The sequence below is a fragment of the Streptomyces sp. NPDC006174 genome (assembly GCF_040614075.1).
In the GTDB taxonomy this organism is placed as follows: domain Bacteria; phylum Actinomycetota; class Actinomycetes; order Streptomycetales; family Streptomycetaceae; genus Streptomyces.
Map to the genome: position 1 here is coordinate 1 of NZ_JBEXTJ010000011.1, position 115,343 is coordinate 115,343.

The following is a 115,343-nucleotide window of genomic DNA, read 5'->3' on the forward strand; positions in this document are numbered from 1 at the left end:
TACTGGGCCGACCAACTCCGCGGCACCGTCCGCTTCGCCGACACCATCACCACCCTCAACCACCACGGCACCACCACCTACATCGAAATCGGCCCCGGCGGCGCACTCAGCGTCGCGGCCGGAGAGACCCTCGCGGAGGTGGACGGCGACCGGACGGTGGTGCCGCTGCTGCGCCGGCTCGACGCGGAGGCGGAGTCGCTGGTCGGCGGAGTGGGTCACCTGCACGCGCACGGCGTGGCGGTGGACTGGCCGGCCTTCTTCGCGGGGTCGGGCGCGCGGCGGGTGGAGCTGCCGACGTACGCCTTCCAGCAGCGGCGGTACTGGCTGGACGGTGAGCGGGCCGGCGGTGCGGCGGCCGGTGAGGCCGGTGCGAGCGGCCATCCGATCCTCGGCCAGGCGGTCGAACCGGCCTCGGGCGGCGGCCTCCTGCTCAGCGGCCGGCTCGCTCCGGCCGCTCTGCCCTGGGCGTCCGGGCTCACCGCGGAGGGTTCTGCCGTGCTGCCGCCCGCCGCTCTGGTGGAGCTCGCGGTACGAGCCGGTGACGAGGCCGGCTGCACGGTCCTGGACGAGTTGACGGTCACCACGCCGCTGCCGGTGTCCGGTCAGCAGGCGGTCCAGCTCCAGATCGCGGTGGGCGCGGAGGACGCGGACGGCCGCCGGAGCCTCACCGTCCACTCCCGGCCCGACGCCGGCACGCCGTGGACCGCGCACGCGCACGGCACGGCGAGCTTCGGCGGCCACGCGGCGCCCTTCGACCTGACGCAGTGGCCGCCCACCGGTGCGGAGCCGGTCGAGATCGCCGACGGCTACGCGGCGCTGGAGGCGGCGGGCCTGGTCCACGCTCCCGCGCTGCGCGGGCTGGAAGCGGTGTGGCGGCGCGGGACGGACCTGTTCGCGGAGGTGGCGCTGGATCAGGAAACTGGTGGGGCAAAGGGCTTCGGGCTGCATCCGGTGCTGCTCGACGCGGCGCTGCAGCCGGCCCGGTTCGACGACGTACCGGGAGCCGTGGCAGGTGCGCGGACCTCGCGGTGGCATGGCGTACGGCTGTACGCGACGGAGGCCGAGGCGCTTCGGGTGCGGCTGAGCCGGTCCGCCGAAGGTGAGCTGTCGCTGTGGCTGGCCGACGCGTCCGGACAGCCGGTCGCCTCGGTGGACGCGCTGGCGGCGGGCCCGGAGACGCCGGACGAAGGCGCCCAGGACCGGGCCGCGCACCTCGGCTCCCTCTTCACGGTCGCGTGGCGGCCGATCACCCTCGCCGAGCCGTACGAGGAGCCGACCTGGGCCACGCTCGGCCAGGTGGCGCCCGGTGTGGGCGGGCCTTGGCCGGACGCCTCGCACGCGGAGCCGCTCGACGGAGTGGCCGAGGTGCGCCGGGCCGTGCGCTCGGGCCGGCGGCCGGACGCGGTGGCCGTCCTGTGCGACGCCTCCGGACGCGAGGACGTGGCCGGTGCGGCGCACGAGCTGACGCGAGGAGCGCTGGAGCTGCTCACCGCGTGGCTCGCCGACGACGAACTGGCCGGGACACGGCTGGTGTTCCTCACCCGAGGCGCCGTAGCGACCGAGGAGTCCACGGCACCGGACCCGGCGGCGGCCGCTCTGTGGGGCCTGCTGCGCTCGGCCCAGTCGGAGGCGCCCGGCCGGATCACGGTGATCGACACCGCCGCCGGGGACGCGGTGGGCACGCCCGAGTGGCAGCGGGCGCTGTCGCGGATCCTCGCCTCCGGCGAACCGCAGGCGGCGCTGCGGGCGGGCCGGATCTCCGTTCCTCGGCTGAGGCCGGCGGAGGCGGGGCCTGGCCCGGCGGAAGCCAACCCGGCAGAGCCCAAGCCCACCACCAACACCTGGAACCCTCACGGCACCGTCCTCATCACCGGCGGCACCGGCTCCCTGGGCGGGCTCTTCGCCCGCCACCTGGCCGCCGAGCACGGCGTGACCAGGTTCGTCCTCCTCAGCCGCCGTGGTCCCGACGCTCCCGGCGCCGAGGAGCTCGTCCGGCAGCTGGCCGAACTCGGCGCCGAGGCCGCGGTGGTGGCAGGCGACGCCGCCGACCGCGACGCGCTCGCGGCACTGGTCGCGAGCCTGCCCGCCGACCGTCCGCTCACCGGCGTCGTGCACACGGCCGGTGTCGTGGACGACGGGCTCGTCTCGGCGCTGACGCCGGAGCGGCTCGCCGCCGTACTGCGTCCGAAGGTGGACGCGGCGTGGAACCTGCACGAGCTCACCCGGGACCTGGACCTGTCGGCGTTCGTGCTCTTCTCGTCCGTCGCCGCCGTGGTCGGCGGTCCTGGTCAGGCCAACTACGCGGCCGCGAACGCCTTCCTCGACGGCCTCGCCCAGCACCGGGCCGCTCAAGGCCTGGCCGCCACCTCCGTCGCCTGGGGCCTGTGGTCGCAGAGCACCGGGATGAGCGGGCACATGGAGGAGGCCGACTTCCGGCGCATCGCGCGTTCCGGCCTCCTGGCCATCGCGGAGAGCACCGGCCCCGCTCTCCTGGACACCGCTCTCACGCTCGGCACCGCGGCCGTCGTCGCCACTCCGGTCGACCGCGAGGCCCTGCGCGAGAACGCCGCTCAGGTCCCGGTCGTGATGACCGGACTGCTCCGCACGCCTCAGCGGCGTACGGCGGTGAACTCGGCCGCCGCCCTCTCCCTCGCCGACCAGCTCACCGGCCTGGACGAGGAGGAGCGCGAGGCGCATGTGCTCGCGCTCGTGCGGGCCGAGGTCGCCGGAGTGCTCGGGCACGCCGACGCCACCGGGAGCGCACTCGCGCCCGAGCAGGCCTTCGGCGATCTCGGCCTCGACTCGCTGACCTCCGTCGAGCTGCGGAACCGGCTCGCGGCCCTGGTCGGCGCCCAGTTGCCGAGCGGCCTGGTCTTCGACCATCCGAACCCGCGGGCGCTCGCCGATCACCTGCTGGAGACCGCGCTGCACGGGCCGGGCTCCTCGGGCGGCGCGGCACGGCAGACCGTCGACCTGGAGGCCGAGGTGCGGCTGGCCGAGGACATCCGGCCGGCGGCCGAGGTCAGCCGGGTGGCCGTCGATCCCGGGGCGGTGCTGCTGACCGGCGCCACCGGGTTCCTCGGGGCCTTCCTCCTCCGGGACCTGGTGCGCGGGACCCGGGCGCAGGTGCACTGCCTGGTGCGCGGCGCCGACGAGGCGGACGCACGCGAGCGGCTCCGGGCCAACCTGGAGTGGTACGGCCTCGCGGACGAGGTCGACCCGGCACGCCTCACCGTCCTGGTGGGCGACCTCTCCCGGCCGCGTCTGGGCCTGGAGGAGGAGACGTACGAGCACCTGGCCCGCACGGCCGACGCGGTGTACCACGCGGGGGCCCATGTGCACTGGCTGCGCCCGTACACGGAGCTGAAGTCCACCAACGTCGACGGGACCGAGGAGGTCCTGCGGCTGGCGGCCCGGCACCGTACCGTCCCGGTCCACCACGTCTCCACCGTAGGCGTCTTCCCGAAGGCGCTGAGCGAAGGCGTGCCGCTGCGGGAGGACGACCCGACGGGTCCGGCGCGGGAGCTGCCGACCGGTTATGTGCAGAGCAAGTGGGTGGCGGAGCAGATGATCGGGCTGGCCAGGGAGCGCGGGCTGCCGGTCAGTGTGTACCGCGTGGACGTCGTCTCCGGCGACCGGGTCAACGGCGCCTGCCAGACGCAGGACTTCGTGTGGCTGAGCCTCAAGGGGCTGCTCCAGGCCGGCGCGGTGCCCGAGGGTCTGTCGGCGGCGGTGCACCCGGTGCCGGTCGACTACGTCAGCGAGGCGGTCCTCACGATGTCCCGGCAGGAGCGGGCTGCGGGCGGGACGTACCACCTGTCCAACCCGAGCAGCCTGGAGTTCGCCGCGTGCGTCGAGCACTTCCGCTCGGCGGGGTACGGGCTGGCCGAGCTGAGCTGGGACGACTGGTACGCACGGGTGGCGTCGGACACCGACAACGCGATGAACCCGCTGCTCGACGCCTTCCAGGTGCTGGCGACCGACAGCCACCGGTTCTACCCGCGCTTCGACACCACCGGCACCGAGACGGCGCTGGCCGGAACCGGGGTCGCCTGCCCGGAGATGACGCCCGAACTGTTCGCCCGGTACGTCTCCTTCTTCGTGGACCGCGGCTGGTTCCCGGCCGCGCCCGCGTGACCTGAGCACGGCAACGGGCCGGGCACCGCGTGAGCGGTGCCCGGCCCGTTGCCGTGTACGAGAGGTCTCAGAGCGGCTTCAGCACCGCGCAGCCGAAGTCCGGTCCGCGGCCGGCTCCGGCCAGCACCACCAGCGGCGCTCCGGCCTCCTTGCCCCGGTCGAGCAGATCGGCGAGCGCGGTCAGCTGGTCGGGCGTGCGGACGACCCGCGCGACATCGGCCATACACGCCCCGGCCTCGTCCACGGCCCGCGCCACCGCCTCACGCTCCGGCCCGCCGAGCGGCGGCAGCCGTTCGGTCTGCGGCGACCGCCCGGCCCTCCGGCGGCGGGCGACCAGGGTCCTGGAGAAGCCGGGACGGCGGGCGGCCGGCTCCCGCCAGGCCAGGTCACCGCGGAAGAGAGCGCCTTCGGGCGGCCCGCCGAGGAACACGGTCGCCAGGACCCGGGCCGCTCCGGCCCCTTCGCCGCCTCTGGCGACCACCGCACCGGCGGCGGAGGCCTGGGCGGCGCTCCCACGATCCACGGTGACCAGAGCCGCACCGGGCCCCTGGGACGCGGACAGATACCGCGCCGCCACATGCAGCGCGGCGAGCCCGCCGTCCGCCTCCCGGAACACCCGTACCGTGGTCGCACGACAGTCCTCGTGCCGTGGCCGTACGCGGTCCGCGCGCCCGCTCCGCGCGTGGACGACGAGGTCGATACCGCTCGCGGGGGCCGGGGAGCGGAGGAGCTGCGGACCGGCGGCGACGATGAACACATCTTCCCAGCACGTCATATGACTCCTCGTCAGGTCATGAGAAGAGGGCGGGGAAACGACGGCGGGCCGCGACGCACGTGTGTGCGTCGCGGCCCACCACCGTGACCGGACATCCCGACCGCCCGGGTCCCGCTCACTCTCCGGCCGTCACCTCGCCGCGGACACGGGCATGAGGTGGCCGAGCGCGTCCAGGACCGTCCGGGCCACGCGCGGGAGGTGCGCGTCGAGGAAGAAGTGGCCGCCGTCGAAGACATGGGTCCGGGCCGGTGCCGTGGTGACGTGCTGCCAGGCCCGCGCCTCGGCGACGCTCGCCACCGGGTCCCGGTCGCCGACGAGGACGGTGAAGGGGACGGCGAGCGGCGGGCCGGGCTGCCAGGTGTACGAGCCGATCGCGCGGTAGTCGGCGCGCAGTGCGGGCATGACCATCTCGCGCAGCTCGGGGTCGTGCAGCAACTGCGGTGTGGTGCCGCCGAGTTCGCGGACCGCGCGCAGGATGTCCGCGTCCGTGCGCAGCCGGTCGTGCGAGCTGGGCTCGGGGGTCGGCGCGCGGCGGCCGGAGAGGACGAGCGCCGCGGGCCCGGTCACCCGGCGCCGCTGGAGGACCCGGGCCACCTCGTAGGCGAGGACCGCGCCCATGCTGTGGCCGAAGAAGGCGTACGGCGTCCCGTCCGCTACGGGGACGTGGTCGGCGAGCGCCTCGGCGAGCAGGGCGATGTCGGCGAAGGGCGCCTCCCGGCGGCGGTCCTGGCGGCCGGGGTACTGGGCGGCCAGGACGTCGAGTTCCGGCGTCAGCTCCCGGGCCAGCGGGACGAAGGTGCTGGCCGCGCCTCCGGCATGCGGGAAGCAGTACAGCCGGGGCGCCCGGAGTTCGGGGCGGACCTGGCCGCCCGGGCCGCCGAACCTGCGGAACCACTCGCTCATGACCACGACTCCCCGCCGCACGCGCGCGCCGCCCGTCGCGGCCCACCGGCCACCAGCGTGGACCCGGGCGTTCAAAGGACGCACAAGCGGCGCACAAACGAGGCGGTCACGCCACTCTGCAGTCCTCCAGCTCCCAGCAGTCGTCCGGGCACCGCTCGGTCTGCCAGAGAGCGGGCGCGGGGCCGTCGGCGGCCGGCAGCTCGCCTCCGTCACCGGTGAGCCGGGGCAGCATCAGCCGCCAGAACCCCGGGACGACGCTCGCCGAGAGGTCGCTCTGCCGCTTCCGGCGGGAGAGCGTCGCGAACCCGGCCATGACGGCGGTGATGGCCGAGACCGCGTCGGCCAGATCGACGTCCGGCGCCAGCGAACCCTGGTCCCGTGCCACGGTCAGCATCAGATGGACCCAGTCGTGCCACTGCTCCCACAGGTCCACCGCGCCGCGCCAGCCGGCGTCGTCCGCGAGGCTGAAGCCGGCCCGCAGGACCACATCGCGCAGCAGCTCCCGGGCCAGCGCCTCGGAGGTGTCGACGAGGTGGCCCACCGGGTCCGGGTGGCGCAGCGGCACCGGACCGGTGAGGTAGAGCAGCCGCTGCGCCGCCGCGGCCTCGACCGCTTCGCCGAGCGCGCGCTTGTTGCGGAAGTGGAAGTGCAGCGCGCCGTTGCTCACCGCCGCGCGCGAGCTGATGGCGGTGATCGAGGAATCCGCGTATCCGGCGCCGTGGAAGACCTCCGCCGCGGAGTGGATCAGCTCCTGACGCGTGAACTGGGCACGGTGCTGCTGGGCCATGGTGGCACTCCAAGAGTGACGTCGCGCGACTGCCTTTGCGCACGAAAACATGCCACACCAACGGTGGGGTGCAGGGCGGGGACGGGACACTTGGTGCAGAGATTGACCGGAAGTTGACTCTCCGCACAACGGCGGTCACCAACTGGACGAACGGTCGTGCGAGGACCGCGCGGAACGGCGGCCCGGGGCGCGCCGGCGGACCCGGGCACCCCTTCGGCGTAACACCACCGGCACGGCGCGCACCGAGGCCGCGTCCGCGCTGCGGGTCCGTCCGAGCCGCCTTACTGTCGGTCCTGGAGGAGCCACGGACGGCCACCGGAACCGTCGAAGCCCCGGAAGCCGCCGGACAAGGCCGCCGAAGCCCGGCGGCCCGCACAGGCACCCCGCAACAGGAACCCGTACAGGAGGAGCCCATGCCGGAGCTGTTCATCGGCGGCCGGTGGACCGCCGCCGCCGACGCGGGCACGCGCGAGATCCGCTGCCCGGCCGACGGCACGCTGGTCGCCACCGTCGACGAGGGCGGGCGCAAGGACGCCGAGGCCGCCGTCGCCGCCGCGCGGGCCGCCTTCGACGACGGGCCCTGGCCCCGGACGCCGGCCGCCGAGCGCGGGCGGCTGCTGCTGCGGGTCGCGGAGCTGCTGGAGCGCGACAAGAGCATCTTCGCGCGGGCGGAGTCGCTGGACACCGGCAAGCGGCTGGTGGAGAGCGCGTACGACATGGCCGATATCGCCAACTGCTTCCGGTACTTCGGCAACCTCGTCGCCGCCGGCTCCACCGACCGGGTCGTCGACACCGGGCTCGCGGACGTCGACAGCCGGATCACGCACGAACCGGTCGGCGTCTGCGCGCTCATCACCCCGTGGAACTATCCGCTGCTCCAGACCGCGTGGAAGGTCGCGCCCGCGCTGGCGGCCGGCAACACGTTCGTCCTCAAACCGAGTGAGCTGACGCCGCACACCGCCGTCCTGCTCATGGGACTGCTCGTCGAGGCCGAGCTGCCGGAAGGGGTCGCCAATCTGGTGCTCGGAGCGGGCTCGGCCGTGGGCGCGCCGCTGACCGAGGACCCGCGGGTGGACATGGTGTCGTTCACCGGCGGGCTGGTGACCGGGCGGGCCATCATGGCGGCCGCCGCGCCGACCGTGAAGAAGGTGGCCCTGGAGCTGGGCGGCAAGAACCCGAACATCGTCTTCGCCGACGCCGACTTCGAGACCGCCGTCGACTACGGGCTGATGGCGGTCTTCCTCCACTCCGGCCAGGTCTGCTCGGCCGGGGCGCGGCTCCTCGTGCAGGACGAGCTGCACGACCGGTTCGTGGACGAGCTGGTGGCGCGGGCCCGCCGGATCAGGCTCGGCGGCCCCTTCGACGAGGAGGCCCGCAGCGGGCCGCTGATCTCCGCCGCGCACCGGGACAAGGTCGAGGCGTACGTGGCGGAGGGCATCGCCGAAGGCGCCGTACTGCGCTGCGGCGGCGCACGGCCCGACGATCCGGCGCTGGCCGACGGCTTCTACTATCCGCCGACCGTGCTGGACGAGTGCACGTCGTCCATGTCCGTGGTGCGGGACGAGTCGTTCGGGCCGGTGCTCACGGTGGAGCGGTTCCGGGACGAGGACGAGGCGGTGCGGCTCGCCAACGACACGGTGTACGGGCTGGCGGGCGGGGTCTGGACGCAGGACGCCGGGCGGGCTCACCGGGTGGCCTCGCGGCTGCGCGCCGGGACCGTATGGATCAACGACTTCCATCCTTACGTACCGCAGGCGGAGTGGGGCGGCATGAAGCAGTCCGGCTTCGGCCGCGAGCTGGGTCCGGCGGGTCTCGCCGAGTACCAGGAGGCCAAGCACATCTGGCGCAATGTCGCCGCGACTCCGCAGCGGTGGTTCGAGTGAGCCGGACCAGGGGACCCGAGGACCGGTCGGCGGACAGCAGCCACGACGACGCCGCGCTGGGTGAGCTGGGCTACAAGCCCGAACTCAAGCGCACGCTCGGCAACTTCCACACCTTCGCCGCCGGGATCAGCTACATCTCGATCCTGACCGGCACCTTCCAGCTGTTCTACTTCGGCGTCAGCTTCGGCGGTCCCGCCTACTGGTGGTCCTGGCCGATGGTCTTCTGCGGACAGCTGATGGTGGCGCTGTGCTTCTGCGAGCTGGCGGCCCGCTATCCGGTGGCCGGTTCCATCTACAACTGGGCCAAGAAGATGGGCGGCCCGCATGTGGGCTGGCTCGGCGGCTGGATGATGATGACGGCCACCATGGTCACGCTCTCGGCGGTGGCGCTGGCCTACCAGATCACGCTGCCGCAGATCGACGGCTGGTTCCAGTTCGTCGGCGACGGCAGCGGCCGGAACGACCAGGCGGCCAACGCGGTCCTGCTCGGCACGGTCCTCATCCTCTTCTCCACACTGGTGAACGCGTTCGGCGTCAGGCTGATGGCCCGGATCAACTCCGCCGGCGTCTTCATCGAGCTGATCGCCGCCGTCGCGCTGATCATCTTCCTCGGCGCGCACATCACCCGTGGCCCCAGCACCGCGTTGACGGAGACGTACGGCCTCGGCAGCGGCCAGTCGCTCGGCTACTTCGGCGCGTTCCTCACCGCGTCGCTGGCCTCCGCGTACGTCATGTACGGCTTCGACACCGCCTCCTCGCTCGGCGAGGAGTCGCACAACCCGGGCCGCAACGCGCCGCGCGCCATCCTGCGCGCGCTCATCGCGTCGTTCCTGATCGGCGCGTTCATCCTGCTCTTCGCGCTGCTCTCGGTGCCGGACCTGAAGGCCGAGGAGCTGTCCACGGGCGGACTGCAGTACGTGGTGCTGGCCACGCTCGGCGAGACCATCGGGGAGATCTTCCTCTGGTCGGTGGTCGTCGCGATCACCGTCTGCGTGCTGGCCGTGCAGGCGGCCGGGATCCGGCTGATGTTCGCCATGGCCCGGGACAACAACCTGCCCGCCGGCTCGAAGCTGGCCAGGGTCAGCCCACGGTTCAGGACGCCCGTGGTGCCCGCCGTGCTGATCGGCGTGGTCGGCGTGGTGATCCTGGTGGTGAACATCAACCAGCCGCAGATCTTCTCGGTGATCACCAGCATCGCGATCATCATGATCTACGTGGCCTATCTGATGGTCACCGTGCCCATGCTGCTGCGCCGGCTGCGTGGCACCTGGCAGCCGCGCGAGGGCGGGTTCTCGCTGGGCCGGTGGGGGCTGCCGGTCAACGTGCTCGCCGTTCTCTGGGGCACGGCGATGTCGCTCAACCTCGCCTGGCCGCGCGCCGAGGTCTACAACGCGACGGGTCCGCAGCACTGGTACCTGCGGTGGGGCGCGTTCCTCTTCATCGGCGTCGTCGCGCTCGGCGGCTTCGCCTACTACTGGTTCGTCCAGCGGCACCGTACGGGGGTGCTCGCCGAACACCGCTTCGAGGCCGAGGACCCGACCGTTCCGCCGCAGAACTCTTGAGCTCTGGAGACGCGATGCCCGAAGAGAGCCCTGTGTCCACGTACGACTACGTCGTGGTCGGCGGCGGTACGGCAGGTGCCGTCGTCGCCGCCCGGCTCACCGAAGACCCCTCCGTCACCGTCTGCGTCCTGGAGGCGGGCCCCTCGGACGTCGGCGACGACAGCATCCTGCGGCTGGAGAGGTGGATGGCGCTGCTGGAGTCCGGATACGACTGGGACTATCCGGTGGAGCCGCAGGAGAACGGCAACAGCTTCATGCGCCACGCCCGCGCCAAGGTGCTCGGCGGCTGCTCCTCGCACAACTCGTGCATCGCCTTCTGGGCTCCGGCCGAGGATCTCGACGAGTGGGGCGCGCTGGGCTGCGCCGGGTGGAGCGCGGCGGACTGCTTCCCGCTCTACCAGCGGCTGGAGACCAACGACGCGCCCGGCGACCACCACGGCCGCTCCGGCCCGGTCACGCTCCGCACGGTCCCGGCCGACGACCCGTGCGGTACGGCGCTGCTGGAGGCGTGCGCCGAGGCGGGCATCCCGACCACGCCGTTCAACACCGGCACCACCGTCGTGCGCGGCGCGCACTGGTTCCAGATCAACGCCCGCGAGGACGGCACGCGCTCCTCGGCCTCCGTCTCGTACCTGCATCCGATCCTCGGGAAGCGGCCCAACCTGGAGCTGCGGACCGGGCTCCAGGCGAGACGGCTGCTGTTCGACGGCGAGACCGGTGAGAACGGCGCGAACGGCGCGAACGGCAAGCGGTGCACCGGCGTGGAGTACCTGGAGCCGGACACCGTCCACAGCGGCCGAGTGCACGCGCGGCGCGAGGTGGTCGTCGCCTGCGGCGCGATCGACTCGCCGAAGCTGCTGATGCTCTCCGGGATCGGCCCGGCCGGCCATCTGCGGGAGACCGGGATCGAGGTGCGGGTGGACTCGCCCGGCGTCGGCTCGCACCTCCAGGACCATCCGGAGGGAGTGATCATGTGGGAGGCGAGGCAGCCCATGGTCACCACCTCCACCCAGTGGTGGGAGATCGGGATCTTCGCCGACACGGAACCGGGCCTGGACCGGCCGGACCTGATGTTCCACTACGGCTCGGTGCCGTTCGACCTGAACACCTACCGGCGCGGCTATCCGACGTCGGAGAACGCGTTCTGCCTCACTCCGAACGTCACCCGGGCCCGCTCCCGCGGCACGGTCCGCCTCCGCACCCGGGACTTCCGGGACAAGCCGCGGGTCGATCCGCGCTACTTCACGGACGAGCACGACGTACGGGTGATGACGTACGGACTCCGCCTCGCGCGGGAGATCGTGGCGAAGCCGCCGATGGCCGCGTGGGCGGGGACCGAGCTGGCTCCGGGACCGGGCGCGACGACGGACGCGGAGCTGTTCGACTACATCCGCGAGACGCACAACACCGTCTACCACCCGGCCGGCACGGTCCGGATGGGCCCGGTGGACGACCCGGAATCGCCGCTCGACCCGCAGCTGCGGGTCAAGGGCGTCACCGGGCTGCGGGTGGCGGACGCGTCGGTGATGCCGGTGCTGACCACGGCCAATCCGTGCATCACGACGATGATGATCGGCGAGAAGTGCGCCGACCTGATCAAGGAGAGCTGAGACGCTCCCGTGGAACGCTATTCGCACACCCGTACGAATAGCGTTAGGCTCGTGCCATGGCCGTACACCTCCAGTCCTCGCTCTTCGACCAGGGGACCGACATCGCCGTCCGCCCGCTGACCGGGCTGCGCCGCGAGCAGCTCGGCCACGGCGCCTGGATCGACGTACTCCCACAGTGGCTCCAAGGCGCCGACGCGCTGTTCGAGACGCTGGCCGGTGGTGTGGCCTGGCGGGCGGAGCAGCGGGTGATGTACGAGCGCGTGGTGGCGGTCCCGCGCCTGCTGGCGTTCTTCGGCGGGGACGACCCGCTGCCGCATCCGGCGCTGGAGACGGCCCGTACGGCGCTGAGCGCGCACTACGCGGCCGAACTCGTCGAGCCGTTCACCACGGCGGGGCTCTGCTACTACCGGGACGGGCGGGACGGGGTCGCCTGGCACGGTGACACGATCGGCCGAGGCTCCACCGAGGACACCATGGTGGCGATCCTCTCGCTCGGAGCGCCGCGCCATCTGGCGCTGCGGCCCCGCAGGCCGGGCCCGGTGCCCGTACGCCGATCGCTCGGCCACGGCGACCTGATCGTCATGGGCGGCAGCTGCCAGCGCACCTGGGAGCACGCGATCCCGAAGACGGCACGTGCGGCGGGTCCGCGGATCAGCGTCCAGTTCCGGCCCGCCGGCGTGCGCTGAGCGCACCGGCGGCCGCAGGCATCCGACCCGATCGGCTGTGGCGCGGGCGTACCGCAGTTGTGCCCGCCGTGGCCAGGGCGGATTCTGAAGACCATGGACCAGGCCGGTGTGGCGCGGTGAGCGCGACCAGAGCGGCGGATGCCGCCGACTTCCGCGGCCCCCTGGACATCGCCAGGGCGGCCACGGTGGTTCTGGACGGCCGGGACACGGTGGTCGGGTGGAGCCCGGCCGCCACGGAGCTGCTCGGCTACAGCGCGCGGGAGGCGGTGGGCCGGCCGCTGACCGCGTTCCTGTCTCCGTTCCCGGCGGAGGGTCCCGTCCCGGCAGTCCCGGACACGGCAGGCACTCCGAACGGCCCCGGCCCGGACCCGGCACTCGCTTCGGCCGGCCCGCCTCCCGGCAACGAGATCCGCCTCGCGCGCCACCGCGACGGCCGGGAGCTGCTGGTGGCGACCGCCCTGTGCCCGCTCGCCGGCGACGGCGCCGTGGGCCCTCAGGCGCCGGGACGCGTGCTGGTCGCGGCCGAGCTCGGCGAGCTGCGGCAGTGGGAGTCCCGGCTCGCGCTGCTCCAAGGGCTCGCGACGCAGTCGCCGGTCGGCCTGGCGATCTACGACACCGACCTCCGGCTGACCTGGAGCAACACCGCCTACGAGCGGGAGATCGGCAAGCCGCTCGCCGAGTACCGCGGGATGCGGGCCGACGAGCTGTACTCCGGTGGCCGGTTCGTCACGCCGGGGTATCCGCAGACGCTCGACGCGGTGATGCACCACGTGATCGACACCGGCGAACCCATCCTGGACCTGCACTTCCAGGGCATCCCGCCGAGCGACCCCGGCACCCAGCACCTGTGGTCGTGCTCCTACTACCGGCTGGAGGACGCCCAAGGACATGTCTTCGGGGTCTGCGAGGACGCCTTCGACATCTCCGACCGCCAGCGCGCCCAGCAGCGCCTGGCCCTGCTGGTGGAGGTCGGCCGCCGGATCGGCACGGTCCTGGACGTGGTCACCACCGCCGAGGAGATCGCCGAGGTGACGGTGCCGGAGTTCGCCGACGTCGTACGGGTCGACATCGCGCGGGTGACGGTGATGAGCGGGGAGCTTCCGGCGACCGGGAGTTCGGCGGCGATGGACCTTCTGCGGGTCGGCGAGCACTCCGTGGACCCGGGGATGGCCGATCCGGGCGAGCCGCTGTATCCGGGCGCTCCGGGAAGTCCGGCCAACCGCTATCCGCCGGTCGCCTATCCGCCGGGCTCGCCGCAGGACCGCTCGCTGGCCTCCGGCGGTCTGGTGCTGGACGACAACACGCTGGTCGTGCCGTTGCGGGTCGGCGGCAGCGTGCTGGGGCTCGTCACCTTCGTACGGAGTACGCGGCCCGAGACGTCCGGCCGCATGGTCGCCCACGGTCCGGCCAACACCTTCGACAACGGTGAGGTCGCGCTGGCGGACGAGCTGGCGGCGCGTGCGGCCGTCTGCATCGACAACGCGCGCCGCTTCACCCGCGAGCGCTCCGCCTCTCTGGCCCTCCAGCGCCAGCTGCTGCCGCACCATGTGCCGCCGCAGTCCGCCGTCGAGATCGCGCACCGCTATCTGCCGTCGGACGATGTCACGGGGGTGGGCGGTGACTGGTTCGACGTGATCCCGCTCTCCGGGACCCGGATCGGGCTCGTGGTCGGGGACGTGGTCGGCCACGGGCTCCAGGCGGCCGCCACCATGGGCCGGCTGCGGACGAGCGTGCGGGCCTTCGCGCAGCTGGACATGGCTCCGGACGAGCTGCTGACCCGGCTGGACGACCTGGTCGGGCAGCCGCTGGACGAGCGGCCGGGCGCCCGGGACGGCGTGGCCGCGGACGCGTACGACGAACTGACGACGGGCGCGACCTGCCTGTACGCGGTGTACGACCCGGTCTCGCGGCAGTGCGTCATGGCCCGGGCCGGACATCTGCCGCCGGCGGTGGTGCATCCCGACGGCCACGTCACCTTCCCGGATCTGCCGGCCGGGCCGCCGCTGGGCCTGGGCGGTCTGCCGTTCGAGTCCATGGAGATCGAGCTGCCGGTGGGGAGCCTGCTGGCACTGTTCACGGACGGTCTGGTGGAGGCCCGCGACCACGACATCGACCAGGGCCTCGAAGCGCTGGGCCGGGTGCTCGCCGATCCGGCGGCCTCGCTGGAGGAGTTGTGCGACCGGGCCGTCGCCACGCTGGTACCGGACGCCACGACCGCCGACGACACCGCGCTCCTGCTGGCCAGGACCCGCCAGCTGGACGAGGGCCAGGTCGCCGAGTGGGAGCTGCCGGCGGAGGCGGTGACGGTGGGCCGGGCCCGCGAGCTGGCGACCCGTCAACTCACCGTCTGGGGACTTGAGGAGCTGTCCTTCGCCACCGAACTGGTCGTCAGCGAGCTGGTCACCAACGCGGTCCGGTACGGCGGCGGGCCGCTGCGGCTGCGCCTCATCCGGGACCGCACGCTGCTCTGCGAGGTCGCGGACACCGGCCACACCTCACCGCATCTGCGCCACAGCGCGGAGGACGACGAAGGCGGGCGCGGCCTCTTCATCGTCGCGCAGCTCGTCCAGCGGTGGGGGACGCGCTATACGCCGGCCGGCAAGACCATCTGGACGGAACAGGCCTTTCCGCCGGTCGAGTTCGGCTGAATGTGATCGCTTCGGCCGGTCCTCCTGCGCCACTTTGTTGACAGCCTCAACATCATTTCACCCGGGCCGACCACCGGTCGAGCGGCGATCGTAGGCAGGACGTGCGGATACCGGTGACCTTCGGGAACCAGGGTCCGGCGAACCGGGCGGCGGAAGGCACACCGGAGCCCTCGGTCCGCTGGGAGGTGAGCACCGACGGCTCGCAGACCTGGCAGGCGCTCGACGGGGCCACCGAGCCCGTGCTGACGTTCACCGCGAAGACCGCGCAGGACGGCTACCGCTACCGCGCCGAGTTCCGCAACGACGTCGGCACCACGCGTACGGCCCCCATCACGCTGACGGTCACGGATGCCACGGGCGGCGCGGACGGTGGCGGGAACAACGGTGGGCAGGGCGGCGGGGCCAACGGCGGTGACAGCGGCGGAGGTTCTGGTGACACCTCAACCGGCGCCAGCACCGGCGGTGGTGACGGCGCGACAGGTGCGTCCGGCAGCGGCGGCGCGTCCGGCTCCTCCGGCGGCTCCTCCGGTTCGGCCGGCTCGGCCGTCGGCGGTGCAGGCTCCACGGTCGGTGGCGGTGTGGGAGGGAATTCCGGTACGGAGACGACGTCCGGCGGCAGCCTCGCGGCGACCGGGATCAGTGTGATCTCGGTAACTCTCCTTGCCGCAGCGCTCCTTGGCGGCGGACTGCTGATCCACCGCCGGGCCAGGAGGCGTACGGCCGGGCTCACCTGACCCCGTGGGCGGCCCCTACCGCCCCAGGGGCGCACCCACGGACCGTGAACCCCCTGGTAGCGCAGGTCGCCGCCAGGGGGTTCGTGCTTTCACTCCGGCGTGCGCCGGAGTGAACCGTTCCGCCGACGGGTGGCGTCATTCCCTCTCGACAAGCGCTTGCCGACCTGTTGATCTGCCAACAACCGCCCCTCACAGGCGAGATCAGCCGGTTGCACCGGATCGCGGGAGTCTGGACCGAGCCGTCTGAACTTCACGGGAACTCCAGCGAAATGGCACGTGTGTGGATATCGTGCACCGAGCGAGGGCGCATCCGTCAGTCCATGGGATCGACGGATGCGTCGCGTTTGTGGGGGTGCGACTGTGACTGGGGGGTTCATGGGGCATGTCGAAATACCTGAGACCGACATATCCGGGCCGGTGGGGCTCCGGGGCGCGCCGCGTCCCCGCACCGCCGCCTCCCGGAATCGTACGGCGGCGCTGGAGCAGCTGTGGCGCGCCCCGACGGCGGAGCGCGACCGGACAGGCCGGGCTCCGGTCCGGCGAAGGCCGGTCCACCGGCCGCCGCTCGGCGCGCTGACCGACCTGATGGCGTTGACCGGGCCGGCCTGGCTGGTGCTGCACCTGGGCGAGCAGCCGCGACCGTGGCTCGCCGCCACGGTCGCGGGTCTGCTGTGGACCGGATTGCGCGGTGCGCGCGGACGGTACGCCGACCCGGTGCACGGCGAGCCGGGCGGTGCGTTCGGCGCGCTCGGTGACTGGCTGGTGCTCCTCGGAGTGCTGGCCGTCCTGCACGCGGCGGCGGGGGGCTCCGTCGACCCGGCGACGGCCGTCGTGGCCGTGGCGCCGGGGCTGCTGGTGACCACCGCCGTGGCGGGGCTGCGGAGTACGCGGCGGGGACAACGGGCGCCGCGCCGGGTGCTTTTGGTGGGTGAGGCGGCGGGCCTGGAGCACGCGGCCGAGCTGCTCGGCACCCGTACGGACCACGCCTACCGGCTGGTCGCCGCGATTCCGGTCGGACCGGACCGGCCGGCGCACGAAGGTGTGCCGGTGCCGGGGCGGCTCGGCTCCAGCCCGGCGGACGACGACGTGACGACGGTGCTCGGCGGGGCCTACGCGCACGAGGCGGACCTGGTGCTGGTGGCTCCCGGGCCCCAGCTGACCGGTGACCGGCTGCGGCGGCTGGGCTGGGGGCTGCACGACGCGGGCGTGGCCCTGTGCGTGGTCTCCGAGCTCTCCGGCATCGCGGCGTCCCGGGTCCGCCCGGTGGCGGCGGCCGGGCTCACGCTGCTGCACATCGCGCCGCCGCTGCGCGGAGGCCCGCAGGGCGTCCTCAAGGCCGCGCTCGACCGTGGCGGCGCCCTGTTCGGCCTGCTGGTGCTCGCGCCGCTGCTGCTCGCGGTGGCGTTGTGCGTGCGGCTCTCCTCGCGCGGTCCGGTCTTCCACCGGCAGGTCAGGCAGGGGCTCCACAACCGGCCGTTCACCATGTGGAAGTTCCGCACGATGGTGGCGGACGCGGAGGCTCGCAGGGCGCAGCTCGCCGAGGACAACGAGGTGGACGGGCCGCTCTTCAAGATGCGCCAGGATCCGCGGGTGACTCCGGTGGGACGCGCGCTGCGCCGCTCCTCGATCGACGAACTGCCGCAGCTGTTCAATGTGTTGCTGGGTCAGATGTCGTTGGTGGGGCCGCGGCCTCCGCTGCCGGAGGAGGTCTCGCGGTACGACGAGCGGGAGGGACGCAGGCTCGCCGTGAAACCGGGGCTGACCGGGCTGTGGCAGGTCAGCGGGCGCTCGGACCTGTCCTGGCAGGAGACGGTCGCGCTGGACCTCTGGTACGTCGACAACTGGTCGGTGGCCACGGACATGGGGCTCCTCGCCCGTACGGTGCGCGCTGTCACCGACGGCCGCGGGGCCTACTGAGAACGGCGGACGGTCGATGCGAGGAGTTCCGGTGCGCCACCGCGCGCCGAGTGCGCGCGGTGGCGCACGGTCAGGCTACGGGCGCGAGTTGGCCGAGCCACCAGGCGTAGGTGCGGGCGATGCCGTCACGGAGCGGGATCTGCGGCGTGAAGCCGAGAGAGGTCAGGCGGGAGACGTCGAGGAGCTTGCGCGGGGTCCCGTCGGGCTTCGACGTGTCCCAGCCGATCCGGCCCTGATAGCCCGTCACCTCCGCTACGATCTCGGCGAGTTCGCGGATGGTCAGGTCCTCGCCGCAGCCGATGTTGACCGGCCCGTCACCGTCGTACGCCTCCAGCAGGGTGACGCAGGCGGCGGCCAGGTCGTCGACATGGAGGAACTCACGGCGCGGCGAGCCGGAGCCCCAGAGGGTGATCTCCTCCGCTCCGTCGCGCTGGGCCTCGTGGAAGCGGCGGATCAGCGCGGGCAGGACGTGCGAGGTCTCCAGGTCGAAGTTGTCGCCGGGCCCGTAGAGATTGGTGGGCATGGCGCTGATGTAGGAGGCGCCGTACTGCCGGCGGTAGGACTGGGTCTGGACGATTCCGGCGATCTTGGCCAGCGCGTACGCCTCGTTGGTGGGCTCCAGCTCGCCGGTGAGGAGCGACTCCTCGCGGATCGGCTGCGGGGCGAGGCGGGGGTAGATGCAGGACGAACCGAGGAAGAGCAGCCGCTCGGTGCCCGCCGCGTGCGCTCCGGCGATCACGCTGAGCTGGATGCGCAGGTTGTCCTCCAGGAACTGCACCGGATAGGTGCTGTTGGCCATGATCCCGCCCACCTTGGCGGCGGCCAGCACCACGGCGTCCGGGCGGATGTCCCGCAGATACGTCTCGGTCCGCGCCGCGTCGCGCAGGTCGAGGAGGTCGCGGCCGCGGGTGAGGACCTCGTGGCCGTCGTCGGCGAGGCGGCGGGCCACCGCCGAGCCGACCAGTCCGCGGTGGCCCGCGACGAATATGCGGGAGCCCGGGCGCAGTAGAGGACGGGCGGCTTCCTGGGGTGGGACGGGGAGTTCGGTCGTCATGGCTCGGATTGTGCCAGCAGTAAGGGACTGCGGAGATGTTTTGCCGCAGAACGCTCCAATTCCGATATGTCGGTGACGTGTTCGTCGCACAGACGGACAGCAGAGAAGGGGGAATCGTGGCGAAGACCGCGCTCATCACGGGAGTGACCGGCCAGGACGGCTCGTACCTGGCGGAGTTGCTGCTCGACAAGGGGTACACGGTCCATGGCCTGATACGCCGCTCGTCGAGCTTCAACACCGAGCGGATCGACCACATCTACCAGGGTCCGGAGGAGCCGGAGCGCTCCTTCGTCCTGCACCACGCGGACCTCACCGACGGTGTGGCGCTGGTGAACCTGTTGCGCGACATCCAGCCCGACGAGGTCTACAACCTCGGCGCGCAGTCCCATGTGCGGGTCTCCTTCGACGCCCCGCTCTACACCGGTGACGTCACCGGCCTCGGCACGATCCGCCTGCTGGAGGCGGTCCGGGCCAGCGGTGTCCAGACCCGGATCTACCAGGCCTCGTCCTCCGAGATGTTCGGCGCCAGCCCGCCGCCGCAGAACGAGAAGACCCCGTTCCACCCGCGCAGCCCGTACAGCGTGGCGAAGGTCTACTCGTACTGGGCCACGGTCAACTACCGCGAGGCGTACGACATGTTCGCCGTCAACGGGATCCTCTTCAACCATGAGTCGCCGCGCCGCGGTGAGACCTTCGTGACCCGGAAGATCACCCGTGGCGTGGCCCGGATCAAGGCCGGGCTCCAGGACCGGCTGCACCTGGGCAACCTGGACGCGGTGCGGGACTGGGGGTACGCGCCGGAGTACGTGGACGCCATGTGGCGGATGCTCCAGTGCGACACGCCGGACGACTATGTGGTGGCGACCGGTGAAGGCGTCAGCGTCCGGCAGTTCCTGGAGTTCGCCTTCGAGCACGCGGGCCTCGACTGGGCCGAGCATGTGCGGTACGACCCGAAGTACGAACGGCCCAGCGAGGTCGACGCGTTGATCGGTGACGCGTCCAAGGCGGAGGAGCTGCTGGGCTGGAAGCCCGAGGTCAAGTCCCGCGAGCTGGCCCGGATCATGGTCGACGCGGACATCCGGCTGCTCTCGGACCAGCTGACCGGGGCCGCCGTTCGGGTGGACAGATGAGGGGGCCGGGGCTCCGGGAACGTACCGGGGTCCGGGCCGCGATCCGCAGGCGCGGCGGCGTCCTCACCGCCGCCCAGGTCGCCGCCCACCACCAGCCGGCGCAGACGCCCGCGCCGCCCGGCGACACCACGGTGAGCCTCCAGGCCGACGAGGACGCGTACGTCGACGCAGTGGCGGCCAACACGAACTACAACGACCAGCAGCTGGCCTCGCGGGGCTCCACGCCCTATCTGAGCCATCTGCGCTTCACCCTGCCCGCCGCCCCGGCCGGGCAGGTCCTCAAGAGGGCCCGCCTCCAGTTCCGTACCTCGTCGGATCCGACGGCGGGCTCCACCGACAGTCACACCGTGGTGCCGGTCACCGGCGCCTGGACCGAGTCGGCGGTCACCTACAACTCCCGGCCGGCGCTCTCCGCGTCCGTGCTGGGCGGCATCACCGGCGCAACCGCCGTCTCCACCGACCACTCGGTGGAGCTCACCGCGCCGGCACTGGGCGGAGCCCTCGGCTCCGCCTACTCACTCGCCCTGACCAGCAGCGGGACGGACAGTCCGCGCATCTGGTCGGGCGAGGCAGGATCGGCGGCCTCCAGGCCGCAGCTCGTTCTCACCTTCGGAGCTGAATGATGAACGGAAGTACGGGGCATAGATTCGGAGGGCGCGGCCGTCTGCGGGCCGCTTCCGCCGCACTCTGCCTGCTGACCGGAGCCCTGACCGCCACGGCGGCCGGGGGTTCACCGGCAGCCGCACTGACCCCGCCGGTGGCCCTCACCGCGGACGACCTCTCCACCTGGCAGACCAACGGCATCGTCTGGGCCATGGCGGCCGGCAACGGCGTGGTCTACGCGGGCGGCACCTTCTCCACCCTGCGGCCGCCCAAGGCCGCGCCCGGCACGAGTGAACAGCCCGCGGTGAACTTCGCCGCCTTCGATGCGGCGACCGGGACGCCCACCGACTGCTCGCTGTCGTTCACGGTCTCCTCCGGGACCGCGACCGTCCGCTCGCTGGCGCTCTCCCCGGACGGCGAAACGCTGTACGCGGGCGGCCAGTTCGGGGCGGTGAACGGGGTCGGGGTCAGCAACATCGCGGCCGTCGACACCGCGACCTGCACCGTCCGCAACAACTTCAAGATCGGTGTCTCGGCCACGGTGCGAGGGCTCGCCGTCACGTCGGACACGGTCTATCTGGCCGGAGACTTCACCACCGTCGGCGGACAGACCAGGAGCCATTTCGCGGCCGTCTCCACGGCCGGGGCCTCGCTCCTGCCGTTCACGGCCGACGCGGACGAGACGTCCCGTGCGATCGAGGTGACCCCGGACGGCCAGAACGTGCTGCTCGGCGGGGACTTCTTCCGAATCAACGGCACCGACACGCACGCGCTGGCCGTGGTCGACGCCACCACCGGACAGCTCACCAAGAGCTACCCGGGGTTCATCCACGAGAAGTCCACCGTCCAGGACATCACCACCGACGCCACCGGCTTCTACACCGCCAACGAGGGCAGCGGCGGCGGAGTGTTCGACGGCCGGATCGCGCTGAACCTGAGCAACTTCCAGCAGCGCTGGCGTGACACCTGCCTCGGCGCCACCCAGGCCGTGGAGGTCTACTCCGGCGTCCTCTACAGCGGCAGCCACGCCCACGACTGCGCCTCCATGGGCGGCTTCCCGGACCAGCCGCGCAAGCACCTGCTGGCCCAGTCGGTCGACGACCCGAAGCTGCTGCCGTGGTTCCCGGACACCAACGACGGCATCGGCGAGCCGGTCGGTCCGCGGGTGATGACGCAGACCGGGAAGGGCGGCCGCCACTACCTGTGGGTCGGCGGCGAGTTCACCACCGTCAACAGCGCGCCGCAGCAGGGGCTGACCCGGTTCGCGGACGGCCCGGACACCGGTGCGCCGTGGGTGCCCAACGTCAGCCTGTCCACGCTGACTCCGGGCCAGGTCGACGTCAACTGGCAGACCAGCTTCGACACCGACGACGGTGAGCTGACCTACCGGATCTACAAGGACGGGTCCAACACGCCGATCCACACCACGACCGGCTACTCGGTCTTCTGGAACCGGCCGCAGCTGACCTGGACCGACACCGACGTGGTGGCCGGCCAGACCTACTCGTACCGGATCACCGCGAGCGACGGCACCAACACCAGCACCAAGTCGCCGGCCCAGTCCGCCACCGTGACCACCACCACCGAGGCGTACCCGGCCCGCGTCAAGTCCGACGGAGCCACGCTCTACTGGCGCTACGACGAGGCCGGCGCCACCTTCGCGCACGACAGCAGCGGCAGCCTCAACAACGGGTTCCTGCGCAACGCCCCGGCCTACCGCCAGACCCCGGCGGCCGTCACCGGACCGTCCACCGCGATCGGGCTCAACGGGACCACCCAGTACGCCTACAGCAACCGGCTCCACCCGGCGCCGGCGCGGTTCACCCTGGAGACCTGGGTCAAGACCACCACCACCCGCGGCGGGAAGATCATCGGCTTCGGGAACATGACCCAGCAGAACAGCACCCGGGACGACAAGCACATCTACATGCGCAACGACGGGCGGCTCGTGTTCGGCGTCTACAGCGGCTCCGCCCGGACGGTCGCCACCTCGGCCGCGTACAATGACGGCCAGTGGCACCACGTCGTCGCCACGCAGGGTCCTCTGGGCCAGGGCATGTCGCTCTACGTCGACGGACAGCTCCGCGCGTCGAACATCCTGGTCTCCAACAACGAGACGACCCCGGGTTACTGGCGGGTCGGCGGGGACGACCTGTTCGGCTGGCCGAACCGTCCCACCAGCAACTTCTTCGCCGGTCAGATCGACGAGACCGCCGTCTACCCGACCGCGCTGACCGCTTTCCAGGTCAGCGCCCACTACGCACTGAGGAATGGCTGATCCATGCGGAATCCGTTCCTGGCCGGCGCCGCCGTCGTGATGACGGTGGCGGCGCTGGCCGCCTGCGGCTCGTCCGCGGACGGGAACGGGCCGGAGGCCGCGGGCGCCCAGCGCCCCGCGGCCTCCGGGCCCGCCGTCCCCGGCTCCACCGCCACCACGTCCACACCGCCCGCCACGCCCACCGCTCCCGCGGCGCCCACCGCGCCCGCCGCCGAGGAACCGGAGGTCACCGCGCCCGACGCGACCGCCGAGGGCCCGAAGACGCCGTCCGACGAGATCACGCCGGCCACCGGCACCTTCACCAAGAAGCAGAAGGAGTACCTGGAGGACCGGGTGCCGAAGGGCATGGACCCGGCCGCCGTGCTCCAGACCGGCCAGGAGACCTGCGACAAGCTGCGCTATCTGGTCAAGGTGGACCGGGACACCGCCGTGGGCGCGATCGCGGCCCGGGAGATCTCCGACGCGCCGGCCGCGGTGGCGGGCCTCTGCCCGCAACACCAGGACCTGGTCGACGAGGCCGCGTACGCCTACGCCGACGGCAGCCACACCGGCAGGACGCTGCGGCCCGGCGTCTACCGCTCCGCCTCGCCCACCACGAACTGCTCCTGGCACATCGAAGGAGCGGGCGGCAAGGAGCTGGCCTCCGGCACCTCCGACACCGGCAAGTCCCGGAGGATCACGATCCCGGAGTCCGCCCGCACGTTCACCTCCACAGGCTGCTACGCCTGGCTGGCCGAAGGAGCCAAGGGATGACCGCTGGTACGACCAAGCTGCCGATAGCCGTGGCGATCCCCACGAAGAACGAGGGCCTCAACATCGCCGAGGCGGTGAAGTCGGTGCTCGGCCACTTCGAGGCGGTCGTCGTGGTGGACTCGCACAGCACCGACGACACGGTGAAGATCGCCGAGGAGTGCGGGGCCGAGGTGGTCACGTACACCTGGGACGGGGGCCATCCGCGGAAGAAGCAGTGGTGCCTGGAGAACGTCCGTACCGACCTGGACTGGATCCTGCTGCTCGACGGCGACGAGCGGCTCAGCCCGGGGCTGCTGGCCGAGCTGCGGGAGACCTTCCGGGATCCGTCGGCGCCGAAGCCCGCCGCGTACGACATTCCGCTCGGGTACTGGTTCTCGGGCAAGCGGCTGCGGCACGGATACACCATCCGCAAGCGGTCGTTGACCGACCGCACCCGCTCCTTCTATCCGGAGGTCGGCGACCTGGACGCGCCGGGCATCGGTGAGGTGGAGGGCCACTACCAGCCGGTCGCGGCGACGGTGGGAACGCTGGAGCATCCGATCGAGCACCAGGACCTCGACCCGGTCACCGCCTGGTTCGAGCGCCACAACCGGTACTCGGACTGGGAGGCGTGGCTGGAGCACCATCCTCAGGTGAAGGAGCAGGTGCGCCAGGTCAAGTCACGCCAGGGGCAGTTGTTCCACAAGGCGCCGTTCAAGCCGGTGGTGTCGTTCGCGTACATGTACCTCTACCGGCGCGGCTTCCTGGACGGCCGCGCCGGGTTCGACTTCGCGCTGGCGATGAGCTTCTACCGCTGGCAGATCGCGCTGAAGTCCCGCGAGAAGCCCGTACGTTGACGGCTCGGCCTCACCCTCGCCTCCGGCGGACCACGTCCTCGTAGGTCCGCCGGAGGGTGGCGGTGACGGCCTCGATGGTGAACTGGTCGTTGACCAGCTCCCAGGCGGCCTTGCCGGCCTGCTCGGCGGCCTCCGGCTCCAGCAGCTCCAGGATCGCGTCGGCGACCTTGCGGGCGTTGGCCGCGTCCTCGCCGACCCGGCTGTCGATGACCCGGCCCGAACCGGCCTGCGCGACATCGGGGGCCTGGCCGCAGGTGCGCGTGATGACGACCGGCGTGCCGACCGACATCGCCTCCAGCACGGAGACCGGGAACGGCTCCTCGATCGCGGGCAGCACATAGACATCGGCCTCGCGGTCGGCGGCGAGCACCTCGTCGTGCTCCAGCGGGCCGCGGTGGTCGAGCGAGTCCGTAACGCCCAACTTCTCGGCGAGCGCCAGGGTTTCTGTCAGCGCGCCGGTGTCCGGGCCGGCCAGCACGAAGCGGGCGTCCGGGTGGCGGGCGAGGACGTGCGGCATCGCGGAGACGAAGTCCTCGGGCCGCTTGCGCTCCTGGATGCGGGCGAGATAGAGGATGGTGGGCGGGCGGCCGGGTTCGCGGGCGGGCTTGCGCTCCTGCGGGCGTACGCCGTTGACCAGCCGGACGGTACGGGTGAGCGGGACGGGCGCGGCGACGGCGTTCACGTCGACCCGCTCCATCTCGGTGAGGTGCAGGACCGCGTCGGCCTCGCGCAGCACCTTGCGGACGCCGAGGACGTCGGTGAGCTGGGCGACCTTCTTCTCGGTGGGGTCGATCATGCCGTGGGTCTGGACGACCAGCGGCGTACGGGTCGCGAGCGCGAGGAGCGCGGCGGGCAGGGTCACCAGGTCGCGCATCAGGTGGACGTGGACGAGGTCGGTGCCGCGCATCATGCGGCGTGCGGTGCGCAGCAGCGCGGCGGAGGTGATGCCGCTGACCTCGAACATCGGGAGCAGGTGCCGGGCCTGGAAGAGGTGGACCGGAACTCCTTCTACGTGGCTGGGGAGTTCGCCGCCGGGGAAGCCGTCGCCGAGCGCCATGACGCGGGCGTCGTCGCCGTGGGCGCGCTGGACCTTGGACAGGTTGAACGCCACCCGGGTCGGACCGCCGAAGGCGTGGTCCGGCGTATGGAGCGTGACAACATGCAGGATTTTCACCAGAGTTCCCCTCAACTGCGGTCAATGATTCACAGAGTAGTCATCGCACCTCCCTCAAGTGGGGCGATTCGTTAGAGTGTTCAGCGGTTCACTGAACGGGGGGCGCATGACGTCGGTGCACACGTCGGCGCACTCGTCGGCAGACGGACCGGCCGCCGAGAAGGCCGTCGACGCGGCCGGGCTGCGGCCGGAGCGGCCCAGGGCCATGGGCGGTCCTCCGGAGCCGCCCGATCGGACGATCGCCTGGTCGATGCTGTCGCGGGCGGTGTCCGTGCCGCTCATCCTGGGCCTGGTCTGCTTCCTGCCCGCGGTGATCGCGGCCCAGCCCGGCAGCGGCGTGCGGGACACGGCGTACTGGCTCCAGCTGGTGCTGACCTGCTATGCGGGAGCCCGGCTGGCGACGACGATCCTCTCCACCCAACGGCGGCTGCTCCAGGGCGTCTTCTGGATGTTCGTGTACATCGCGATGGGCGTGGCGCCGTTCGCGCAGGTGGTGATCGGGCAGACGCCGACGCCGATGGTGGGGCCGCGCCAGGACCTGGTCACGGCCATCGCGATGGTGCTGGTCGGCTGTGCCGCGTACGACCTGGGAGCGCTGCTGGCCTCGCGGCGGCCGATGCGCCGCCGTACGCCTTCCGCGAGAGGTTCGGGCGGCGGGCCGGCGCTGGCGCATCCGGTGCGGCTGCGGCTGCTGGTGGTGCTGGCGTTCGCGGCGAGCGCGTTCTACGTGCTGAAGCTGGGCGGGCCCGCGGTCTTCTTCTCCAGCCGGCAGGAGATCACCGAGTCCGTCGCGGCGAGCGGGGTGGTCACGGAGGGCTCCAATGTGGGCTCGGCGTTCGTCAAGGGCTTCGGCCAGGTTCCGGCGCTGCTGGCGCTGCTCTTCTACACGCGCCGCCTGGCCACCTCCTACCGGGCTCGGCGCACTCCGTCGACGGTGCTGGTGTGGGTGGCGCTGATGGCGCTGAACCTGGTCGTGAACAACCCGATCTCCAACGCGCGTTACTGGTTCCTGACGGTGCTGATGGCGTTCGTCTTCACCGCGTTCCCGAGCAGTGCGGCGATCTACCGCACGGTGCTGGCGACCGGAGTGGTCGGAGCCCTGGTGGTGTTCCCGTACGCGGACAAGTTCCGGTACGACGACGAGGCCGACCAGCGGACCGCGCAGTCGGCCTCGGTCTTCGAGCCGCTGGTGACCAAGGACTACGACCAGATGGTGATGTTCGCCAACACCGTCTCGTGGGTCGACACCCGCGGCCACACCTACGGCCGTCAACTGACGGGCTGTGCGCTGTTCTTCGTGCCGCGCTCGGTGTGGAGCGGAAAGCCGGAGGACACCGGGGTCCGGGTCGGGCAGTGGATGGGGCTGCGGATGACCAACCTCTCGGCGCCGATGTGGACCGAGTTCTGGGTCGACTTCGGCGCGACCGGCATGATCGGCGGCCTGGCGCTGATCGGTTACGCGTCGTCCCGCACCGACCGCCGCTATGCCCGGGCCGTCACGCGTGCGGGTCCCGGCCCGGGAAGCGTGCTGGCCGTCGCCGCGCCGCTGCTCGCCGGCTACACCTTCATCCTGTTGCGCGGCCCGCTCCTCCAGGCGGCCGGGAAGCTGGCCATCGCCGCGCTCTGTCTGCTGGCGATCAGCACCTTCATGGAGCGGCGGGCAGGACGGCGGCGCTGAGGTCGTGGCCGGGCCCGGAGGTACGGCGGCGGCGCAGCCGGGCCACTCCGATCCAGGTGGCGGCGGCCTTGCAGAGCGAGCCGAGGAAGAGGCCCCAGGCGGCTCCGAGGACGCCTCCGACGACGTAACCGCCGGTGAAGAACGCCACGGTGATGAGCGAGAAGACCACCTGGATGGCGAGCGTGGTGCGCGGGTCGAGCATCCGCAGGGCCAGCAGCCCGCAGGTGCCGGCGGCCATCGCCGCGTACTGGCTGCCGGTGGCGGGCAGCAGCCCGGCGGCCACGGTCCAGGTGTCGCCGAGGAGTTGGCGTCCGGCGCTGTCCGGGAGCAGGGCCAGGACGGTGGCCCAGAGGCCGGCGATCGTGGCGAGGACGGCGGCGAGCGCGGCGGTGGCCCGGACGCGGCTCCGCTCGTCGGTGATGCGGCCGAGCAGCGGCGGGCCGAAGGAGGTGGCGGAGGTGAACAGCACGTTCAGCGGACCGAACAGCGTGGTGGCGCCGCGTAGGGCGCCGACCAAGAGCGGGTTGCCGACGGCGCCGAGGCCGAGGACGGAGAGCTGGCTGGTCGCGTTGCCCACGCCGAACTCGACGGTGAACCGCTGGCCGAGGTAGCCGCGCCGGAGCATCGGCCGCACCACGAGCGGCGTCCCGGCGGTGGCGCGGTGGAGCAGCGCGGCGGAGAGCAGCAGCGCGGGCAGCGCGGAGAGGCCCCAGAGCCCGATCAGGCGCGCCGGAGACGCACCGTACACCTGGGTGCCGAGCGCTCCGAGGACGCACGCCAGCCGCAACAGGTCACAGAGCAAAGCGAGATGGGGCTGCTGGAGGGTGGAGAAGGCGTACCGTACGGCGTCCTGGCCGAGCACCACCGGCAGCACCAGGCCGAGCATCAGCAGCGCCCGCGCGGTGTCGCCGGGGACGAGGAAGCAGACGGCGGCCAGGAGCGCGCCGAGCGCGCCGGCGGCGAGCACGGTGAAGGCGACGGCGGAGCGGCAGGCGCCGCGGGTCTCCTCGCCGCCGCCGCGCTTGAGGACCAGCGGCTGTCCGGTGTACGCGCCCGAGACGCCGAGCAGCACCGTGAAGACCAGGTAGACCGCGGAGAAGCGGGCGAAGTCGGCGACGGTGGAGAGCCGGGCGGCCGCAAGAAGCACCAGGATGTTGGTGAGCGCCGCCACGCCTTGGTCCGCGACCGAGCAGAGGACGGCGGTGCGGGCTCTCACCGCCGCGCCGTCGGCAGGGTCAGGGAGCGGAGGCCGAGGGTCTCGGTGGGATCGCCGGTGATCTCGGGTCCGTCCGGCTCGGCGGTGGGAGCGGGTCCGTCGCCACCGGTGCGGCGGCGGGCGGACTTCGGGCGGCGCTCGGAGCGGCTGAGCCGCCGCCGGCTCGGGTGGAGCAGGGCGCCGAGGACGGAGCCGCCGGAGGCGCCGATGATCTCGCGGATGCGCTCCAGGTCGCTGCGGTGCACCTCGCGCGGGTCGCAGACGATCATCACGCCTTCCACCCGGTCCACCAGCGCGACGGCGTCCGCGTAGGAGAGGACGGGAGGCGCGAGGACGATGACGACGCTGCCGGGACGGTCGGCCTCGGCGACGATCCGGCCGACCGGGGCGGAGGTGAGGGCGCGCGGCACGTTGTCGACGGCGTCGCCGGGGATCAGGGCGAAGGCGCCGGAGCCGGGGACGTCGACGTTGGAGCGGCCGCCGGTGGGCCAGCTGCCGTCGCCTTCCTCGGCGGCCCAGCGCGGCGGGCGGACCTCGTGCGCGGCGGAGCCCAGCGCGCGGGCGAGGGACGGCGTACGGAGGTCGGCCTCGACCAGCAGGACGTCCCGGCCCATCTCGGCGAAGGCGGCGGCCAGGTTGGCGGCGGCCGCCGTGGCCTCCTCGTTGTCGCCGCGCGGTGCGGTGACCAGCAGGCGGCGGCTCTCGGCGAAGGACGGGTCGTAGGCGAGCCGGAAGGCGACCGCGCGGTACTCCTCGGCGAGCCGGGAGCCGCTGCGGCCGATCGCCAGCACCGTACCGGCGGCTGCGCGTTCGCGGGGCAGGGTGCCGAGCAGCGGGCCGCCGAGCGAGCGGACCAGCTCGCGGTTGGAGCGTACGGCGGGGTCGAAGACGAGCCGCACCCAGGAGAGCAGCAGGCCCAGCGCGAGGCCGACGACACCGCCGAGGCCGAGGAGCAGCGGCAGGCCGGCGCCGGTGGGCTCGGTGGGGGCGACGGGCTTCTTGTTGAGGTAGCCGGGTGTGGTGTCCAGGGCCTTGAGCTCGGAGATCTTGCGGCTGAGCTCGGAGATGGAGACGATGATGTTGGCCCGGGCGCTGGTGACGTCGTCGGCCGCGCCGGTGCCGGTCTCCTCCAGCTGGTCGCGCTTCTCCTCCAGCGGTTTGAGCTGCGCGCGGTAGCCGCCCGCCATGTTCTCGATGCTCTCCTCGGTGCGCGCCTTGCGGTGGGCCAGATAGGCGTTGGCGAGGGCTTCGGCGCGGGCCCGGGACTGCTCGGGGGTGGCGCCGGTGTAGGCGAAGCGGAGGGTGAGGGTGTTGGGCGGGTTGGTGACCTGGAGTCCGGCCAGCAGGTCGCGGGCCGCGACGTCGTCGCCCTTCTTGAGCAGCGTGCCGGCGGCCAGGGTGCCGACGGTGTCACTGACGGCGGTCTGGCGCTCGGAGCCGATGTTGATGCCCTTGTCGGCGGTGGCGCCGCTGGCGAAGGGGTCGGAGATGGCGGAGCGGACCAGCACCTCGCCGGTGGCGGTGTAGGTGTCCTCGCCGCTCAGCGCGAGGTAGCCGCCGCCGAGCAGGCCGATGACGACGCCGGCCGCCAGCAGAGTTCGGTAGCGCAGGAGTTGGCGGAACTGGTCGCGCAACAGCGCCGGTTCGTCCTGGTCGTCCAGGACCCGGTTCACAGGGGTCATCGGCTCTCGCTCCCTCGTCCGTCCCGCAAGGCCTCGGTGAGCAGGTCGTCGAAGCGGGCCAGGCCCGCCTCCCGGCTCAGGTGGCGTGCCACGTACGCCGGGCCCTCGGCGCCGAGGGCGTCGGCGGCGGCCGGGTCGGCGGCCAGCTTCCGTACGGCCTCCAGCAGCGCGGCCGGGTCCTCCGGCGCGACGAGCACGCCGGCGCCGGAGCGGCGCACCTCGTCGGCGGTGCCGCCCTCGTCGGCGACGGAGGCGACGACCGGGCGTCCGGAGGTGAAGTACGAGGTGAGCTTGGACGGGACGCTCATGTCGAGGACGGAGGCCCGCTGGGTGACCGCGAGGACATCGGCGGCCGCCAGGATGTCGGTGAACTCACCGGCTCCGGCGGGCTCCAGGAAGTCCACGTTGGGCAGGCCTTCGGCGCGGGCGCGCAAGACGTCGCGCTGGTTGCCGTCGCCCATCAGGACGATCCGGACGTCGGGCGCGAGGCGGGCGGTGTCGACGAGGACCTCCAGGCCCTGTTTGAGGCCCATGTTGCCGGAGTGGAGGAGGACCGGAGTGGCCGGGTCCCAGCCGAGCCGGGCGCGGGTGGCGGCGCGGTCGGCGGTGGGGCCGTCCACATGGGTCCAGTTGGGGACGATCCGGATGCGGCCGGGGTCGACGCCGAGAGCGGTGACGCCGGGGACGAAGCTCTCGTGGATGACGCCGACGAGGGCCGCGCCGCTCAGTGCGTACCGCTCGGCCGCCGCGGCGGCCTTGGCCGCTCTGCCGCCGCCGCGTATGCCGCTCTGCGCGGCGGCCGCGCCCATCAGGTCCTGGATGACGGGGACGTACGGGACGCGGTGGCGGCGGGCGAGGCGGGCGCCGATGACGCCGCCGGCGAGGCTGGGCATCTGCGCGATCACGGCGTCCGGCCGGCCCGGCGGTGGCGCGAACAGTCCGGTGGCGAGGACGGAGGCCTCGAACGCGGCTCTTCGCACAGCGGTCTGACGGGACGGCACAAGGTGTCTGCGCCGGTGCACGCCGACGCCGCCGCGTATCTCGACCGTCCGCCACACGCTCCGGTACGCCTCGTCCAGCTGCCAGGACGGATAGTGCGGCATCCCGGTGAGCGCCCGCACCCGGGCGCCGGACTGCGCCCAGTGCTCGGCGAGTTGCGTGGCGTACGGGCCGATGCCCGTGACCTCTGGTGCGTAGTTCGTCGAGACCACCAGAAGGCGGCGGTTCAGAAACGGCCTGTGCCGTTCGACATCGGACATCGGACGATCGCCTTCCCCCCACAACAGCCGCCGCTCCCTGCGGGAACGGCCCCCGTCGAGCTTATCCGTTCACGGCCTGCACAAGTGTTCTTCACAGTAAGGTCGTTGGCACATCACCGGATCAGATCGACCGTGGGGGGAGAGATACGGATGGTGCAGCACAGGGTGGGGTACGCGCCCGGGGTGTACGACCTGTTCCATGTGGGACACCTCAACATCCTGCGGCATGCCCGCAGTCAGTGCGACTACCTGGTCGCGGGGGTCGTCTCGGACGAGATGGCCGCCCTCGCCAAGGGTCACACGCCCGTCATCCCGTTGCGCGAACGGCTGGAGATCGTCCGCAGTGTGCGGTTCGTCGACGCCGCCTTCGTGGAGACCGTGCCGGACAAGGTCCAGACCTGGCAACAGGTCCGGTTCGACGTGATCTTCAAGGGCGACGACTGGCGCGGCACGGAGAAGGGGAAGAAGCTGGAGCGCGACTTCGCCGAGGTCGGCGTGGAGGTCGTCTACTTCCCGTACACCGTGCACACGTCCAGCACCCAGCTGCGCCGGGCGCTGGACGTGCTCGTCAGCCGGGACGGAGTGCTCTCAGCTCCCTGAACCACTTGGTGAGGAAGGCCGCCAGGAAGAGCGTGTGGACCACCGCGAGCACGGCGTACCCGGCCCGGAAGGCGCCGGGTGCGCCGAGCAGCAGGAAGACCAGGCAGAACACGCCGTAGTCGGCGGGCAGCAGCGCGACCGCCCGCACCTGCGAAACGGGAGCGGCTGCCACAGCCGCCGGTGCTCCGGCCACCGCCGTCTTGCCGAGTTTTTCGCGCAGCAGTCCGGCGCAGAAGGTCACCACGGCGGCCAGTTGGAAGCCGAGCGGCAGCAGCAGCCACGCGTCGGAAGGCAGTTCGCCGAAGCGGTAGAAGGAGATCAGTACGGCGGTGTGGACGAGGACCAGCTTGCCGCAGTCAACGACGTGGTCCAGCCACTCGCCGTCGGGGCCGCCGCGGCCGGTGAGCCGCGCGAGCTGGCCGTCGGCGGAGTCGAAGGCGAAGCCGACGGCGAGCGCCGCGTAGACCAGCAGCGCCAGCGTCCAGGACGGTTCGACGAGCGCGACCGCCGCCAGCGCCGCGTAGGTGAACAGCGCGCTGATCAGCGTCACTTGATTGGGCGTCAGTCCGGCCCGGTACGCGCCCGCCGCGAGCACCCGCCCGGCCGGGCGGTTCACGTACCGCGAGTAGAGCGAGACGCCCTTGGCGCTCTTCTGTGCGCCGCGCAGTTCGCGCAGCACTGTGCCCGTGCTTCCCATACGCCCCCCAGCGTCCGGCATTGCCCGCATCATGGCATGCGGACACCGGGGCCGGGGCGCGATTGACCGGGCCGGAACAGTTCCGTGATCATGCCGGCCGAGGGACGCTCGGTCAGGCCGGGCCGGGAGGCTGTCTGCCGTCCGTGAGCTGCTCGTCCAGCTCGTCGAAGAGCAGTTCCTCGTGCTGGACCTGTCCGGTGCGGTACGCGGAGCGGGCGACCAGGTGCGAGGCGACCGGGCCGGTGAGCATCTGGAAGAAGCCGATGAGCGCGAGCGTGGCGAGGTCCATGCCGGTGCGCAGCCGCAGCGCGACCCCGGCCAGGACCAGAATGATGCCGAGGGTCTGGGGCTTGGTCGCGGCGTGGCTGCGGGAGAGGACGTCGGGCAGCCGGAGCATGCCGATCACTCCGAGCAGGCAGATCGCGGCGCCGAGGACGACCAGCAGGGCCCCGGCCGTGTCGAGGATCTGGAGCCAGACGTTCACTGCGGGCCCTCCTTGGTCTCGTCGGAGTCCGCACCCGATGCCCGGGACGGCACCGTGACGGCGGGCCGGTCGCGTACGGCGATGAAGCGGGCGATGCCCACCGATCCGGTGAAGCCCAGGAAGGCGAGCACCATCATGATCGGGAAGTAGAACGAGTCCAGCGCGACGGCGGACTTGGCGCCGAGGCCGGCGATGATCAGCGCGGCGATCACGTCGAGCGAGATCGCCCGGTCGAGCATGGACGGGCCGCGCCAGATCCGGACCAGCAGCAGGAGACCTGCCACCAGGACCAGGACGATGGCGGCGGTCAGCAGGATCCGGTCGATCTGTTCGAAGACGCTCATGGTGCGGGCCTTCCGGCGGCGAGCTGCGGTGGTGGGGGCGGTTCGGCGACGCGGGCGATCTCGTCGCGGGTGCCGAAGGCCCGTACGGTCAGTTCCTCCAGCCGCCAGACCTGGTTCCTGGCGGCTTCGAGCTCCTCGGGCCGGTCCGCGTCCAGGACGTGCAGGAAGACGGTGGCCGTGGCCCGGCGCACCTCGATGACGGAGCCGCCGGGCACGTTGGAGACGGCCACCGCGACGGCGGCGAGCATCAGGTCGCCGCGGCAGCGCAGCGGTACGCCGATGACGGCGGCCTGGTGCGGTGTGGAGCTGAAGATCTGCCGGGTGACCCGCACACCCGAGGTGTACATGTCGTAGAGCAGATAGCCGGCGAGCCGGATGATGCCCCACGGGTGGAGCCGGAGGCCCAGGTCGACCGGCGGCAGCGGGAAGGCCAGGCAGACGGCGCTGGCCACGATGACGCCGGTGATGATGTTGGCCAGGTTGAAGGTGGACCAGAGCAGCACCCAGATGAGGGTGAGCCAGGCGATCAGCGGCAGGTCCAGCACCCGTCCGCGCCGGCCGATCTTGCAGCTCATCGGCGGCAGGTCGGCGTCGCGGTACGAGAACCGCAGGAAACGGCTCACTTGCCCAGCACCTCCTCGATGTAGGGCGTGCGCTTCAGCAGTTCGACGGCCGAGCGGTCGGTGAAGGCGGTGAGCGGTCCGGCGAACACCGTGAAGGAGAGCGCCAGCGCGATGGTCGCGGCGGTCGCCGCCATCATGGGCCGGGGCAGCCGGCTGGTGGTGGTGACGGCCCGTCCGTGCAGCGTCGCCGCGACGGTCTGACCGGCCGGACGGTGCACGGGCTCGATGCCCTCGTCACCGGTGCCGGGGACGCCGTCGGGTCCTTCGTCGGTGTCGTCGTCGCTGTCGTCGCCGGACTCCAGGACCGTGCCCGCCTCGGCCTGTCCGGGCGGGGCCGCCCGCCAGAACGCCAGGTTCCACACCTTGGCGGTGACGTACAGCGTCAGCAGGCTGGTGACCACCGAGCCCGCGACCAGGATCCAGGCCCAGGTGGAGCCGTCGGCGACGCCGGCCCGCATCAGTCCGAGCTTGCCGATGAAGCCGGAGAGCGGTGGGATGCCCGCCAGGTTCATCGCCGGGACGAAGAAGAGGAGGGCCAGTATCGGCGCGGCCTTGGCGAGGCCGCCGAGCCGGGTCAGCTCGGTGGTGCCGCCTCGGCGTTCGATCAGTCCGGCGACCAGGAACAGCGTGGTCTGGACGGTGATGTGGTGGACGACGTAGACGATGGCGCCGCCGTACGCCTCGCGGGTGGCGAGTCCGATCCCGAAGACCATGAAGCCGATATGGCTGATCAGCGTGAAGGAGAGCAGCCGTTTGAGGTCGGTCTGCGCGACCGCGCCGAGGATGCCGATGAGCATCGAGGCCAGCGCCACGGCCATCAGCAGGTCGCCGATCCGGTTGCCCGGGAAGAGGAGGGTCTCGGTCCGCATCATGCAGTAGACGCCGACCTTGGTGAGCAGTCCGGCGAAGACGGCGGTGACGGGTGCGGGCGCCGTCGGGTAGGAGTCCGGAAGCCAGGCGGCGACCGGGAAGACGGCGGCCTTGATGGCGAAGACGGTGATCAGCATCGCCTGGATCAGCGTCTGCACACCGAGCGGAAGCCCGGGCAGCCGCTCGGCGAGCTGCGCGAAGTTGACGGTGCCGAGGGCCGCGTACGTCATGGCGATGGCGATGAGGAAGATCATGGACGAGAACAACGAGATGATCACGTAGGTGGAGCCGGCCCGCATCCGGGGCCCGGTGCCGCCGAGGGTCAGCAGGACGAAGCTGGCCACCAGCATGATCTCGAAGCTGACGAAGAGGTTGACGAGGTCGCCCGCGAGGAAGGTGCAGGAGACTCCGGCGACAAGGATCAGATAGGCCGGGTGGAAGACCGCCACCGGGGTCTCCTTGTCCCGGTCGGTCATGCCCTGTCCGATGGAGTAGATCAGCACGCAGAGCGTGACGGCCGAGGAGACGGTGAGCATCAGCCCGGAGAGCCGGTCGGCGACCAGGGTGATGCCGAGCGGCGGGGCGAAGTCGCCGAGGTGGACGGAGAGCGGGCCCTGGCGGTCGGCGGCGATCATCAGGATGATCGACAGCGCCAGGACGGCGGTGAGTACGGCGACGCTGATGAAACGCTGGAAGCGCTGCAGCCGGGTGCCGAAGGTGAGGCTGAGTCCGGTGGCGGCAAGCGGCAGGAGCACCGGCAGCGGGACGAGCGCGTTCATCCGGCGGCTCCTCTTTCGTCTCGGGGGTAGCGTTCGTCGGCCTTGGCGTCGCCGTCGCGTTCGTAGTCCTCGGGGTCGGCGCCGATGACGTCGTGCCAGAGGTCGCCCGAGGCGTCACGGCCGCGGGCCTGGCGGGCCCGGTCGGCGCGCAGCCGGTCGCGGAGTTTGCGGCGCTCCTCGCGGTAGCGTTCGCGCTCGTCCGGCGTCGGTTCGGCGCCCGAGCGGAACTCCTCGCGCAGCTGGGCCCGCTCGGAGAACACTTCGACGCGGAGCACGATACGGCGGTCCTCCAGGTCGTCGTGCACCTCGTCGGTGCCGGTGATCTGGTGGCTGCGGTAGGCCATGGCGAGCAGGAACGCGGTGGTGCCGAGCGTGATGACGATGGCGGTCAGCGCGATGGCCTGCGGCAGCGGGTCGGTGACCCGGCGCAGGTCGACGCCGTAGAGGAGGGGTGCGGCGCCGGCGGTGCCGGTCGAGGCGAGGATCAGCAGGTTGACGCCGTTGCTCATGATGACGGCACCGAGCAGGATGCGGGTCAGCGGCCGGGTCAGCATGAGGAGGGCGCCGACGGCGCAGAGCACCACGGCCGTGACGAGGAGTGAGGCGCTGACGGTCATCGGGAGTTCCCTTCCGCCGTCGTGCTGTTGGAGGCGGTGAGGGCGCCTGCGGCCCGTTCGATCTGGCGGTCGATCTTGGCGCCGAGGGCCCGGACGATGTCCAGGACGACGCCGAGGACCAGCAGGTACACGCCGAAGTCGAAGAGGATCGGCGTACTCATGTGGAAGTCGCCGAAGACCGGCAGGTGCCCGTGGTAGGTGAAGGCGTGCAGCACGGTGCCGTCGATCAGGCCGAGCAGGCCGACACCGGTGGAGATGAAGAGGCCGAGGCCGGTGAAAAGACCCGGTTGCAGGGGCGCGGCCTGGGCCAGTTCGAACCGGCCGCCGGCCAGGTAGCGGGTGATGAGGGCGACTCCGGCGACGAGGCCTGCGACGAAGCCGCCGCCGGGCATGTTCTCGGCGCAGAACAGCAGGTAGACCGAGAGGATCAGGATCGGGTGGAAGAGCAGCCGGGCCACCACTTCGAAGACGATCGAGCGGTGCTCGGGTGCGAGCGTGGAGCCGGCGGCCAGCCAGCCGCGCTCGGGCGCCACCTCGTCGCCCTGCGGCAGCCGCGCGGTGTGCTGGGCCGCGATCGACCACGCGGTACGGCCCTTCAGCTCGTCCGGGAGCATCGGACCGTCGCTGCGGCGGTGCAGGTAGATGAGGCTGGTGACACCGATGGCGGCGGCCGCCAGCACCGCGGACTCGCCCATGGTGTCCCAGGCACGCAGGTCGACGAGGATCGTGGCGACGACGTCCTTGTACCCGTGGTCGGCGACCTCCTCGACCATGGCGGCGCCCGCGGGTTCGGCGGTCCGCGCGGCGGCGGCGACCCAGACGGCGACGCCGATGGTGCCGGCCGCGAGGAGGGCCACCGGGATGCGGATCGCGCGCCGCCACGGCGAGACGGTCTCCTCGAAGTGGACCGGCATCCGGCGCAGCACCAGCACGAAGACGATCATCGCCACGGTCTCGACGCAGAACTGGGTGAGCGCCAGGTCCGGCGCGCCCTGGACGACGAAGAGCAGGGCGGTGCCGTAACCGATCAGGCCGCTGAGGACGACCGCCTTCATACGGCGACGTACGGTCAGGCAGAGCAGCGCCGCGATGCAGGTGAGCACGGCCACGCCGCCCTGGAGCGGGTTGTCCCAGATCCGTGGGGCCGGAGCGGCCTCCCAGGGCTGGTCGGTGACGAGTACGGCGAGCTGTCCGCCGGCCATGACAAGCAGCGTGGTCGCCAGGTAGACCGAGAGCGAACCGCGCTGGATGAAGCCGGTGACCTGGAGCGCGAACCGTTCCTGACCCAGCAGCAGATGACCGAAGACGCTGTCGGCGGTGGGCCAGGCGATGCGTCGGGAGACCTTGGTGACGGTGTTCCGCGCGAGGAAGAGGCCCGTACCGGCCGCCCAGGCGACGGCGGACAGGAGCAGCGCGATGCCGAACCCGTGCCAGAGCGCCAGGTGGTAGGGCTCGGCGGGGACCGGATAGGTGTCGGCGTAGGCGCTGAACAGCCGGTCGGTCAGGCCGACGCCGGGGCCGAGCACCAGGCCGAGGACGGCGAGCAGGGCCGGCGGCGCGAGGAAGGCCCAGCCGACGCGGTGTACGGGAGTGTCGGGCACGCCGGGCTTGCGCGCGAAGGCGCCCCAGACGAAGCGCAAGGTGTACGCGGTCGTCAGCGCCGAGCCCAGCACGACGACGGCCAGCGCCCAGCGGTCGGCGGCCGAGCCGTGCAGCAGCGCCTCGAACGCGGCCTCCTTGGCGGCGAAGCCGAGGAGCGGCGGCAGCGCGGCCATGGAGGCGGCGGCGAGGCCGGCGACGACGGCGACGTACGGCAGGGAGCGGCCGACTCCGGAGAGTTTCCGCAGGTCGCGAGTGCCGGTGGAGTGGTCGACGATGCCGGTCACGAGGAAGAGCGGCGCCTTGAACAGCGCGTGGCCGAGGATCATCGCGACGGCGGCGAGGGCCGCGTCCCGGTTGCCGGTCCCGGCGAGCAGGGTGAGGAAGCCGAGCTGGCTGACGGTCCCGTAGGCGAGGACGAGCTTCAGGTCGTTGAGGCGCAGCGCACGCCAGCCGCCGAGCAGCATGGTCGCGCCGCCGAGCACCAGGATGACGGGCTTCCAGACGGGCACGTCGGCGAAGGCCGGCGAGAGCCGGGCGACCAGGTAGACACCGGCCTTGACCATCGCGGCGGCGTGCAGATAGGCGCTGACCGGCGTCGGCGCGGCCATGGCGTTCGGCAGCCACATGGAGAACGGCCAGATCGCGGACTTCGACAGCGCGCCGGACAGGATCAGCACGAGCGCGACGGAGATGGCGAGCGTCGTCTCCGGCGGATCGGCGACGATCGCGGAGATCTGGTACGTACCGGCGGCGTGACCGACGATCAGGAAGCCGACCAGCATGGCGAGGCCGCCGAGCGTGGTGACCGTGAGCGCCTGGAGCGCGGAGCGCCTGCTGTGGCGGTGTTCGCTGCCGTGGCCGATCAGCAGGAAGGAGAAGACCGTGGTCAGCTCCCAGAACACGTAGAGCGTGATCAGGTCGTCGGCGAGGACCAGCGCGAGCATCGCTCCCGCGAAGGCCAGCAGGTTCCCGGCGAACCGGCCCAGCTGCGGGGTGTCGTCGCGGAAGTAGGAGGCGCAGTAGATCAGGACGAGGGCGCCGACTCCGGCGGCCATCAGGACCATCAGCTCGGAGAGCGCGTCCAGGCGGAGGTCGAGCGAGACGTCGTAGTCCGGAATCCACCGCCAGGACCAGGTGACGGCCTCACCGGAGGCGGCGGTGCTCCACTGGGTGAACGCCCAGACGGTGGCGGCGACGGGAGGCAGTGCCAGCACGAGGAAGGCGCGCCTGCCGAGCCGGTGGACCAGCGGACCCGCGAAGGCGGCCAGCACGAAGTGGCCGATGATGAGCCCGATCACAGCGTGGCGTCCGGGTCGAGCGGCGAGACAACCGAGATAGAGGGCACCAAATACAGATATATCGCCCCGGTGGATTCATCGGACCGGCACGCCGCGCGCGATCCGGCACGCTGAGGCGCGCGACGGGCCCGAGAAAGCGTCAACTGGGGACGCGGGGGCCGCTGTGAACGCAGGTGAAGGTGTTCCATGTGGTGCCGCACCCCGAGAGCCTAACGCGACTCTCTTGACGAATTCTTTACGGGGGGGGTGCGTTTCGGGTTCTCCGTACGCATACGGCGCGCGCCGGAACCGCCGGCCTGCTCAGGGCAGCACGGCGATCCCGTCGATCTCCACCATCGCCTGCTCGTCCCAGAGCCTCGCCACGCCGATGACCGCCATCGCCGGGTAGTCACGACCGGCCAGCCGGCGCCAGATCCGGCCGAGTTCGGCGGCGTGCGACCGGTAGTCGGCCACATCGGTGGCGTACACCGTGACGCGCGCCAGGTCGGCCGGAGCGCCGCCGGCCGCGTGCAGAGCGGTGAGCAGGTTGGTGAGCGCGGTGGCGAACTGTTCGGGCAGGGTGGCGCCGACGACCTTGCCGTCCGGGTCGAGCGCGGTCTGCCCGGCCAGGAAGACCAGATGGCCGCCGGTGGCGACGACGGCGTGCGAGAAGCCGGTGGGCGGCGAGAGTTCGGCCGGGTTGATCCGGTGGGACGGGCTCATACGGACGGCTCCTGGGTCTCTTCGGCGGCGGCGGTGGCGGTCTGCTCGGCGGCGGACGCGTACATCTCCTTGGCGATGATGGCGCGCTGGACCTCGCTGGCGCCTTCGTAGATCCGCGGCGCGCGGACCTCGCGGTAGAGGTGTTCGAGCAGATGGCCGCGGCGCAGGGCCCGGGCGCCGTGCAGTTGGACGGCGGTGTCGACCACGTACTGCGCGGTCTCCGTGGCGTACAGCTTGGCCATGGCCGCGCGGCGCGGCACACCGCTCTCACCGGCGTCGTACGCCGCTGCCGCCGCGTACACCAGGAGGCGGGCGGCCTCGGCGCGGGTGGCCATCTCGGCGACCTGGTGGGAGACGGCCTGGAGTTCGCTGAGCGGGCCGCCGAACGCGGTGCGGCGGGCGGTGTGGGCCACGGTGGCGTCGAGCGCGGCGCGGGCCATCCCGACGGCGAAGGCGCCGACGCTGGGCCGGAAGAGGTTGAGGGTGTCCATCGCGACCCGGAAGCCGCGGTCGGGCTCGCCGAGGACGTCGTCGGCGGTGACCGGTACGCCGTCGAACTCCAGGGTGCCGATGGGGTGCGGAGAGAGCATGTCGAGGGGCTGGCCGGAGAGACCGGGGCGGTCGGCGGGGACCAGGAAGGCGGTGATGCCGCGTGAGCCGGCGCCGGGTGTGGTGCGGGCGAAGACGGTGGCGAAGTCGGCCTCCGGGGCGTTGGAGATCCAGCACTTCTCGCCGGTGAGCCGCCAGCCGTCGGAGGTGGGTTCGGCGGCCAGGGACAGGGCTCCGGCGTCGGAGCCGGCGCCCGGCTCGCTCAGCGCGAACGCCGCGACGGTCCGGCCGGCCCGGACTCCGGGCAGCCAGCGCTCGCGGTGGGCGGGCGTGCCGGCGCGGATGACGGGGGTGGTACCGAGGCCTTGGAGGGCGAGCGCGGTCTCGGCCTCGGTGCAGCCACGGGCCAGGGACTCGCGCAGCAGGCACAGGTCCAGCGCGCCGGAGGAGAACATCCGCTCCAGCAAACCCAGCTCACCGAGGGCCGCCAGCAGTGGCCGGTTGACGCGCCCGGGCTCTCCCTTCTCCGCCAGCGGGCGCAGTTGCCGCTCGGCGAGGGTGCGCAGCTCCTCGCACCAGGCGGTCTGTTCCGGTTCGAGGGAGAATGCCGTCATGGCGGCGCCTCTCTTGTCGCGTCTTGTCGCGTCACTGTCCTGCCGCGTCACTGCCCGATCGCGTCACTGTCTTATCGCGGACCGTTGACTACCGTCACCCGAACGATACGCTCCAGAGGCGACAAGGGGGCGATCCTTCATGGAGCCGAATTCCTCGCCGAACACGCCCGCAGCCGCCGCCGACGCGTCCGTACGCGTCCCCGGCGCGCACACCGACACGTTCACGCGCGACCATCTGCCGCCGCCGGAACAGTGGCCGGAGCTCCTCCTGGACGATCCGGAGCTGCGCTACCCCGACCGGCTGAACTGCGGGTACGAGCTGCTGGACCGCACGGTCGAGGAGCGGGGCCCGGACCGTCCCGCGCTGCGCTCCGGCGACGGAACCGTCTGGAGCTACGGCGAGCTGAGCGCCACGGTCGACCGCATCGCGCATGTGCTCACCGAGGACCTGGCCGTGGTGCCGGGCAACCGGGTGCTGCTGCGCGGGCCCACCACACCGTGGCTGGCCGCCTGCTGGCTCGCCGTCATGAAGGCCGGCGCGGTGGCGGTGACCGTACTGGCGCAGGCGCGGTCGGCCGAGCTGGCCACCATCTGCTCACTCGCCCGGGTGAGCCACGCGCTCTGCGACGCGCGGTCGGCGGAGGATCTGGCCGAGGCGGACGTGAAGGGACTGCTGACCACGCTGTACGGCGGTGACGGCTCCGGCGACCTGACCCGGCTGGCCGCCGCGCACGCCGGCTCCGGCCCGTACCACGCGGTCGACACGGCCGCCGACGAGGTCGCGCTGATCGCCTTCACCTCGGGAACCACCGGACGGCCCAAGGGCTGTATGCACCTCCACCGGGACCTGCTCGCCATCGCCGACACCTTCTCCCGCCAGGTGCTGCGGCCGCTGGCCGACGACGTGTTCGCGGGCAGCCCGCCGCTCGGCTTCACCTTCGGCCTCGGCGGCCTGCTGGTCTTCCCGCTGCGCGCCGGGGCCTCGGCGCTGCTGCTGGAGCAGGCCGGGCCGCACCACCTGCTGCCGGCGCTGGCCCGCCACCGGGTCTCGGTCCTCTTCACCGCGCCGACCGCGTACCGCACGATGCTCGGCCAGCTGGACGGCCACGACCTCTCGGCGCTGCGCCGCTGTGTGTCGGCCGGCGAGAACCTGCCGGCCGCGACCTGGCAGGCCTGGTTCGAGGCGACGGGCCTGCGCATCATCAACGGCATCGGCGCCACCGAGCTGCTGCACATCTTCATCTCCGCCGCCGACGACGCCGTCCGGCCCGGCACCGTAGGCGTCCCGGTGCCGGGCTGGCAGGCCAAGGTGGTCGACGAGCACGGCGAGGAGCTGCCGGACGGCGAACCGGGCCTGCTCGCCGTACGCGGCCCGGTCGGCTGCCGCTACCTCGCCGACCCGCGCCAGACGGAGTACGTCCGGCACGGCTGGAACCTGACCGGCGACACGTTCGTCCGCGAACCGGACGGCTACTTCCGTTACGTGGCCCGCGCCGACGACATGATCATCTCCTCCGGCTACAACATCGCCGGCCCCGAGGTGGAGGACGCCCTGCTACGCCATCCGGAGGTCGCGGAGGCGGCCGTGGTGGGCCGGGCGGACGAGCTGCGCGGCGAGATCGTGGTGGCGCACGTGGTGCTGACGGAGGGCTCGGAGCAGACGGCCGACTCGCTGCGTGCCCATATGAAGGCCAACCTGGCCCCGCACAAATGCCCGCGCGCCTTCTCCTTCCGCCCCTCGCTCCCCCGCACAGCGACCGGCAAACTCCAGCGGTTCCTCCTCCGCGAGGACTCCGCCTAGAGTGATCACGTGGCCGAGCTGCGCACCCCCCGTTCCCTGATCATCACGCTCTACGGCGCCTACGGCCGTCCGGCGGACGGCTCACCGTTCGCCGTGGCGGAGCTGATCCGCCTGCTGCACGCCGTGGGCGTCGACGCTCCTTCCGTACGCTCCTGTGTCTCACGTCTGAAGCGGCGCGGACTGCTGGTCGCAGCGCGGGCGGCGGACGGCTCGGCCGGATACGCGTTGTCGCCCGACGCGCGCCAACTGCTCGACGACGGCGACGGCCGCATCTACGGCCGTCCCTCGCACCGGCTGGCCGACGGCTGGGTCCTCGCGGTCTTCTCCGTCCCCGAGGCCGAGCGCGCCAAGCGCCACCTGCTCCGCTCCCGGCTGGCCCGCCTCGGCTTCGGCACGGCGGCGCCCGGCGTGTGGATCGCTCCGGCCGGCCTCTACGCGGAGACCCGGCATACCTTGGAGCGGCTCGAACTCGCTTCGTACGTCGACCTGTTCCGCGGCGACCACCTCGGCTTCGCCGCGACCCGCGCGTCGGTGGCCCGCTGGTGGGACCTGGACGCGGTGGCCCGGCTGCACCGGGACTTCCTGGACCTGCACGAACCGGTGCTCCGCGAGTGGGAGGCGGCCCCGCCGGCCGAGGAGGGCCCGCGCCCGCAGGAGGCCTACCGCGACTACCTGCTGGCTCTGGACTCCTGGCGCCAACTGCCTTACGCAGATCCGGGGTTGCCGGATGAGTTGCTGCCGAAGGGGTGGCCGGGCGGGCGCTCGGCTGAGGTCTTCGGCAAGCTGCACGAGCGGCTGCGGGACGCGGGAGAGCGGTTCGTGCGGGTCAGGGACTGATGCTGTCCCGGCACGGTGTCAGGGCTGACACCGTGCCGGGCACGACATCAGGGGCTGATGCTGTCCCGGCACGACCGGGCCTCGATCTCGGCGGCGCTCGGCTTGTAGCTGCTGATCCAGCCCGGATCGTCCTTGATGAGGGTCGGCAGGGACGTCTCGACGTCCCTGATCCAACTGCTGGTCCCCACATGCTTCTTCAGCCAGGACGCGAGCCTGCGGCAGTCCTCGGCGTGTCCCTTCGGCAATCCGATGCCGTAGTGCTGCGGGGCTCCTATCGTCACGTCCGGCACCACGCGCAGGCCCTCCTTCTCGTACTGCCGCGCGAAGCCGTAGAGGATGGCCTGGTCGGTGGAGACGGCCTTCACCTGGCCGGCGATGAGCTGCTCGATGCAGTCCGACGCATCGGTCAGGGTGACCGGATCGGCGCCGACGGTCTCCTTGATGCCTTCCAGGGATTCGACCGAGGTGGTGCCCTGCCAGGTGCAGATCTGGCTGCCGCGCAGATCGGCCAGCAGCTTCACGCCGGCGCTCTCCGGGCCGACGAGGAAGCCCTGCCGGGTCTTGAGATAGGGGCCGACGAAATCGATCTCGTCCATCCGCTCGGCGGTGATGGAGAACGACGCGATCGTCATGTCGGCCTTGCGCTCGATGAGTTGGGTGACCCGGTCGCCCGAGGAGACGTCGACGGGCTCGCTGAAGTCGACGTCGATCTCCTCCTGGATGTGCTGGAGCATGATGAAGTCCAGGCCGGAACGGTCGTAGTTCGCGGAGTACGACAGGCCGGGCAGGTCGTTGTGCATGGCGACCGTGATGCGCTTCACGCCGAGGAACTCGCGCTCCGGCTCCTCCGGGGAGGAGCACGCGGCGAGGCCCGCCAGCAGGACCAGCGTGGCGACGATGCCGAACAGCCGGGCGGGCAGGAGCCCGGTCTCCGAGGTGGGAGCCACAGTTTCCTCTCAGTCGTGCAGTACGGCGTCCGCGACGGACAGGTTCATCCGGCATCCTTCTTCGGTCAGCAGAGTGATCTCCACGTCGATCGCTCCTTGCAGTCCGCCCAGCGGGAACGCGACCGTCTGGCCGCTGCGCACATCGTCGACACGCGTACTGGTGTTGCCCAGCAGCTGAGCGGAGTAGCGGGTCTCCGGTGCGCAGAACTGTGCGGCCTTGGCGGCGTCCCGGATGGTGAGCGTCAGCCGCAGCCGTGCGCGGTCGGCCGGGCTGTCGACCACGAGCCGCAACTGGGAGCCGTTGGTGACGGTTTCGCCGCTGATGCGGCTCCGGCCGGTGACGTCGATCTCACCGTGGTCCGCCAGGTGATCCATACCGACCGCGCCGGCGCAGGAGCAGATCACGGCCGCCGCCGACATCAGGACACGCCAGGGTGCGCGGGTGCCTCGCGCCGGCAGGACCAGCCGGATCAGCGCCAGAGCGACCGCGGTGCCGAGGGCGAGGTGGACCCAGAGGAACTGGCGTGCCGGTCCGTCGGGGGCCGCGATCAGCGCGTAGGCGCCGAGCGAGACGACCAGCAGGAACGGCGGCCAGTTCCAGACGCTCCAGCCTTTGGCCCGGTCGGTGATGTCGGCGGAGTCTCCGAAGAACACGCTCAGGAACAGCTTGCCGACGAAGCCGATCGCCGGTGAGTTGGGTCCATGAGTGATGGTGTCGCCCGGCGCCGACGGCTCGCCGGTCAACCTGCTTCGCCGCCCGGGTCGCGGTGGAAGGTGAAGGTCGCCGTGTCGATCCTGCCGATCGCCGGGGAGTTGGGCCCGTACGACGTCACGTGTGTCAGGTCGCCGCCCCGGTGTGCGCGGTCGGCGTCCTCGATGGAGCGGGACAGGGACCGGGCATCCAGCTCTCCGCCGGCGGCCAGCCATACTCCGATGGCGTTCTCCAGGATGTGCCGCTGCTGGTCCGACAGTTGCTCGATGGCGCTGACCGCGTCGACGTCCTCCTCGGCGCGGTCCAGGTCGTCGTCATGCCGGCGGAGCACCGCGCCCAGCAGCCTCCGTCCGCCTTCCACCGCGCTGTCCGCCAGGCGGTCCCGCGCCGAGTCGACGACGGCTCCCGCCATGGATGCCGCCGCGGTGCTCACGAACGGTGCGATGACAGCGGCGGCTGCCAGTAATTCAGACATGCGTTCTCCCCCGAGTAGGAGACCAATTTTACTCGGATTCCCGTGCAGCAGAAGTGACTTGTCAGCACTCGACGCACTACCTCACCCCAGAGTAAGCCGGGGCTTCGGCCCGTCCGTGCGGCCCGTCGGCGGCGGTCGGCTGCCGGCGCCGTACGGGAGCGGCCAAGGCGCGGCCGGTCCGGTGTAGCCCTGTTCGGCCGCCGCGTGGAGGGTCCAGTTCGGGTCGTAGAGGTGCGGGCGGGCCAGGGCGCAGAGGTCGGCTCGGCCCGCCAGGAGGAGGGAGTTGACGTCGTCCCAGGAGGAGATGGCGCCGACCGCGATGACCGGGACGTCCACGGTGTTGCGGATCCGGTCCGCGTACGGAGTCTGGTAGGAGCGGCCGAACTCAGGGCGCTCCTCGGGCACCACCTGGCCGGTGGAGACGTCGATGGCGTCGGCCCCGTGGGCGGCGAAGGCGCGGGCGATCTCGACGGCGTCCTCCGCCTCGGTGCCGCCGTCGGCCCAGTCGGTGGCGGAGATCCGGACGGTCATCGGGCGTTCCCGCGGCCAGACTCCGCGGACGGCGTCGAAGACTTCGAGCGGGAAGCGGAGCCGGTTCGCCGGCGGGCCGCCGTAGGCGTCGGTGCGGTGGTTGGTGAGCGACGAGAGGAAGCCGGAGAGCAAGTAGCCGTGCGCGCAGTGGAGTTCCAGGAGGTCGAAGCCGGCGGTGGCCGCGCGGCGGGCCGCCTGGACGAACTGCTCGCGTACGGCGGCGAGTCCGGCGGCGTCCAGCTCCTGCGGGATCTGGTTGACGCCTGGCCGGTACGGGAGCGGGGAGGCGGCGGTCAGCGGCCAGTTGCCGGCCTCCAAGGGCTGGTCGATGCCTTCCCACATCAGCTTGGTGGAGCCCTTGCGGCCCGAGTGGCCGAGCTGGACGCCGATGGCGGCGCCAGGTGCCGAGGTGTGGACGAAGTCGGTGATCCGGCGCCAGGCGGTGGCCTGTTGGTCGGTCCACAGGCCCGTGCAGCCGGGCGTGATGCGGCCTTCGGGGCTGACGCAGACCATCTCGGTCATGGTCAGTCCGGCGCCGCCGAGCGCGCGGGCGCCGAGGTGGACGAGATGGAAGTCGCCGGGGAGCCCGTCGGTGGCCGAGTACATGTCCATCGGTGAGACGACGACGCGGTTGCGCAGTTCGAGGCCGCGCAGCCGGAGCGGAGTGAACATCGGCGGCGTGGCGGGCGGGCAGCCGAACTCCTTCTCCACGGCGGCGGTGAAGGAGGCGTCGCGCAGCCGCAGGTTGTCGTGGGTGACCCGGCGGCTGCGGGTGAGCAGGTTGAAGGCGAAGCTGCGGGGCGGCTGGTCCACATAGGTCGCCAGCTCCTCGAACCAGCGCAGACTGGCCGCCGCCGCCCGCTGCGTGGAGGCGACGACCGGGCGGCGCTCGGCCTCGTACGCCGTCAACGCGGAGGCCAGGTCCGGCTGTTCCGCGATGGAGGTGGCGAGCGCGAGGGCGTCCTCGACGGCGAGCTTGGTGCCGGAGCCGATGGAGAAGTGCGCGGTGTGGGCGGCGTCGCCGATGAGGACCGTGTTCCCGTGCGACCACCGGGAGTTGGTGACCGTACGGAAGGTGAGCCAGCTGGACCGGTTGGAGCGCAGCGGACGGCCGTCCAGGGCCTCGGTGAAGAACTTGGCGCAGCGGGCGGTGGATTCGGCCCCGTCGCAGGTGTCGAGTCCGGCGGCGCGCCACACCTCCTCGCGCATCTCGACGATGACGGTGGAGGCGTCGGCGGCGTACGGATAGCCGTGCAGCTGCATGACGCCGTACGGGGTTTCGGCGATCTCGAAGCGGAAGGCGTCGAGCGCGAAGTCGGCGGCGAGCCAGATGTAACGGTTGCGGTGCTCGGTGAGGGACGGGCGGTAAGCGTCCGCGTGCGCCTGGCGGGTGGCGCTGTGCACGCCGTCGGCGGCGATGACCAGGTCGTGGCCGGCGGCCAGCTCGGCGGCGGGCGGCGCCTCGGCGCCGAAGCGGAGGTCGATGCCGAGAGCGGTGCAGCGCTCGTGGAGGATCTCCAGGAGGCGGCGGCGGCCGAGAGCGGCGAAGCCGTGGCCACCGGAGGTGTGGACGCGGCCGCGGTGGACGATGTCGATGGTGTCCCAGCGGACGAATTCGCGGCTGAGTGCGCGGTAGACCTCCGGGTCGGCGTGCTCGATGCCGCCGAGGGTCTCGTCGGAGAGGACGACACCGAAGCCGAAGGTGTCGTCGGAGGCGTTGCGCTCGTAGACGGTGATCGTGCGGGCCGGGTCGAGCCGCTTGAGGAGAGCGGCGGCGTAGAGGCCGCCGGGGCCGCCGCCGATGACCGCGATGCGCCGTACGGGGGTCGGCACGGCCGCTACCTCCCCTGCCACTTCGGCGGCCGCTTCTCGGTGAAGGCGGCGTGGAACTCCGCGTAGTCCTCGCCGTGCATCAGGAGCGCCTGCGTGTTGGCGTCCAGCTCGACGGAGGCGGCGAGCGGCATGTCCAGCTCGGCGGTGAGCAGCGCCTTGGTCTGGGCGAGGGCGAGCGCGGGGCCGTCGGCGAGGCGGCGGGCCAGCTCGGTGGCGCGGGCGTCGGCCTGGCCCTCCTCGGCCAGTTCGCTGATCAGGCCGATCCGCTCGGCCTCGGGTGCCCGGACGGTGTCGCCGAGCATCAGCAGCCGGGTGGCGTGGCCGAGGCCGACGACGCGCGGCAGGAGGTAGGCCGCGCCCATGTCGCCGCCGGAGAGGCCGACCCGGGTGAAGAGGAAGGCGAAGCGGGCGGAGGGGTCGGCGACCCGGAAGTCGGCGGCGAGGGCCAGCACGGCTCCGGCTCCGGCGGCGACCCCGTGGACGGCGGCGACGACCGGAAAGGGGCACTCGCGCAGGGCCCGTACGACCTGGCCGGTCATCCGGTTGAACTCCAGGATGGCGGCGGTGTCCATGGCGAGGGTGGCACCGATGATCTCGTCCACGTCACCGCCGGAGCAGAAGCCGCGTCCTTCGCCGGCGAGGACGAGGCAGCGCGCGGAGCGTTCCCGGGTCAGCTCGGCGAGGAGGTCGCGCAGATCGGCGTAGGCGCCGAAAGTGAGGGCGTTGAGTTTCTCGGGCCGGTCCAGTGTGACGGTCACCACACCGTCGTCCCGGGTGATCCGGAGGTGGCGCCACTCCTCCACGCGCGGGGCGGAGCTGGGAAACGAGCTCATGAAGGGGTTCCCTTCAGCATTCGGGCGGGTTGCCGACCGTGCGCGGGTCGCGTTCCACCACCGAAGTTATCACCCGTACGTGACTGTCGTCACGAGGTCGCGATACGCCGACCGTGAGACTGTTGTGGCGAAAGTCCTGTTTGCACCGGCCGACCGCCTCTATGGCCAGGGCCGTGCGGTTCGTAAGGTTGACCCCAGGAAGTCTCGATACGCGATGCCGATGAGTCGAGTGAGTCGAGATGCCCCGACGCCGAGTCGGGAAAGTCCGATGCCGGGTCGAGAGACCCCGATGACGAGTCGAGAGACCCGATGAGTCGAGAAGTCCCGCTACAAGGAAGTCCCGCTCCCGAACGGAACCCCGCCGTGCCGCCCGATGTCCCTGTTCCCGCCTCCTGGCGCATCGCCCTGCCGCACTCCACGGCAGCCGTGCCGATCGCCCGCGCTCTCGTCCGTACCGCCCTGTCGGACATCCACGCACCGGCGGACAGCGACACCGCCGAGCTGCTCACGGCCGAGCTGGTGGCCAACGCGGTCGAGCACACGGTGAGCAGCGAGCCGATCGAGCTGGTCGTGGAGCTGCTGCCGACCGGCTGCCAGGTCGAGGTGCACGACCACGACCCGGCTCCGCCCGGCGACCTGTCCCGGCCGCAGCCCGGCTTCGAGGTCGACCCCTGGCAGGAGCACGGCCGCGGCCTGCTGCTGATCCGGACCCTCAGCTCCGCCTGCGGTCACCGCACGACGGAGCACGGCAAGGCCGTCTGGTTCACGCTTCCGGCGATTCCGTCCCAGCCGGGTCCGTCGCCGGAGAGCTGACCAGCCGGGAGCGCTTACGGCCGTAACCGGCGTAGAGCAGCGATCCGGCGGCGAGGAAGACCGCGAACTGGAGCCAGGTCGTCCAGCCGGTCCCGTACATCAGATACAGGCAGAACACGACGCCGAGCACCGGGCTCACCGGGTACAGCGGCACCCGGAAGGTGCGCTCCAGCTCGGGGTGGCGGCGGCGGAGCACCACGACCGCCACATTGACCGCGACCATGGTGGCGAGCGTGCCGATGGTCGTCAGGTTGACGACGACGTCCAGCGAGGCGAAGGCGGCCGGTACGGCGAAGACGCAGGCCACGATCCAGGTATTGGCGACCGGCGTGTGGGTCTTGGGCGAGACGCGCTCGAAGACGCGCGGGATCAGCCCGTCGCGGGACATCGACATCAGGATGCGGGTCTGTCCGTACATCACGGCGAGCACCACGGAGGCGATGGCGACGACCGCGCCGAAGGCGATGATGCCGCCGCCGACCGCGGAGTCGGTGACCTGGTTGACGACCAGCGAGAGGGCCGCGGGCTTGTCGGAGACGGCGTCCGCGCCCAGCGCGCCGATGGCCGAGAGCGCCACCGCGCAGTAGAGCAGCGTGACGACGCCGATGCAGATCAGGATGGCGATCGGAATGTTGCGGCGGGGGTTCTTGACCTCTTCGCCGGCGGTGGTGATCGCGTCGAACCCGATGTACGAGAAGAACGCCAGCGAGGCGCCGGCCGTGATCCCGCCGAGCCCGTGACCGGCGAACGGCACGAGGTTGTCGTCCTGGAACGCGCTGAACGCGATCGCGCAGAACGCCAGCAGGATGCCGATCTTCAGGACCGCCATGGCGGCGGTCGCGCCCGCGCTCTCCCGGACGCCGCGCACCAGCAGCGTGGCGGCCATGGCGATCACGACGACCGCCGGAAGGTTGATCACACCGCCGTCACCGGGTCCGGCCGAGACGGCGGCCGGCAGCTCCCACCCGATCAGGCTGTTCAGCAGCTCGTTGACGTACTGGCTCCAGCCCACCGCGACCGCGGAGACCGAGACGCCGTACTCCAGCATCAGGCACCAGCCGACGAGGAACGCCGTGCGCTCGCCGAGGGCCGCGTACGCGAAGGAGTACGAGCTGCCGGAGACCGGGATCGCGCTGCCCAGCTCCGCGAAGGAGAAGGCGGTGAAGATGCAGGTGATCGCGGCCAGGACGAACGAGATGACGACGGCGGGTCCGGCCTCGGCGACGGTGTCGGAGAGGCCGACGAAGATGCCGGTGCCGACGATGGCCCCGACGCCGAAGCAGACGAGCTGGAAGAGGCCCATCGTCCGCTTGAGGCCGTGGCCCTCCAGGTCGCCGCCGGATTCGGCGATGAGCTGCTCGGGGCTCTTGCGGCGCAGGCCGGACAGGTAGGGGCCGGCGGGCTTCGGGGTGCCGGATCGCGGCAGACCGGTGCTCATGCGGGACGTTCTCATCTCTGGTGGTGCAGTGGGGGGACGGTCCGTGCGCCGGCGCGCGGCGGCACAGGTATGGGGTTCGACCCTGCGGGGGTCTCCCCGGGTCCGAACCCCACCAAGAGCCGACATCGTAGCCACCAGCACGCATGTTCACCCAATCGGGCGAATGGCCATGCGAATCCCCTGATCTCCGAGGCGGCTACGCGCCGGCCAGCGTCGCCACCAGGATTGCCTTGATCGTGTGCATCCGGTTCTCGGCCTGGTCGAAGACGACCGAGTGGGCCGACTCGAAGACCTCGTCGGTGACTTCCAGCTCGGTGAGGCCGTGGGCGGCGTGGACGTCCCGGCCGACCTGGGTGCCGAGGTCGTGGAAGGCGGGCAGGCAGTGCAGGAACTTCACGTCCGGGTTGCCGGTGGCCAACAGGACGTCCATCGTCACGGCGTACGGCGCGAGCGCGGCGATCCGCTCGTCCCAGACCTCCTTGGGCTCGCCCATCGACACCCACACGTCCGTGGCGACGAAGTCGGCGCCGCGGACACCTTCGGTGACATCGGCGGTGAGCGTGATCTTCGCGCCGCTGATCACGGCGAGCTTCTCGGCCTGGTCCACGACGGACGGGGCCGGCCAGTACATCTCGGGCGCGACGATCCGGATGTCCAGGCCGAGCAGGGCGCCGGTGATCAGGTAGGAGTTGCCCATGTTGAAGCGGGCGTCGCCGAGGTAGGCGAAGGCCAGCTCCGGGACGGGCTTGTCGCTGTGCTCGGTCATGGTCAGCACGTCGGCGAGCATCTGCGTGGGGTGCCAGTCGTCGGTGAGCCCGTTGAAGACCGGGACACCGCCGTACGCGGCCAGCTCCTCGACCACCTGCTGGCTGTCGCCCCGGTACTCGATCCCGTCGAACATCCGGCCGAGCACGCGCGCGGTGTCCTTCACCGACTCCTTGTGGCCCATCTGGGAGCCCGAGGGGTCCAGGTAGGTGGTGAAGGCGCCCTGGTCGGCGGCGGCGACCTCGAACGCGCAGCGCGTACGGGTCGAGGTCTTCTCGAAGATCAGCGCGATGTTCTTGCCGCGCAGCCGCGGGACCTCGGCCCCGGCCTTCTTGGCCGACTTCAGCTCACCGGCCAGCGCGACCAGGCCGAGGATCTCCTCGGAGGTGAAGTCCAGCTCCTTGAGGAAGGGGCGGCCGATGAGGTCGATGGCCATGATGACTGCTCCAGGGTGGGACGGGGATCTTGCCGGGGCCGGCAGGCAGTCCTGGAAGTCTATACGAGTCCCCGCATTCCTATACAGCCCCTTGGTCCGGAAATCGCCGGTCCGAAATTCACCGGTCCCATGAGGTAAAAGTACTGGTTATCCGCAGGATGAGGTGAAAGCGCCGGTTCTACACAGGATCCCGCACCACCGGACAGCTCATGCAGCGCGGCCCGCCCCTCCCCCGGCCCAGCTCGCTGCCCCGGATCTCGATGACCTCGATGCCCTGCTTGCGCAGATAGGTGTTGGTGGTCGCGTTCCGCTCGTACGCCACGACGACGCCCGGCTCGACCGCGAGCACGTTGCAGCCGTCGTCCCACTGCTCGCGCTCCGCCGCGTGCACGTCCTGCGTCGCGGTGAGCACCCGGATCGAGTCGAGGCCGAGGGCGGCGGCGATGGCCCGGTGCATGTGCTCGGGCGGATGGTCGGTCACCTTCAGCTCGCGCGGTCCGCTGCCCGGCTCGATCGTGTACGAGCGGAGCATGCCGAGCCCGGCGTACTGCGTGAACGTGTCGCCGTCGACCATCGTCATCACCGTGTCCAGGTGCATGAACGCGCGGGCCTTCGGCATGTCCAGTGCCACAATCGTCCGCGCGGAACCGGCGTCGAAGAGGCCACGGGCCAGCATCTCCACCGCCTGCGGAGTGGTGCGCTCGCTCATCCCGATTAGGACCGCGCCCTGCCCGATCACCAGCACGTCACCGCCCTCGATCGTGGACGGATAGTCGTCCTGTCCCTCCGACCAGTGGTGGAAGACGCCCGCCTCCGGGCCGGTGAAGAGCGGATGGTGGCGGTAGATCGCCTCGAAGTGGACGGTCTCACGCTGCCGTGCCGGCCAGCGCATCGCGTTGATGGAGACGCCGTCGTAGATCCAGGCGGAGGTGTCCCGGGTGAAGAGGTGGTTGGGCAGCGGGCCGAGCAGGAAGTCGTCCAGGTCCATCACATGGAAGCGGACGGAGGTCGGCTCGCTGTGCCGCTCCAGGAACTCGCGCTTGGTCATCCCGCCGACCAGCGCCTCCGCCAGCTCGGCCGACGGCAGCTCCTCGAAGGCCGCGCGCAGGTGCTCGGTGGCGAGCGGCCCGTACTCCTTCTCGTCGAAGACCCGGTCGAGCACGAGCCGCCGCGCGACCGGGATGTCCAGGGACTCCTGGAGGAGGTCGCCGAAGAGGTGCACCTCCACTCCTCGGTCGCGCAGGACGTCGGCGAACCCGTCGTGCTCCTGCCGGGCCCGGCGGACCCAGAGCACGTCGTCGAAGAGGAGCGCGTCCTTGTTGCGGGGGGTCAGGCGCTTCAGTTCCAGATCGGGACGGTGCAGTATGACGCGGCGCAGCCGCCCGGCTTCGGAGTCGACGTGGAATCCCATGTCTTCATCCTCACCGGGCGGAGCGCCGTTCACCCCGCGAATCGCCCACGGCTTGGCCCGCTCTCAGAGCCGGGGGTCCACCGGCTCCGACTCCAGGGCCAGGACGGCGAAGACCGCCTCATGGACCCGCCAGAGCGGCTCGCCCTCCGCCAGCCGGTCCAGCGCCTCCAGGCCGAGCGCGTACTCCCGCAGCGCGAGCGAGCGCTTGTGGCCGAGGAAGCGGGAGCGCAGGCGCTCCAGATTCTCCGGGCGGGTGTACTCGGGGCCGTAGATGATGCGCAGATACTCCCGGCCACGCACCTTGATGCCGGGCTGGACCAGGCGGCCCTTGGCGTCCCGGACGAGCGCGCCGAGCGGCTTGACGACCATGCCTTCGCCGCCGCCTCCGGTCATCTCCAGCCACCAGTCGGTGCCGGCGCGGACGGACGCCTCGTCGGCGGGGTCCACGACGAGCCGGCGGGTGACCTGGAGCAGCCCGGTCGGGTCGTGCTCGACGAGTCGGTCCAGCCAGGCCAGCTGCTCGTCGTGCGGAACGGCGGCGAGCGAGCGGCCCTGGACGGCGAGGATCTGGAACGGGGCCAGCCGCACGCCGTCCAGCCCTTCCGTGGTCCAGCAGTAGCGCCGGTACGCCTCGGTGAACGCGGCCGCGTCCGTCGCCCGGCCCTGCTGCCGTACGGAGAGGTCGCCGACGTCGACACCACGGGCGGCGGCGCTCTCCAGCGCGGCGAGCGCGGACGGGAAGACCGCACCGGAGGCCGCGCCGACCGCCGCGTACTGCGAGCGCAGCAGTCCGCCGGCCTTGAGCGACCACGGCATCAGCTCGGCGTCGAGCAGCACCCAGTCGGTGTCCCACTCCTCCCAGAGCCCGGCCGCGGTGACGGCCGTGCGGAGCCGGCCGAGGATCACCTCGGTCAGGGCCCGGTCGTCGAGGAACGGGCGGCCGGTGCGGGTGTGGAGCGCGCCGGTCGGGCCGTCCGTGCCGAAGCGCGCGGTGGCGGCGGCCGCGTCCTTGCAGACCAGAGCGACGGCCCGGGAGCCCATGTGCTTCTCCTCGCACACGACCCGCTCCACGCCGTCCTCGCGGTACTGCGCGAACGCCTCGGCCGGGTGCTCCAGGAAGCCGTCCTGGCGGGAGGTGGCGGTGGGCGCCATGGTGGGCGGGAGGTAGGCGAGGAGCTGCGGGTCGACGGCGAACCGGCTCATCACTTCGAGCGCGGCGGCCGCGTTCTCCTCGCGCACGGCGATCCGGCCCATGTGCCGGGTCTCCACGGTCCGCCGGCCCTGCACATCGGCCAGGTCCAGCGGCCTGCCTTCCCGGCCTCCGGGCGCCTCGGTGGTCAGCGGCCTGGTGGGCTCGTACCAGACCTTCTCCGCCGGTACGTCGACGAGTTCGCGCTCCGGCCAGCGCAGCGCGGTCATCTTCCCGCCGAAGACCACGCCGGTGTCCAGGCAGATGGTGTTGTTGATCCAGGAGGTGGTGGGCACCGGGGTGTGGCCGTAGACCACGGCGGCGCGGCCCCGGTAGTCCTCGGCCCACGGATAGCGCACGGGCAGGCCGAACTCGTCGGTCTCGCCGGTGGTGTCCCCGTACAGCGCGTGCGAACGGACCCGGCCCGAGTTGCGGCCGTGGTACTTCTCCGGCAGTCCGGCGTGGCAGACCACCAGGCTGCCGCCGTCCAGCACGTAGTGGCTGACCAGGCCGTCGATGAACTCCCGTACCTGCTGCCGGAACTCGGGGTGCCCGGCGTCCTCGCGCTCCAGCTGCTCGACGGTCTCGGCGAGGCCGTGGGTCTGCTGGACCTTGCGGCCGGCGAGATAGCGGCCGAGCTTGTTCTCGTGGTTGCCCGGCACGCAGAGCGCGTTGCCCGACGCCACCATGGACATGACGCGGCGCAGCACACCGGGGCTGTCCGGGCCCCGGTCGACGAGGTCGCCGACGAAGACGGCCGTACGCCCTTCGGGGTGGGCGCCGTCCACGTAACCGAGCTTGCCGAGCAGGGTGTCCAGCTCGGAGCGGCAGCCGTGGACGTCTCCGATGATGTCGAACGGGCCGGTGACGTGGCGCAGGTCGTTGTAGCGGCGCTCCAGGACGACTTCGGCGGTCTCGGCCTCCTCCTCGGTGCGCAGGATGTGCACCTTGCGGAAGCCCTCGCGCTCCAGGCCGCGCAGCGAGCGGCGCAGCTCACGGCGGTGGCGCTGGACGACATGGCGGGGCATGTCGGCGCGGTCGGGACGGGCCGCGTTGCGCCGGAGGCAGACCTCTTCGGGGAGGTCGAGGACGATGGCGATGGGCAGGACGTCGTACTTCCTGGCCAGCTGGACGAGCTGCTTGCGGCTCTCGGACTGGACGCTGGTGGCGTCGACGACGGTGAGCCGTCCGGCCTCCAGGCGCTTGCCGGCGATGTAGTGCAGCACGTCGAAGGCGTCGCGGCTGGCGCTCTGGTCGTTCTCGTCGTCGGCGACCAGGCCGCGGCAGAAGTCCGAGGAGACGATCTCGGTGGGCTTGAAGTGCTTGCGGGCGAAGGTGGACTTGCCGGATCCGCTGGCGCCGATGAGGACGACGAGGGAGAGGTCGGTCACGGGCAGGGTGCGGGAGGCGGTGCCGGTGGTGCTGGTGTCGGTGCTCGTGCTGTCGTCGTTCGTCATGCGGCTTTCGCCTCCTTCTTCTCGTTGGTGTGCTTGTCGGTCGTGGCTTCGGTCAGCGTGAAGACAGCGAGCTGAGTGGGCGGGCCGACCTCGGGGTCATCCGGGCCGACCGGCAGGTGCGCGACGGTGTATCCATGGCGCTCGGCCACCTTCTCCGCCCACTGGCGGAACTCGGCCCTGGTCCACTCGAAGCGGTGGTCCCCGTGGCGCACGTGCCCAGCCGGGAGCGTCTCCCAGCGGACGTTGTACTCCACGTTCGGCGTGGTCACGAGCACCGTGCCCGGCCGCGCCGAACCGAAGACCGCGTACTCCAGCGCGGGCAGCCGGTCCAGATCGAGGTGCTCGATGACCTCGCTGAGCACGGCGGCGTCATACCCCTTGAGCTGCTTGTCCGTATAGGTGAGAGAGCCCTGCCGGAGCGTGACCCGGTCCGCCTGCCGCTCTCCCATCCGGTCCAGCTTCAGCCTCCGCGAGGCGATGGTGAGAGCGCGCATCGACACGTCGACGCCGACGATCTCGGTGAACCGCACGTCCTTGAGGAGCGCCTGCACCAACTGGCCCTGGCCGCAGCCCAGGTCGAGCACCCGGTGCACACCGGCTCCGCGCAGCGCTTCGAGGATCGCGGTGCGCCGGTGCTCGGCGAGCGGGACCGGCTTCTCCTCGGTGTCGGTGCTCTCGTCCACCGCGTTGTCGACGCTCTCCACCTCCAGGTCGTCCGACTCCGCGAGCCGGACCAGCTCCAGGGCCTGATCGGCCTGGCGGGTCAGGCCCCAGCGGTGGGAGAGGTAGCGGCGGGTGATGAGGGAGCGCTCGGGGTGGTCGGCCAGCCAGCCCTCACCGGCCCGCAGCAGCTTGTCCACCTCGTCGGGCGCGACCCAGTAGTGCTTGGCGTCGTCGAGCACCGGCAGCAGGACGTAGAGCTGACGCAGCGCGTCGGCCAGCCGCAACTCCCCTTCCACCACCAGCCGTACGTAACGCGAGGCACCCCACGCCGGGAACCGCTCGTCCAGCGCCACCTCCGCCACCTCGATCCGCTCCCAGCCGAGCGGCGCGAACAGCTTGCGCACCAGCTCCGCACCGCCCCGGGCCGGCAGCGCGGGCACCTCGATCCGCAGCGGCAGCGGCGCCTCGGCCCGCTCGGGCAGGGCGCGGCAGACACCGGCCAGCGCGGACTTGAAGACGGCGGCGAGAGCGACGGAGAGGAGTGAGGAAGCCGCGTAGGGACGGTCGTTGACGTACTGCGCGAGCGCCGCGTCGGGCGCACCGCCCCGGCCCTTGCCCTTGCCGCGCCGCACCAGCGCCACCGGATCCACCTCCAGCAGGAGTGCGGCCGTGCAGCGCTCGGCGGACGCCTCGGGATAGAAGACGTGCGCGGTGCCGTGCGAGGTGGAGAACGCCTGCGCCCGGTCGGGATGCTTGTGCAGCAGGAAGCCGAGGTCCGTGGCGGGGCGTTCAGGGGTGCCGGTCGTACTGATCGTCAGGAACACCTGTCCGAGTATGGTCCTCGCCTCCTGTCCCTCACCAGGCATTTTCGGTGCTCCCGCTGCCGCCTTCCCGGCTCAGCGCTCCAGCAGCGCCGCCAGCTCCTTGATCCGCTCAGGCCCGACCCGGCAGCAACCGCCGACCAGCCGCGCCCCGGCCTCCGTCCAGCCCCGCACCCGCTCCGGGTCGAACGTGGACCGTCCGGTCCACCTCCTGCCTTCCGCGTCCCAGCCCTCTCCGCTGTTCGGGTAGACCACGGCCGGCTTGCCCGTGACCTCCGCCGCCAGCCGCACCGCCTCCTCCGCCTCTGCCGGATCGCAGCAGTTGACCCCGACAGCCACCACCGCCTCCCGCCCGGCGGCCACCGCGAACGCCTCCGCCAACGGCTGCCCGGCCCGCGTCCGGCCGCCTGCCACGCTGTACGAGAGCCAGAGAGGCAGCCCGGTCTCCTCCGCCACCCGCACCACCGCCTCGGCCTCGTCCAGATCCGGCACCGTCTCCACCGCCAGGACGTCGGGCCCCGCCGCGGCGAGCGCCGCCACCCGGGGCCGGTGGAAGCGCTCCAGCTCCGCGACGGTCAGCCCGTACCGCCCGCGGTACTCACTGCCGTCCGCGAGCATCGCCCCGTACGGACCGACCGATGCGGCGACCCAGACCTCCCGCCCGGCATCGGCCCGGCGGGCCGCGCCGGCCGCCTGCCGGGCCAGCTCCACACTGCGGCCGAGCAGCACCTCGGTCCGTTCCGGGCCGATCCCGTGGCGCCCGAACCCTTCGAACGTGGCCTGGTAGCTGGCGGTGATGAGGACCTGCGCTCCGGCACGCAGATACGCCAGGTGGGCGGCCTCGACCTGCTCCGGCGCGTCGGCCAGCAGCCGGGCCGACCAGAGTGCGTCGGAGAGGTCGCACCCCTGCGCCTCCAGCTGGTTGGAGAGGCCGCCGTCCAGCAGGACGGGCCCTTCCGCCAGCGCTTCGGCGAGCGTACGGCCGGAGCTCATGGCATCTCCTCTCCGCCCCTGCCAGGGGCCGGACGCGGCGTCAGTTCAGCTGGGACTGGATCTGCGAGGAGATCAGCTCCAGGTGGTCCAGGTCGTCCAGGTCGAGGACCTGGAGGTAGATCCGGGACGAGCCGATCGCCGCGTACCGGCCGATCTTGTCGACCACCTCGGCGGGCGAACCCGCCAGCCCGTTGGCTTTGAGCTCCTCCACGTCCCGGCCGATGGCCGCCGCCCGCCGGGCCACCTCCGCGTCGTCCTTGCCGGTGCAGACGATCAGCGCGTTGGAGTACACCAGGTCGTCCGGGTCGCGACCGATCGCCTTCGCCGCGGCCTTGACCCGGCCGAACTGCTTCTCGCTGTCCTCCAGCGAGGCGAAGGGGATGTTGAACTCGTCCGCGTACTGCGCGGCGAGGCGCGGGGTGCGGGTCGCGCCGTGGCCGCCGATCAGGACGGGCACCTTGGCCTGGGCCGGCTTCGGCAGCGCGGGCGAGTCGGTGAGCTGGTAATAGGTGCCGTCGTAGCTGAAGGTCTTGCCGACCTCCGTCGCCCACAGGCCGGTGACGATCGCCAGTTGCTCCTCCAGCCGGCCGAACTTCTCCTTCGGGAACGGGATGCCGTATGCCTTGTGCTCCTCCTCGAACCAGCCCGCGCCCAGGCCCAGTTCGACCCGGCCGCCGGACATCTGGTCGACCTGCGCCACCTGGATGGCGAGCACACCGGGAAGCCGGAACGTGCCTGCCGTCATCAGCGTGCCGAGCCGGATCCGCCGGGTCTCGCGGGCGAGGCCGGCCAGCGTGATCCAGGCGTCGGTCGGGCCGGGCAGGCCGTCGCCCGAGCCCATGCGGAGGTAGTGGTCGGAGCGGTAGAAGGCGTCGAAGCCGAGGTCCTCGGTAGCCTTGGCGACGGTGAGCAGGGTGTCGTAGTCGGCCCCTTGCTGGGGCTCGGTGAAGATTCGAAGATCCATGCACCCATCCTGCCCCTTCGGCAGCTCCTCTTCCTCAGGGCCCCGCCGCCGAGGGAGCGGGGCCGCGTATCCCGCCGTAGGGGCCATCACGCTCCCGCTCCCGCTCGGCCAGCCGTCTCAGCAGCCCGTGCACGCGGTCCAGCGACTCATCGGCGGCGTCCATGGCCTCGATGCACTGCCAGTAGAGCCCGTCCTCGCCCGTGTCGCAGGCCACCGAGACCAGCGCGATCCCGGCCTCGCCGAGAAGCAGCGCCAGACCCGTCAAGGCCGTCCGCACATCGGCGATCCCGGTGAGCTGAGCCGCGCGTGCGCCCCGTCCGAGGGCCGCCGGGTGGTCCGGCGCCGCGCAGCCGCCGTCGATCTCACCGAGGGCCCGCGCCTCGCCCCGTAACTCCAACGGGCCGAACAGGGCCAGCCTGTTGCCGACCGTCCGCGCGAGGGCCTGCGCCTGCCAGGCCTCCGCCATCACCTCCAGCGCGCCCCGGCTCTCCGCCAAGGCCCGCCGGCCGGTCTCGATGAGTCGCTCCGCTTCCATGCGTTTCCCCCGTCATCACGAAAACCGCTCACCTCATTCATTACCCACAGTGAGGTAAATGGCACCGTAAGGCCAGAGGAAATCGGAAATCTGTGGACACAAAATCGATTGTGGATAACTCGATCACTCCGAAGAGTGACGATCCTGGTGTTCCGGAGGGCTCGGGACGGGGAAGCGCCGCTCGTTCCGGTCCATCTTGGCCGCCAGCGCCTCCAGCGGATCGATGCCGAGCACCTCGCAGAACTGGAGGAGATAGGCGAGGACATCGGCCACCTCGTCCCTCACGCGGTGCGCCGCTTCGGGCTCGTCCATGATCCGGGCGGACTGTTCGGGCGTCAGCCACTGGAAGATCTCGACCAGTTCGGAGGCCTCGACGCTGAGCGCGGCCACCAGGTTCTTCGGGGTGTGGTATTGCTCCCAGTCCCGAGCCGCCGCGAACGCGGCCAGCCGCCGCTGGAGTTCTGCCACATCGAGTTCAGTCACGGCCCCAGGTCTACCACCGCCGCGCAGGACGCCGCCGCCCCGGACGCCCCACGAGAGGCGTCCGGCGGCGAGCCCGACGGGACGAGGAGGAGCGGACGGAGAGGAGGACTACGACTGCGCGAGCCCCGCCGGAGTGACCCCTTCGACCTCCATGCCCTCCGGAGCCAGCAGGAAGACGTTCCGGTCGACGCGGTGCATCCCGCTGCCGAGCCCGAAGACCACGCCACTGCTGAAGTCGAGAATCCGCTTGGCCACATCCGTCTCCGCGGCCGTCAGGTCGAGCAGCACCGGCACCTGGGCGACCAGGTACTCCGCGACCTCGCGCGCGTCCGCGAAGACCTGCACCCGCAGCACGACCAGGCGGCGCTGCTCGGCCACCCGCTCGTCCGGAACCGTGCGGTGGTCGATGCGGGACGGCCACTCGTCGCGGCCGCGCAGCGGTACGACCTGGGCGAGCCCCTCCCACTGTTCGTCGGTGGCGTCATATCTGTCGTACCTGCTCACACGGCCACCCCGTCGTCAAGCCGGTCGCATGCGCGCCGGCTGCACTCACTGTTCATCGGCCAATCCTCTCGTCCCTCACCCGTTCGGCGTACCAACGACACGGCGAAGGGCCGGATCGAGTCACTCACACCGAGCTGTCACACCGCACCGGGCCCTCACACCGTGATGACCTGGACGCCCGCCTCACCGAACCGGTCCTTCGCCTCCGCCGTGATGTGCGCGTCGGTGACCAGCACGTCGACCAGGCCGAGATCGCAGACCCGGGCGAAGGCCCGCCTGCCGATCTTCGAGGAGTCGGCGGCGACCACCACCCGCTGCGCCCGCTCCGCGAGGAGCCGGTTGACGCTGGCCTCGCCCTCGTGGTGGACGTAGGCACCGCGCTCCAGGTCGATGGCGTTGACTCCGAGGACGGCGACGTCGAGCGTGATCTCGTTCATCACGCCGACGGCGAGCGGACCGGTCAGTTCGTACGACTGCGGCCGGGCCACACCGCCGGTGACGACCATCTTGATCTGCGGCCGGATCGCCAGCTCGCTCGCGATGTTGAGCGCGTTGGTCACGACGGTGAGCGTCGGCTGTCCGCCCGCCACCGTGGTCTCGCCGACGATGTCGGGCCGGACCGCCAGCGCGCGGGCCACCTCGGTCACCGTCGTACCGCCGGTCAGGCCGACCACCTCGCCGACGGCGACCAGGCCGGAGACCGCGCGGCCGATGGCCTGCTTCTCCGGAGCGTGGCGGCCGGTCTTGTAGCGGAGCGCCAACTCGTACGAGACGCCGTGCGCGACCGCTCCGCCCCGGGTGCGGGTGAGCAGGTGCTGTTCGGCGAGCTGGTCCAGGTCGCGGCGGATGGTCGCGGCCGATACGGCGAGCGCGGCCGCCGCCTCCTCGACCTCCACCCTGCCGTGCTTGCCGACCAGTTCCAGCAGCGCGTCCCACCGGGCGTCCCTGGCCACGTGCGTCTCCTCACCGTCCGGTGCCGGGCTCCGCGCTTCCCGGGAACGCGGTCGCGGTGGCCGGACCGCCGCAAGCGTCGCACAGCCGCCCGGCGACCGGCCCCGCACCCCGGTACACCCCGCGTACGACCCCGTACAGCGCCGGCGATCGCCCGTGCGGCGGCACGCGGCCCCGCCCGGACGCTCCTCGTCACCTGACCCGGCCGACTGTGCGGACCAGGCCTGAGAGAGGATGGGCGGCGGGAGGCGGTCATCTCCCCTCCACTCACCCGACACCCCCACGCCGGAGAGCCTTCATGCACCTCGCACTGTCAGTCGCTGCCGAGGAGCCGCAGGGCGGGATCGCGGGCTGGGCCACCGGGCTGGTCGAAACGCTCGGCGGGCCGGGTGCCGGTCTCGCCATCGCTCTGGAGAACCTGTTCCCGCCGCTGCCGAGCGAGGTCATCCTGCCGCTGACCGGGTTCGCGGCGGCGCAGGGCGTGCTCAGCCTGGCCTCCGCGCTGTTCTGGACGACGCTCGGCTCGGTCGTCGGCGCGGTGGCGCTGTACGGGCTCGGAGCCGTGTTCGGGCGGGAGCGGATGCACGCGCTGTGGGCCAAGCTGCCGCTGGTCAAGGCGTCGGACCTGGAGCGTACGGAGGAGTGGTTCGCGCGGCACGGCACCAAGGCGGTCCTGCTGGGCCGGATGGTGCCGGTCTTCCGGAGCCTGATCTCGGTGCCCGCGGGTGTGGAGCGCATGCCGCTGCCGAAGTTCGTCGCGCTGACGACCGTGGGCAGCCTGGTGTGGAACACCGTGCTGGTGCTGGCCGGTTACTGGCTCGGCGACAGCTGGGACGTGGTCGGGACGTACGTCGGGATCCTGTCCAAGGTCGTGCTCGGGCTGGCCGTGCTGGCGCTGGCCTGGTGGGTCGTGAAGCGCGTCCGGGCCCGCAAGGACTCCGCGCGCGGCGAGTGACGGCCGACGCCGATCCGTACGGAATCGCGCACCGGCGCCGCCCGACTACGGACACCCTCGGACGCCACCCGGCCCCGGACACCATCCGGCGCCGCCCGCCCCGGCACACCACCCGGCGCCCCGGGATTGGTGTCCGGTGCGTGGCAGCCCGGTCAGGACTCCTCGAAGTAGGCGTCCAGGACGGTGTCCAGCTCGGCCGGCCACTCCTTGAGCTGCGTCCGGCTCGCCGCCTCGACCTCGGCGTTGAACCAGCGCCGGGTCGACAGGTGCACGGTCACGGTGAACCGGCGGCCGAAGCGGGCCGGGTGCATCTCCACCGCGCCGATCTCGGCCCAGTCGAAGTCGGCCTCCTGGTCGTCCAGCGTGAACCGGACGCCTTCCCGGGCCACCCGGATCGAGCCGCGCCGGTCGCTGATCTCGAAGACCGGACCGTCCTCGGCCGCTTCCGCTTCGCCTTCGGCGTCGGTCTCGGCCTTCGGAACCTCCACGGCTGCCTCGGGCGCGTCGTCGGTCTCCGGTGCCGTCTCCGGTTCGGCCTCCGATTCCGGTTCGGTCTTCCGGGCCGCGACGGGCGTCGGCAGACCGGGGAGAGGGATGAACGCCGGGTCGGTGCCTGCGGCGAACTCGGGCTTCTTGTTCGAATCTATGCTCTGCTCCACGGCGGGCAGTATGGCCGACGAACCTGTACGTGACCAGTCGTCACCGTCTCCGGCGCCTTCTCGGCGCGGCGAGGGCCGCGCTGTCACAGCACACCCCGGCGCCACTCGCGTATCAGCAGATGGCCGAGGTACGCGCCGCCGATGGCCATGGTGTAGATCCCGACCGGCAGGTCCTCGAAGAGCGGCGACTGCTGGGCGCAGAGGTCGGCGACCACCAGCAGCAGGCCGCCGGTGAGGCCGGAGAGCAGCAGGTGAGGGCCCGATCCGCGGGTCAGGCGCCGGGCGATCTGCGGAGCCGTCAAGGCGATGAAGGCGATGGGTCCGGAGACGCTGACGGCGGCCGCCGAGAGCGCGATGGCGAGGACCACGGCGAGCGTCTTGGCCTTCCTCGGCTCGGAGCCGAGTCCCTCGGCGATGTCGTCGCCCATCTCGCCGATGTCGAGCCGCCGGGAGATCAGCGCGGTCAGCGGGGCGACGGCGAGGAGGACCAGCCAGATGGTGGTGGCGTCGGTCCAGGAGCGGGCGGTGAGGCTGCCGTTGACGTAGGCGGTGAGAACGGAGGCCTTGTCGCGTTCCAGCGCGTAGACGACGTACTGCGTGACGGCGGCGCCCATCGCGGCGACTCCGATACCGGCGATGACGAGCCGCGCCGGGTTGCGGAAGCCGGTGCCGGTGGAGACGTACACGAGGGCCATCGCGGCGACCGCGCCGAGGAGCGCGCCGACGGCGACCGGCACGGTGTCGGGGAACATCAGCGCGCAGATCGCGGCGCCCGCGCCGGCGCCGGCGGAGAGGCCGATGACGTCCGGGCTGCCGAGCGGGTTGCGGGTGACGGACTGGAAGAGCGCGCCGGAGAGACCGAGCGCCGCGCCGACGCCGATGGCGACGGTGAGGCGAGGGCCGCGCAGCCGGTTGAAGACGAAGCGGTCCTTGCCTTCCGCGTCTCCGAGGAGGGCCGCGGGCAGGTCGGCGAGGTCGAGGCCGAGGCGTCCCCAGGTGAGCGTGGCCACGGCGGCGGCGAGGAGGAGGACGAGGAGCCCGGCGCCGGCGAGGACGGAGGCGCGGCGCATCGGTAGCGCCACCGTGCGGCCAAGGACGAGGTAGCCGCGCGGGGCCTTGGCGGGCGCGCGAAGAGGTTCGGTGACGGTCACGTCGTGCCCCGCATCCTGCGTACGGCGATGAGCAGCGCGGGTGCGCCGATGAACGCGGTGACGACGCCGACCATGAGTTCGGTCGGCCGCATGACGGTCCGGCCGACCACGTCCGCGAGGAGCAGCAGGCTCGGGCCGAGCAGCGCGGAGAAGAGGATCTGGACCCGGAAGTCGACACCGACCAGGGCCCGTACGACGTGCGGTACGGCGAGGCCGACGAAGGCGATCGGGCCGACGGCGGCGGTCGCGGCGGCGCTGAGCAGCGTGGCCGCGAGCAGCCCGCCGGCCCGGGTGCGCGCCGGGTGCGAGCCGAGGGCCACGGCGGTCGCGTCGCCGAGGGCCAGGGCGTTGAGGCCGGGGCCGAGGGCCAGCGCGAGGAGGAAGCCGACGGCAGCGAACGGCAGGACGGACCAGAACACGTCGAAGTCCCGGCCGCCGAGCGCGCCGACGACCCAGTAGCGGTAGCTGTCGAACACCTGCGGCTTGCTGAGGGTCACCGCCTGGATGAACGCCATGAGTACGGCGGTGAGTACGGCTCCGGCGAGTACCAGGCGCACCACGCTCGTCCCCGTACCGGCGGAGCCGATGACATGGACGAGCACTCCGGCGATCAGCGCTCCCGGCAGCGCCCACCACATGGTGTCGGTGGCTCCGGAGGCACCGAACCAGGCGGTCGCGGCCACGATGCTCGCGGAGGCGCCGGCGTTGATGCCGAGGAGGCCCGGTTCGGCGAGCGGATTGCGCGAGACGCCTTGCATGAGCGTTCCGGCGACCGCGAGGCAGAGTCCGGCGAGGACGCCGAGTGCGGTGCGCGGATAGCGGCTCTCGATGATGGCGGTGACGTTGGCGTCGGCGGTTTTGCCGAGGACGCCGAGGACATCGCCGAACGAGGTGGAGCGGCTGCCGAACATGACGCTCGCGCAGAGCGCGACCGCCAGCGCCGCGACCGCCGCGAGCAGGAGGAACGCCGTCCGAGCGGCGCCGGTACGCGAGGTACCGGCGCCGCTCGGCGGTGCGACCGTGGTGGTTGCCATGGGAGTGAAGTGTGCCTGGTGGCTTCGGCGGTTCGGATACCCGGCCGGGGTTACTTGCCGGCCTTCTTGACGGCCTCGTCGATGATCGGCAGGTAGCGCTCGATCGTCCACGGCACGGTCAGCGGGTTGATGATCGAGGAGGCGGTGACGAAGGAGTTGTCGTTGCTCGCGACGACGGCGCCCTTCTTGATCGCGGGGATCGCGCCGTACAGCTTCTGGCCCTCGATCTCCTTGCGGTTCTTCGCGTCCGTGTAGAACGTGAAGACCAGGTCGCTGTCCTTCAGCTTCTCGGCGTTCTCCAGGCCGATGAGGGCCGAGTCGGTGCCGGGCGTCTCCTTGAAGCCGTTGACCACGGGATCGACCTTCAGGCCGAGCGAGGAGACCATCGCGACGCGCTGCTCCTCCGGCTTGAAGACGCCGAGTGTGCCGGGGCCGGAGTTGTAGATGTAGGAGAAGGTGACGTCCTTGTAGTTCGGCCGGGTGGCCGCGGCGTCGGCGAGCTGCTTCTCGATCTTCGTCTTGAGGGCGTCGGTGTCCTTCGTCCGGCCGAGCGCCTTGCCGATGATGTCGATCTGCTGGTCCCAGTCGGTGCTCCACGCCTGGTCCGGGTAGGCGACCGTGGGAGCGATGTCCTTGAGGACGTCGTACTGCTTCTGCGTGATGCCCGACCACGGGGCCAGGATGACGTCCGGCTCCAGCTCGGTGATGGCCTCGAAGTCGATCTCCTCGCCGCCCGCGAACTGCTTCGGCGGCTTGTCGCCGGACTTCTTCACGGCCTCGTTGATCCACGGCAGGTAGCCGGACTTGTCGCTGCCCCACGGGTAGCTCTCGATGCCGACCGGGGTCTGGCCGAGGGCTATCGCGGTCTCGGCGGAACCCTGGCCGAGCGTGACGATGCGCTGCGGCTTCTCGTCGATCTTCGCGGTGCCGAGCGAGCTCTTGATCGAGACGGGGAAGGCGCCGCCGCTCTTTCCCGCGTCCTTGCCGCTGTCACCGTCCGAGGAGCAGCCGGCCAGGACGACGGCGAGAGCGACGGCGGTGGCCGAAGCGGCGAGGGTGTGACGACGCACGCGGGTGAAGCCGAGCATGGGTGTTCCTCATGGTTGGACGAGCGAGTAAGAGTTAGGCAAGCCTAAGCTAAACGTACAGGTGGCTTGAACGGCACCCTGCGCCGCCCTTCCGGAAGGGCCGCGGCGGAGCGGAGGCGGCGTCTTCGGTCGACAGGCACTCAACGCATCGACCACAACAGTCTGTGCACTCCAGCCGGGAGCCGGAGGCCGGCGGACGTGACCGGTACTTCGCCAAGCTGACGCAGGAGCGGCCCGACATCGCGCTGTGCCGGGCGACGGCCTTGGTGACCCGCGCGCTCGACGAGGAGTTGGCCGGCCGGCGGCTCACAATGACGCAGCACCTCGTGCTGAAGATGCTGAGCGATGTGGGGCCCTGTTCGCAGCAGGAGCTGAGCGAGCAGTTGCGGATCGACCGCAGCGTGATGGTGGGGTGCATCGACGGACTGGAGGACTCCGGTCTCGTCCGCCGTGAGCGTCATCCTCGGGACCGCCGGGCCTACGCGGTGACGCTGACGCCGGAGGCCGGGCCGGTCCTGGAGGAGCGGAGAGCGGAGTGCCGCACCTGCTGGACCGGGCCTTCGGCGCGCTCACGGCGGCCGAGCGCCGGACCTTGACCCGGCTGATGGGCAAGGTCCTCGACGTGGGGTGAGGCGGGTCGGGAGGCCGGGCCCGGAAGGCAGGAGCGGTAGCCGGCCGGGAGACTTGCGCGGAGGCGGCCAATCCCCTTTCCGTACGGCTCCGAATCACTGGTAGGAGCCCGTCCGGACTCCTCCGGCGAGGCAGGTGGGACCCATGGCCCAGGCACGATCACTCCTCACACCCGACCTTCCGCCCCGCTTCGCGACGCCGGACCTGCCAGGAGCGCGCGTCCCGGCCGACCCGTCGGCGTACCGCCCTCCGGAAGCGGTCGTCATCCCCTTCCGGCCGCGTCCAGCGCCTGCCACACCCGGTCGCGGGTCAGCGGCAGTTCGGTGAACCTGATGCCCGTGGCGTCGCGCAGCGCGTCGGCGAAGGCCGGAGCGACCGGGTTGAACGGGCTCTCGCTCATCGACTTCGCGCCGAGCGGGCCGATCGCGTCCGAGGTCTCCACGAAGTGCACCTCGGTGCGCGGCACATCGGCCTACCGCGGAAGCCGGTAGCGGCGGAACGCGGCCGTGGTCACCTCGCCGCGCTCGTCCAGTTGTACGTTCTCGAAGAGCGTCGCGCCGAGCGCCTGCGCCACCCCGCCCTCCACCTGGCCGCGGCACTGCGTCGGGGTTCATCACCTTGCCGCTGCTCTGCCGCTGAGAAGGCGCCCGGCGCGACGACGGCCTCCACTGCTGAGCGCGCAGCTCGCCGAGGTCAACTCCCGCAGCAGACAACCGTTCTGACAGGTTCGAGGTGGACGGCGTCCCTCGTCTCAGTCCTGGGCGAGGTCGTCCGGGGCGGACCTGGCGAGGTCGGCGAGGGTCGCGAGGGCTCGGGAGAGGGTCTCCTCGGTGGGTGAGGCGAGGCCGAGGCGGATCGCGTGCGAGCCACCGTGGCGGCCGACGGAGAACGCGGCGGCGGGAGTGACCGCGATGCCGTGGCGCGCGGCGGCGGCGACGAAGGTGTCGGCACGCCACGGACGCGGCAGCTCCCACCAGCGGTAGTACGACTCCGGCGCGGAGCGCGTGACGAAGTCGCCGAGGTGGTGCCGCGCGATCTCCTGCCGCTGAACGGCCTGGCGCTGCTTGGCCCGTACGAGAGTTTCCACGGTCCCGTCCACCTGCCACCGGCCCATCGCCGCCAGCGGGAAACCCATGGGCGTCCAGCCGCCCGAACGCAGCGCGGCCGCGACGCCGGACGACACGGCGGCCGGGGCCACCGCGAAGCCGAGGGACAGCCCCGGGGACAGCCGCTTGGACAGACTGTCGACGAGGACCGTCCGCTCCGGCGCCCGTGAGGCGAGAGGCGGCAGATCGTCCCGGAGGAAGGCCCAGACGGCGTCCTCGATCGCATGGATCCCGCACGTCAGCAGCACATCGGCCAACCGGTCCAGCCGGTCCGCGGGCATGGTCAGCGACAACGGATTGTGCAGGACGGGCTGTACGTAGACGGCGTGCAGCGGCCCGGCCCGGTGCGCCTCCTCCACCGCCTCGGGGATCAGCCCGGCCTCGTCCACGGCGAGCGGCACGAGGGTGACACCGAGCCGGGTGGCGATCGCCTTGAGCACCGGGTACGTCAACTCCTCGACGCCCAGCCGCGCGCCCGGCCGGGTCACCGCGGCGACGACCGCCGAGATCGCCTGCCGGCCGCTCCCGGCGAACAGGATCCGCGCCGGATCGGGACGCCAGCCACCTCGTACGAGCAGATCCGCCGCGGCCTCCCGCGCGGCAGGCGTACCAGCCGCACCGACCGGACGCAGGACCGGCTCCAGCCGGCCGGGTCGCAGCAGCTTCTCCAGCCCGGCGGCGAGCAATTCGGCCTGCTCGGGCACCACCGGATGGTTCAGCTCCAGGTCGACCCGGCTGCCGGCGGGTTCGGAGAGCGCGGGCGCGGCGGCCGCCTGCGCTGAGGCGTCGCGCACGAAGGTCCCTCGGCCCACGTGGCCTTCGGTGAGACCTCGGCGCGCGAGCTCCTGATAGACGCGGGTGGCGGTGGAGTTGGCGATGCCGTACTGCCGGGCGAACTCCCTCTGGGTGGGCAGCCGTTCACCTGGCTTGAGCCGGCCTGCTCTGATCTCTTCGCCGACCGCGTCGGCGACGCTCCGGTAGTCCGTCACGGACCGCACCTCCCGTACGCATCTCTCTTCGATGCACTTCGCGGCATCCAAGCACAGCATTGCACCGACTTCAATATCTCCTATTGCACCGAGAAATGGCCTGACTTTACACTCGCCTGGCCACGGTGCAGGGCTGCGCAGGAGGCCCTACGGAACAGAAGGCGGCGCGGAGCGATGGTCGAACCGACCGGCGTACTAGGGGTCGCGATGGTGGCCCTGGGCATGGTGCTCACGCCCGGCCCGAACATGATCTACCTCGTCTCCCGGAGCATCACGCAGGGCCGGCGCGCCGGAGTGGTCTCGCTCGGCGGTGTCGCGGTGGGCTTCCTGGTCTACCTGCTGGCGACGAACCTCGGCCTGTCGGTGGTCTTCGTCGCGGTGCCGGAGCTGTACATCGCGGTGAAGCTGGCCGGCGCGGCGTACCTGGCCTACCTCGCCTGGACGGCCCTGAGGCCCGGAGGCGTCTCCGTCTTCGCTCCGCAGGACATGCCGCACGACTCACCACGCAGGCTGTTCACGATGGGCCTGATGACGAATCTGCTCAACCCGAAGATCGCCATCATGTACCTGTCGCTCATCCCGCAGTTCATCGACCTGGACTCGGGGCATGTGCTGCTCCAGGGGTTCGTGCTCGGCTCGGTCCAGATCGCGGTGGCCCTCACGGTCAACCTGAGCATCGTCCTGGCGGCCGGCTCCATCGCCGTCTTCCTGGCCCGCCGACCGTCCTGGCTCACGGTGCAGCGCTACCTGATGGGAACGGCGCTGGGCCTGCTGGCCGTCTCGGTCGCCTTGGACACGTCGATGCCAGCGGCCGGTTCCAGCTGATCCCGGCGGCGGCCTTCGTGAGGCGGACGGCGTTGGTCCCGGAGGCGAAGGGGCCGAGGCGGGAGGCCGGGTAGGTCGGACGCTCCCATGAATCATCGCGGCTAGGGCGTGGCAGCGGTCGCCTCCGCCGCTTCCGCCAGCACCTCCGCGAGCCCTTCCGTCGTCAGCACCATGCTGACCGGGGCCGAGCTGTTGAGGCAGAGGCTGTGTCCGGCGGGGATGCGGGCGAGCAACTCCTTGAGCGGCAGCGTCACGGACGCCAGTTGCCCGAGGCCGCGGAGGTAGCGCGGGGAGGTGTAGACCGGGACCACCGCCGTGCCGTCGGGTGCCGAAGCGCTCACCGGTTCCCCGTCCGCGGTGACCGGTACCGCGACCTCGGCCTCGGCCAGTGCGGCGGTGACGTCCTCGGCGGGGCCGTATCCGGTGGTGGCGAGCTGTACGGCGCGGTCCACCTCGTCGGCGGGTTCGGGCCACCCCATCGCCTCCGGTGACGGGCGGTAGTCCGGGTTGTCCTCCCACTCGACGATCTCGCCCACGTGGTCCGAGCGCCACTGGCCGATGACGGCCCACTCCGGCGGCGGGCCCTCGCCGCGCCAGGCGGGGTCGGTCAGGTAGAGCCAGTGGTCGGGCGCGAGCCGGGCGGCCTCGACGAACTCCTCCGGCGGTGCGGGGTCCAGGGGGGAGGTGGCGGGCTGGGCGCCGGGCTCACTCATCGTGTCCTCGTTCACTGGGGGTGCGTGGTTGGGGCAGGAATCAGGTTCGGTTATCAGGGAGCCGGGGCGGATGCCTTGGTGCGGTCGTCGTCGCTCGGCCTGGAGCGGGGCAGTGGCGCCGGGACCGGGCGCGGGGCGGCCTCGGGCGAGGCGGGGTGTGGCGGGCGGGCCCGGTGCCAGGGGTCGGCCCCTGGAGCCGTACCGTCGGCCGCCGGGTGCAGGGTGAGCACCGGGTCCCCGGTGTCATCGGTGCCGGAGAGGTCGGCCGGGAAGCCGGTCCACCATATGGTGCGGCCCAGCCTGCGGGCGATGCGGTCCGCGAGGCCGGCGGCCGGGCCGGGGAGCGCGAGGACGACCGGCACGGTCAGCTCGGTACGGGCCAGCGCCGGATCGGCGGCCAGGAGTTCGGTGAACTCGTCGGCGGTCGCCTCGTACGTGTCGCCGTTCCAGGACACCTCGACAAGGTGCGGGTCGTCCGCGTCGGCGTCGGCCCGCACCAGGTAGGGGACGGGACGGTCCTTGCCCTGCGCCCAGGGCGCGTCCCGCAGTCCGGTGGGGGTACGGAACCGGGCCAGGTCCACGTCCTGCGACGGCCCATCCGTGTAGTCGCGGCCGGTGCCGTCCGACGCGCCCTGCACCGTGTCGAGTGCGGTGTCGTCGTACGCACCGGCCTCCTTCAGGGCGTAGGCCGCCGCGTTGTCGGGATCGGACGCCTCCCGGCCCACCGCGAAGGCCCGGGTGAGCACGTCGAGTGCCTCGGTCCGGTGGGCGTGAGCGGCGCTCGGGTCCGGCTCCTGGTGGAGGACCCGGGCGGCGAACTCCCGCGCCTCCGGGCCGGTTCCCGGCAGCGTTTCCTCGGCCTTGACCCGCGCCCAGAACATCCGGGACATCTCCGCCTCACCCACCTCGTCGGTGCGGATGCGCAGCACGGCGGCGGCCTCGTCCTCCACATCCCCGTCGGCCAGCCACTGGGCGGCGGCCTCCACTGCGGGCAGGTCGACAAAGCTGACCAGCCCGTCGCCGGGGTACCGGGCCCAGTGCTCCGCGGCGGCGGCCAGCACCCGGCGGGTGGTCTGCCGGTCCACCCCGGCGGCGGCCTCCGGATGCGCGGCGACGACCCGGTGGAGCAGGTCCAGCGTGAACGGCCCGGCCTCCTCGAAGTCGGCGTCGCTGCGCCACAGCTGGTCCACCGCCGCCGCACCGCGCAGCAGGTCGCCGAAGCCCGGGTCGTCGTCGATGTCATGACCCAGCGTGATCCGCAGCGCCCGCACCAGGCGCAGCGTCGCCGTACGCATCTCGTCCGACACCTCGCCGTCGCCGGAGCTCACCCCGGCCACCTCCGCCAGCCGGTCCAGCCCGTCCTCGTCCGGTTCGGGCCGGGCCAGGGCCCAGGCCCGGCGGCGCCCCTGGGCGTCGGCGAACAAGGTCCGCCGGTAGCGGCCGTTGCTCCGCCGGGTGCCCTGGGGGCCGTAGGCGAGGCGTACCGTCCGCCCGGTGGTGTTGGCCACGTGCTGGCCCATCGAGACGGTGGCCAGCGGGTCGGCCACGAAAGGGCCGCCGTACGCGTCGGAGGCGGTGCCCGGCTTCGGTACGGCGCTGTCGCGCGGCGCTCCGCTCCAGCAGACGACGAGGTCGATCCAGTGGTCCTCGGGCAGCGTCGTCAGGCTCTTGCGGCGGCGCAGCCACGGTCCGGCCTCCCGCTCGTCGATGTCCCGGGTGGTGCCGTCGCGCAGGGCCAGCGTCAGGCTGCCGGGTGAGCCGTGCATGTCGAGCCGGTACGCGCGGTCCTCGGGACCCGGCCGGGGCAGGTCGTACTCGCCGGAGGTGCGGTCGGTGGCCGGGTGGTCGTGGACGAAGGTCGACATCCGGTCCAGGTGGCGGTCGTCGTCCTCGAAGTCCCGGGCGAACTCGGCGGGATGGTGGGAGGCCCGGCCGATCTGGCGGCCGCTCAGCGCGCTGACGAGGGCCCGGCTCACCACCTCGTGGTGCCAGCCGGGCACGTCGTCGTCGGTGTCCGGCGCGAGCCCCGGGGCGCTCGCGATCCAGTCGCCCCGGGGGGCCTTCGGGGCGCGGACGACATCGATGGTGCTCGCCTCCCCGGGAGCGGACTCGACGGTGACCCGGCCGCTGTGCGCCCATACCGTCCGGCCCGTACGGTCGGCGAGCCTGCGGGGCAGGTCGAGGTAGCCGTCGGCGGCGAACGGTACGGCGAGCACGAGAGGTGTGCCGGGCGGCAGCCCCTCGCGGTCCAGGTCGGCCGCCACCAGCTCCACGAACTCCTCGACGCCCAACTCCCTTACGGTGCCGTCCGGGAGCCGTGCGTCCAGCCGGTCGGGGCCGCCTTCCGCGGCCACCACGTACGGGGCCGTGGAGCTCGGCCAAGGGGTCGGTGAGGTGCTGACGACGTCGTAACCTCCGGCCGGGTCGGCCTCCAGCAGGTCGCCCTGGGTGGTGTCGAGTCCGATGACGTCGCTCGTACCCCAGTTGAGCCCCGGCACCCGGCTGCCGCCCACGGTGAAGTGCTGGGCGCGGCCCGGCGCGGTCACGCCCAGCTCGGACAGGTGGTACGCGGCCAGCGCCGGGAGGCCGGTCGCCCGGCCTGCTGCCGCGGCCCGGCTCACCAGGCCGAACAACTCCTGCCTGGCGTCCTGCTGGACGGTGGCGCCGGGGTCCAGGTGCAGCACGCGGCGGGCGATGGCGTCCACGTCGAGCGGTCGCTCCCGCAGCGCACGGTCACGGCGGCGCAGGGAGTCGAGCTTCTGCACCGCCACGGCGTCCGGCGGCTGGTGGAGTGCGATGGTGGCCTGGCGGCCCAGCTCGGCACGGGTCACCCGGGTGAGAGCACCGGTGCCCACCCAGTCGGCGGGCACGCGGGCCATGGCCTTGACGACGATGGCGAATTCCTGCGCGGTCAGGCGGGGCGCGTCGGCCGGCAGATCCCGCTGCAGCCGCTCCAGTTCGGCCGCCAGCAGCCGGGTGAAGCGGTGGCGCGCGGTGGTGGCGCGCCGCCTGGCGGGCGAACCGGTCGACGCACGGTCGGGGCGGATGTCGGCGCCGTAGCCGGTGACCTCCACACGAGGCAGGGACGCGCCCGCCCGCCGGTTGCGCAGACCGGTGGCCGCCACCTGGGCGGCGAGCAGTTCCAGGGTCCGGTCTCCCTGCGCCGAGGGGCCGGTCTCGTCCCGCCCGTACGCCACGAGGGTCCGGGACGGCAGCGGTTGCGGGGCCTTCACCGAGGCGGGGGCGAGGGGGAGCACGGGGGCCGTCGGCATAAAGGTGGACTCGACGCCTTCCATGGGGTCGCCGACGGAGCTGCGCGGGTTCCGGGAGGGAGCGGCGGCCGGGTCGTCGATCCGGGAGGCCTCGGCGGCCGGGTCGCTGTTGGTGGCCGGTGTCGGCGCGCCGGGGCCCGGCGCCGGTGTGGCCGGCACAGCCCGGGCACCCAGGTCGGGGGCGGCAGGGGCGGTGAACCGCCAGTCCGTGGCGCTGGGCTGGGACAGCGTGGAGAGGTCGGGCGCCAGCACCGGGAGTTCGCCCTCGGCGGTGTCCGGAGCGGACAGCTCGACCGGGGAGGTGCTCCACCACACGGGCCGGGCGAGCCTGCGAGCGACGGTCTCGGCGACTTCCGAGGTGGGGCCGCTGAGCCCGTCGAGCAGCAACAGGACCGGCGCGGAGGACTGGATCCCCCGCAAGTCGGTGTCGGCGGACAGCAGTTCGGCGAACTCGGCGGCCGACAGCCGGTAGGTGGCCGCGCCCACGGTCACCTGGACGTGGCCGCTGTCCTCCAGGTCCACCGAGGCCCGTACGGCGTACGGCACCGGCCGGTCCTTGCCGTCCGTGTCCTGTCCGGCCCACGGCGCGTCCACCGTCGTGTCCGCGACCCGGAAGCTGTCCAGCCGGGGCAGCAGGGTCGCGAGGCCGCGCCAGTCCCGGCCGGAGCCGAACGCCGCGCCCGCGGTGGTGAGCAGCGCGGGCGCCGCGAGGGCACCGGCCGCCTCGACCGCGTACGCGCCCACCACGTCCGGGTCGGCCATGTTCCGGCCCGTCGCGAAGCCCCGGGTGAGCAGGGCGCGGGCCCGGTCGCGCAGGGCGTCGTCCAGCTGGGCGTCCTGGTCGAGGCGGAGGGCTCGTACGGTCAGCGCGTCGGCGGCGGGTCCGGGGCCGGGCAGCGTCTCCTCGGCGCGGACCCTCGCCCAGAACATCCGGGTCCGGTGCGCGGGTGCGTCTGCGGGGTCGGCCAGCCGGAGCGCGTCGACGGCCGCCCGGTCCACCGCCGCCGGGTCGGAGAGCCAGGCCGCCGCCGTACGCAGCTGCGGGAGCGGTACGAAGCTGCTCACCGGCAGCGCGCCTTCCGAGTTCCGCCACTCCTTCGCCGCCTCGGCCAGCACCTGTCGGGTGACGTCCCCGTCCACGCCGCTCGCCGCGAGGGGGTGCGCCGCGATCACCTGGCTGAGCAGCTGCGGCCAGAACGGGCCGGTGGGCTGGAGTTCCGGGTCGGCGAACCACATGTTGACGACCGCGGCGGCCCCGGCGACCAGCGCCGGGAAGTCGTCGGCCACCTGCACGTCGGGGCCGACGACCAGCTTCAACGCGCGGACCACGCGCAGCAGTTCGGAGCGGACGCGCGGGGACGGCCCGCCCTGGAATCCGGCCTGCTGCGCCAGCCGGTCGAGTTCCGCGTCGTCCGGTTCCGGACGGCTGGTCTCCCACCACCAGGGACGGCCCTGGGCATCGGTGGCCAGCACCCGCACCGGGCCGTCGCCGAACCTGACCACGCCCTGGGAGGAGTACGACAGCCGGGTGGTGCGCCGCAGCCGGTTGGCCAGGTGCTGGCCGAGGGAGAGGGCGTCGTCGGCGAGCGGATCGGCGGTGAAGGGCGCGGGCAGGACGCCGTCGAGCTGGGAGACGTCCTGCGCGGAGCCTCGTCCTGGGGCCCCGGAGTGGCAGATCACCAGGTCGACCCAGTGGTCCTGCGGCAGGCTCGCCAGGCTCCTGCGCCGCCGCAGCCACCCGGCCGCCTCGTCCCGGTCCACGGTCCGGCTGGAGCCGTCGGCCAGCGGCAGGGACAGCCCGCCCGGCAGCCCGTGGCCCGCCAGCCGGTACGCCTTGTCCGCCGGTCCGGGGTCCCGCATCGGCAGCTTGCCGGAGTACGTGTTGGTCGCGGCGTCCCAGTGGACGTAGAAGGACATGTGGTCGAGGTCGCGGTAGCTCTCGCGCTCCCCGACGAGTTCGGCGGGCTGGTGGAAGCTGCGCCCGGTCTGTTCGCCGGTCCGGGAGCTGACGATGGGCTGGGTCAGCACCTCTCGGTGCCAGGCCGGGGCGTCGTCGTCGGGGTCCGGCGCCAGGCCGGGGCGGACCGGGAGCCAGGTGCCGTCCGGCAGGCCGTCCCGGTGGAGCACGGCGACGGTGTTCGTCGCGGTCGGGTCGGGGTTGCGCTGGGCCAGGCCGCTGTGGACCCAGACGGTGCGGCCGGTGCGCTCGGCGAGTTTGCGGGGCAGTTCCAGGTAGCGGTCGCCGGCCGACGGCACGGCCAGCACGATCGGGGCGTGCTCGGGCAGCGGGTGGCGGGTCAGGTCGGCGGCGACCAGCTCGGCGAACTCGTCGGCGTCCAGCTCCCAGGTGGTGCCGTCCGGCAGTTGGGCCGTCACCCGGTCGTGGCTGCCGTCCGCCAGCACCGGGTACGGGGCCGGGTCCCACGGCCACGGTGCGATGTCCGCGTTCCCGGTGGGCGCGGGTGCGCCCGTGGGGCCGGTGGTGAGCCGGTCCACGAAGAGGGTGTCGAGCTCGGCGGTCCCGGTGCCGGTCCAGTTCAGGCCGGGCACCCGGTTGCCGCCGGCCGTCACGTGCCGGGCCCGGTCGTCCGCGAGCAGGCCCTGCTCCTCCAGGTGGAAGGCCGTGAGCGCGGCCAGGCCGGTGGCCCGGCCGGCGGCGAGGGCCCGGCCGGTCAGCGTGTACAGGTCGCGCCGCATTTCCGGGTCGACGAGCACGGACGGGGCCAGGTGCCAGATCCGGCGGGCGAGAGCGTCCACGTCCAGAGGGCCGGAGCGCAGGGCCGGGTCGGTGCGGCGCAGCGCGTCCAAGGCGTCCAGAGCGGCGGCGTGACGCGGTGAGGTGACGCCGATGGTGGCCTGGCGGCCCAGCCCCTCCCGGCCGATCTGCCCGGCCAGGGCCACGATGGCAGCCTGGCCCGGCACCCGGCTCCGGCCCCGCGCGGTGATGGTGAAGTCCTGCGGCCGCAGCGGCGTGGCCCCGACGGGCGGGTTCGCCTGAAGCGTGCGCAGGGCGTGGTCGAGATGGCGGACGAACAGGTCGCGGGCCGTCTGCGCCCGCAGGTCACCCTGTGCCTGGGCGGCCTGGTCCCGGTCGCGCGCGGTCCCGGCACCGCGCGCGTCGGCGCCGTATCCGGCGATGTCGATCCTGGGCAGCGGTACCCGGTTGCGCCGGTTGCGCAGCGCGGTCCGGGCGACCTGGTGGGCCAGCCGCTCCACCTCGCGCGCGGCGCTGTCGGCGGTTCCGGTGGCCTGCGGCGCGAACGGTACGAGGGTCAGCGCGGGCAGCGTGGTGAGCGGCCGGGCGGGCGGAGCGGCGGGCACGGCGTACACGGGGTGCCCGCCGTCCGCGCCTGGGCCGACGGGTACGGGCGCGGGCGTGCCGAAGGTGAAGTCGAAGTCGGGGAGGTCGCCCAGGTCGCCCAGGGCGTCCATGCCTCCCAGGGCGTCCAAGGCATCCAGGTCGAGGCTGTCCAGGGCGGAGGGGAAGGCACCGGGCAGATCGAGACCGCCCAGGTCCAGATCCATGTCCACGTCCACGAATTCGCCCTGCCCCTGGCCGAAGTCCAGGTCGGGCATGTCCAGATCCGGCATGTCGCCACCCGGCCGGGACTGGAGCGCGGGCCGTCCCGGCGCGGCTTCACCTGCCGTGGGCACGGTCCAGCGCGGTGCCAGGCCGAGTCCGGTACGCAGGGTGTCGGCCAGCTCCGCGGCGGAAGCCCGTACGCCCTCGGCACCGCCTTCCGCCGCCAGCAGATGACCGGCGACCCGGCGCACCGCCTCGCGGAAGACCTCACCGGCGTACCGGGAATCGGCGAGTACCGGGTGCGGTTCGGGCGGCAGCACCAAGGCGACGGCGGCCGACCAGGCGCGGACGGTCTCCGTGTCGTCCCGGCCCTCGGCGGCTGCGTCCCGGACCTCGGCGTAGGCCGCGTCCCAGAGGCGGCGCGTCACCTCGGCGGCCACCGTGTACGCCGTCCCGCCGGTGTCACCGGGACGGGTGAGCCGTACCCGGGCGAGGTCAGGCGCGCTGAGCCTGCCGGCGGGGAGCCGGTCGCCGAGGAGGGCCATCTCGGCGTGCAGCCCCGGGGAGAGGGTGACGCCCGCCGCGCGCAGGTCGGCCGAGGTCACGGTCTCCGCGCCGTCCGGTTCCTCCGGCACGGGCGGCAGGTCGGCCTCGGTGACCCGGTCGGCGATCCAGCGCCGCTGCTCGGCGTCCAGGGGAACGGCGGGGGCGGGTCCGCGGGGTGCGGTGGTGGAGTCCGGTGCGGTGGCGGGCACACCGGGGTCCACGGTCCGGGCGTCGGCCAGCGCTTCCGGCGCCACGCCGAGCGCCCACAGCCGCTCCTCGGCCCGCTCCACCGACGCGCGCGCGGCGTCGACCTCGGACCAGCCCTCGGGGCCCGTCCGGCCGGTCTCGGCGGCGCGGGTGACAGCCGCGCCGAGCCCGTGCAGCGCCCGGCCGTGGGCCTCCCACGCGGCGCCCTGTTCGGCGGCGGTGGTGGACGCCGTCCGGCCTCCCGGCGAGGCTGTTTCGGCGGTAAGGCCGGAGGCGGACGAGCCGGAGGCGGTCGGGCCGGAGGCGGTCGGGCCGGCCGTTCCGGTGGAGTACGCCGCGTGCGAGGGCCCCGCCTCGCCGTCCGCCGGGCCCAGGGTCAGGGGGACGCTCAGTGCGGTACCGGCGGCGCCGTACTCCGGGACAAGGTGAAGGTACGAGGCGTCGGCCGTGATCCGGTACGGCGCGGCGTCCGGGTCGAGTCCGGTTAGTGCCGGTACGAGGGTGTCGAGGTTGGCGACCCGGCCGAGCCAGCCGTTGTCACCGCGCAGCAGCGCTCCCGTCGCGGAGTGGACGAAGTCGTCGCCGAACCTCGTCCAGCCGGTGGGCGGGATCTCCTGCCCGTCGGACAGCCGCAGGTGGCCGGTGTCGGCGACCTCGTAACGCAGCGGCTCCGCCCGGGACGCGGTGTACCGGGTGTAGGCGAACCAGTGGCGCGGGCGCGGTTCGGGATCCTTGCCCTTCCCGGTGGCCGGGCCGTCGTCGGGCGTCCCGGCCGCCGGGAGGGCCGGGACCGGGGGCGGGCCGCCGAAGCGGGGGCGCATCAGGGTGACCGGGCGGCCGATCGGCCATTGCTCGGCGAGGGGGTCGAGGCCGTCGTCGGGCGAACCGCCGCGCAGGCCGCGGAGAGCGACCTGCCGTGGGCCGCCGCGCCCGTCGTCGACGGTGATCTCCACGGTGCCGCCCCGGGCGCTGGTCTTCTCGACCCGTACGGAATCGGCCTCGACGGTGAACCGGTCGGCGCTCAGGTGCGGCCCGGGAATGCTGTCCTGGAGGGTCCGGAGCGCGGTGGCCAGCTCCTGCCGGAACGTGGCGGCGACGGCGTCGGCACGGGCCCGGCCGATGTCCCGGCCCAGCCGTGACGTCCGGCCGCCGACCAGGTCGACCCGGGGCAGCGGCAGGTGGTTGGCGATGTTCCACAGCCCGGTCCGGGCCACCCGGGCGGCGACGTGGCGGATCGCGTTGAGCGCGCCGTCGGGCGTCCGCTCGGTGCCGGGCTCGAAGTGCACGGTCTGCGGACGCTCCTCCTGCCCGTGCAGGACGACCACGGTGAGCGGGTTGGCCTCGGCCGCGCCGTCCTCCAGAAGACTGGCGTTGACGTCGTGGGCCGACTCGCCCGGACGCCGGGTGAACATCCGCATGTACCAGAGCCGCTTGCCGGGGACGGTCGACTCCAGGCGCTCCAGGTGCCGGGACGCGGCGGTGACGACGCCGTTGAACACGCGCTGCGCCGCTGCCCGTTCGGGGGATCCGGTGGGGGCGTCCAGCACTTCCTGCCGGGCCAGCGTCGCCCGGATCAGGAGGATCGTCAGGTCGAGGTGGCCGCGTACCTCCTTGAGGGCCGCGCCGTCACCACTCTCCTCCAGCCGGGCGAGCTCCCGGCGCAGGTCGTCGGCCTGGCCCCGCAGGTCGTCCAGGCCGGCGGCTTCGAGGTTGGCGCGCACCATCCCGCGCAGCCGGTCCTCCCGGGCGGCGGCACGGGCGTGGTTCTCCAGGGAGACCTGGTGGGTGCCGTCCTCGCTGGCGAGCAGCACGGTGATGAAGTGGTAGCCGAAGTAGGACTCGCCGGACTCCGAAGAGGGCTTGGCGTAGTTGGTCTCCAGGCTCGGGCCGTCCTCGCCGGGCGCCGCGACGGACTGGACGAGGTAGCCCTCACCGACGTCGGCCCAGGCGAACTCGTTGACGCCGATCCGGCGGGCCGCCTCCGTCAGGGCGGTACGCCGGGGATCGTCCGGCCGCTCCAGGCTGAGCGCGCTGCCGTACGCGGCGGCGGGCAGCGGTCCGGTGCCGTCCCCGCCGGTGGGCCGCTCGTCGCGGCGCACCAGTGCGGCGGCCCAGCCGGGGTCGGCGGAGCCGGGCCGCAGGATGCCGTCGGCGACCTGGCCGAGCGCCTCGGCCAGGTGGTGCGTACCGGTGACCTCGGCCCCGTCGGAGGCGTTGGCGGGTGCGGTGACCCTGGACCCGTCCTCCGGGTCCCGGAAGACCAGGTGGGAGGGGCGGCCGTCACCGGCGAGCATGATGGCGAAGTCCCGGCAGACCTCTTCGGTGGATGCACCGGCCCGGTTGGTGAAGACCGGGGTCACCCGGAACAGCCGGTTGCTGCCGCCGTCCGGGGTGGGCAGCACGATGCTCCGCTCCTCGTCGAGTCCCAGCCGTACGGCCAGCCCCGCCCGGGTCAGCTTGGCGTCGGAGTCGGCGACGGCCTTCCGCGTGGCGTAGACCTGCTGGCTCCCGTGCTCGTTCTGGACGGCGAGGGTGCGGTCGGCTGAGATCCGGACGGCCGGGTGGCCGTCCGCCCGCTCCACGTCCCAGGCCTGGGTGGCGAGCAGGAGACTGGGCGCGTCGGTGGTCGCGGCGAGGGACCGGGGAGCTGTCCAGACGTCCTCGAAGTCACCGGGGTTGCGGAAGAGTTCGCCGTCCCCGTGGCCGTCCACGAAGCCGTACTCACGGGTGGTCATCGGGTGGGCGCGGCGCGCCTCGATGTCGGACGCCGTCCCGTCCGAGGGGTACGGGTCCGCTGCGGGTGTGCCGGTGGTCCGTCCGCCGGGCACCGGGCCCTGCCCCGGGCGCAGCGACATCCAGGCATGCGCCCCGCCGTCCGGCGCCGGACCTGTCATGAGGTGTTCGGCGCCGGTACGCCAGTCGGTGGCAACCCTGGGGCCCAGCTCCGAGTACCAGACCCGGTTGCCGGTGAGGTCCGCCACCTGACGGGCGACCGTCTCGATGTCGCCGTGGGCGAAGGCGAGCACGATGTCGTCGCCGGCCGGCCGGTACGGGTCGCGGGCGATCAGCCGGGCCAGCTCCGCCGTGTCCTCGATCCGCAGGACTCCGTCCGGTGTGTGCAGGCGCACGGCGTCCCCGGCGTCCCCGGCGGACTGGGCGAGCACCACGTACGCGTCCGGCCAGGGTGCGGGCCAGACGGCCGGCGTGCCGTCCACGTCCTGGGCCGCGTAGGTGTCGAGCGGGGGCGTCAGGCCGCCGGTGCCGCTCCAGTCACGTCCGGCACCCCGTCCGGGACCGAGCCTGGTCCGCTCGCCGAGCGCGCTGTCCTGGTACGTCAGGAGTTGGCCCAGGGCGTCGGCGTCGGCCAGTTGGCCGGGGTCGGCGCTGAGTGCCAGGGAACCCAGCAGCATCAGGTCCCGCGCACCGACCTGGGCCTGGTCGGCGAGGCCGAGTACCTGACGGGCCAGCTCCCGCAGCCCGGCCAGGACGTCGGTGGCCGCTTCTGCGGCTGTGGTCCCCCGGTTGGCCAAATCCCGCACGGCACGCGCGGTGTCGAGCAGCGCCTCGGCCTCGTACTCGTTCCGGGAGGCGGGCCCGAAGAGCAGCCCGGCCCAGGTGCGGGGGTCGTCCGCCGGATCGCTTTCGACGCTGTCACCGTCGCTGTCGCTCTCCTCGGTGAACCGGAACTGGGACAACGCCTCGGCCCCGGGGTTGCCGGTGAGGAGCCGGTCCAGCTCTGCCGTCAGGTCGGCGGGGAACTCGGCCCAGCCGCCGCGGTGGTCGCCCGGCGGCGGGGGCAGCGGGGCTTCACCGTTCTCGTCCGTGGCCGGGGCGGGGTGGCGCAGCTGAGGGGCGGCGGACACCCGCGGGTGCGGCTGCGCCCGGTGGACGCCCTCCGCCCGGTCCCACACCGCGCGGAAACCCTCGTACATCTCGTTCTCGGCGCGGACCGCCCGGACCGGGTTGGCCGGGCCGGGGCCGTCCTGGTCCGGGGTGGTCCCGAAGAGCCGTTCCAGCAGGGGCAGCAGGGCGGGTTCGTTCTCCCGCACCCAGGACGGGCCGTTGTTCCGGGGCCGGCCGGTGAACGGGTCGTGGCCGGTGTTCGTGCCCAGGTAGGCGTTGACGGCCTGGGCGAAGTACTCGAACTCGTCCCTGGAGGCGTAGTTGTCGACCGGCTGTCCGTCCTTCGCGCTCCGGCGGGGGCCGTCCGGCCACTCCACGTCGGCCGGGTCCTGGCCGGCGGGCGGGCTGAGCTTGTCGCGGTAGGCGGCCGCGATGGTCCGCCGGTCGGCGTCGCTCAGCCCGTACCGGTGGATGGCGTGCGCGAACTCGTGGGTGGTGGTGGAGTATCCGTCGGCGTAGCCCTGCGCACCGGGTACGCCGGTGGTCTCTCCGAGCAGGTTCTCCTCGGTGATGCCGGTGTTCAGCCGGCCGAGGCCCCGTGCGGTGTCCCAGGTGCGCCGGTCCGTCGTGGAGAGTTCTCGGCCCGCGAGGTCGCGGAACGGGCCGAGCGTGGTCAGGGCCTCGTTCCTCGGGACCACCAGGACCCTGGCCCCCCGTTCCAGCAGCCGGGTCGCCACGGCGGGATCGCGCAGCATGGCCGTGATCCGCGCCCGCGCCTCACGTCCGGCGGAGACGGGCTGGTCGGCCCCGGGTGCCACCGTGACGAGCAGGTGGGCCACGGTTTCGGCGAACTCGCGATCGCTCAGCTTCGAGCGCAGCGCCGCCGCCAGGCCGGGCCGGGTGGCCAGCTGCTCGCGTTCGGCCGCCGACAGCAGCGCGAGCCGCTCCGCACGGTCGGCCGCCGGCAGGTCCGGGAGCCGTTCCGCCAGCTCCGAGAGCGGCCCGGACGGCACCGTCCGGGCTTGCGGCGGGGCGGAGTTGACCGCCGGAGCCGGAGCAGGGGCCGGCCTTTCGGCGTCCAGCACCTCCTGGGCGTGCTCGTCGGGGAAGCGGCCGTCGCGGGCGACGTGTTCGCGCAGCTCCTGCTCGGTGAGCGGGTGGACGTTCCAGTAACGGCCCCAGTTGTCCTGGTAGTCCAGTGCCGGATCGTGGCCGGGCAGGGAGTCCAGCGCCAACTGGGCACCGCGCATCACCTCGTGGAACGAGTGGTGGCCCGCCGACAGCGACATGGCGATCATCCCGGCCCGGATCAGCCCGAGGTCGAGGTCGAGGCCCCACTGGTCCCGCATCCGGGCGGCGTGCACCAGGAAGCGGTAGGTCGATCCTGCGGTACCGGTCAGGACCAGGCCGCCCGAGTCCTCGGACGTCCCTTGGAGGCCGGAGCTCATCGCGAGGTCGTACACGGAGGACGCGGGCATCCAGGTGAGCCCGAGCTCGTTCACCGCGAAGGGGCGCTCGGCCCGGCTCAGCGGCGGTCGTACGTCGTCGGGGTCGGCCTGGACCGTGTGCTCCCGGGTGGCCCGGGCGAGCGCAGCCTGCTTCTCCGCCGCGGAGAGGCTGTCGTCCAGGTTCAACTGTGCGGCCAGCCGCTCCAGTTCGGCACGGCCTTCCGCCTGGCGGCGGCTGGGCCGCTCCTGTTCGATCTCCGGGTTCGGTTCCTCCCTGCCACCCAGCGTCTCCGGCACCAGGTCGCTGGAGATGCCCTGGAACAGGAAGGTCACCAGCTCCCTCAGGTTGCCGGTCCGCAGCACCTGCTGGAGGGCGGGCCTGCTGGTTCCGACCGTCCCGGGCATGCTCGGGTTGTCGCTGCCGAAGGTGGCGAGGACGCGCGGTGGGTACTGCTGCCGCACCCGGTCCCACGCGGCGCGCGCCATCTTCCGGAATTCCTCGGTCACCGCCTCGTTCTCGGCGAGGTGTTCGGCCAAGCGGCGCTCGAAGGCGACGGACTCCTCGGCGTACCGGATGCGGGCCCGGACCCACGCGGGCACCGGTGCGCCACGGTCGGGGCTGGGTGTCGCGGACCGGCGGCCCGGACGGGACGGGTCCCGGTCGGCGGAGGAGGTGCGGGACCCGGTGGTGGCCGGGTCCGTACCGACGGACGGCGACACCTCCGGGGCGGGTCCGCCGGCCGGGCGGGGCAGGGCGGGCGGCTCGGTACGGAGCGGCTCCCCGGCGGGTGCGGGGCGGCCGGACGCCGGTGGGGACGTCTGCCGGTGGTCGTCGATGTCGACGGTCACCACCCGTCCCCGGTCCGGGTCGGTGGCGCGGCGGACCCGCTGGGCGTCCAGGGTGAGCGTGAAGTCGGAGAGCCGGACGTGCGGGCCGGGGGCGCCCTCCTGGAACGTCCTCAGCAGCCGGGCCAGCCGGTCCCCGAGCGCCCTGCCGACCGCGTCGGCCCGCTTCTGACCGCTGGTCCGGGAGCGGTTGCCGTGTCCGGTGACGGTGACCGTGGGCAGGGGCAGGCCGTTGGCGCTGTTCCACAGGCCGGTGCGGGCCAGGTACAGGGCCAGGGCGTCCAGGTTCTCGTCCGCGTCCGGCGACAGGGTGTGCTGCTGCTCGGCGAAGCGTACGGTCCGCCGGTCCGGGCGCAGCGCGTGGCCGTGCAGCGCGACGGTGGTGAGCGGGTTGGACACGGCGGGTGAACGGTCCGACAGCAGCGCCGCGTTGACGGCGTGAGCCGACTCGCCGGGGCGCTTGCTGTAGGCCCGGAAGTACCACTGGTCCTGGTCGTGCAGGACCGGTGCGGCCGACCGTACGGCGTCCCGGGCGCGGGCACGGGCCTGGTCCACCTCACGCTGGGCCAGGGCGTGTTCGGGGCGGTCCTCGGTGAAGTACCAGCGGACGTGCTCGGCCTCGTGGACGGCCGCCAGTGCTCGGGCCGCGCGCGCGAAACCTTCCAGCCGGGCGATCTCCGCCGGGTCCGCTCCGTCGCGCCGGGCCGCCTCGGCGCGGTCGTCCGTCTCCCGTGCCAGTCCGTTCAGCTGGTCCTCGTCGTAGCGGTCGAGGTTGTCGTCGACGACCGCGTCGAGCTGGTCCGCCGGGACCTCGGTGCGGGAGTGGGTCGCGTTCTCCAGGGTGATCTGGTGGGTGCCGTCCTCGCTGGACAGCACCACCTGCGCGAAGTGGTACGGGGCGTGCGGGCCGACCGGGTCGCCGGGCTTGGCGTGGTTGTGCGTGAAGAGCTGGGCGCCGCCGTCGTTGGTGGTGCTGACCGACTGGATCAGATAGCCCTCGCCGACCTCCGCCCAGGCGAACTCGTTGACCCCGGCACGGGCGGCGGCCCGGGTCAGCGGCCCGCGCAGCGCGTTGTCCTGAGTGTGGCTGAGGGCCTGGCCGTACGCCTCGCCCGGGGTGGGCGCGCCGACGACTCCGCCGGTGAAGCGCGGGTCCCGGCCTGTCTGCCGGACGGCCCAGTCCGGGGTGACGTCGGTGACGGTACGGGTGCCGTCGGCGACCTCCGTCAGTGCCTGGGCCAGGTGGTGGGTACCGGTGACCTCCCGGCCGTGCAGTCCGTTGACCGGGGCCGTGGCCACCGTGCCGTCGGGACCGCGGAAGGCGAGATGGGAGAGCGGCGCGGCATCCGTTCCGGCGACCATCCGGGCGAAGTCGCGGGTGAAGGCGTGCTCGGAGGCGCCGGAAGCGGTGAGGAACCGGGGCTCCACCCGGAACAGCGGTTCGCCGGACGTGCCGTCCTCCTGGTCGAGCATCACACGTACCGAAGGGTCGGCCTCCAGCCGTACTCCGGCTCCGGCGGCGGCCAGCCGGGCCGAAGAACGCTCGATCGCCGCCCGGGTGGCGTACACCTGGCGGCCCCGGCCGGTGGTGTCGTCCCCGGCCGAGTGCAGCGCGACCGTCCGGTCCGCGGAGATGTGCAGCGGCGGCCGGTCGGCGGCGGTGACGGTCTCCGGCGTGTGGTGGGGCAGGACCAGCGCGGGGCCCTCGGCCCTCTCCTCCGTACGGACTTCGCCGACGGTCACCGGGCCGACGGTCCGGGGCCCGGGCTCGGTGAACAGCACTCCGGTACCGCTGTCGTCGATGACCTGGTAGTCGCGAGTGCTCAGAGGGCGGGGGCGCAGGGCGTCGATCCGGTGCTCGTGCTGGGCCTGGTCGGCGAGCCGGTCGAACTCCGCGTCGCCGTCGCTGGTGGAGCCGCTGTCGCTCCGGGCGTCGCTGCCACGGCCGTCGTCGCTGTCGCTGTCGTCGCGGGCGCCGGGCAGGCCGGGCTCCTGCGGCGGTGGAGGCGTGGTCCAGTCCGGCCCGGTCTCTCCGGCCCTGCGGTGCACCACGAGGTGGGCGGCTCCGGTGGTGGGGTGGGTGGCGACCTCGGCCGGTCCCAGCGGGTACCAGACCGGGCGGGCCGTCGTGCCGGCGACCAGGTTCGCGACCTGTGCGGCGAACGCCGGGGGCAGGGCGAGGACGATGTCCGCGCCGCCCGGCCGCCGCGAGTCGTACGAGATGATCCGGGCCATCTCCTCGGCGTCGCGGACCACGAAGGTACGCCACGGCGTGACGATCTGGACGCCGCCGCCCTCCGCCGTCCCGGCCACGAACAGGTACGGATTCCGCCAGGCCGGGTTCTGCTCGGCCGCGCGCCCGGACCGCTCGGCGAAGTAGGAATCCGGCGCCGGAAGGCCACGGTCCGACCCGGTGAAGTTCCGTCCCGCCGGAGTACCGTCCGCCGTACGCAGCAGGGTCTCCTCGGCGAGGGCGTCCCGCCGGGTCTCGATCTGCCGGTCGACGAAGTACAGGGCGAGGTCCTCGGCGCTCGCCAGGTCGTCCGAGGACGCCTCCAGCGCCAGCGCTCCCAGATCCAGGACGTCCTGGTTGCTCACCCGGGCCCGGGTCGGCAGGTGCAGGACGTGTCGCACGAGGTCGGCCAGCCCGTCGCGGGTCGGCCGGCCGGCCGCCGCCTCCTCGACCAGCTCGTAGAGGGCTTCGGAGGTCTCCCGGAGCCGGGCGCGGGGGGCCCTGCTCCACTGCGGGCCGAACACGGCCGTCAGCCACTCGGGGTCGGCCCAGATCAGGGTGCCGTTCTCGTCCTCCTCGGAGTCGGAGTCGGAATCGCTGTCGGGGTCGGTGGTGTCGTGGGGCTGCGGCTGGGGCTCCGCGCCGGACAGCGTGCTGAGTTCGTACGCCACTTCCTCGCCCGGCAGCCCGGGACCCTCGCCGGTGACGGCCGTCTCCGGCGCCTTCGGCTCCGGCGTCTTCGGCTCCGGGGCCGAGGCCTTCGGTGCGGGCGCCGGGGCCGGCGTCCGGAGGAGCAGCGGTACGAAGTCCCCGCCCCGGCGTCGGAGTCGGAGGACCGGCGTGTCGGCGGAGGGACCGGCATAGGTGTGGGCGGTGCCGTTCTCCTCGATCAGGGTGACGGTGGAGCCGGTCGCCTTCGCGGCCCACTCGGCCACCGCACGGTCGGCGTCCGGGCCCCAGGGGGCGTTGGTCAGGTGGCGGCGCAGCCGGCCGTCGAGAGCGTCCTGGCTCGGGGCGGGGGTGCCCTTACGGTCTCCGGGCGCCGGGGGCGAGAACAAGGTGTCGCGTTCCGCCCGTTCGCCGGGGAGCCCGTTCAGCCGCATCAGCTGGGCGGGCGACGCCGCGGCGCGGATCCGGAGCCGGGCCGCCGCCCGCGGGTCGCGGCCGGGCTGCTCGGCCGCGTGGCGAAGGGCCGTGGAGAGCGCGCCGAAGAAGCCGTTGCCCCGGCCCGCCGGGGCGCCCTGGGTGTAGGTGGCGCCGTCGGGTGCGGTGAGGACGCCGTCGCGGTTCAGGCGGTAGCGCGGGCCGGTGGTGTCGGCGGGCGGCAGCCAGGGCGGGGTGGCGTGGCTGCGGTGGGCGGGCGGCTTCGGGGCGGTCTCCGTACCCTTGGTGGTCGCGGTCGTGGTGGTCGGCGGGGCGGGCAGCGCGGTGGTGAAAGGCGGTACCGTGCCGGGCGTCAGCGCGGCGGAGAAGAAGCCGTCCGCGGCGAAGAGCACCGGGCCCGAAGCCGGGTCGGCCGTCGCCGGGTCGGCGCCGTGCGGGAGGAACATCTGCGGCCGCCCCTCCCCCGTCACCACCGTCACCGGCGCGCCCAGGATCCGGGCCGCGAGTGCGGGCAGCACGTCGGCGCCGCCGTGGTCGCCCGCCCGGCGCTCGGGCGGGGCCGGGTCCCCGGCGTCCGGGTTCGCCGCGGGCTCGGCCGTGAACGGGCGGTACAGGGCCGCCGTGGCCAGCGCCACCCGTTGCTCCGGGCTCGGCCAGACGGTCTGCGGGAGCCGCCCGAACGCGTCGAACTCCGCCTGCTGAGCGGCCGTCAGATCGATTTCCGCGTAGTCCAGTTCAGCCTGGGTGAAGGTGTCCGCCGCGTCCAGGGCCAGGCCGTCGAGGAGATCCTCGTTGCCGTTGTCGGCCAGCGCCCAGGCGAGCCGGTCGCGCACGGCGTCGACGGCCCGGGCGGTGAGCGCCGGGTCACCGGGGGCCGCCGCGAACCGGTCGGCGAGGTCCGCGTCGAGCAGGAAGGCCAGCTTGCCCTGGTCCTGGGCCGTCGCGAGCAGCGCGTGGAAGAACGAGGCCCCGTCGTGCGGCACTTCGTGGACCTCGTGCACCGTGCGCCCGTCCGGCGAGGTGAGGGTGCGCGGGGCGGAGTCGGTGGCGGCGGTCACCTGGTACGGCTCCGGCGCCTCGGAGCGCCAGTCGGGCGCGGTGTACTCCTGCGGCACGTCCTTCACCGGCACCGAGCTTGAACCCTGGTGGTGGGCGGTGAGGCGTGCTGCGGCCAGGTGGAGGCGGTGGTGGTCCTTGGCGGCGGCGTCGAGGCGCTGCTCCCAGCGGCGTACCTCTTCGCGGGCCGTCTGCCAGGCGGTGACGGCCGGGGACGCGGCGACGGCCCGGGGCAGAACCGTGGCCCGGTCGTCGTCCCCCAGCGCGGCCTGCTCCTCGGCGCTCAGGTCGAGCCAGGTCTCCCGGGTCTTCGCGCGGGCGTCGTAGTAGTTCTTCTCGGCGGTGGCGAGGTCGGCCGCCGCCTTGGCCTGGTCGTCCCAGGCCGTGCGCGCCTCGTCGGGGAAGGTGGTGTCGTCCAGCAGGCCGTAGTCGCGGGCGATGTCCTCGCGGAGCCAGACCAGGGCGGTGGTCTCGGCCTCGACGGCTCGGGGACCGCGCTTGGGCTTGCCAAGGGCTTGCATCGGGCGGGAGTCGGTGACCCGGTGGTCGACCTCGGCCACCGACAGCCAGCTGACGGGGACCGCGAAGAGCATGCTGCGGTCGGTCAGCACCTTGACGTGCGTGCCGAGGGTGGTGTCGGTGGCGCTCTTGAGCGCGGTGGAGTCGTTGGTACCGCCGATCGGGACCGTGGCGCCGGGGTTGGTCACGCCCGCGTTGCTGTTGCCCGCCAGCGGCGACGTACTGACCGCGCCCTCGACGTTGTCGGTGATGCCCGCTTCCAGCGCGTCGCCGGTCTTGCGCCGCTGCATGGCCTCCATTCGCGGCTTGTTCTCCACGGCGAGCAGCCGGGCGCCGGTGCGGTGCATCTTGGCGAAGAGGCGGGAGTCGGCGGTGTGGGACTGGCCGAGGAGGCGGGCGGAGGACTGGGTGGGCAGCGGCGAGCCGCCGGGGCGGAGCGCCTCCCGGAAGCCGGCGGTCAGACCGACCTGGGAGGTGGCCTCCTGCTGGGCCTGGGCCGGGGCGGTGCCGAGGGCGGTGAGCGGGGTGTGGCGGGCCATCCGTACGCGTTCGGTGAGCGTGGTGCCCGTATGGCGCTTGCCGAGGTCCGTGTCACCGGGGAAGCCGTCGGCGCGGGCGGTGGCGAGGGTCAGGGCGTCCTGGACGTTGGCCGAGCCGAGGATGTCCACGGCGAGGATGCCGGAGCCGATCACATCGTCGAAGGGCAGGATGTCCGGGTCGGTCTCGCCGCTCTCCCCGTCCGTGGTCCGCCACCGGGCGATGCCTTCCGGGCGGGCCTGATCAGCCGTCAAAATCCTTACCGCATGGTCGGGTTCGGGCACATCCTGCTCGGTGAGCGCACCGTCCGTACCCTCACCGTCCGGGGTGAGCAGGCTGGCCGGGAGGATCTCGTTGAGGGAGCCGACGGGGGCGGTGGCGGTGGGGCCCAGGGGCTGCCCGGAAGCGTCCACCAAAGTGGCCGTCAGGGTGTACGTGGTCACGATCTCGGCGTGCGCCTGGGTGGTGGCGATGTTGGGCATCGTGGTGCTGCCGACCGCCTCGGTCACGTTGCTGGACCGCTGCTTGGCCGCCGTGCCCTGGAGCGCCGGGTTGGCGACCAGCACGCCGCTGCCGGCGGCGCGTTCGCTCGCGCTGAGCGTCACATCGGCGCCGCGGTCCTGGGACCGGCCCTCGACGTCGTCGCGGGCGGTGGTGCGGTAGTCCTCCAGCTCGTAGCCGGTACGCAGCCGCTCCACGGTGGTGGTGACCGGTGTGAGGGTCAGCTTCAGCTGGCCGGGGCTGCCGCCGACCGGCAGGTGGTGCGGGCTCGTCCAGGTGCGGTAGCGGACCGGCAGGGCCATTCCGTCGGTGGTCAGCTCGTGCACATGGGAGCGGAGGAAGTCCGGAGAAAGGCGCTGGAGCACCTGTTCCCGGTCGTGCGAGGGCACGCCCATCCGCTCCAGCTGACCCATCAGCTGCTGTGCCGCCCGGCTCGCGTCGAGCTGGCCGCTGGGGTGGGACGGGAAGTGGCGGCGGCGGAGGAAGGGGGGCAGGCGGTAGCCGCCGCCGAGGTTGGCCGGTGTGCGGGTGCCGAGGCCGTCGGGGGCGAGCCCGGCCTCGATCGCGTCCTGCATCGGCAGGTGGAACATCACCGCGTCGCGGACGCGCTGGAGCGCGGCGGCGGCCCGGCGCGGGGTGAGGCCGCGCCCGAGCCGCTCCGAGATCCGCCCGGCGGCGGAGCTGATCCCGCCTCCGGCCCGGGTGCCGACCGCCCCCATCGCGGCCGTCCAGCGGTCCCGTACGGCCACGGTCTCGGTGGCGTCGGCCACCACCAGGTACATCCGCCCGGCGTAGCTGAGGGTGGTGTTGCGGCCCCGGGTGAGGGTCTGGGAGATGCTGCGGCCCTTGCCCCAGGCGTACTGGAGGGCGGTCGAGTACGCACCCACCACGGCCGGTTGGCCGGGCGCCTGCTGCAACGGTGTCACCGCGCCCTGGAGCCCGAGAGTGGTCCGGGTCCCGGTGCCGGAGGTCCCGGCGACGCGGTGCTCGTTGCCGATCGTCGCTTCCAGGCTGCCCGGCTTGGGGTCGCTCTTGACGCGTACGTTGTCGAGTTCGCCCCGGACCGCCGCCTTGAGGTAGTGGGTCGAGAAGGGGCCCGCGCCGGTGAGCCCGGTGATGCGGGAGCCGAACGGGCCGAGATACTGGCCGAGTTGCCCGGCGACGCCGAGGTCGGCCATGGCCCGGCGCAGGGCGGTGCGGATCGGGGTGCCGGGCGCGCTGACGTGCCAGGAGGTGCCGGTGGCGCGGTCGGCGGTGCCCTGGACGAGCCGCTGCCGCTGCTCGCCGCCCTCGGTGCTGAGGACCACGTGCGGGGCGCTGAGCAGCTTGTTCACGAGCTGGCGGTCGGCCGCGTTGGTCCGGGGCAGGGGCCGTGTTCCGTCGAGGAGCTGGTCCGCCTCGGTGGAGGCGAGCGGACGCGGTACGGGGGTGGGTGCGGGTCCGGTGGCCGGCGGGTCGGCGGGGGCGTGGCGGTCGGAGCCGTGGGCGGCGGGGACGGCGAGCTCCACCCGGCCCACGGTCTCGGTCCCCCGGGTGAACAGCGAACGCTCTCCGACCTTGCTGACGAAGACGCCCGCGCCGAGCAGCCCCACCGAGACCAGCCGGGTCCAGCCGCGCGGACGGCGGTGCCCCTCGAAGGTGGCGCCCAACTCCACCTGGTAGCTGTAGAGATCGGCGCCGTTCTGGAAGGTCAGCTGGTCGTGGGCGACCGCGACGGTGTTCTTGGTGGCGCGGGTCCGCGTCTGCGCGTAGCGGGCGCCCAGGGAGACGTTGCCCGCCTGGCGGGGCACCCCGGCTTCCGGGTCCTTGTCGTGGTCGCGCGGCGAGATGCCGAGCTCGACACCGGCGGAGAGGGTGGTGGACTCCTGCTGTCCCTGGCCGGAGATCTCGGTGCCGATCACCGCGTTGCGCAGCGAGCGTTCGCTCAGGGTGGTCTCGAACTGCCGGTCGGTGAGGCGGGCGCGCAGGATGAGCGTGTGGTGGCCCCGGCGGACCTTGCCGTCCTCGGTGAGGGTGACGGGCACTCCGGTGGTGGTCAGGTCGTCCAGGCTCTGCGCGAGGCTCGGCCGGTTCAGCGCCTCGCGCACCTGGCGCTCGTTGTGCAGGGCGGTCCGCATGCGCCCGTCCCCGTACCAGAGCTTGGCCAGGTGGGGATGGCGCAGCACCAACGGCGGGACGAAGAGCGACGGGTACGCGCGGTGGAGCGTGTCCAGGACCGTGTCGGCGAAGGCCTTCAGGGGGTCCTGAGGGGCGGGCGCAGGGGCGGGCGCAGCGGCCGTCGTCGTGGTGGCCGGGGCGGGCTGGGCGGCGGGCCGCCGGTCCGGCACGAAGCCCTCGGCACGGACCTGCCCGCCCAGGTGCACGGGGTCCTGACGGGTGAGGTACCACGGCACCGGCGGCTCGGCGTCCGGGTTCGGGCCGGTCGCTCCGGGCGTACGGCTGTCCCAGCCCGCGAGGCGGCGGGCGTCCTGGGTGGAGTACCAGTCGAGGCTGACCACCCGGACCGGCTGCGCGGCGGAGGCCGGCTGGCCGGCCTTGCGCACCATCAGGGTGCGCTCCACCCGGTACAGGGCCATCGGGTGGTTGCGGACGCGGCCGGTCACCTTGCGGGCGGCGTCGGAGCCGAGGTAGTGGCCCCGGCCCGCGCTGAGGTCGGTACGGACCAGGGGCCCGCCCTGGAGGCGTACGTCGGTCTCGGGGCCGATGAGGGTGTAGTTCGGCCCGGCGGTGACCTGGACCCCGAGGCGGGTGTCGCGTACGTGGGCGCGCTGGTTCTGGTACGTGGTCTGGGCGAGGTCGCGGACCTCCGCCTTGACCGACTCCGTGACCAGGGTGGCCCGGTGCGGGATCGACCGCTCCACGATCAGATGGCCCAGCGGGTGCTGCCCGCTGCCCCGGGTCAGCTCGGGTCCGCTGACGGGTCCGGCGAACCGCCCGAAGAGGCCGAGCAGCCGTCCCGGGCGGACGTAGGAGACCAGGGTGCGGTGGGCCGAACTGCCGGGCTTGGCACCGGAGATGGCGAGCGCCACGTCCTCCGGCGGGTCCGTCAGGTGGAGGGCCGTCGTGTCGGTGATCCGGGGGTCGGCCCCGTCCGGGAAGGTGAGCGTCTCCGGCGCCCGCTTCGGCCCCTTGAAGGGCACGGTGAGGTCGTCCGGCAGCCGCCAGCTCAGCCCGTCCCGCATGGCGAAGCCGGCGGAGTGCACCTGGCTGCGCTGCCAACGAGGGGCGGCAGGGGGCGCGGTGCCGGGGCCGGGGGGCGTCGGCGCGGGGGTCTTCGGGGCCTCGGTGACCCGCTCGACGCGCACCCGGTAGTGGACGTCGTCCAGATGCAGGTGGGAACCCTCCCAGGCCCGGTACTCGCTCTGGTGGTACGCCTGGGTGCCCTGGGTGTAGTCGGTCTTACGGGTCCAGCCCAGCGAGACGCCGATCTTCAGCATCCAGTTGAGCGGCGGTCCCATGCCCAGCGCGGCGGCGACCCGGCGTCCGGTACCGACGCTGCGTCCGCCGCCCGTACCTGCCTGGCCGCGCCGCATGGTGTCCAGCCGGACGGTGGCGCCGCCGGGCTCGGAGAACCGCTCCCAGCGGTGGTACGGGACGGCCTCGACGACCATCTCGTGGCCGACGCCGGACTTCTCCCGGCCCACGAAGCGGGCGCCGCGCGGGGCGGTGAACGCGCCGGGCTGGTCCTTGAGCAGGCGCAGCAGCTCCGCCTCGTCGAACTGGGCCCGGAGCTTCTTGGGCAGCTGGTCGAAGACCTCCTTGGCGACCTGCTCGGGCGAACGCAGGGTGAGGACGCCCAGGCCGTTGAGGAGCCCGGGCCCGGGTGTTCCACCGGTCCGGGTGCCCGGGCCGGAGGAGTCGTCGTCCGGATCGGCGTCCGGGCTGATCAGGACGGTGGGCAGCCGGCTGCCGTCGTCGAAGGTGACGGTGCGCGGGGCGGGGCCCGGCGGCCGGGCGTCCTCACCGGTCAGCAGCCGTGCCGGGCGGTGCCGCTCCAGCTGGGTCTCCAGCGGTACGGGGTCGCCCCGGTCCGGGGTCTCCTCGGCCGGCGCGTCCAGGTCGGTGACCCCGCCCATGCTCCGCAGCCACTCGCCGAAGACATCGGTGCCGGCCGGGTCCTGGGTGGCGGGGGCGGGAGTCGGGGTGGGGGCGGGCGCGGCTGCGCCCGGGACCAGGGCGTCGTAGTGGTCGGAGCCGTTGTAGGCGAGGTGCAGGACGCCGCCGTGGCCGCCCGGGTTGAGCGGGGTGACGGAGGTGCCCGCCGGGGCCGACGCGTCGGGCCGGACGAGCCGCAGCTCGATGTCGAGGGTGTGCGCCAGCGCGAGCGGGAGCGCGTCGGCGAAGGGCGAGGACCACAGGGCCGGCAGCTCGGCGGCCGCGAGGATCAGCCCGTCGGTGCCGAGGCGCCGGGCGTCGGCGGGGGTGGGCGCCACATCGGCGAGGTGGGGGTAGCCGCTGTCCCGGAGGATGCGCCGCCACCGACGTCCGTCGCCGTCGGTGACGACGGCCTGTTCGATCCGGTCCCAGCGCTGACCGATCCGCTCCCGCGCCTCCGGGTTCCGCACCCCGGCCAGGGCGGTCATCCGCAGGTCGTCGACGACGGCGAGCACCGGGTCCGGGGTGGCCTCGACGTCCGGGGCCAGCAGTTCGGAGCCGGTGAGCCGGTCGCGGAGCAGGCTGCGGAGGCCGGCGACGTTGCGCGCGGCCCAGGCGGGCGGAACGTCGTGGCTGCGCGCGGTGTCGAGGAGCGACCGGAAGAGGCAGTCCCCGTCGGCCCGGGTACGCAGCCTGCGGAGGGCCTGCCCGTCCGCGTGGACGGTGTCCGCGAGGCCCGGCGCCCCGGTGTCCTTGCTGAACAGGTCCACGTCCTCGGCGATGCTCTCCGGGCGGCCGGACGGAGAGGGTGACGGGGCGGGGGCGGAGGACGGGCGGGGCTCGGGGTGGACGAGCACGGCGTGGTCGTTGCCGGGGCTGAAGCGGAGCAGCGGTTCGCCGGACGAGCCTTCGTGGGAGCTGACGATCTTGTCGAAGACCGACTTGTCGAAAGCGGTCGGCGGATTCCAGAACATGTGCGCGCCGTGCGCCACGGCCATGTCCTTGGCCCGCATCTCCTCGATCAGCGCGTCATGTTCCGGAGGCGAGACCCGGGAACCGTCCGGCGACGACACATCGAACAGGTCATGGTCTCCGGTGATCGGCCGACGGCTGCCCTCACCATCGAAACCGAACACGATTCCGTCGTGAACGGTGAACTTCCCGTCGGCCTCGTACTGGGCCATCTTCCCGGCCAGCTCGTGGAATTCCGTGGACCGCTGATTGAACCGCGACACCACCCGGTCCCACGCATCCACCGGAACCGCACCCTGATCCGGCAACACCGGCTGGAAATAACCGACCAGCCCGATGTTTCCCGCATCCGCACCCAGCAGAACATCGACCTCGGAAACCGTCTTCGCCTTGATCTCCTGCGGCTTCGGCAGCGCCCCCGCATCCAGCCACTTCGGCGCCGACGGATTCGTCGGCCGCACATCCACGACCACATTCCGGTCCCGCGCCACATCACGGAACTTGTTGAAATTCTTCTCCGGAATTCCGTACGTGTGCCGGGCCGTGTAGGAGTCGACCTGTCCGGGCTTCAGCTTCTGCGTCCAGGTGAGGACGGCGTGGTCGCTGTTGGGGCTGAAGCGGAGCAGCGGTTCCCCGGCGGGGCCCTGATGGGAGCTGACGATCTTGTCGAAGACCGACTTGTCGAAAGCCGTCGGCGGATTCCAGAACATGTGCGCGCCGTGCACCACGGCCATGTCCTTGGCCCGCATCTCCTCGATCAGCGCGTCGTGCTCCGGATGCGAAAGCCGGGAGCCGTCCGGGGAGGAAAGGTCGAACAGATCGTGGTCGCCCGTGATCGGACGCCGTTCACCGTCGTCATCGCGGCCGAACACCACCCCGTCCTGAACAACGAAGCGGCCATCGGCCTCGTACTGGGCCATCTTCCCGGCCAGCTCGTGGAATTCCGTGGACCGCTGATTGAACCGCGACACCACCCGGTCCCACGCATCCACCGGAACCGCACCCTGATCCGGCAACACCGGCTTGAAGTAACCGACCAGCCCGACATTCCCCGCATCGGCGCCCAGCAGAACATCGACATCCGAGACCGTCTTCGCCTTGATCTCCTGCGGCTTCGGCAGCGCCCCCGCATCCAGCCACTTCGGCGCCGACGGATTCGTCGGCCGCACATCCACGACCACATTCCGGTCCCGCGCCACACCACGGAACTTGTTGAAATTCTTCTCCGGAATGCCGTACGTGTGCCGGGCCGTGTACGCGTTGACGTCGAGGGAGTTCACCGGGGGCGGCGTTCCCTCGGACACGGACAGGGGCGCGTCCGGCTCGACGGCCGGGGCGGGAGATGCCGCGGGCTCCGGGCGGTGCAGGCGGCGGGCCAGCTCGGCGGTGTCGTCGGGGCCGAGGCCCAGTTCGGACAGCGGCAGCGGGGCGTCCGACAGCGACCAGGCGATCTGCGCGGACCGCGCGTAGGAGAGGCCCAGCACGTCGGCCCGCGAGACCAGGGTGTCCGGTGCCGGTGCGGGCGGCGGGGGCGGCAGCAGCCGGTCGAGCGTGGTCGTGGGGGTCGCACCGGACCGCAGCCCGGCGGCCGCTTCCAGGAACGCGGTGTACTGCCCCGGGGTGGGACCGGTGGCCGGGTCGACGTTCCCGCCGTTGGTGGCGGTGTGCCAGTCGGTGACCATCCGGTCCAGCAGGTCCGGGGTCATCCGGCCGTCGCCGTACCGGGCCGCGGTGCCCGGATCCAGCCAGCGCAGACCGTCCACGTAGGCGAGCGCCGCCAGCAACTCCCGGTTGCCCGGCTTCTGTTCGGCGTCCGGGCCGAGGACTGCGCGCAGGGTGCGGAGCTGCTGGAGGGTACGGGCGCGGGCGAAGGCGTCGGCCGGGTCCGGGCCCGTGTGCAGTCCGGCGTCGCGGGCCAGGTCGTCCAGTTCGGTTCCGGCGGGCTCCGGGGTGAACAGCCGCCATCGGCCCGGCCCGTCCGGACCTTCGCCGAGCACCGCGGTGACGTTGCCGTCCCGGTCCTTGGCGGTGCCTGCCTCGGTGGTCGGCGCGTACACCGGGCGCCCGGTCCGGTTCGCCACGTGCTGGGCGACCGGGAGTCCCGCGATCTTCGGCTGCTGCCCGGTCTCGCAGGAGAACAGCACCAGCGGCCGGTCCCGGTCCCCGTCCTGCGCCCAGGACTTGAGCACCTCACCGAGCTGGACGCCGCTGACCTTGACCGCGGGGTACGCGGGGTTGTCCGTCCCGAGGGTGACGGTACGGGGCGTGCCGTGGCCCACGAAGTAGTCGGCGCCCCGCTCGGTGCCGGAGCCCGGGAGCGCGGTCGGCGGGCCGGTGAAGACCTTACGGGGAGGGGGAGGGGCCTCGGAGGTCCCGGGGGGCGGGGGCTCGGCCGAGGTGGTGCGCACCCCGCGGAAGGTGTCCTGGCCGAGCAGCGCCGCACGAACCGCGCTCTGCCCCGTACCGTCCTCGGCCGGGCTCTGCGAGATGGTCACCGTCTGCACGGCGGCGCCGGGTTGCGGAGTGAGCGCCGTCGGCGGCACGAGGCGCCGGAGCTCGCTGAAGGGCACCTTCTTCCGGTCCAGTGTAGTGACGGACGGCCCGGTCGTGGGGGTCGGCGTGGTTCCGTCGCCGCCTTCGCCGTCGCTGTCGGTGGTGCTCGTGGTGATCAGGGCCACCGGGGCGTCGCCGGTGTCCATGACGCTGTCCCGCCGGGACTCCAGGTGCAGGTCGGTGGCCGTCTCGGACCAGGGCCGGGCGTCCGCGGCCAGCTTGGCGGCGGCGGGCACGGCGGTGCGGGTGGTCGAGGACGCCGAAGAGGTCGATGTGACCGTCGGCTTGATGTCCGGGGCGGGCATGGGGCCGGTGGTGGTGAGCGGCGGCTTGACGTCCGGGGCGGGCGCGGAGCCTGTGGTGGTGAGCGTCGGCTTGACGTCCGGACCCGGCAGGTCGCCGGTGGCGGGGCCCGGTTCACCGGAGACCACCTTCACGGAGGACAGGTCGGTGTCGTACGGCTCGGACTCGGTGCGGCGGGGCGCGGCCTCGGGGCCGGCCGGACCGGACTCGGTGTCGGCGGACACGTCCGGCGTCTCCTGCGTCTGCGGCACCTGCTCGCCCGGCGGAGGCTCGACCGCGCCGGGGTCGCCGGACGACTGACCGCCCTGCGCGACGGAACGCGGCGGCGAGGTGGCCGACGCGGGGCCCGGATTGGCCGACGTGGTGGTCGAGGCGGCGGGCGGTGGAGCGGCAGGCATGACGGGCGGCACGCCCAGGGCGTCGGCGAGCGGCAGCAGCACGTTCGCGCCCGGGAACACCGTGTTCGCCCCGCTGTCGGGCGTCGCGGCGGACCCGGGTCCGGTGAGCGGGCGGACCTCCACCGGCGCACCGGTGCCTTCGCGGGTCAGCTCGACCGCTTCGCGCACCGGCTGCCCCGTCGCGTCGGAGCCGGTCGGCGGACCGAGCACCACGGCCCGGTCCACCCCGGCGCCGTCCAGCAGCTCGGCCGCCTCCGGCGACCCGGCGACCGGCGGCGGCCCTTCTGAGACGACGACGGTCAGCGGGAGCGCACCGGTGCCGGGGCCGTCGGCAGTGGCCGAGGTGCCGCCCTCGGCCCCGCGCGCCTCGGGACCCCTGGCCTCTCCGGGAGCGCGCGCATCGCCGTGCGAACCGCTGGTGTTCACCTCGGGAGGGGCGGTGTGCTCCGCCGGGCCGGACGGTGTGTCCGTACCCGGCGAGTCCACGCTGCCCGCCCCGCCGGTCGTACCGGACCCTGGCGATACGACCGGGCTCTCCGCCCCACCAGTCGTACCGGACCCAGGCGACACAGTCGGACTCTCCGCCCCACCGCTCGTACCGGACCCAGGCGATACAACCGGGCCCTCCATTCCACCGGTCGTCGTACCGGCCCCCGGCGACACCCCCGGCCTCTCCCCCAGGATCGGCGTATCCACCGTCACCGGCGTCCCGAAGCCTTCCAAGGCCCTGCGGACCGCGTCGGCGTCCACCTGAGCGGCGGGACCGCCACCGGTGGGCACCACCCGTACCTCGGGCAGCTGCGAGAGCCGGTCCTGCACCCCGTCGCGTACGCCGATCTCCACGACGCCCGGCGGCTGGGAGCCGCGGAGAGCGGCCAGGTCCCGCAGCGCCTGCTCGCGTGCCTCGGCGGGGCCTTGGTGGACCTGCTGCCACAGTGCGTTCTCGGCTGCGGTCACCGGCAGCGGGCCCGGAGTGTACGGGGGCGGATCGGCGGAGACGTACGGCGGCGGGTCCTGTGACACGTAGGGCGGCGGCGACTGGCTGCCGGTGAAGTCGCTCTGGCCCGTGGTCTGTTGGACGACCGGTGGCGGTGCGGAAAGGCCGGGGCCGGGGCCGCCGGTGCTGTCCGTGCGGGAGGGCCCCTCGGTGCGGTCGGAGCCGCCCGTCTCCGAGCCGTTGCCGTTGCCGTTGCCGTTGCCGTTTCCACTGGAAACGGTCGGCGGCGGCTGGTTGCGCAACTTGTCGATGGCGTGCCGGAGTTCGGCGCCGCTGTTCAGTGCGGCGCCCATGAGGGAGGACTCGACCTGGCTGCTGATGCCCGCGCCGAAGAAGGTGGTCCAGCTGGAGGACCAGTCCCCCTCGAAGGCCCCCTTGATCAGGATCTCCGCGACGACCTCGCCCGCTCCGGCGGCGATGAAGTCCGCCGTGCCCTTGAGAGCGTAGTGCGCGGTCAGCGCGCCCGGCCGGTCCAGGTTGAGGCGCAGGATCTGGCTGTTGCGCCACAGCTCGGGGTTGTTGCGGAAGGAGAGCGGGCCGTCCCGGAAGGTGACGGGCACCGGGCCGGGCGAGGGAGTGGGGCCGGGGGTGTTGCCGTACGGGTTCGGGTCGGGGCGGTCTTTCGGGGGGTCGGGAAGGTCGGGGTCCGGCTTGGGGTTGGGTGTCGGGCCGTTGTTCTTGAGGTCGATGTCCGGCGTGTCCCGCAGGTTGGGAGGGTTCTTGAAGTCGAGATCCGGGCCGCCCTTGAGGAAGTTGCCGTCGAAGCTCCTGACGATGTCCTTGGCGAACTTCTCGAAGACGCTGGTGAAGAAACCCGCCGCCGCACCGAACGCGGCGGCCTTGCCGATGTCGCTCCAGTCGATCGAGTCGGGGCGGCGGCCGTCCGGAGCGAAGTTCATCATCGCGAGCCGCACGGCGAAGGTGGTGAACGCCTCGGCGAACGCCTCGGTCAGCGAGGGCGCCAGGTGCAGCCGCTGGAGCAGATGGCTGAGCGTGGTGAGGATGAAGAAGCGGCTGCGCAGCTTGGCCATCATGATCTGGCTGGCCGAGGCGCCACCGGTGAAGAAGGACATCGCCAGATAGATGGCGATCTCGATGAGCAGCCGGATGATCTCGGCGATGACCTGCCACTTGGACTCCATGATGTCCATGGAGGTCTTACGGCGGCCCTCGGCGATCTTGTCGAGCTGGTCGGAGAAGTCGCGCAGGTAGTTCTTGCCGCCGTCGTCGATGAGCATGCCCATCGCCTTGGCGTACGACGAGGCGAGGTCGTCCGGCATGGACTCGCCGATGTCGTGGATCGACTTGTCGATCAGCGAGGAGAGCCGGTCCAGTTTGCGCCCGAGGCCGGAGTAGGGCCGACGGCTCTCGAAGGCGAGGTCCTCGTCGGCGTCCATGAGCTTCTCCCCGGTGAGGATGAAGATCATGGCGTTGACCTCGGGCGATACCTGGATGCTCACCGACGGCCGCCTCGGGGGCCGTGCGGGCAGGACGGAGCGGCCGCTCCCGGTCGCGTACGGGAGCGGCCTGCGGTGCGGAGGTCAGCGCCGGCCATGCCCGCCCGGGCCGTCGAATCCATCGGCTTCGAGGCGGCTGTTGCCGTGCTCGATCTCGTCGATGTTGCGGTCGCGGGTGTCCTTCATCATCCGGACGTTGCTGACCGTGGCGTCGGTGATGCCCACCAGCGCGTCCCGGATGGAGAGCATGGTGTCCTTGGTGGTCTGCCGCTCCTTCTGCTCCTGCGGCTTGGCCTTCTCCGAGAACTCGCTGTTGGTGCCGGGCCAGCTGACCGTGGGCGCCAGCTCGTCCAGGAACTCCTCGGTCATCGACCTGGTGAGCGTCCCGATCTCCTCCAACTGCCGTGCCAGGGCCTCGATACGCTCGGGGTCGACGTAGTACCGCTGTCCCATGCCTCAGTCCTCTCCCTCGTCGCCGAGCGCGTCCCGCCAGGCGGGGGTGGCCGGGCCGCGCGCGGTGTCCTCGTCGTCCTCGCGCAGCACCTCAGGGCCGAAGATGCGCTCCCAGTCCAGCTCGAAGCCCTTCAGCTCGGGCACGTCGCTGCTGGGCTCGGCGAAGGGGGCCATCGCCTTCATCACGTGGCGGTTCATCTTCAGCCGGGCCGCGCTCGCCGCCTCCAGCACGCTGGCGGCCAGCTCCTGCGGGGACATGTCGCGGTACTTGTTCTCCAGGAACTCGATCCCGGTCAGCTCACCCTGCGGGCCCGCGGTGGCCCGGACCGCGCGGTCGGAGGAGAGCGCCGCGAAGGACGCCGACCGCAGCTCGCGCTCGGTGCGCGCCACCGCCTCCTGAGCCGCCTGCAGTTCGGCCATGGCCTTCTCCAGGCGCTTCTCCAGCGGTTCGGTCACGCCCGCTCCCCTCCTTCTGCCTCGGTCTTCACGTACGTACGGATCTCGGTCTCGGTACGGGCATGGCGCCCGGCCCGCTCATCCTGCCTGGTGACGGGCGCCTGAGCGAACGTCACCTCCCGATGACGGCCGGGGTGCCGCCCTCCTCGGTGCCCCAGACGTCCGCGTCCTCCTCCAGGTAGTCGGCGGAGGTCACGGGCCTGCGCCCCTGCTCCTCCTCGTCCTCGGCCGGGGAGTTGCCGCCGGTGGTCGCCACCCGGGAGGCCGGGGTGAGGAAGGTGTCGCTGTCCTCCTGGCGGTTCCACGGGCTGCGCCGACGGCGGTTGCGGCGCTCGCTCTCCTCCGCCGCGTCGACCAGGACGGCGCGCACGCGCTCGCCGTTGCCCTTCTCGCTGCCCCCGCCCATGCCGCCCATGCCGCCGCCCATCGGCATGCCGGGGGTGCCGGGCGTGCCCGGGGCGCCGGGGGCACCCGGTCCGCCGCCGGAACCGCCGCCGGGGACCGTCGCGTTGTTCGTGGCGCTGTCGGAGAGCGGGGTGACCTGGCCGAGGGTCTCGGAGGACGGGAGGTTCGTACCGGGGAGGCCGCCGCCGGAGCCTACGGAGCCGCCCGCGCCGACCTGGGCACCCAGCCCCAGCTCCGAGAGGGAGACGTCCCGGGTGCTGGTCCCGTCGCCTCCACCACCGCCACCGCCGCTGCTTCCGCTGCTCCCGTTGGCGAAGTCCTTGAGCCCGTCGAGATCGAGGTCCCGGTTCCCGTTCAGGCCGTCCAGGTCCCGGTTCCCGTTGAGGTCACCGAGGTTGCCGAGGTCGCGGTTCCGGTCGAGGTCCCGAAGGTCGTCGAGGAAGTCCGGCCTGTTGTTGCCGCTCCCGCGCGAGGCGAGCTCGTCGAGCGTGACCGTCTCGGTCCGGCCCTGAGGGTCGGTGACGGTGGCGATGCCGGTGTCCGGGTCGATGGAGTGGCTGGAGCCGTCCGGGAAGGAGTGGACGAACCGGCCGCTGTCCAGCGAGGAGACGGAACCGTCCGGGTTGGTCACGTCGGCCCCGTGGGTGAGGTCGGTGGTGACCTTGGAGCCGTCCGGAGCGATGCTGGTGAGCTGTCCCGTGTCCGGGTCGAAGACGGTCTTGCCGCCGTCGGGGAACGTGGTGGCGAAGTCGCCGTTCTCCAGCCCGGTGAGGCTGCCGGTCGAGGACTTCAGACCCGCGTCGCCGGTGTTGAGGTTCCCGAGGTCGCCCAGGTCGTTGATGGTCTCCCGGTCACCGAGGCCGCCGTCGGACTCGGTCGGCAGATCGGCGTTGATGTTGCCGAGGTCTCCGAGGTTGCCCAGGTTCCCGAGGTCGCCGATCCCGTTCCGGCCGTTCAGGCCGCCGAGGTTGCCGAGGTTCTCCGTGGTGACGGTGCCGTCGGGGTCGGTGGAGGTGGCCTGACCGGTCTTCGGGTCCACCACCTGCGTCGTACCGTCCGGGAAGGTCGTCGTCAGCTTGCCGTCGTCTCCGAGCGAGGTGACCGAGCCGTCCGGATTCGTCACCCGGACCCCGTCGGCCAGGTCCTGCTCGGTCACGCTGCCGTCCGGGTGGGTGGTGGTGAGGAGACCGCTGTCCGGGTCGAAGGAGGTGCTGCTGCCGTCCGGGAAGCCGGTGGTGAGCTGGTCGCCGTCGAGCTGGGTCTTGCCGCCGGTCGGAGTGTTGAGGGAGCCGCCCGCGCCGTTGTTGAGGCCGCCGAGGCTGCCCAGGTTCTCGGAGATCGCCTGGTTGGCGGCGTCGTCGGGGTTCCTCGTGGAGCCGGGGCCGCCGTTGATCCCGCCGAAGTTGCCGAGATTCGAGGTCACGGGGACCGGGCCGCCCGCTGGGCCCTGCTGGTTCTCGCCGCCGGGGCTGTTCACGTCACCGAGGTTGCCGAGGCTCTCGGAGACCGCCTTGTTCGCGTCGTCGACATTCAGGTTGCCGGTGTCTCCCGGGCCGCCGGGCGAGTTGATGCCGCCGAGGTCACCGATGCTCTCGGTCACCGGGATGTCCGACTTGAGGTTCAGCAGGTCGTCGAGGTTGCCGAGGTTCTCGCCCCCGCCACCGGGCCCGTTGATGTTGCCGAGGCTCTCCTCCATCTGCTTGGCCTGCTCCTCGGCCTCCCGCTTGGCCTCCTCCTGCTCGCGCCGCTGCTCCTCGCGCAGCTCGTCCTGGTACTTCTTGTCCTCCTCACGTTGGAGGCGCTGCTCCTCGCGGAGTTCGTCCTGGAGCTTCTTGTCCTCCTCACGTTGGAGGCGCTGCTCCTCGCGGAGTTCGTCCTGGTACTTCTTGTCCTCTTCGCGCTGCTCCTCCTGCTCCTTGCGGAGCTCGTCCTGAAGCTTCTTGTCCTCCTCGCGCTGCTTGCGCTGCTCCTCGCGCAGCTCCTCCTGGAGCAGGCGGCTCTTCTCGTTCTCCTCGTTGATCTTCTCCTTCTCCTCCTCCAGCTTCTTCTTCTCGTACTCCTCGCCCGCCGTGCTGGTCGACTTGGGCTCGGGTACGTTCTCGGAGAAGTCCTTGGAGAGCGTCAGGAACTGGTTGTTGAGCCGCGACTGCACCTCGCGGGCGTTCTTGACCAGCATGTCGTCCACGGCCCGGCTCCAGATGTCCACCGCCTTGTCGCCGACCTTCGCCCAGTTGGCGATGTCGGTGAGGTCGCCGTAGTCCGGGTGGACCTGGGAGAAGCCGGCCTCCGGCTTGTGGCTGACCGAGGTGGTGTAGCGGTACGTGGTGGACGTGATGTTCGTCTTGGCCACGTTCTCCCGGTCCACCCACTGGGCCAGGTCGTCCAGGACGTAGCGCAGCACCCGGTGCGGGTCGTAGTAGTCGGACTGGGCCCAGGCGAGCCAGTAGCCGAGCAGGTCCCTGGCGGCCTGCTCCAGGTGGGAGCGGCCCAGGGAGAGGGCGCGGGAGTAGACGGTGCTGCCGGTGCCGGTGGCGTCGCCGCTGCCCGCCGTCTCGTTGAAGGTCTCCACGTAGGCGTCGTAGTTCTCGCGGATCTTCTTGATGAGACTGCGGAAGACCTCCGCGGCCTCACCCTTCCAGCTCGCGTCGTCCCGGCCGAAGCGGTCCTCCCAGTCCTTCAGCACCGGCGCGTGGTACTTGAAGAACTGGGCCGCGTAGTCGAAGGAGTGGCCTGCTCTGGTGAAGGACTCCAGGTCGACGGCGTCGCCTTCCTTGGCGACCTCGCCGCTGAAGCGGCCGTCGCCGCTGTTGCCCTTCAGCAGGGCCATGAGCGCCGCCCGGGGCCCGTTCATGTAGCGGGCGAGCGGGATGGTGCTGAACTTGTCCTTGTTGTAGTCCGTGAACTCGTTGCCCTCGCGGACGTCCACGTTGTTGACGTCGGTGGAGTCGGTGCCGGCGAAGATGATCTCGTCGCCGGCCTTCACACGCCCCTCGAAGACGATGCGCGCCTGCATGATGGAGCGCTTCTTTCCGCTGTCGAAGAACCAGATGTCGTAGTCCTGGCCCTTGTTCTGCAGGAAGCCGGAGTCCTTGACGAGGAGGCTGAGGCTGCGCTCCTTGATGTCCATGCGGAAGAGCTTGCCGCCGTGGTCGGAGCGGAGGGTGTCGAAGATCTCACTGCGCTTGGGCACGGGGTAGCCGGTGATGTGATGGACGAGATCGGCCCAGTTGTCGGACGATGCCGCGTCCGTGTCCTCGTACTTGTCGACGTTCCCCACGGATGATTCGTCGTACCGGTCGGCCACCGCGCGCCCTCTCTCGTCTCTCGCCGTCCACCCCGATGCGCGGGAGTGGCTACTTCTCTTCCGTGCCCGACGTTCCGCTGGTGAGCGTGTCGACCTCGTCGAAGGTCTGGAGCAGCGTCTGGGCGTCGATCGCGTCCAGGTTCTTGTTCTTGGTCTTGTTGGCCTCTTCGATGGTCTCGGTGAGGGCTTCCTTGAGCTCCTTGAAGAGTTCCATCTGGTCGCCGAGCAGCTTGTCGAGGGAGGTCGCGACGGACGTCACGCTCTCGACCAGTGTCGGACCGGAGATCAGCTTCTCCCGGTTGATCAGGCCGAGGCGCAGGAGCTGCGATGCCTGGTCGAGGTTGTCGGCCGTGGTGTAGCCGCCGATCAGCTCGCTGAGGGGCCGGATGCGGGTCTCGCCCTCACCCTCGCCCTCATCCTTGTGCTTCTTGGCCTTGGTGTAGACCGGATGGACCTCGTTGTCGCGGAAGTTCTCCATCTGCTTGAGGTCGAAATGCTTGACGTCGGCGTGCTCACCGGCCATGGGACGTCCTCCTGCGATCGGGCCCGGATCGGGTCACTGGAACGGAGCTGAGAGAAGCCGGGAGCCGCCTCCACCGCTTGCGGCGGGGAGGCGGCCCGCGACCGGCAGGCTAACGAGCCCGCACGCCGCCCCAGTTGTCGGCGCTCCTGCGCTCGTCGCGGGAGTGGTTGTCGTGGATGCTCTGGACCAGCTCGCCGCTGTCGCCGAGGAGCAGGGCCATGTTCTTGGTCGCCTGGTCCCACTCGGCCTGGACACCGCGGTACATCGCCTGGTCGTCACCCTCCCAGGAGGTGACGAGCGGCTTGAGCTCGTCCTCCAGGTTGTTGAGGGTGGTGATGATCTGCTGGGTCTGCTGCTTCAGCTCCTCGATCGCGTTGCGGACCGTGGAGTACTGCACATCGATGATGCCGTCGGCCATGACATCTCCTCTCGGGTGGGGGGGCGGGTCAGCGCAGTGCTTCGAAGACGCCTTGGCTGGTCTTGCTGTTGAGCACCTCGGTCAGGTCCTGGTTCTCCTTCGCGAGCCGGTCGGCCGACGTCACGTTCTCCTGGAGCGCGTCCACCATCTTGCTGATCTGGACGACGACCTTCTGCGCCTCGCCGTTCCAGCTGCGGAACAGCTTCAGCAGGGCCTGGCCCTCGTCACCGCCGACACCCGAACGAGCGGCGATCTCGGCGACGTTGTTCTGGATCTTCTCGACCGCGGCCCGGGCCGACTCCAGAGAGGAGACACCTCCCAAGCCCTTGGCATAGTCCGCCCGCCTCTGGCCACTGTCAGCCATGTCGCGCTCCCTTCGTTGAGTGACTCTCATGGCACCGTTGCCCGCTGAGGCTAAAGAGAACTCACCGTCCGGCGCAACGCATGTTGGGAAGATTTGAGCATAGGTCAGTTCGCCAGAGTCCTTACATGCCAACAGAGTTGTCCGAAGGTTTCGACGAAATGAACGAGCCCTGCGGCCGGTTGGTGAGGTCCGGTCGATACGGACGGGAAACGGGCAGCCCCGGAATCCGAACGGTCACCGCGGCTGCCCATTCCCTGAGCTTTATCTGAGGTTTCGCTCCACACGCGGGCCAAGCTCCGGCACACACCGAAATAGGCTCCGAAGGCGGTGAGTTGCGTCCGGAGTTTTATCCGCCCGACTCCCTTTCCCTTTCTTCGACCCCGTATGGGCCGTTTGCCGGGATCATGGCCGGGAGTCGCCCGTGCCGGACGCGGCGCACTTCGGGGCGGTGACCTTGGGCTCCGCCGCGCCCGAGGCGGCGGCCGGATCCAGGTCCGCGCCGGTCGGCAGGGCCGCGAGCAGCGGGGCCGGAACGGAACCGATGTCGCCTTCTCCGTACCCGAGCGCGCCCAGGGAGTTCTTGGCCGGTACGCGGTACTTCACGCCGTTCTCCGCCACCAGGTAGGTGGTCCCGGCGTGGGCCGCGCCGCTCGCGTTCAGCGCGCGGACCAGCGCGCCGTGCCCGGGACGTACCACCGTGGCGTCCGTCCGGGCGCAGGCCGGGACCAGCGGCCGGTCGGTGCCTTGCGACACGGCGACGGGTGCGAGGCCGGCCAGCGGGACGAGCACCGAACGGATCCGGGCGCCGCCGTTGCCGCCGTCCACCTGTGCGCAGAGCGCGGTGCCGCGCGGCGCGGACTGCGGGAGCGGCGGCGTACGCGGCAGCTCGGCGGTTCCGGGTCCGGTGGCCGTGTCCGTCGCGCGGTGCGTACGGAGCGCGTCGGCGCCGACCGGGCGGGCCTCGGGTGAGCGGCCCTGGTAGGCGTCCTTCTGGGTGGCCGGGTCGCCGAGGACCAGGGCGGCCTCCAGCCGGGACAGCGGCACCAGGCCGTCCTTGCGCAGCAGGTGGTACGTGGAGCCGCCGCCGACCACGCTGACCTCGAAGAGCTGGCCGATCGTGCTCGGTTCGCCGCCGAGCTCCGGGCCCTTCTCCCCGCGCCCCGGGACCTGCGGCGGCTTCAGGGCGGGTCCGGGCGCGAGTGCGTCGAGGAAGGCCGCCGAGACCGGCATCGCCCGCTCGGAGCCGTAACCGAGGGCGTTGCGGGCGTCGGACGCGGCGTCCAGCGCGAGCCGGCTCCCTTGCCAGACCAGGTACTCCGTACCGTCCGGGTCGCTCACGAGCACCGCGCGGTCGGCCCCGACGCCTTGCGAGTCCAGCGGCGCACCGGCGACCAGCGTGGTGGCGCCGGGGCTGTCCGCGCCGGTGTCCGCTCCGGCGCCGGAGGTGCTGGGCAGTGCGCCGTCCGGTCCGGTGACGCACATGTGCCAGGCCCCGGCGTCCAGTTGGCCGGGGCCCGGCAGGGTGTCCGGGGCGCCGGGGATGCCGGCCGGTGAGCCGACGGGGACGTCCCGCAGCGAGGCGGTGGAGACGTCGACGGCCTTGAGGTCCGGGCCGCCGATCAGCCGTGCCGAGGCGAAGTTGCGTACCGGATGGAGTACGCCGTCGGTGCCGGTCCACAGGTAGCGGGCGCCGGTGTCGCGGTTGACCACCAGGTGCTCGCCCTTGCGCCAGCTGTCGTTGCCGCCGGGGCGCAGCAGCCCGTAGACGGTGGCCCCGGCGCCGATCAGGACGGTCACCAGGAGGCCGAAGACGACGCCTCGGGTCGTCCGGCCGAGCGGGCTCTCCGGGGCGTCCGGGTCGGCCGTCAGCAGGCCCGAGCTGAGCCTGCCCATCATGAAGCCGTGGGCCTGGACCTGGTCGCGCTTGGACTGCACAGCCTCTCCTCAACTCGTATCGGCTCTGGTTGTACGGGAACACTCAGCCGAACAGGCCGCGCAGCCAGCCGAAGAGGCCCGCGACCCACAGCGTGAGCGGCAGCAGCGCGACGGCCAAACCGGTGTGCGCCAGCTCCGCCGCCCGGCCCCAGTACGGCAGCATCCGGCGGCCGGGCACGATCCAGGACGCGGTCACCAGGGCGGCCGCGACGGCGAGCAGCACCGCGAAGACGACCACCCGGCCGTCCGCGTCGCCGTCCACGGCCCAGGCCCGGGCGAGCAGCAGCAGTCCGAGGATCCCGGGCACCGCCAGGGTCAGGCGCTGGCCGATGTGGACCAGGCCGCGCGAGTGCAGGAGCAGCAGCAGGGTCAGCGCGAGCGCGGTGAGCGTCTCGGGCAGGTCCGGGTGGTGGGCCAGGACGGCGAGTGCGGCGGCGGCGATGGTGCCGGTGGCGGCGAAGAGCGCGGTGACCCAGCGTCCGGCGAGTTCGGTGCGCTCGGCGACCTCGTCGCCCGCGTACGGGTCGATGCCTTCCTGGAGCTGTCCGGCGGAGGACGGCAAGGCCGGCATACGCATTCCGGCCAGTTTGAAGGCGAAGGGCGCCACCGCTCCGGCGGCGAGCGCGACGACGGCCGCCACCAGCGCCACGGCGGCCGGCGCGTCCAGGCCGGTGTAGCCCATCAGGGTCCCGGAGACCGCGGTGGCGACCGCGACCACGGCGGTGGCCAGCAGCGCCGGGGCGCCGACCGCGGTGGCGGCGAGCGCGAGGACCGCGCCGCCCGCGGCCGCCGCGCCGGCGGCGAGGAGCCGCGCACCGACGACCCGCGCCGCGTCGGGGCCGGTGAGGTCGCCACCGGGCAGCACCCAGCCGACCAGCGCGAAGCACGGAGCGACCAGCAGGCCGAGCGCGGTCGCGGAGAGCCGGTCACCGACCGCGCGGCTGGCGGAGCCGGCCCCGGCGAGCAGCAGCAGCCCGGCGACGGCCGCGAGCGCGGCCCTGGTGGAGGTGCCGGCCACGCCTGGCCAGAACACCAGCACCAGCGCGGCGGCCACGGTCGCCACGGCGGTGCCCACCAGCAGGCCGCGGGCCGCGCCGGCGTGCCAGGTGTGCAGCCGGCGGCCGACCGTCTCGGCTATCCCGTCCACCAGGTCGTCCAGCCGCGCCTCGGGCAGCGCCTCGGTGTGCGGGCGCAGATGGAGTACGGCACCGTCGGCGAGACCGGCGCGGGCCAGGGTGGTCTCCTCGTCGAGCGGGGCGTCGCCGAGCCGCTGCAGCACCCAGCCGGCGTGGTCGAGCCCGGCCTCCTCGGCCTCCTCGCCGACGTACCGCAGGAGGGTGGGGAGCAGATCGGCCACGGGTACGTCGGCGGGCACGGCCAGATCGATGGTGACGCTCGGCGCACGTACGGTCAGGCGGCACGTTTCGGCCACCGCACTGTCGGTCATCAGCAGAACTCTCGTCTTCCGTGCAGGCTTTGACAGGAGACTTCCCCGGCAGCTTCCCGGGGAGAGGGAATGTGCGAACAGTACGGAAAGTCCGCCTATCCGTGAACCGGGGTGCGCGGCAGGGGAATTGTGACCGCGCGCCCGGCCCGCCACCACTCCCGCGTGGACAGGTCGCGTTCCGTGAATGCAGACTACTGCCTGCGGCCACCGGTCGTACCGCGGGCCGGGGTGCGAATCCGGCAGGCGCTTGTCCCTGACGGAAGTTGGCCGTCCCGCTATCCGCTCGAAACATTCACCCGTCGTTCATCGGGCACGTACGGCCCGGAGAATCAGCCTGGCGCGGTCTTTCCCCGCCGGGTGCCCGCCGGTATTCGGCGCGGGCCGGAAAAGTCAGCGAACCGGAGGTTCTGTTCCTTGAGTGTCGTGCTGTTTCGCCGCCCGGCCCGCAGGCGCGGGCCGGAGATGCCCGAGGGGCAGTTGACCCTCCAGGAGCCGCCGGTCCTCGCCGAGACGGTGCCCGACACCTCGGCGGTGTGGACCTATCTGCCGATGGCGCTGATGTCGGTGTCGATGATGCTGATGTTCCTGCGCCCCGGCGGCGGGAACGGCGTCTTCATGTATCTGGCGATGGGCGTCATGGCGCTCTCGGCCGGTGCCATGCTGCTGGGTCAGCTCATGCGCCGCTCCAGCGAGCGCAAGCAGCGCCTCAAGGGTGAACGCCGGGACTATCTGCGCTACTTGGCGCAGACCCGCAAGCGGGTGCGGACCACGATCGCGGAGCAGCAGCGGGCGCTCGCCTGGCGCCATCCGGAGCCCGCCTCGCTCCGCTCGCTGGCCCGCACCTCGCGGCTGTGGGAGCGCCGTCCGGCGGACGAGGACTTCGGCGAGGTGCGGCTCGCGGTCGGCGAACAGCAGCTCGCACTCACCCTGAACCCGGTCTCCACCCGCCCGGTGGAGGACCTCGAACCGCTCTGCGCGCACGCGCTGCGCCGCTTCATCCGCGCCTACTCCACCATCCCCGAGCAACCGCTGGGCCTCTACCTGCGCTCCTCGGCGCGGATCCTGCTGCGCCCGGAGGAGGCGCCCGACGGAGACGCGCCCGGTGCAAAGACCCCGGAGCACGACGCCGTACGGGCGCTGGTGCGGGCGATGCTCGGGCAGCTGGCCTTGTTCCACGCGCCGGAGGAGCTGTGGCTCGCGCTCTGCGTCAGCGACGAGCGGCGGCCGGACTGGGAGTGGGTCAAGTGGCTGCCGCACGCGCTGGATCCGCACGAGGAGGACGGCGCCGGCCAGGCCCGCCGGATCACCGCCGACCTCACCGAGCTGGACGATCTGCTCGGCGCCGAGTTCGCCGAGCGGCCCGGCTTCGACCCGGACGCCCGTCCCGGGCGCGACGAGCCGTACACGGTCGTCGTGCTGGACGGCGTCAGCGTGCCGGAGGGCCACCGCTGGGAGGGCCACGGCTACCGCAACGCGCTGATCCTCGACGTCTCCGGTGCCCTGCGCTGGCGGCCCGGCCGGAACACGCTCCGGCTGACCGTCGGACCGGACCAGGTGAACCTGGTGCGCACCGACCGCAGCCGCAAGGAGCGCTCGGTGCCGCTCGGCCGTCCGGACCGCCTCGGCCCGCTCGGCGCGGAGTCGCTGGCCCGGCTGATGGCCCCGCGCCGGATGAGCCTCGGCGGTGACATCGCGCAACCGCTGGACAACGACGTCGAGCTGACCACGCTGCTCGGCATTCCCGACCTCCACCGGCACGACCCGCAGACCCTCTTCGACCGCCACTCCGGCTCGGCCCGGCTGCGGGTGCCGATCGCGGTCGGCGTGGACGGCCGCCCGGTCGAACTGGACATCAAGGAGTCCGCGCAAGGCGGTATGGGCCCGCACGGCATGCTCATCGGCGCCACCGGCTCCGGCAAGAGCGAGCTGCTGCGCACGCTGGTCCTCGGCCTCGCGCTCACCAACTCCTCCGAGACCCTCAACTTCGTCCTGGTCGACTTCAAGGGCGGCGCCACCTTCCTCGGCCTGGAGGAACTCCCGCACACCTCCGCCGTCATCACCAACCTGGCCGACGAAGTCGCCCTGGTGGAGCGCATGCAGGACGCGCTGCACGGCGAACTCATCCGCCGCCAGGAGCTGTTGCGGTCGGCCGGCAACTACACCTCCGCCCTGGAGTACGAGCGCGCCCGCGCCGCCGGAGCGGACCTCGCGCCGCTGCCGAGCCTCTTCGTGGTGGTCGACGAGTTCAGCGAACTGCTCTCCACACACCGCGAGTTCATGGAGCTGTTCGTCATGATCGGCCGGCTCGGCCGCTCGCTCGGCGTCCATCTGCTGCTGGCCTCGCAGCGGCTGGACGAGGGCCGCATGCACCAGCTGGAGAGCCACCTCTCGTACCGCATCGGCCTGCGCACCTTCTCCGCCATGGAGAGCCGCGGTGTGCTCGGCGTACCGGACGCCTACGAGCTTCCGGCCGCGCCCGGCAGCGGCTATCTGAAGTCCGGCGTGGAGGCGCTGACCCGGTTCCGGGCCGCGTACTCCTCGGGGACGTACCGACGTCGTACGGGAGCCGTGGTGCAGGCGCGGGTGGCGAGCCAGGTGGTGCCGTGGACCAGTGGCTGGGTGGTGCCGCGCACGCTGGAGGCGGCACCCGAGCCGGAGCCCGCGACCGAGGAGGACGAGGAGGCGCTGCTGGAGGTGGCGCTGGAGCGGCTGCAGGGCTCCGGGCCGGCCGCGCACCAGGTGTGGCTGCCGCCGCTGGACGAGCCGTCGCCGCTGGACGCGCTGCTGCCGGGCATCGCGCCGGATGAGGAGCGCGGCCTGATCGCAACGGGATGGCCGGGCGCGGGGCGGTTGCGCGTGCCGGTCGGTCTGGTGGACAAGCCGTTCGAGCAGCGGCGTGATCCGCTGGTCGTGGACCTGTCCGGAGCGGGCGGCCATGTCGCCGTCGCGGGCGGTTCGCAGAGCGGCAAGTCGACGCTCGCCCGTACGCTCATCGCGGCCCTGGCGCTGACCCACACTCCGGCCGAAGTCCAGTTCTACTGCCTGGACTTCGGCGGTGGCGGCCTCTCACAGCTCGCCGCGCTCCCGCACGTCGGCGGCGTCGCGGCGCGGCTCAACCCGGAGCGGGTGCACCGGGCCGTCGCCGAGGTGATGACGCTGCTGGCCCGCCGCGAGCAGTTCTTCGTGGACCACACGCTCGACTCTATGCAGTCCTACCGGCGCCGCCGAGCGGCCGGCGAGTTCCCGGACGAGCCGTTCGGTGACGTGTTCCTGGTGGTCGACGGCTGGTCCACGGTCCGCCAGGACTACGACGACCTGATCCCGAAGTTCAACGAACTCGCCGCTCGTGGCCTCAACTACGGCATCCACCTGATCATCACCACCACACGCTGGGTGGAGCTGTCCGCGCAGGTCCGCGACCAGGCCGCGACCCGGCTGGAGCTGCGGATGGGTGACCCGATGGACTCCGAGATCGACACCCGTAAGGCCCGTTCGGTGCCGCGCACCGGCGGCCGGGGCATCACCGCCGACAGCAAGATGCACTTCCTCGCCGGTCTGCCGCGCCTGGACGGCAGCGGCTCGCTGGAGGATCTCGGCGAGGGCGTGGCGCACCTGGTCGGAGAGATCGCCCGCCACTGGTCCGGCCCGCCGGCCCCGCAGGTCCGGATGCTGCCGCACCGCCTGCCGCTCACCGAACTCCCGGCGCCCGAGGCAACCGAGGGCGGCGGCATGCGGATCGCGCTCGGTCTCGACCAAGACGCGCTGGAGCCGGTCTGGCACGACTTCAGCCGGACGCCGCACCTCATCGCGGTCGGCGACACCGAGAGCGGCAAGACCAACCTGCTGCGCCTGATCACCCAGGGCATCACCACGCGGTACGCGCCCGAGGAGGCGAAGATCATCGCGGTGGACTACCGCCGCACCCTGGTCGACGCCATCCCCGAGGAGTACCGCATCGGCCACGTCATCTCGCTGGACAACCTCAACGAGACCATCGAAGGC

General features: G+C 72.4%; 69 protein-coding genes and 2 pseudogenes (1 of these 71 running past the window's edge). 22 read left to right on the plus strand and 49 right to left on the minus strand.

From position 1 onward, the window contains the following. Nucleotides 1-4,137: thioester reductase domain-containing protein (locus ABZ267_RS24125; protein WP_356757016.1), on the plus strand; the 4,137-nt coding region annotated here is incomplete at its 5' end. Between the two features lie 67 nt (nucleotides 4,138-4,204). Here the strand turns inward: ABZ267_RS24125 and ABZ267_RS24130 are convergent. From ABZ267_RS24130 to ABZ267_RS24140, 3 genes are all read right to left on the minus strand, one after another. Next, a complete protein-coding gene (locus ABZ267_RS24130; protein WP_356757018.1) occupies nucleotides 4,205-4,912 on the minus strand; it encodes a hypothetical protein in 708 nt (235 codons plus the stop codon). Nucleotides 4,913-5,041: 129 nt separating this feature from the next. Further along, a complete protein-coding gene (locus ABZ267_RS24135) occupies nucleotides 5,042-5,815 on the minus strand; it encodes an alpha/beta fold hydrolase (protein WP_356748915.1) in 774 nt (257 codons plus the stop codon). A gap of 106 nt (nucleotides 5,816-5,921) precedes the next feature. Beyond that, entirely contained in the window at nucleotides 5,922-6,602 is a 681-nt protein-coding gene (locus tag ABZ267_RS24140; protein ID WP_356748917.1) for a ScbR family autoregulator-binding transcription factor, read from the minus strand. A gap of 413 nt (nucleotides 6,603-7,015) precedes the next feature. Here ABZ267_RS24140 and ABZ267_RS24145 point away from each other — a divergent pair, with 413 nt between their 5' ends. The 7 genes and pseudogenes from ABZ267_RS24145 to ABZ267_RS24175 all read left to right on the plus strand — a co-directional run bounded on the left by ABZ267_RS24145 (nucleotide 7,016) and on the right by ABZ267_RS24175 (nucleotide 17,642). Beyond that, nucleotides 7,016-8,485 (plus strand): aldehyde dehydrogenase family protein, encoded by a 1,470-nt coding sequence (locus ABZ267_RS24145; RefSeq protein WP_356748918.1) that lies wholly within the window; start codon nucleotides 7,016-7,018, stop codon nucleotides 8,483-8,485. Next, the gene (locus tag ABZ267_RS24150; protein WP_356748920.1) at nucleotides 8,482-10,047 is read left to right on the plus strand and encodes an APC family permease; all 1,566 of its coding nucleotides are present in this window, start codon (nucleotides 8,482-8,484) and stop codon (nucleotides 10,045-10,047) included. The genes ABZ267_RS24145 and ABZ267_RS24150 overlap by 4 nt, the downstream gene beginning before the upstream one ends. 14 nt (nucleotides 10,048-10,061) lie before the next feature. Beyond that, the gene (locus ABZ267_RS24155) at nucleotides 10,062-11,657 is read left to right on the plus strand and encodes a GMC oxidoreductase (RefSeq protein WP_356748922.1); all 1,596 of its coding nucleotides are present in this window, start codon (nucleotides 10,062-10,064) and stop codon (nucleotides 11,655-11,657) included. 56 nt (nucleotides 11,658-11,713) lie between these two features. Next, on the plus strand, nucleotides 11,714-12,343 hold the full coding sequence (locus ABZ267_RS24160; protein ID WP_356748924.1) for an alpha-ketoglutarate-dependent dioxygenase AlkB: 630 nt from the start codon (nucleotides 11,714-11,716) through the stop codon (nucleotides 12,341-12,343). Nucleotides 12,344-12,459: 116 nt separating this feature from the next. Next, entirely contained in the window at nucleotides 12,460-14,991 is a 2,532-nt protein-coding gene (locus tag ABZ267_RS24165) for a SpoIIE family protein phosphatase (protein ID WP_356748925.1), read from the plus strand. A gap of 149 nt (nucleotides 14,992-15,140) precedes the next feature. Next, nucleotides 15,141-15,725, plus strand: a pseudogene (locus ABZ267_RS24170) (LPXTG cell wall anchor domain-containing protein); the annotation flags it as partial. A 375-nt stretch (nucleotides 15,726-16,100) separates the two neighbouring features. After that, a complete protein-coding gene (locus ABZ267_RS24175) occupies nucleotides 16,101-17,642 on the plus strand; it encodes a sugar transferase (protein ID WP_356748927.1) in 1,542 nt (513 codons plus the stop codon). Between the two features lie 70 nt (nucleotides 17,643-17,712). Here the strand turns inward: ABZ267_RS24175 and ABZ267_RS24180 are convergent, their stop codons facing one another. Next, nucleotides 17,713-18,696 carry a GDP-L-fucose synthase gene (locus ABZ267_RS24180; RefSeq protein WP_356748929.1) on the minus strand — a complete coding sequence of 328 codons (984 nt, stop codon included), beginning with the start codon at nucleotides 18,694-18,696 and terminating at the stop codon, nucleotides 17,713-17,715. Nucleotides 18,697-18,812: 116 nt separating this feature from the next. Between ABZ267_RS24180 and gmd the strand changes: the two genes are divergently transcribed. Genes gmd through ABZ267_RS24205 form a run of 5 tightly spaced genes read left to right on the plus strand, consistent with a single transcriptional unit; the run spans nucleotide 18,813 to nucleotide 24,296 of the window. Continuing rightward, on the plus strand, nucleotides 18,813-19,826 hold the full coding sequence (gmd, locus tag ABZ267_RS24185; RefSeq protein WP_109163108.1) for a GDP-mannose 4,6-dehydratase: 1,014 nt from the start codon (nucleotides 18,813-18,815) through the stop codon (nucleotides 19,824-19,826). Then, the gene (locus ABZ267_RS24190) at nucleotides 19,823-20,449 is read left to right on the plus strand and encodes a DNRLRE domain-containing protein (RefSeq protein ID WP_356748931.1); all 627 of its coding nucleotides are present in this window, start codon (nucleotides 19,823-19,825) and stop codon (nucleotides 20,447-20,449) included. The genes gmd and ABZ267_RS24190 overlap by 4 nt, the downstream gene beginning before the upstream one ends. Continuing rightward, nucleotides 20,446-22,707, plus strand: a complete 2,262-nt coding sequence (locus ABZ267_RS24195; protein ID WP_356748933.1) for a LamG-like jellyroll fold domain-containing protein — start codon at nucleotides 20,446-20,448, stop codon at nucleotides 22,705-22,707. Before ABZ267_RS24190 ends, ABZ267_RS24195 begins: the two co-directional genes overlap by 4 nt. 3 nt (nucleotides 22,708-22,710) lie before the next feature. Further along, on the plus strand, nucleotides 22,711-23,460 hold the full coding sequence (locus tag ABZ267_RS24200) for a hypothetical protein (RefSeq protein ID WP_356748935.1): 750 nt from the start codon (nucleotides 22,711-22,713) through the stop codon (nucleotides 23,458-23,460). Then, on the plus strand, nucleotides 23,457-24,296 hold the full coding sequence (locus tag ABZ267_RS24205; protein WP_356748937.1) for a glycosyltransferase family 2 protein: 840 nt from the start codon (nucleotides 23,457-23,459) through the stop codon (nucleotides 24,294-24,296). Before ABZ267_RS24200 ends, ABZ267_RS24205 begins: the two co-directional genes overlap by 4 nt. 10 nt (nucleotides 24,297-24,306) lie before the next feature. On the opposite strand, the gene ABZ267_RS24210 is transcribed toward ABZ267_RS24205, so the two are convergent. Beyond that, nucleotides 24,307-25,470, minus strand: a complete 1,164-nt coding sequence (locus ABZ267_RS24210; protein ID WP_356748939.1) for a glycosyltransferase — start codon at nucleotides 25,468-25,470, stop codon at nucleotides 24,307-24,309. A 106-nt stretch (nucleotides 25,471-25,576) separates the two neighbouring features. Here ABZ267_RS24210 and ABZ267_RS24215 point away from each other — a divergent pair, with 106 nt between their 5' ends. Beyond that, nucleotides 25,577-27,148, plus strand: a complete 1,572-nt coding sequence (locus tag ABZ267_RS24215) for a hypothetical protein (protein WP_356748941.1) — start codon at nucleotides 25,577-25,579, stop codon at nucleotides 27,146-27,148. On the opposite strand, the gene ABZ267_RS24220 is transcribed toward ABZ267_RS24215, so the two are convergent. The 3 genes from ABZ267_RS24220 to ABZ267_RS24230 are packed head-to-tail and all read right to left on the minus strand — an operon-like array spanning nucleotide 27,117 to nucleotide 31,305. Further along, nucleotides 27,117-28,364, minus strand: a complete 1,248-nt coding sequence (locus tag ABZ267_RS24220) for a hypothetical protein (protein WP_356748943.1) — start codon at nucleotides 28,362-28,364, stop codon at nucleotides 27,117-27,119. The genes ABZ267_RS24215 and ABZ267_RS24220 overlap by 32 nt on opposite strands. Beyond that, nucleotides 28,361-30,046: a lipopolysaccharide biosynthesis protein gene (locus ABZ267_RS24225; protein WP_356748944.1), complete on the minus strand. Its 1,686-nt coding sequence runs from the start codon at nucleotides 30,044-30,046 to the stop codon at nucleotides 28,361-28,363. Before ABZ267_RS24225 ends, ABZ267_RS24220 begins: the two co-directional genes overlap by 4 nt. Next, nucleotides 30,043-31,305: a glycosyltransferase gene (locus ABZ267_RS24230; RefSeq protein ID WP_356748946.1), complete on the minus strand. Its 1,263-nt coding sequence runs from the start codon at nucleotides 31,303-31,305 to the stop codon at nucleotides 30,043-30,045. Before ABZ267_RS24230 ends, ABZ267_RS24225 begins: the two co-directional genes overlap by 4 nt. Nucleotides 31,306-31,455: 150 nt before the next feature. On the opposite strand from ABZ267_RS24230, the gene ABZ267_RS24235 reads away from it, so the two are divergent. After that, entirely contained in the window at nucleotides 31,456-31,905 is a 450-nt protein-coding gene (locus ABZ267_RS24235; protein WP_356748948.1) for an adenylyltransferase/cytidyltransferase family protein, read from the plus strand. Here ABZ267_RS24235 and ABZ267_RS24240 read toward each other — a convergent pair. From ABZ267_RS24240 to ABZ267_RS24280, 9 genes are all read right to left on the minus strand, one after another. After that, nucleotides 31,874-32,602, minus strand: a complete 729-nt coding sequence (locus tag ABZ267_RS24240) for a CDP-alcohol phosphatidyltransferase family protein (RefSeq protein ID WP_356748950.1) — start codon at nucleotides 32,600-32,602, stop codon at nucleotides 31,874-31,876. The genes ABZ267_RS24235 and ABZ267_RS24240 overlap by 32 nt on opposite strands. Nucleotides 32,603-32,714: 112 nt before the next feature. Then, complete coding sequence (gene mnhG, locus ABZ267_RS24245; protein WP_356748952.1) at nucleotides 32,715-33,086, minus strand: monovalent cation/H(+) antiporter subunit G; 372 nt, start codon at nucleotides 33,084-33,086, stop codon at nucleotides 32,715-32,717. Next, nucleotides 33,083-33,430: a monovalent cation/H+ antiporter complex subunit F gene (locus ABZ267_RS24250; protein WP_356748954.1), complete on the minus strand. Its 348-nt coding sequence runs from the start codon at nucleotides 33,428-33,430 to the stop codon at nucleotides 33,083-33,085. Before ABZ267_RS24250 ends, mnhG begins: the two co-directional genes overlap by 4 nt. Beyond that, the gene (locus ABZ267_RS24255) at nucleotides 33,427-34,053 is read right to left on the minus strand and encodes a Na+/H+ antiporter subunit E (RefSeq protein WP_356748956.1); all 627 of its coding nucleotides are present in this window, start codon (nucleotides 34,051-34,053) and stop codon (nucleotides 33,427-33,429) included. Before ABZ267_RS24255 ends, ABZ267_RS24250 begins: the two co-directional genes overlap by 4 nt. After that, entirely contained in the window at nucleotides 34,050-35,702 is a 1,653-nt protein-coding gene (locus tag ABZ267_RS24260) for a Na+/H+ antiporter subunit D (protein ID WP_356748958.1), read from the minus strand. Before ABZ267_RS24260 ends, ABZ267_RS24255 begins: the two co-directional genes overlap by 4 nt. Further along, nucleotides 35,699-36,319, minus strand: coding sequence for a Na(+)/H(+) antiporter subunit C (locus ABZ267_RS24265; RefSeq protein WP_356748960.1), 621 nt, complete (start codon nucleotides 36,317-36,319; stop codon nucleotides 35,699-35,701). Before ABZ267_RS24265 ends, ABZ267_RS24260 begins: the two co-directional genes overlap by 4 nt. Then, entirely contained in the window at nucleotides 36,316-39,219 is a 2,904-nt protein-coding gene (locus tag ABZ267_RS24270) for a Na+/H+ antiporter subunit A (protein ID WP_356748962.1), read from the minus strand. The genes ABZ267_RS24265 and ABZ267_RS24270 overlap by 4 nt, the downstream gene beginning before the upstream one ends. Before the next feature lie 300 nt (nucleotides 39,220-39,519). After that, nucleotides 39,520-39,921, minus strand: a complete 402-nt coding sequence (locus tag ABZ267_RS24275) for a RidA family protein (RefSeq protein WP_109163124.1) — start codon at nucleotides 39,919-39,921, stop codon at nucleotides 39,520-39,522. Then, nucleotides 39,918-41,084, minus strand: coding sequence for an acyl-CoA dehydrogenase (locus ABZ267_RS24280; protein WP_356748964.1), 1,167 nt, complete (start codon nucleotides 41,082-41,084; stop codon nucleotides 39,918-39,920). Before ABZ267_RS24280 ends, ABZ267_RS24275 begins: the two co-directional genes overlap by 4 nt. A gap of 139 nt (nucleotides 41,085-41,223) precedes the next feature. Between ABZ267_RS24280 and ABZ267_RS24285 the strand changes: the two genes are divergently transcribed. Both ABZ267_RS24285 and ABZ267_RS24290 read left to right on the plus strand, forming a co-directional pair. Continuing rightward, nucleotides 41,224-42,885, plus strand: coding sequence for an AMP-binding protein (locus ABZ267_RS24285; RefSeq protein WP_356748966.1), 1,662 nt, complete (start codon nucleotides 41,224-41,226; stop codon nucleotides 42,883-42,885). Nucleotides 42,886-42,894: 9 nt separating this feature from the next. After that, a complete protein-coding gene (locus tag ABZ267_RS24290; RefSeq protein WP_356748968.1) occupies nucleotides 42,895-43,722 on the plus strand; it encodes a PaaX family transcriptional regulator C-terminal domain-containing protein in 828 nt (275 codons plus the stop codon). A gap of 47 nt (nucleotides 43,723-43,769) precedes the next feature. Here ABZ267_RS24290 and ABZ267_RS24295 read toward each other — a convergent pair whose 3' ends face one another. The 5 genes from ABZ267_RS24295 to ABZ267_RS24315 all read right to left on the minus strand — a co-directional run bounded on the left by ABZ267_RS24295 (nucleotide 43,770) and on the right by ABZ267_RS24315 (nucleotide 49,053). Then, on the minus strand, nucleotides 43,770-44,669 hold the full coding sequence (locus ABZ267_RS24295; RefSeq protein WP_356748970.1) for a transporter substrate-binding domain-containing protein: 900 nt from the start codon (nucleotides 44,667-44,669) through the stop codon (nucleotides 43,770-43,772). 9 nt (nucleotides 44,670-44,678) lie between these two features. Next, nucleotides 44,679-45,413 carry a hypothetical protein gene (locus ABZ267_RS24300; RefSeq protein ID WP_356748972.1) on the minus strand — a complete coding sequence of 245 codons (735 nt, stop codon included), beginning with the start codon at nucleotides 45,411-45,413 and terminating at the stop codon, nucleotides 44,679-44,681. After that, on the minus strand, nucleotides 45,410-45,856 hold the full coding sequence (locus ABZ267_RS24305) for a hypothetical protein (RefSeq protein WP_356748974.1): 447 nt from the start codon (nucleotides 45,854-45,856) through the stop codon (nucleotides 45,410-45,412). The genes ABZ267_RS24300 and ABZ267_RS24305 overlap by 4 nt, the downstream gene beginning before the upstream one ends. Nucleotides 45,857-45,937: 81 nt before the next feature. Further along, a complete protein-coding gene (locus ABZ267_RS24310; protein WP_356748976.1) occupies nucleotides 45,938-48,220 on the minus strand; it encodes a bifunctional salicylyl-CoA 5-hydroxylase/oxidoreductase in 2,283 nt (760 codons plus the stop codon). A gap of 5 nt (nucleotides 48,221-48,225) precedes the next feature. Beyond that, nucleotides 48,226-49,053, minus strand: coding sequence for an enoyl-CoA hydratase family protein (locus ABZ267_RS24315; RefSeq protein ID WP_356748978.1), 828 nt, complete (start codon nucleotides 49,051-49,053; stop codon nucleotides 48,226-48,228). A gap of 363 nt (nucleotides 49,054-49,416) precedes the next feature. Here ABZ267_RS24315 and ABZ267_RS24320 point away from each other — a divergent pair, with 363 nt between their 5' ends. Continuing rightward, entirely contained in the window at nucleotides 49,417-49,866 is a 450-nt protein-coding gene (locus ABZ267_RS24320) for an ATP-binding protein (RefSeq protein ID WP_018514406.1), read from the plus strand. Here ABZ267_RS24320 and ABZ267_RS24325 read toward each other — a convergent pair. The 11 genes from ABZ267_RS24325 to ABZ267_RS24375 all read right to left on the minus strand — a co-directional run bounded on the left by ABZ267_RS24325 (nucleotide 49,817) and on the right by ABZ267_RS24375 (nucleotide 62,478). Further along, nucleotides 49,817-51,304, minus strand: coding sequence for an amino acid permease (locus tag ABZ267_RS24325; protein ID WP_356748980.1), 1,488 nt, complete (start codon nucleotides 51,302-51,304; stop codon nucleotides 49,817-49,819). The genes ABZ267_RS24320 and ABZ267_RS24325 overlap by 50 nt on opposite strands. Before the next feature lie 196 nt (nucleotides 51,305-51,500). Next, complete coding sequence (argF, locus tag ABZ267_RS24330) at nucleotides 51,501-52,505, minus strand: ornithine carbamoyltransferase (RefSeq protein ID WP_356748981.1); 1,005 nt, start codon at nucleotides 52,503-52,505, stop codon at nucleotides 51,501-51,503. 178 nt (nucleotides 52,506-52,683) lie between these two features. After that, complete coding sequence (locus tag ABZ267_RS24335; RefSeq protein ID WP_028418034.1) at nucleotides 52,684-53,916, minus strand: arginine deiminase; 1,233 nt, start codon at nucleotides 53,914-53,916, stop codon at nucleotides 52,684-52,686. Between the two features lie 63 nt (nucleotides 53,917-53,979). Continuing rightward, entirely contained in the window at nucleotides 53,980-56,562 is a 2,583-nt protein-coding gene (locus tag ABZ267_RS24340) for a polynucleotide kinase-phosphatase (RefSeq protein WP_356748984.1), read from the minus strand. Then, the gene (locus ABZ267_RS24345) at nucleotides 56,559-58,049 is read right to left on the minus strand and encodes a 3' terminal RNA ribose 2'-O-methyltransferase Hen1 (protein ID WP_356748986.1); all 1,491 of its coding nucleotides are present in this window, start codon (nucleotides 58,047-58,049) and stop codon (nucleotides 56,559-56,561) included. The genes ABZ267_RS24340 and ABZ267_RS24345 overlap by 4 nt, the downstream gene beginning before the upstream one ends. Nucleotides 58,050-58,121: 72 nt before the next feature. Next, on the minus strand, nucleotides 58,122-59,039 hold the full coding sequence (gene mmuM / locus ABZ267_RS24350) for a homocysteine S-methyltransferase (RefSeq protein WP_356748988.1): 918 nt from the start codon (nucleotides 59,037-59,039) through the stop codon (nucleotides 58,122-58,124). A gap of 40 nt (nucleotides 59,040-59,079) precedes the next feature. Then, nucleotides 59,080-60,003, minus strand: a complete 924-nt coding sequence (locus ABZ267_RS24355; protein ID WP_356748990.1) for an LLM class F420-dependent oxidoreductase — start codon at nucleotides 60,001-60,003, stop codon at nucleotides 59,080-59,082. Between the two features lie 34 nt (nucleotides 60,004-60,037). Next, nucleotides 60,038-60,538, minus strand: a complete 501-nt coding sequence (locus tag ABZ267_RS24360; protein ID WP_356748991.1) for a DUF6099 family protein — start codon at nucleotides 60,536-60,538, stop codon at nucleotides 60,038-60,040. A 123-nt stretch (nucleotides 60,539-60,661) separates the two neighbouring features. Beyond that, nucleotides 60,662-61,021: a nucleotide pyrophosphohydrolase gene (locus ABZ267_RS24365; RefSeq protein WP_356748993.1), complete on the minus strand. Its 360-nt coding sequence runs from the start codon at nucleotides 61,019-61,021 to the stop codon at nucleotides 60,662-60,664. Between the two features lie 108 nt (nucleotides 61,022-61,129). Beyond that, the gene (locus tag ABZ267_RS24370; RefSeq protein ID WP_356748994.1) at nucleotides 61,130-61,525 is read right to left on the minus strand and encodes a cell division protein SepF; all 396 of its coding nucleotides are present in this window, start codon (nucleotides 61,523-61,525) and stop codon (nucleotides 61,130-61,132) included. A 155-nt stretch (nucleotides 61,526-61,680) separates the two neighbouring features. Continuing rightward, a complete protein-coding gene (locus tag ABZ267_RS24375) occupies nucleotides 61,681-62,478 on the minus strand; it encodes a DeoR/GlpR family DNA-binding transcription regulator (RefSeq protein ID WP_326703025.1) in 798 nt (265 codons plus the stop codon). 296 nt (nucleotides 62,479-62,774) lie between these two features. Between ABZ267_RS24375 and ABZ267_RS24380 the strand changes: the two genes are divergently transcribed. Further along, the gene (locus ABZ267_RS24380) at nucleotides 62,775-63,431 is read left to right on the plus strand and encodes a DedA family protein (RefSeq protein WP_356748997.1); all 657 of its coding nucleotides are present in this window, start codon (nucleotides 62,775-62,777) and stop codon (nucleotides 63,429-63,431) included. Between the two features lie 152 nt (nucleotides 63,432-63,583). Here the strand turns inward: ABZ267_RS24380 and ABZ267_RS24385 are convergent, their stop codons facing one another. The 4 genes from ABZ267_RS24385 to ABZ267_RS24400 form a co-directional block, all read right to left on the minus strand. After that, nucleotides 63,584-64,090, minus strand: a complete 507-nt coding sequence (locus tag ABZ267_RS24385; protein WP_356748999.1) for a hypothetical protein — start codon at nucleotides 64,088-64,090, stop codon at nucleotides 63,584-63,586. An 83-nt stretch (nucleotides 64,091-64,173) separates the two neighbouring features. After that, entirely contained in the window at nucleotides 64,174-65,241 is a 1,068-nt protein-coding gene (locus ABZ267_RS24390; protein WP_356749001.1) for an iron chelate uptake ABC transporter family permease subunit, read from the minus strand. Next, nucleotides 65,238-66,275 carry an iron chelate uptake ABC transporter family permease subunit gene (locus tag ABZ267_RS24395; protein ID WP_356749002.1) on the minus strand — a complete coding sequence of 346 codons (1,038 nt, stop codon included), beginning with the start codon at nucleotides 66,273-66,275 and terminating at the stop codon, nucleotides 65,238-65,240. Before ABZ267_RS24395 ends, ABZ267_RS24390 begins: the two co-directional genes overlap by 4 nt. 50 nt (nucleotides 66,276-66,325) lie before the next feature. Next, a complete protein-coding gene (locus ABZ267_RS24400) occupies nucleotides 66,326-67,363 on the minus strand; it encodes an iron-siderophore ABC transporter substrate-binding protein (RefSeq protein WP_356749004.1) in 1,038 nt (345 codons plus the stop codon). A gap of 164 nt (nucleotides 67,364-67,527) precedes the next feature. Here ABZ267_RS24400 and ABZ267_RS24405 point away from each other — a divergent pair, with 164 nt between their 5' ends. Then, nucleotides 67,528-67,959, plus strand: a complete 432-nt coding sequence (locus tag ABZ267_RS24405) for a MarR family transcriptional regulator (protein ID WP_356749006.1) — start codon at nucleotides 67,528-67,530, stop codon at nucleotides 67,957-67,959. A gap of 296 nt (nucleotides 67,960-68,255) precedes the next feature. Here the strand turns inward: ABZ267_RS24405 and ABZ267_RS24410 are convergent. Both ABZ267_RS24410 and ABZ267_RS24415 read right to left on the minus strand, forming a co-directional pair. Then, nucleotides 68,256-68,594: pseudogene (locus ABZ267_RS24410) on the minus strand (molybdopterin cofactor-binding domain-containing protein); the annotation flags it as partial. A gap of 150 nt (nucleotides 68,595-68,744) precedes the next feature. Further along, nucleotides 68,745-70,088, minus strand: coding sequence for a PLP-dependent aminotransferase family protein (locus tag ABZ267_RS24415; protein ID WP_356749008.1), 1,344 nt, complete (start codon nucleotides 70,086-70,088; stop codon nucleotides 68,745-68,747). A 174-nt stretch (nucleotides 70,089-70,262) separates the two neighbouring features. Here ABZ267_RS24415 and ABZ267_RS24420 point away from each other — a divergent pair, with 174 nt between their 5' ends. After that, a complete protein-coding gene (locus ABZ267_RS24420) occupies nucleotides 70,263-70,913 on the plus strand; it encodes a LysE family translocator (RefSeq protein WP_356749010.1) in 651 nt (216 codons plus the stop codon). A 101-nt stretch (nucleotides 70,914-71,014) separates the two neighbouring features. Here the strand turns inward: ABZ267_RS24420 and ABZ267_RS24425 are convergent, their stop codons facing one another. From ABZ267_RS24425 to eccD, 10 genes are all read right to left on the minus strand, one after another. Further along, entirely contained in the window at nucleotides 71,015-71,626 is a 612-nt protein-coding gene (locus ABZ267_RS24425) for a type VII secretion system-associated protein (protein ID WP_356749012.1), read from the minus strand. Nucleotides 71,627-71,679: 53 nt separating this feature from the next. Continuing rightward, nucleotides 71,680-102,006 carry a lonely Cys domain-containing protein gene (locus tag ABZ267_RS24430; protein ID WP_356749241.1) on the minus strand — a complete coding sequence of 10,109 codons (30,327 nt, stop codon included), beginning with the start codon at nucleotides 102,004-102,006 and terminating at the stop codon, nucleotides 71,680-71,682. A gap of 114 nt (nucleotides 102,007-102,120) precedes the next feature. Then, a complete protein-coding gene (locus ABZ267_RS24435) occupies nucleotides 102,121-102,489 on the minus strand; it encodes a hypothetical protein (protein ID WP_356749013.1) in 369 nt (122 codons plus the stop codon). A gap of 3 nt (nucleotides 102,490-102,492) precedes the next feature. Continuing rightward, a complete protein-coding gene (locus tag ABZ267_RS24440; RefSeq protein ID WP_356749015.1) occupies nucleotides 102,493-102,945 on the minus strand; it encodes a YbaB/EbfC family nucleoid-associated protein in 453 nt (150 codons plus the stop codon). A gap of 112 nt (nucleotides 102,946-103,057) precedes the next feature. Then, the gene (locus tag ABZ267_RS24445) at nucleotides 103,058-106,654 is read right to left on the minus strand and encodes an AAWKG family protein (RefSeq protein ID WP_356749017.1); all 3,597 of its coding nucleotides are present in this window, start codon (nucleotides 106,652-106,654) and stop codon (nucleotides 103,058-103,060) included. Between the two features lie 49 nt (nucleotides 106,655-106,703). Continuing rightward, complete coding sequence (locus ABZ267_RS24450) at nucleotides 106,704-107,177, minus strand: type VII secretion system-associated protein (protein ID WP_356749019.1); 474 nt, start codon at nucleotides 107,175-107,177, stop codon at nucleotides 106,704-106,706. Nucleotides 107,178-107,286: 109 nt separating this feature from the next. Then, the gene (locus tag ABZ267_RS24455) at nucleotides 107,287-107,595 is read right to left on the minus strand and encodes a WXG100 family type VII secretion target (protein ID WP_327221020.1); all 309 of its coding nucleotides are present in this window, start codon (nucleotides 107,593-107,595) and stop codon (nucleotides 107,287-107,289) included. A gap of 28 nt (nucleotides 107,596-107,623) precedes the next feature. After that, nucleotides 107,624-107,959 carry a hypothetical protein gene (locus ABZ267_RS24460; protein ID WP_003970669.1) on the minus strand — a complete coding sequence of 112 codons (336 nt, stop codon included), beginning with the start codon at nucleotides 107,957-107,959 and terminating at the stop codon, nucleotides 107,624-107,626. A 402-nt stretch (nucleotides 107,960-108,361) separates the two neighbouring features. Beyond that, nucleotides 108,362-109,894, minus strand: a complete 1,533-nt coding sequence (gene eccB / locus ABZ267_RS24465; RefSeq protein WP_356749022.1) for a type VII secretion protein EccB — start codon at nucleotides 109,892-109,894, stop codon at nucleotides 108,362-108,364. 43 nt (nucleotides 109,895-109,937) lie between these two features. After that, a complete protein-coding gene (gene eccD, locus ABZ267_RS24470) occupies nucleotides 109,938-111,341 on the minus strand; it encodes a type VII secretion integral membrane protein EccD (protein ID WP_356749024.1) in 1,404 nt (467 codons plus the stop codon). Nucleotides 111,342-111,755: 414 nt separating this feature from the next. Between eccD and eccCa the strand changes: the two genes are divergently transcribed. After that, nucleotides 111,756-115,343 carry the 5' portion of a type VII secretion protein EccCa gene (gene eccCa / locus ABZ267_RS24475; RefSeq protein ID WP_356749026.1) on the plus strand. 420 nt of this gene lie beyond the right edge of the window, so the window shows 3,588 of its 4,008 coding nt (coding positions 1-3,588); it begins with the start codon at nucleotides 111,756-111,758; its stop codon lies beyond the right edge, outside the window.

Excerpts from the sequence above, each read along its gene's own strand:
- ABZ267_RS24380 (WP_356748997.1), top strand. The coding sequence starts at position 62,775 with ATGCACCTCGCACTGTCAGTCGCTGCCGAGGAGCCGCAGGGCGGGATC.
- ABZ267_RS24195 (WP_356748933.1), top strand. The coding sequence starts at position 20,446 with ATGATGAACGGAAGTACGGGGCATAGATTCGGAGGGCGCGGCCGTCTG.
- ABZ267_RS24430 (WP_356749241.1), bottom strand. The coding sequence starts at position 102,006 with ATGATCTTCATCCTCACCGGGGAGAAGCTCATGGACGCCGACGAGGAC.
- ABZ267_RS24240 (WP_356748950.1), bottom strand. The coding sequence starts at position 32,602 with ATGGGAAGCACGGGCACAGTGCTGCGCGAACTGCGCGGCGCACAGAAG.
- ABZ267_RS24355 (WP_356748990.1), bottom strand. The coding sequence starts at position 60,003 with ATGGATCTTCGAATCTTCACCGAGCCCCAGCAAGGGGCCGACTACGAC.
- ABZ267_RS24190 (WP_356748931.1), top strand. The coding sequence starts at position 19,823 with ATGAGGGGGCCGGGGCTCCGGGAACGTACCGGGGTCCGGGCCGCGATC.
- argF (WP_356748981.1), bottom strand. The coding sequence starts at position 52,505 with ATGGCCATCGACCTCATCGGCCGCCCCTTCCTCAAGGAGCTGGACTTC.
- ABZ267_RS24175 (WP_356748927.1), top strand. The coding sequence starts at position 16,101 with ATGGGGCATGTCGAAATACCTGAGACCGACATATCCGGGCCGGTGGGG.
- ABZ267_RS24435 (WP_356749013.1), bottom strand. The coding sequence starts at position 102,489 with ATGGGACAGCGGTACTACGTCGACCCCGAGCGTATCGAGGCCCTGGCA.
- ABZ267_RS24455 (WP_327221020.1), bottom strand. The coding sequence starts at position 107,595 with ATGGCCGACGGCATCATCGATGTGCAGTACTCCACGGTCCGCAACGCG.
- ABZ267_RS24155 (WP_356748922.1), top strand. The coding sequence starts at position 10,062 with ATGCCCGAAGAGAGCCCTGTGTCCACGTACGACTACGTCGTGGTCGGC.
- ABZ267_RS24250 (WP_356748954.1), bottom strand. The coding sequence starts at position 33,430 with ATGAGCGTCTTCGAACAGATCGACCGGATCCTGCTGACCGCCGCCATC.
- ABZ267_RS24140 (WP_356748917.1), bottom strand. The coding sequence starts at position 6,602 with ATGGCCCAGCAGCACCGTGCCCAGTTCACGCGTCAGGAGCTGATCCAC.
- ABZ267_RS24265 (WP_356748960.1), bottom strand. The coding sequence starts at position 36,319 with ATGACCGTCAGCGCCTCACTCCTCGTCACGGCCGTGGTGCTCTGCGCC.
- ABZ267_RS24340 (WP_356748984.1), bottom strand. The coding sequence starts at position 56,562 with ATGACGAACGACGACAGCACGAGCACCGACACCAGCACCACCGGCACC.
- ABZ267_RS24450 (WP_356749019.1), bottom strand. The coding sequence starts at position 107,177 with ATGGCCGGTGAGCACGCCGACGTCAAGCATTTCGACCTCAAGCAGATG.
- ABZ267_RS24325 (WP_356748980.1), bottom strand. The coding sequence starts at position 51,304 with ATGAGCACCGGTCTGCCGCGATCCGGCACCCCGAAGCCCGCCGGCCCC.
- ABZ267_RS24395 (WP_356749002.1), bottom strand. The coding sequence starts at position 66,275 with ATGGCAACCACCACGGTCGCACCGCCGAGCGGCGCCGGTACCTCGCGT.
- ABZ267_RS24225 (WP_356748944.1), bottom strand. The coding sequence starts at position 30,046 with ATGACCCCTGTGAACCGGGTCCTGGACGACCAGGACGAACCGGCGCTG.
- ABZ267_RS24285 (WP_356748966.1), top strand. The coding sequence starts at position 41,224 with ATGGAGCCGAATTCCTCGCCGAACACGCCCGCAGCCGCCGCCGACGCG.
- ABZ267_RS24260 (WP_356748958.1), bottom strand. The coding sequence starts at position 35,702 with ATGAACGCGCTCGTCCCGCTGCCGGTGCTCCTGCCGCTTGCCGCCACC.
- ABZ267_RS24205 (WP_356748937.1), top strand. The coding sequence starts at position 23,457 with ATGACCGCTGGTACGACCAAGCTGCCGATAGCCGTGGCGATCCCCACG.
- ABZ267_RS24235 (WP_356748948.1), top strand. The coding sequence starts at position 31,456 with ATGGTGCAGCACAGGGTGGGGTACGCGCCCGGGGTGTACGACCTGTTC.
- ABZ267_RS24215 (WP_356748941.1), top strand. The coding sequence starts at position 25,577 with ATGACGTCGGTGCACACGTCGGCGCACTCGTCGGCAGACGGACCGGCC.
- ABZ267_RS24400 (WP_356749004.1), bottom strand. The coding sequence starts at position 67,363 with ATGCTCGGCTTCACCCGCGTGCGTCGTCACACCCTCGCCGCTTCGGCC.
- ABZ267_RS24180 (WP_356748929.1), bottom strand. The coding sequence starts at position 18,696 with ATGACGACCGAACTCCCCGTCCCACCCCAGGAAGCCGCCCGTCCTCTA.
- ABZ267_RS24305 (WP_356748974.1), bottom strand. The coding sequence starts at position 45,856 with ATGTCTGAATTACTGGCAGCCGCCGCTGTCATCGCACCGTTCGTGAGC.
- ABZ267_RS24135 (WP_356748915.1), bottom strand. The coding sequence starts at position 5,815 with ATGAGCGAGTGGTTCCGCAGGTTCGGCGGCCCGGGCGGCCAGGTCCGC.
- ABZ267_RS24360 (WP_356748991.1), bottom strand. The coding sequence starts at position 60,538 with ATGGAAGCGGAGCGACTCATCGAGACCGGCCGGCGGGCCTTGGCGGAG.
- ABZ267_RS24200 (WP_356748935.1), top strand. The coding sequence starts at position 22,711 with ATGCGGAATCCGTTCCTGGCCGGCGCCGCCGTCGTGATGACGGTGGCG.
- ABZ267_RS24275 (WP_109163124.1), bottom strand. The coding sequence starts at position 39,921 with ATGAGCCCGTCCCACCGGATCAACCCGGCCGAACTCTCGCCGCCCACC.
- ABZ267_RS24315 (WP_356748978.1), bottom strand. The coding sequence starts at position 49,053 with ATGAGCTCGTTTCCCAGCTCCGCCCCGCGCGTGGAGGAGTGGCGCCAC.
- ABZ267_RS24280 (WP_356748964.1), bottom strand. The coding sequence starts at position 41,084 with ATGACGGCATTCTCCCTCGAACCGGAACAGACCGCCTGGTGCGAGGAG.
- mmuM (WP_356748988.1), bottom strand. The coding sequence starts at position 59,039 with ATGAGCTCCGGCCGTACGCTCGCCGAAGCGCTGGCGGAAGGGCCCGTC.
- ABZ267_RS24130 (WP_356757018.1), bottom strand. The coding sequence starts at position 4,912 with ATGACGTGCTGGGAAGATGTGTTCATCGTCGCCGCCGGTCCGCAGCTC.
- ABZ267_RS24460 (WP_003970669.1), bottom strand. The coding sequence starts at position 107,959 with ATGGCTGACAGTGGCCAGAGGCGGGCGGACTATGCCAAGGGCTTGGGA.
- ABZ267_RS24425 (WP_356749012.1), bottom strand. The coding sequence starts at position 71,626 with ATGAGTGAGCCCGGCGCCCAGCCCGCCACCTCCCCCCTGGACCCCGCA.
- eccD (WP_356749024.1), bottom strand. The coding sequence starts at position 111,341 with ATGACCGACAGTGCGGTGGCCGAAACGTGCCGCCTGACCGTACGTGCG.
- ABZ267_RS24420 (WP_356749010.1), top strand. The coding sequence starts at position 70,263 with ATGGTCGAACCGACCGGCGTACTAGGGGTCGCGATGGTGGCCCTGGGC.
- ABZ267_RS24335 (WP_028418034.1), bottom strand. The coding sequence starts at position 53,916 with ATGGGATTCCACGTCGACTCCGAAGCCGGGCGGCTGCGCCGCGTCATA.
- ABZ267_RS24145 (WP_356748918.1), top strand. The coding sequence starts at position 7,016 with ATGCCGGAGCTGTTCATCGGCGGCCGGTGGACCGCCGCCGCCGACGCG.
- ABZ267_RS24230 (WP_356748946.1), bottom strand. The coding sequence starts at position 31,305 with ATGTCCGATGTCGAACGGCACAGGCCGTTTCTGAACCGCCGCCTTCTG.
- ABZ267_RS24160 (WP_356748924.1), top strand. The coding sequence starts at position 11,714 with ATGGCCGTACACCTCCAGTCCTCGCTCTTCGACCAGGGGACCGACATC.